Here is a 115343-nt window from a genome sequence, read left to right on the forward strand (position 1 = left end):
TCGATAAAATTTTTCCGTTTAGAAAAATACCGTTTTGGCTAAGTCCCTTTTATTGACTAAAATCTAGCTCTTGAATCCTTTTTTACAAAATAATCTAAGGATAAAAGGTGGAATTTCCCTTCCGATAGGACAGGATAGCCAAAGAAGCCGGATTTAGTTTCTTTCTTCAAAATAAAACGGAATGAGTCAGGGTTTATTTAAGAAAATTGTAGCCAAAACCAATGAATACGAGCGTACGCCGATTCCTGCTTCCGAACTCAAAGGCAATCGTAGCTTTTTGGGAATGTATGCGGGAGAACATACCGCCGGAACCGAATTTGTCATCGGGCCGCTGTTTGTGGCACATGGAGTCAGTGCGGGGGATTTGGTTTTGGGCCTTTTACTCGGCAATCTACTTGCTGTATTGAGTTGGGGATTGATTACTGCACCGATTGCCACCGCTAAACGCATGACGCTATATTACCAACTCGAACGAATCGCCGGAAAACAGGTGGTTCGCTGGTATAATCTGGTCAATGCATTGATGTTTTGTTTTTTGGCAGGCTCGATGATTGCTGTTTCTGCGACTGCGGTAGGGATTCCTTTTAATCTGGAGATGCCGACGTTGAATGACTGGCTTCCCCGAACTCCCGGTTGGATCGTAACGGTCCTGTTGATGGGGGCTGTGATTACCTTGGTAGCAATCCAAGGGTACAATCAGGTATCCAAGTTTGCCAATGTGATGTCGCCCTGGATGATTCTGATTTTCGTCGCTGCGGGGATTGTCGGATTGGCTCAGTTGGGGGTCGGCTCGGCTGAAAGCTTGTTTTCTGTGGCGCAGGAGGTGATTTGGAACGGGGTTCCCCTTCCTGGGATGTCCCGATTTACGATCTGGCATATCATCTTTTTTGCCTGGTTTTGCAATATGGCCATGCATATCGGCATGTCGGATCTGACCATTTTGCGATACGCCAAATCTTGGACTTCCGGATTTTCAGTGTTTGCAGGGGTGTATTTGGGGCATTTTGTAGCTTGGATTGCTTCCGGAATTTTGTATGCCGTGTTTCTTCAGGCGAATACCGGTTCCCAGGAATTTGCTCCGGGACAGATTGCTTATCAAACCTTAGGCATTGCCGGGGCAGTTTGCGTGATTATCGCGGGCTGGACTACTGCCAACCCGACTATATATAGAGCAGGATTGGCTTTGCAAGGAATATTCCCGAAGGTTCCTACTTGGAAAATTACAGCCATCGTGGGTGGAATCACCAGTTTGGCGGCTTGTTTTCCAGCCCTCGTGATGAAGCTATTGGACTTTGTGGCACTTTATGGATTGCTATTGATGCCGATGGGGGCGGTGATTTTTGCGGATTTTTATTTTGCTGAGAAAATGGGTTTCCGCTCGGAAGGAGCCTTGAGTTCCAAGTCGGATTTTAGTTGGCCGGCACTGCTGAGTTGGGTGTTGACTTTGGTGTTTTGCTTGGGATTGAATTTCATTTATGGAGTGGAGATCTTTTTCCTTGGCCTTCCGGGATGGTTTGTGGCCGTGGCCATTTATGTGATCGTATCCAAAATGAAATATCCATTGACTAAAACCCTTGCCGGATGAAAATTATGTTGAAAATAGGTTCTCTGATCGGTTTGATGTTGACCATTGTACCTCCGGTTCTTTTCTTTTTGGGCCAAATTGAAATTGACTCCATGAAGCTTTGGATGGGAATCGGGATGCTCGCTTGGATGGTGACTGCACCGTTTTGGATAAATAGACAGCAGGAAGACAGAAGACCGGAGACGGAAGAAAAATGACCAAATTCAATGACCAATAATCAATGACCAATAATCAATGACCAATAATCAAAAATCAATAATCAATGACCAATTTCAAGGATCAATAATCAATACAATTCAATAACCATCCCGAGGCTCGGGACAATGACCATATTCAATGGTCAATATTCAAGGCTCTCTGGTCAGGATCTAATTTTCCAATAACCCTCATTACTTTAATCGATGAATACCGACTTTCACGCACGATCATTTTCCTTGCTTTCTGAACAGCTGGGTGCAAAAGGAATAAAAGCAGCTGAGCTGGTTTCCCGGATTTCTGCCTTTCAGATTGCGGTACCGAGTTGGGCCTTGGGTGCGGGAGGGACGAGATTTGGGCGGTTTTCGATTGGAGGCGAACCCAGAAACTTGGAGGAAAAACTGGAGGATATCGGACTTCTGTCCAAACTGACCAAGCGAACAGATGCCGTATCACTGCATATTCCCTGGGATATTCCCCAAGATTCTCAAGCAGTGAAGCAAAAAGCTGCAAGTCTGGGGATCAGTTTTGACGCGATGAACAGCAATACCTTTCAGGATTACGGGCAGCCGCTTTCCTATAAAATGGGTTCGTTGAGTAATTCCGATTCAGCTGTGCGTGCTCAGGCCGTGGAACATAATCTTCAGGTGATCGATATCGGAAAGAGTCTGGGAAGTAAAGGACTGACCGTGTGGCTGGCAGATGGAAGCAACTTTCCCGGGCAGGCCCATTTCCGAAAGGCGCTGCAATGGACCACGGAATCCCTGAAGGAAATCTATGCTGAAATGCCTCATGACTGGAAATTGCTCTTGGAGTACAAGCCCTACGAGCCCAATTTTTACCATACCGTGATTCCGGATTGGGGCACCTCTGCGCTGATTTGCCGACAGCTGGGAGATCGGGCTAAGGTGCTGGTGGATCTGGGCCATCACCTGCCCAATACCAATATCGAGCAGATTGTGGCTACCCTGATGCATCAAAATCTATTGGCAGGATTTCACTTCAACGACAGTAAATATGGAGACGATGATCTAAGTACTGGAAGCGTGAAGCCCTATCAGCTCTTCTTGATCTTTTGCGAACTGATCGGCGGAGCGGCTGAAGGGGCCCAAGCGTGGGATTCAATTTCTTGGATGATCGATGCCAGTCACAATACCAAAGATCCGCTCGAGGATTTGATTCAGGCGCTCGAGGCCATTTCCCAGGCTTATGCCAAGGCGCTTTTGGTGGACCGTGAAAAATTGACTCAATGCCAAAATGAAGGAGATGTGGTGGGGGCTCAGGAAGTGCTGCAAGAAGCGTTTTTAACCGATGTAAGGCCTTTGGTTAGAGAGGCGCGAATCCAGAGTGGAGGAGAGGCTGCACCTTTGGACTTTTACCGGCGAGAAAAAATCAGGGAGAGCCTAATTGCTAAACGGGGAAAAAATGCCCAGGCGAGTGGGTTGTAACTCACTTATACAGCTCATAGAAATTCCCCGGCGTAATCACCTTAAAGCTTGAATTGGGGTACGTTTCGGAAAATTCCGCGGGAAACTTTCCCGTAGCTCCTTCTGCATACTTGAATTCAAAGCAGGTCAGGTGCCCGTCTTTTTCTTCGATGTAGTCGATCTCCTTTTGGTCATAGGTCCTCCAAAAGTAGGTATTGATAAATCTTCGGTGGTTTTGGTTGAATTTGATCCGTTCAGTGATGCAGAAGTTTTCCCAAAGTCCTCCCACATCAGTACGGAGATTCATTTCATTGAAGTTGCGGATCACGGCGTTGCGGATTCCCACATCATAGAAGTAGATTTTTTGGCTTTTAGCCAGTTCCTTCCTTAGGTTTCTGCTGAATGAGTTCAGTCGGAAGATCACAAAGGATTTTTCCAGCAGCTCCAAGTATCGCTTAACCGTATGCACATTTGTTCCGGTGATTTGCGCCAGTTCATTCAGTGAAGACTCACTTCCGGTCTGCAAGGCAATGGCTGCCAAAAGCTTGAATAGCAAGTCCGGCTTTTTAATTTGCTCAAACTGGAACAGGTCTTTGTACAGGTAATTGGAAGAGATCTCGGCGAGTTCTTCGATTTTTTCGTCCCCAATACTGTTGAAAACCTGCGGATAGAGTCCAAATCTCAGGAAATTGGGCAGATTGGCTTTGATCTGAATGGGATTGAGCGACTGACCGATTTCTTCGAGGGAAAAAGGCAGCAGCAGAAATTGACGCGATCTGCCGGTCAGTGGCTCGGAGACCATTCCCGAAAGTTCGAAGCTGGAAGAACCTGTGGCTATAAATTGAACCTGCGGAAAGGTGTCTACCAGTACTTTCAATACCAAACCGATATTTGCGATATGCTGGGCCTCATCAAAAATGATCAACTCGCGATTTCCGATAAACTCGGCCAAAAGCCCTGAATTAGTCGTGGAAAGGGCGTCTTTGTATTCTTGAAGTTCACAATTTATATATGCCGATTTTTCAGGAAACTTCCCTAGTAGGTGTTTCACCAAAGTGGTTTTTCCAGTCCTTCTTGCACCATAGAGGATCAGGACTTTTCCTTTGAAAAGCTGATCTTCGAGTTGGGCGATAATGGTTCGGGATACTTGCACGAGTTCGTTTGATCTAAATTCATGAATATAACTTCACAAATTTAGCTAAATTTATGAATTAAACTTCACAAATTTTGCTAAATTCATGAAGTCAACTTCACAAATTTCATTGAATTTGTGAAGTTGGGGCTTTTAAATCTAGGATTGAGATTGGATTCGGACTTTTCAGCAGATTGGGTTAACTTCCTCTTTCCCAAAACTCAACCCACTATGAAAAATTCCTTTTGGTTAATCCTTTTTGCACTTGCGGCATGTTCCGCACCTCAATCTCAGGTATCCCTTGAGCAGGAAGTCATGACTATCGGTTCGGTGGAGCGACTTGATACTTCAATAAATGCCCTGATTCCTGCGGATGCCAAAATCGAAGTGTTGGCTTCGGGTTTCGAATGGGCGGAGGGACCGCTTTGGCTGGAGGAGCAGCAAGCCTTGATTTTTACCGACGTTCCCACCAATAAAATCTGGAAATGGACGGAAAAAGACAGTCTTTCGCTTTACTTGAGTCCTTCGGGCTACTTGGGAGATCGTACCGATAAACGCGAACCTGGGGCCAATGGCCTGGCCTTAGATGCAGGGGGAAACCTGATTTTATGCCAGCATGGAGAGCGACAATTAGGCAAAATGCTGGCTTCGCTTGAGGTACCAAAATCGGAATTTGAAGCATTGGCCACCGGATATGAGGGTAAGCGTTTCAATAGTCCCAATGATTTGGTTTTCAATTCTTGGGGTCAACTTTTTTTCACTGATCCGCCTTATGGGATGGACCCTTGGGATGAGAAGCAGCTGGATTTTCAGGGCGTGTATCGTTTGGACTCCGATGGGAAAGTGAATTTACTGGTGGATACCCTTTCGCGACCCAATGGGATCGCGCTAAGTCCCGATCAAAAGACGCTCTATATTGCCCAATCCGATCCGGAAAAAGCGAGATACTATGCTTTTGATCTGGATGAGAGCGGAAACGTGATTGCTGGAAAAGTGCTTTTTGATGCGACTGCATTCCAAAGCGAAACCAGAAAGGGCCTTCCTGACGGACTCAAAGTGCATTCCAGTGGAGTCCTTTTTGCCACAGGTCCTGGAGGGGTTTTGGTGATCAGTCCGGAAGGAAAGCATCTCGGGACAATCCTGACCGAAAACGGTACAGCAAATTGTGCCTTTGATGCCGATGAAAAGTATCTGTATATGACGGCGGATGCGTATTTGATGAGAATAGCCTTGAAGTAAGGGTGTTGGGGAGTAGGAAGTCTGGGGGTAGGAGGTTGTGCTGCTTCTCCTAAAGCAGCACTTTTGGCGTCAGTGCGAGGAATTTTTCTGATTACCAAATTATTCTTAAGCATGGCAATCCCGAAGCAATCTTTTCAATAGTCCGAAATTGATAGTATAGTAAAGTTGAAGCCTTGAACATCGGGGTTATAGGTTAGCCGTCAAGGTGGGGAGCATTCTTGTCAATAAATTTCTGGAATTTCTTTATTGCGACGAAGCAGTCTTAATTAATTCTACAGGAAGAGATTGCTTCGGGGTACCGGAGACCTCAGATCCAATTTGTGTGAAAATTAAGCCCCTCGCAATGACGGTCAAACCTTCGGCAAAGTCCAAGGCTCCCGATATTCCGGCCAAATCAATGCATTGGCTGCAGCATTGCCTACGAATTCTCTTTTTTGGTCATCCCAAATCAACTGTTCTGCACCAATTCGGGCAGCAATATTCGGAATATGAGCATGGAGAGCCGCCAATCTTCCGGCTTCGGGAGGGCAACTGGGTTGATTTCTTGCTTTGATACATTCCACAAAATTGGCCACGTGGAGGTTGTGAGATTCGGTGGTGCCTTCGAGTTTTTTGGCTTCACATTTTGGAGCTTTTGCAGTTCCGTCCCATTCGGGATAGATTTCATAGCCGTTTCGGTTTACGATCAGCGTTCCCAATTCCCCGACATAGGCAATACCATAAGGTTTGTTGTAGGGACCGCTTTGCAAGCCACCGTTCATGTCATAGTTGATTAGGAAGTCCTTTTTTGGGAAAAGCACATTCATCGTGTCAAAAGTGTCCCGATCCCGGTTTTCTTTGTTTACATTTTTGGCATAGGTCATGACTATGGAGGGGGCGGAGGGATTTTCCTCTACCCAGATGGCCATGTCCAGCAGGTGTACTCCCCAGTCAGACATCAAGCCTCCTCCGTAGTCCCAAAAGTGTCTCCAACTGCCGTGAAAGCGATTGGGGTTAAACTCCCGCTTGGGGGCAGGGCCTAGCCAAAAGTCATAATCCACTCCTTCCGGTACAGTCGTCAACGGTTTGATTTCATTGCCCAAACCATAATTGAAATTGGACCAGATGTTTACTTTTCGGATTTTTCCCAAGTAACCGCTTTTGACCAAATCTCTGGATTCGATAAAAGCCTGTCCGGCCCGCTGCTGTTGCCCTACTTGCATGATTCGGCTGTACTTGGCGGCAGCCTGGGTCATCAAGTCGCATTCTCCTATGGAGTTGGCCATGGGTTTTTCTACATAGACATCTTTTCCGGCTTGGCAGGCGGCCACGGCAATCAGACAATGCCAGTGATCCGGTGTGCCGATGATGACTGCGTCGAGATCCTTTTTCTCCAACAGCTTACGGAAATCTGTAAATCCTTCGGGTCTTTTTCCGGTCGCATCTTCCACTTCTTTGAGGCGCTTTTCCAAAACATTCTGATCCACGTCGCAGATTGCTACGCAGTCCACTTCAGCAAGAGCGAGATGATGACGCAGAATTCCGAATCCCATATTATTGGCGCCAATCAGTGCCACGCGGACTCGATCGCTTGGTGCAGTTTGTTGTCGGGCATGAAGGAGAGTTGGGGAAAGCCATAGGCCTCCGGCGATGAGGGCTGATTGTTGGATAAAAGATCTTCTTCGGGTCATTTGGGAAATGGGCTGTTGGATGAATTGTCAAAATAATTGAAAACACAAAGAGAGAAAAATGGAGGCCAATCAAAATGCTGATAGAAATCATCTTTTTGGAAATTTATTTTGAAAAATGTGCATAACCCCCTAGATGATGGTGGATATCCTGTGTTTCTGAGGCTTTTTATTTGGGGAAAAGTTGTGGGAAAGTTTTTAGTTGAAAATTTGGAATCAGGCTGAAAATCAGTCAACTTTGATTATACCAAGTGAGAGATAAAAGGCCGGAAGTAAGATTTCGGACCGTAGTTTGACAGATTGAGATCAGGCGCGAAGGGGAGTTTTTCGAAAGGAAAATTCCTGAGACGGGAAACCGCAGAAGTGCCAAAAACGATGGGCTGAGTTTGAGCTTCTCTTCGGAGAAATCAAATTTCCGGGCATGAAGGATCGGGGAAGAAATTTCACGGTTGAAAGGGGAAACTCCAGAAATGCAAAGACGGATTCATCAGCGCTTGGAACCTTCGGGTGAAAAGTAAACCTCATCGGGCACAAAGGAACGGCTGCTCAAATGCAGCAGTTTGAAACGGACCACCGCAGAAGTGCTATCACGATCGGCCCAAGAATTTGCTTTCGGGCAGATTCAGGATACCGGGCATGAAGGGGCTTTTCGAAAGAAAAGTCTGAGAAGGGCAACCGCAGAAATGCAAAAAGGTATCTGAAAATTGGGACATGCTCTTCGGAGCGACTGCAGACTGTCGGTTTTGACTCGGGCAACCGGGAAAAGCCACATAAACTGTAGCTTGGAATGGTTTGAGGACTATGGTTTTCAAGTCATTAAACGGGAAGATTTTCGCAAGAAATTCTTCCCGTTTCTGTTTTTAGCCTATATCGCTTTTATTTAAGGTCACATTCTTTGCCCAACTGAAACCATTCTTCCGGTGCTTTGGCTACAAATTTCCCTTCTGTAAACTCTATCCGATCAGGTGCATTGGGTTCACTAGAACCTCTATATGTTAGAATAAAAGAAAGTTGAAATTCCCCATAAATTTCTCCCTTTTTACTATCATAATGAGTCAATTGTAGAAAATCACCAACTTTACTAGTGTCCAATTCATATGTGGATGAACCGGCATCAAAAGACACACTAGTGAAATACCGAGGAGCTTTTATATTTCCATTATTCTGCCTTAGATAATTTTTTTTCAATAATGAAGCAGACTGCTTTTCAAAAGTTGGTTGAATGTAACCAACTGACAGGTGTTTCCATATATATTCAGTCTCATCTAATCCAATTAAATGAAATGACTGTGGAATTGTTATTCTGTTTGAATTGCATACTAAGGAGTCAGCGAGGGTAAACTTTATCGGGGATTCCCATTTAGCACCATTTAAAAAGGCTGTTATGCTTCCATTCCCCTTAAATGGGAGAAATTCAGGGTCGACATCTTCTTGGTTACAAGAAAAAAAGGCACCTGCTATAATCAGTATAACAATTAACTTTTTCATAATTAGTTTTTAATAAATCGCAGGTGAATAATTTCATTTAAGGAGTTTTGATAGCTGAATAAATATACTCCTGGTTTTAATTTATCGACAGAAAGAATAATTTGTTGTTCATTTTGTGATTCAACACGGATTTGAGAGGTTACGATTGTGCGATTTTTTACATCTGTAACTTCAAAGGAATAGAATCCATTTCCTCTATCGGAAGATTTAATTGTTATTTTATCCGAGGTAGGATTTGGAAACAGAATTACATCATTGTTCAGATTTTCACCAACATCTTCTAAATCGCCTAAATCAGGACAGACAGTACATCCTCCTCCAAGGAAATCGTTTTGAACAGTTCTATACGCAGTAAATGTTGAGTTGTTTTGGTCAGTTACCACCAGCATAACCTCTAAATTTTGGTTTGTGGGCATGGTGGTTGTCAAGGTTGTTCCGTTTCCTGCGAAGTAGTATCCTGAGCCGTTATTTAATTGCCAGCTTGTGGAATATGGTGCTATGCCACCTTGAATGTTTGGACTGAAATTAAGTGTTTGACCATTTCCTGCTGTCCCAGGCCCAAGAATAGAAGCCCACAATGCGGGAATTGAAAATCTGAAAGCTTCGACTGTTGGGCCATTTAAATTAATGTTACGATTATTGTTTGATACATTAACAACTCCTGTTGGTTCGCCATTATGGGTGCGGAATGGATTAGAAAAATGAAGTACTCTGGTGTAATTAGGGCCAAATGGAGGAAGAACGCCCATTATTGATCTCCAATGATTACGTCTTGGGAAAGAACCGGAAATCCAAAGGTGGGCATGTGCATCTCCCGGTGCCGGGTCGGTATCGTGTCTTGCACCCAATAAATGACCGATCTCATGAACGATTGTAAAGTTTGCGATTCCCGCACTTACTTGAGATATGCCGTAGGCCAAAGGTTCATTTGGTCCAATTTCTACAACCCTTCCTAGCGCGCCATAATTTGAACTATTAGTCAGTAATATAACTACATCTGCTTCATTTTCATTTCGGAGTTGTTGAGCATTTATGTTATTGGCCAAATCAGTTACATCATCTGCAAGATTTGTGTTAATAGTTTGACTGTTTTGTCGTTCATTAAAATTTAGAGGCAAAACCCCTGCAAGTTCTAAAGCTACCAAAGTGTTACTGTTAATTACAGCAGTTTGCCATTGGGCAAGTGCCGTATTTGCCATATTTACTAGGTTTTGTCCTGAGTTTGCCGCAGCGGGAGTAAATAGGAAGAGTACTCTCACTACGGCCGAAGTGTTGGCTATCCTATTGTTTTGATCTCCTGTTTCACTAGAAACTTTAGAAGTAGGCTTAAAGTCATTTTCTTTAGAATTTGAATCTTTACTCGTTGAATGTGGCTGATCACATTCTAGCAAGTTTATCTTCTCCATATTATAATCTAACAATATCGCTTGTCCATCAGGTAAGTGCTGAATCTCAAAAGACTGATTACCAGTAGAAATGTGTCCGGATACTTCTCCTTTTGTGGATGAAAGGACAATTTGACTATTTTCACCTTCTCCTATCCACATTGATGCTTCGGAATTGCGTTGCCCCATTATCTTTCTGGAAACAATATTTTTATCTAATCCAGGAATTGTAATGGAAATTTCATCACGACCCATGAGGTCATCAATATTTACAATGTCAATTAAAGAAACGGAATTGAGGTAATCTAAATTTTTTAATTTTTCAAGCTGGTTTTTATCCAGCTGTGAAAGATTGCTTTCCGATAATCTTGACCTTGAAATTAAGGATGGAGTATCTTTCTTTTGGGCATTTGCCAAGAATGCGAAAGCAAAAAACAGCAACAAGGTTAGGTAAATGTTTTTCATAGTATTGAGCTGTTAAAAGTTTGTTTAAAAAGGTTACTTAAACACCAGTTACTTATTTTTTTTAATTCGACAAAGAATATTTTCTTTTTCAAAAGAATATTTCACTATCAATCAGGGGGGGAGGTGATCATTTCAATACTTTCATCCGCTCCTTCCAATCCTCCAAATTGTCCATTTGATATCGATTGACTGTTTTGAGCCAGAACAATAGTTTTAGGTTAATTAAAGGCGATGCTGATTCAAGTAATGATTGTCGCAAGGCTATTTTTAGAGAAAAAAGTATAGCAGGCTGAAATTTTGGTTTGTCCTTCCTAATTTCTGAAAAAATCTAAAACTATGCCTTTTCGCCTGCTGATTATTCTGATCCTACTCGTAAGCTTTTCCTGCAATAACGCAGAAGAAAAATCCAATGATTCACCTCCAAACGTCATCTTCATCCTTGCCGATGACTTGGGCTATGGAGATTTGGGCTTTTTGGGACAACCGTACATCGAGACCCCGAATATTGACCGTCTGGCTAGAGAAGGGATGTTTTTTACCCAGCATTATGCCGGGGCACCCGTGTGTGCCCCTTCCCGCTCGGCCCTGATTACAGGGCTTCACACCGGGCACACGCCTGTGCGGGGGAATTTTGAGGTTCAACCCGAAGGGCAATATCCCATGCCGGACACGCTTCAGACGCTGAGCAAGATCTTTCAGCAGGCAGGTTATGCGACTGGAGCTTTTGGGAAATGGGGCTTGGGTTTTGTCGGTACTTCCGGTGATCCGAGCAATCAGGGCTTTGAGCAGTTTTATGGGTACAACTGTCAGCGCTATGCGCATCGGTACTATCCTGCTTACCTTTGGGAGAATCAAACCCAAGTGGATCTCCCGGGAAATGACTGGACCAATAAAGTGACTTACGCTCCGGATTTGATTCAGGAAAAGACCTTGGCTTTCATTGAATCAAATCAGAAAAATCCCTTTTTCCTTTTCATGCCGATCGTGATGCCTCATGCCGAACTGGCAGCTCCAGACGATGAAATTTTCCAAAAGTATCGGGCAAAATTCGGGGAGGAAAAAGCGCATCAGGCACCTGAAGGAGGCGACTATGGGCCGGAAATGAAAATTCCCGGCTATCAGTCTGAACCCTTTCCTCATGCGGCATTTGCTGCGATGGTGGAGCGAACCGATCGCTATGTGGGTGAAGTTTTGGCCAAATTGGAAGAACTGGGTCTCGCAGAAAATACCCTCGTGATCTTCACCTCAGATAATGGAGCCCATTTTGAAGGAGGAGCAGATCCTGAGTTCTTCGACAGCAATGGGCCTTTTAGGGGCTTAAAAAGGGATTTGTATGAAGGGGGAATCCGGGTTCCCATGATCGTCAAATGGCCGGGAAAAGTGAAGGAGGGAAGCCGATCGGATCATGTTTCCGCCTTTTGGGATTGGTTGCCTACGTTTGCTGATATTTTAGGAAAAAAAGTCCCTGAGGCGATCGACGGAATTTCATTCTTGCCAGCGCTTTTGGGCAAATCAGATCAACTTGGTCACGATCATTTGTATTGGGAATTTCATGAGTTGGGTGGAAGACAGGCTGTACGTCAGGGCAATTGGAAGTTGGTAAAGTATCAGGTGAAAGACCCTTCAAAAACGACTGTGGAGTTATTTGATTTGGCCACGGACCCAGGAGAAAGTAAAAATCTTGCGGAAGCGAATCCTAAAAAAGTGGCGGAATTGGAGGGATTGATCCGGCAGGCGCATCGTCCTAATCCAGTGTTTAGGCTTTTTGGAAATTAAAAACGGGAACCCGTAGGTCCCCGTTTCCTTACCCAATCATTTACTTATTACCCTATAAGTAGGATGAAATTAAATCTTTGAATACTTCAAACTATCCTTCTCTGACCTGCTTCTAAAAATTATTTCCAATCCCAGGCCACAATTGCCCAGGATTGGGTTACCTCTTCAAACTCGTGAATGACTTCAAAGCCGACCCGTCTGTGTGCTGCCAATGATCGGGTATTGCTTTTGGCGATCTCGGTAATTGCAAAGGAAAATTGGCCGGAGAATTGGTTTTTGTAGGCTTCATACAATTGATCAAAAAGCCCCTTTCCCCGCTGATTTTTTCCGACACAGACCTGACCTATTACAAGGTAGTCGTGATCTGCTATTTTTTTACCCTTATAATAGACCTGATCAAACTGATCAAACATGGGGATCAGAACCGGGATCAGATCCCTACTGGCTTTGGTCATCGCCAATACATACCCCACCACCTGATCCTCTTCCAAGGCAATCACATGAGGGGCGATGGACTGAAGCGCTAGAAGCTGTTCAGGGGTGTGTCTTACCGTGACAAAACCATCTGCCTGTCTGACTTCATCAGAAACACGACTGAGGTGGTTTTCCCATTGAAGGTCCAGAATTCCCTGGAGATCAGATGCTGTTTTGGCGATTCGGATTTGAGCCATAAGGTCTGGAATTTTGGCTGTAAAATAGGATCATTTTTCTGCTAAAAATCATTCTCGACCGATTATCCCAGGCAGGATGGTTTGTTTTTGAAATTGCTTAGTTTAGCGCATCAACCCAAATGCCTATGCGATTCAATAAAATCTACTTCAGTATCTGGTTTTTCCTGTTTGCCCTCTTTGCTTACTGGCAATTTAACGATCCTGATCCGGAAGTCTGGGTGAGCATTTATGGCGCAGCGATGATCTTTTGTTTGCTCGGAGTGAGGGGGATTTTTCCTAAACTACCGTTGACCTTGGTGGTCATATTGGCAGTTCTTGGAGCGATTTACTTTTTTCCGGGAGGAGTGGGGGATTGGATTGCCGATGAGTGGGCCCAAAAAGACCTGACCATGAAGACTCCGCAGATGGAAGAAAATCGGGAGACCTTTGGACTTCTTACCATTGCTTTGGTTTTAAGTCCCGCCTTGTATAAAGCTTGGAAAAAGTAGAAAATTTAAGACTATAGAAATACTATAGAAATACAATAGAAATACAATAGAAATACATCTCGCTTCGCTCGATGAAATAGGGTAGAAATAGATTTCAAGAGGTACTTCCAAGGTATTTCTACCTCCGAAGGAGGCAATATTTCAGGTGTATTTCCAACTATTTCCATGTATTTCAAATCAATTTCCAATAAAATCAAACCCTTAAACCTGATGAAAAAAATCACCACGCTTCTGCTCGCCTTGACCTTGGCGGTAGTCACCTTTGCCCAGCAGGGCATCAAGTCTAAGTACTTCGAAATGCGGACTTATACCGCCCATGAAGGAAAAATGCCCGATCTGATCAAGCGATTTGAGAATCATACTTTGAAACTGTTTAAGAAAAACGGGATCGAAAATGTCGCCTATTTTATCTCTGATGAAAATCCGGAAAAGACTTTGACTTTCATTTTGGGGTATCCGGATGAGGCTTCGCGAGATGTACTTTGGAACAAATTTGCCAATGATCCAGCTTGGGTAGCCGCCAGAACGGCTTCAGAAGCCAATGGTCCCTTGGTTCAAAAAGTGGATCAGACGTTCATGGTTTGGGCTAATAATCTGAATGATCATAAAAAGCCCAAGCCAAGCGGAATCCTTCAAATGCGAACCTACTATTGTTTGCCGGGAAGAATCGAAAATATCCAAACCCGATTCCGGGATCATACCAGAGATCTGTTTGCCAGACAGGGTTTGAAAAACTATCCTTATTGGTTGACGGTGGAGAAAGACGGATCTCAGCCAAAGTTGGTATATATCCTTGGCCATGATTCTAAGGAAGCCTACAATGAAGCATTCAAGCGATTTGTTGCCGATCCGGATTGGATCAAGGCTCGTGATGCTTCAGAAGCTGATGGTAAAATCGTGGAAAAGATCGATGCGGTATTTTACAAGGCTTTGCCTTTTTCTCCGATGAAATAAGAGGCAAGGAAGCATGGAAGTTAGGATGTTGTTCATACTTCGATATTCCATATTTAATAAAGTCCATAAGTTTTCAAAAGAAACAATCATTTGAGGCCACTCTGAATTGATCAGGGTGGCTTTTTTTCAAAGTATTGTAGCCAATGACCTATCTGATTCGTATCATTACTAAATCAAAAATTTTGTATCTATGAAAAAGTATCTTTTCCTTTTAGTTTGTTCTGCGCTCATTTTTTCCTGTAATGACGAAGAAAGACCGGCGGTTTGTGGAGTCGAGAATCCGGTAGAGGATCTTGCTTGGGTTAAGGAACAAATTCAAAGCATGGGGTTTCCCAACAGTGTTGCATATTCTTACTTGAAACAAGCAAATTATCAAGGTGAAACCGTCTTCTTTTTTGGGTATTGTGATCCACTTGCAAATTGGGCTTTGATCGTGAGAGACTGTCAAGGAAATCCAGTAGAAGGGGAAATAAGTTTAACAGATTTAAATGGTCAAAAAGTGATTTGGAAGCCTTCGAATTCGGTTTGTAACTTCTCTTAAATTTCCATTTATACTAAAGTAAAAAGCCAGCCTGAAATGAGTTCGGGCTGGCTTTTATTTTATTGGCCTTTGAAGAAATTGGCCAGGTTAGTGGAATGTATTAGTGATTACTTCGCATTGAAGGTGATTCCCATCAGGATAAACGTACCCAATTCGGCGCCATTGGCATCACTTACGAAGTAAAGCTTATGCTTTTTGCCGTCTGTGGTTCCGGATATCGGGATGTTTGCCTGGTGCATCAGGATTGGCATATTTGGGGCCTTAAAGCCTTCACTCTCCTGATGGATACCTTCAGCGACTACCGGTCCGGTAGGACTGTCGAGTCTGATTTCAAATTTTATCGGAGCTTTTAGCGGCTCTTGGGAAGCCGTCATCAAAGTCACCGAACCAATTCCCGTCAAATCTATGGCAGGCAAAGCAAATGAACCCTTGGTATTAGGTACCATCAGCAAGGTTCTGCCGTCGAAGACCATCTTGGTATACGTCGCAAAATCACCGGCCTTTGCCAGATCGACAGCATTTGGCATCAGTACCAAAGAAGAAGAACCGGTCATTGGTTTGATGTTTTCACCTCCCTTATCGGTGTAGGATGCCGAAATCACCAATGATCCTGTTGGGGAGGCCGGCTTGCCTAAGGTCGGATCCACACTTCCCTTTGCCGCGAGGCTAGGCTTGCTTTCTTGTCTCAAAGAAAGAATGTAGGTAACCAATGCATTGACTTCAGATGTTTTCAAGTCTGGATTTGCCGGCATGACTGTCTCGCCCCATACTCCGCCTCCGCCTTTTCTGATTTTCTCCACCAGGTAATCACGGTTTCGCTCTCTGTATTTTTTAGCCACCTCGGTGTAAGCAGGGCCAATAGAGGCTTCATTTTCTTTATGGCAAGTTTTACACGTCAAGGACTGCACCAGTGACTTTCCAGTCATCGCTTCGCTCATGACCTTGTGTCCCATGTCTGCTTCGGCCTGATCGATGCCTTGGAGGTAGTCCGCTGCAACATAGAGGCTAGACATATCAGAGGCAGCATCGGGATGATCTTCGTCCGATACAGATACGGTATAGTTCACTTTCTTTCCAGGGAAGTAGAAAGATTGATTGCCTTCTACTTGGATGGCCACCACCGGTGCAACGTTACCTGAATACACAGATACCAAGGTACTTGTTCCTGCCAATCCCGCAGGATCGTTGGCTGTCACTTTGATTTCGTATTCACCCACGGTGTTAAAAGTATGGGTCAGGGTTGGTTCGGTAGTCGTTTTGGTTTCACCATTGCCCAAATCCCAGGTGTAGCTTAACGGATCTTTTTCAGGATCCGCAGCAGTAGCTGTCAGGGTCACGGTGAGCGGGTTCTTTCCTGAGGTCTTATCTACCGTCAAGTCGGATACCACAGGAGCTCTGTTTCCTCCATTGTAGTCGATTCGGAAAAGACCTGCATCCGGGTTTTTGGTAAACCAGCCGTTTCCATACTCAAGGATGTAGATTTTTCCGTCAGGTCCCATTTCCATATCCATCAAGGCGTTGAATTTGGTTCCTTTCATAAACGGCTCCATCTTGTCATAATCCCCGTTTTCCTGCATAGTCACCACCTTGATCCAGCCTCTAATCCAGTCATAGATAAAGAGTTTGCCGTCAAAATAATCGGGAAATCTGGTTTCTTTGGGGTACATGTCAGAGTAGTATACCGGGCCTGCCATGGCGTTACGGCCTCCTGTGCCCAATTGCGGGAAGTCTGGTGACACGGCATAAGGATACCAGATAAAGGCCGGTTCTACCGGAGGTAATTTTTTCAATCCGGTATTGTTTGGAGAATTGTTTTCAGGTCCGTTGATGTCAAAAGCCTGACCGGGTTCTCCGGTTTCATAGTTGAATTCACGATAGGCGAAGTTGTTTCCAATCGTATAAGGCCAGCCAAAGTTACCGGCTTTTCTGGCCTGATTTACCTCGTCATACCCTCGTGGCCCTTTTAAATCCAAGGAGTCATTGCTGGCATCTGGGCCCACTTCACCCCAATAGAGGAAGCCTGTTTTCTGATCCACAGAGATTCGGTAAGGATTTCTCATGCCTTGGACATAGATTTCAGGACGGGTTCCTTCTGTACCTTGAGGGTATAAGTTTCCTTCAGGAATGGTATAGCTTCCGTCTTCAGCTACTTTGATTCGCAGGATTTTTCCTCTTAGGTCATTGGAGTTTCCGGAGCTTCTTCGAGCATCCCACTGCTTGTTGCCGTCACGACCATCCAGTGGCGCATAGCCATTGAGCCTGTATTTGGAATCTGGCTGGTTGAAAGGAGTAGAGTTGTCACCAGTGGAAAGGTATAGGTTTCCTTCCTTGTCAAAGGTAATCGAACCACCTGTATGGCAACAGATGTCACGCTGGGAATACAATTCCAGGATGATTTGCTCGGAAGCCATATCCCAAGTGCCATTGGCAAACTTGAATCGGGAAAGTCGGTTGATCTCTTTGTCACCGGTAGGTGCGTAGAAGGCATATACCCAATTGTTGGTGGCATAGTTGGGATCTTTTTGCAAGCCCATCAAGCCTTCCTCTGCGTTGACACCTTTTACCTCGGTTTTCCAATACACATCCAGTTTCACGATTTCTTTCAATTCACCGGTTGCATTGTTATAGTGAAGAATTTCACCTCTTCGCTGAGCTACCAAAATGTCCAAATTAGGAAGGATGGTCATTTCTGTCGGTTCGGTAAACTGACCGATCGAAAGGGTAGTCTTGGTAAATCTGTTTTCTTCAGGCGTACGCTTAGACTTGGCTTTGCTGTAATCCAACTGCAGGTTGTCTCCAATCGCATATTGAATTCCTGACAGCAAATGCTTCAAGAAATCTGCTTCTTCGTAGGATTCTTTGGTATGACCACCTCCGGTATAGTAAGCACGGCCTCCGTCAAAATCATGGTACCAAGCAATCGGATGCTCGCCCATGTCAGCACCTCCCTGGTAGGAAGCCTCGTCCAGCATGAGGAGTTTTTTGGTATTCGGATTGACTTTCTTATAGCTGTACCATTCGTCAGTACGCTCCCAAGTCTCGGGTAAGAAGTCCACCGAAGGGTGCTTTTCTCCGGTTTTGGTGATTTTACCCGGCTGTACATTGGGATGCGGATCATTGATCCCGGGATGGTCTGAAAAGTATCCACCCACAAGTCTCCCATACCAGCCCCACTCATACTCGGTGTCGGCTGCGGCGTGGATACCGACGAAGCCACCGCCTGATTGGATGTAGCGTTCGAAGTCCGCCTCTTGGTAATGATCCAAGACATCTCCGGTGGTGCTGAGGAAGATCACCGCGGCATATTGTGCCAGATTTTCTTCATTAATCAATTCAGCGTTTTTCGTTGTGTCCACTGTGAAGCCATTTTCAGCTCCCAATTTTTGGATGGCGGCAATGCCTTGGGGAATGGATTCATGATAGAATCCTGCCGTTTTACTGAAAATCAACACTTTCGGTTGGCCTTCCCGTTTTTTGGAGCAAGAAGCCAGGCCGACTCCCAACAGCACAAGCAACAAGAGCAGGCTACGTAGGTTTTTCGGGTAATTCATAAGGTTTGGATAAATTTTTTGGGAAAATAGGAAAAAAGTACAAACGCTTGATTGCGAAGCGGTATATAGGGGAATATTATGGATCAATCGGTCGATTTTGTCGATGAAAAATTTGGATCAGACTAACCTTGCTCCATCTCCAATGGCTACAGGAATAAAATCGGGAGATTTCGCAAACTGACGGGAGTAGGCATCTGAAAGGATAGATTGAAAATCATGGTATTCGGTTTTTCTCACCAGATTGATCGTGCAGCCTCCGAATCCCCCGCCCATCATTCGTGATCCTAAAACATAACCTAGACTTTGGGCTTTTTCAGCAAGAAAATCCAATTCTGGGCAGCTTACTTCAAAGTCCTGGCTAAGACTTTGGTGAGATGCATTGAGTAGTTTGCCGAAGGATTTCAAATCTCCCGACTGTAAAGCTGCCGCTGCTTCGTGCACTCTTGCACATTCGGTGATGACGTGTTTGGCTTTTGGAAAAAGGGTGGTAGGAAGGATTTTCTCCACTTTTTCCAAATCGGAAATAGTCAAATCCCTAAGCGTAAGCATCTCCGGAAACTCAGCTTGAAGGTGTCGAACACTTTCCTCACAAGCTTCCCTTCGTTTGTTATAGGCAGAATCAGCCAAGGAGTGCTTTACTTTAGAGTTGACCAGTAGGAGGGAGAAATCCCCCAGATCAACAGGGATTTCCATATGGTTATTGTTTCGGCAATCCAGTAAAAGAGCCTTTCCTTCAGCACCAAATGCAGAGGCGTAAGGATCCATGATGCCGCATTTTACTCCGGCGTAGAGGTGCTCTGATTTTTGGGCGTAGAGGACGATATTTTTCTTGGGAATCTCAAATTCAAACAAACCCGATATCGCAGTCCCAATAGCTACCGATAGCGCGGCAGAAGAAGAAAGTCCTGAACCCACTGGGATGTTTCCTCCAATTACCATATCAAAACCAGCCACTTCATAGCCTGACTGCTTCATCAAAGCACACATGCCCATGACATAAGTGGCCCAATGCCCGTTTTTTGGAGAGATAAAATCCAACTCGAAACTGAATTCCTGTGCAAAATCCATGGAATACAGCCTGCACACCGTCAGTCCATTCTTCTGAATCCCAACCCAAATCCCCTGTGAAACAGCTGCAGGAAATACGAATCCTTCCTGATAATCGGTATGCTCTCCGATCAGGTTGATCCTTCCGGGCGCAAAGGCTACAAGTGGAGTAGTGGCAAAATAGGATTGAAAGGTCTTGGAGAGTTGAGTGTGCATAGATGATGTAAGCGGTGAGGGGTAAGTAGTAAGTAGATTTTCATTACTCACCACTTACAGTTTACTATTTACTAAGGATGAAGATTAAATTCAGCGATGTTAAAAATGCTGGGAAGATTTTCTTGGCACCAGGGTGGTTTCCAAAACAATGGAAATCGGATCCTCGGAAGCGATGCCATCCAATTGATCCAAAAGGTGGCTTACAGCCAGTTTTCCCATTTCATAGCCGGGCTGGGCAACCGTAGTCAGCGGAGGCTCGACTACAGCAGCAGTAGGGTTGTTGGTAAATCCTGCTAATGCAATATCTTCAGGGACTCGTATTTCTTGAGCCTTCCATTCGGTCAACACATCCACTGCCACCGGATCAATCATGCAAAAAACTGCATCTGGTCGAGGCCGCATAGTTAAAATATCTCTTGCTACTTTTATATTACCAGCTTCAGTGAGGTCGGTGATTTTGATCAGGGAGTTATCCTGATGTACACCAAACTCCCCCAAGGCTCGAAGGTATCCTTCTTTTCTTTTTTTGGAAATGTACAAATCCTCCGGACCAGAGACATAGACGATCCGTCTGGAACCATTTTCCAACAAATGCTTGGTCACCTGATAGGCTCCGCCTGCATCGTTGAAGGTGACTTTGGAAACAGGAATATCCTCCTGAACCCGATCAAACAACACGAAATTGATCTCCCGGTCATAGAGGTCGTACAGGTGATCAAACTTGTTGGTTTCCCTACTCAGGGAAATCAAAAGCCCATCCACCTGGCTGGAAACCAGGGTTCGGATGTTTGCTTTTTCCTGTTCAATGGATTCATTGCTTTGGCAGATCATCACGTTGTAGCCACGTTTGTTGGCGGTATCTTGGATACCGCTGATACAGGAAGCGAAAAAGTGCGAGGTGATCTCAGGTACGATGACGCCAAGGGTTTTGGAACGGCTGATTCGGAGACTTTGAGCCAAGAGATTCGGTTGGTAGTTCATCTCTTTAGCTGCTTCCACGATCTTTCGCTTGGTCTCAGGATGCAATTCCGGAGAATCCTTAAGTGCCCTGGAAATGGTGGAAACCGACACGCCGAGTTTTTTGGCGATTTCCTTCATCGTGATCTGATGGCCCTTTTTCATGGTTTACCGTTGAGTTTTCGTTCCCTGCAATCGTCTGCAATTACGAATAAAGCAAAGATTTTCAGAAAAACTGTTATTCCTGATAAACTGTAAATAAAACAGTCTCTCCGACAGCTTGGAGAGTTCGGGAATCAATCAGCTCCATATTGTCCCGATGGGTGTGGTGATAGTGCCCAAACCCCATTTCAGGTGAAAACTCAATGATATCGATCATGGGTATTTTTGCCCATTCATTTACAAAAACATGGTCGTCCAAAATCTCAGGTGCATCTTGCTGGATAAAGAAACCAGAATGGCCCAATTGGGATGCATTGCCCCAGACTTTGGTTAATATTCCACTGGCATACTTTCTGGAATAACCTTCCCGATAGAAACGGGCATTTTTTCCACCTACGAGATCGACCAAAATGCCAAAGTAGGCAGAATAGTTTGGCACATGTTTGTTTTTTGACCAATACTGGGAACCGTGACACCACCAGATCTGGGAGTTGTTTGGAGTTCTGGTCATTTCTGGTTCCCCATCATCCTCACCGTCAAAGAAAATCAGGTCAATGCCTACTTCAGGTTTGATTTCTTGTCCTCCGATCACCCGTGCAATTTCCATCAAGACAGCCACCCCTGAGCCCCCATCATTGGCCCCATCAATGGGTTCGTTGAGTCGCTCGGTGTCTTTGTCTGCGATTCGGCGGGTATCCCAATGAGCAGCCAGAAGGATTCGTTTGGTCGCCTGAGGATTGTAAGATGCAATCACGTTGCTGAGGTTCCAGGTCAGTCCATCATAGGTTTTGGCTTGGAAATCCTGTGTCTTTACATCCCAGCCGTATTTTTCCAAGGAAGAAATTATCCAGGCTTTGGTGTCTGCATGACCTTTGGTGCCGGGTACACGCGGACCAAAATCCACCTGCTTTTGCACAAAGGCATAGGCTGAATCGGCATTGAAGGCAGGGTAGGGCTTGATGACGACCTCTGGAGCAGTGGTCTCTGTGGTCTTTTCTCCCGAACAGGCCCAAGCAAAAACCAACAGGGCTAAAAGCCAGATTTTACTATTCTTCATATGCCCAATCGATTTTCTCTTTCATGTCTTTGACTACAAAGCCCATGGCTTTCAATCCAGCCCGGATTTCATCTACTTTCGCATAATCACGGGCAGTTTTAGCTTCAGCATAAAGCTTTAGCAAAAGCTCAATCATGGAGTCCTGCACGTCGCTTTTTTCTTCAATCAAACCTAAAATATCCACCACAAACGTGATGAAGGTGTCTTTCATTTTTTGAAAAACTTCTTCTCCAAAAACTGCCGAAGCGAGCTGTCCGGTGAAAATGGAATTGATCTTTTTCAAAAGATTGAAGAGATGTCCGATAGCCTGAGCTGTGTTGAAGTCATCATCCATTGCTCGGTAGGCAGCGGAGATGCTGTTTTCCACCTGCTTGATTTGCTCCGGATCTAAAGCAATTTCAGCATTTGGTGCGTATTCCAAAGCTCGGGCAATTCTCAGTCCGTTGATGATCTTTTTGTAGCCTTTTTGTGCAGCTTTTAGCGCATCGTTGGAAAAGTCCAAGGTCGACCGGTAATGCGCTGTGAGCATGAAGTAGCGGATCGTCATTGGGCTGTACGCTTGCTCCAAGAGTCGGTGATTGCCGGTGAAAAGCTCCTGTAGCGTGATGAAGTTGCCCAAGGACTTGCCCATCTTCTGTCCGTTGATGGTGATCATGTTGTTGTGCATCCAGTATTTGGCCGGATCGCGATGGTTGCAGGCGTTGCCCTGAGCGATTTCACACTCGTGGTGTGGGAACATCAGGTCCATCCCGCCTCCATGGATGTCAAACTGCGTCCCGAGGTACTTGCTGCTCATGGCAGTACACTCAAGATGCCAGCCTGGAAAGCCAACTCCCCAAGGGGAATCCCACTTCATCAGGTGCTCTGGAGACGCATTTTTCCAGAGGGCAAAATCCACTGAATTGCGTTTTTCGCCTTGTCCATCGAGGTCTCTGCTCCCGCTGATTAACTCGTCAAGGACTCGACCGGAAAGTTTACCGTATTTGTAGGTATTGTTGTATTTCAAGACATCGAAATAGACCGAACCGTTGACTTCGTAGGCCAATCCTTCCTTGAGGATGGCTTCTACCAAAGCGATTTGCTCTGGAATGTGGCCTGTCGCACGGGGCTCGATGCTGGGTTTCCAAGTGTTGAGCAAGGCCATATCCCGATGGTAAGTGTCGGTGTATTGCTGCGCCACTTCCATGGGCTCGAGCTGCTCAAGCTTGGCTTTTTTGGCGATTTTATCTTCTCCCTCGTCTGCATCACCCGTTAAGTGGCCCACATCGGTGATGTTGCGGACATAGCGCACCCGAAAACCGAGATGAGTTAGATATCTGTTGACCGTATCAAATGTGACCGCAGGCCGTCCATGGCCCAAATGTGCATCTCCATAGACGGTCGGTCCGCAGACATACATGCCTACAAAAGGCGGGTTGATGGGTGCAAAATCCTCTTTTTGGCGGGAAAGGGTGTTGTATACCTTGAGTTGATGCGATTTCATTTCGAGAGGCTAGAAGCGAGATTCAAGAACCTAAAACCGGAAAACCGGATTTTAGGTTCGGGCTGCAAAATAGCGGTTTTGGCTTGGGAAATGAAAAGAAATGGAAACTAGAGCTGGTTAACTTTTCCAAAGAGGTTGTTTCAATCTTTTCCAAACTTCCAAACTTTGGAAAAGTTGGATCAGGTAAATAGTAATAGGATTTTTCCGACTTGATTTTTTCTTTAGATCAAGCCTGCATTCTTCAAAAGATCAACAAAACTCTCTTTGGGTAGGTTTTCAAATTCACTTTTATCAAAAATATGGATCAGGTAAATCTCATTTTGTTCACTCACAAAAAAGTAAATTACTCTCGCTCCTCCCGATTTTCCTTTGTTTTTACTTGATATAGAAATTCTGATTTTAAAAAGGTTTGAGCCTAAAGGAGTGCCAATTTTGTAGTCCTTTTCAAACTCTGTATGAGTTTGAGTAGATCATCCTTTAGAGAAGGATACTTTTTAAAAAGCCTTTTAAAGAACTTTTTAAAATCAGGTGTTAGAATGACTTCATAATTCATTCAAAAAGTCTTTTGCCAGCTCTTTTTTTTGTTTCCCCTCCTGTATTTGTTTTATCTGACCTAGGCTAGATTTTACTTCTGATATGAATTCCAGGAATTCTTCTTTTTCCACCAACTCAAATTCAATCCCTTCTTTCTTCAAAAAATCAGCGATAGACTGAATTTGCTGTTTGTTTTTAGGATATGCTTTGATTCTCAGGGTTTTCATTTTCTCGAGGGATTTAGAATCAAGTTAATGGATGAATATTGAAAGTTAAAATAAAGAATTGGGCAGAGAAAAGACTTTGGTAGAAAACCTTGAAAAAGCTAGGCAATAAATCCCGGTTTAGATTTTAATTACATTGAGAGTTTTGCTATATGAATGGAAAAATGCGATGAAAGGGCAACTCGTAGTAGCTCCAAATTCAATTTGGGGCTTTGAACATTTGATTTTTGATTGCCCTGAATGGGCGATCCGTAAAAATGAACTGATCGTGCCTTTGGCACTCTTAAAACTCTTTTGAAAACCTACACACCCAGAATTGAATTCTGGGCTGAGACAGGAAATGCCTTTGGCATTTAATCCTTTGGAGAGAGGGTATGGCCAACCATAAAAACAAAAAACCTCCGATCCTATTCGAACTGGAGGTCAATCGTAAGCTTCTCCAAAAATCAAAGAGGCTATGACTGACTTTTCTAAACTTCAGTTTTTTTAAAACATTAAGAAATTAAGACTGGATGTGCTTCGTCTCCTTCCTATTCTTAATTCTCTAAATTCCTCAATGGTTAGATAAACAAAAAACCTCCGATCCTATTCGAACTGGAGGTTTTTGAGATTTTATGCAAGACCTTCGAGGTTTTTGAAACCTCAAAGGTCAGACTATCAATGTTTGAAATGTCTCACTCCGGTCATCACCATGCTCATGCCATGGGCGTCGCAGAAATCAATGCTGTCTTGATCTTTGATGGATCCGCCGGGCTGAACTACCGCGGTGATTCCGGCTTCATGCGCAATCTCCACACAGTCAGGGAATGGGAAGAAGGCATCGGAAGCCATCACCGCACCTTTCAAGTCAAAGCCAAATTCTCCGGCTTTGATGATGGCCTGACGGAGGGCATCCACTCGGGAAGTTTGTCCTACACCTGAAGCAAACAGTTGGGAATCGTTGCTCAAGACGATGGTATTGGACTTGGTGTGCTTGCAGACTTTCGCTGCGAAGACCAAAGCATCCAACTCCTTCTCAGTCGGAGCGACTTTGGTTACTACTTTGAAATCTGCCTTGCTTTCGGTCGCCAGATCTTTGTCCTGCTCGATCACGCCATTGAGCAGGGTTTTGATCATCTTGGTGCCGGGCAAATCCATTTTTTGACGAAGGAGAATTCGGTTTTTCTTTCCTTTCAATACAGTCAAGGCCTCTTCGGTGAATTCCGGAGCAATCAAGACTTCGAAGAACAGGGAATTCATTTCCTCAGCTGCTTCTTTGTCCACGGTTTTATTGGTCACCAAAACACCGCCAAATGCCGAAGTCGTATCAGCGGCAAAAGCCTTCTTGTAAGCTTCTTTCACGGTGTCTGCCGTCGCACAGCCGCAGGCATTGGTGTGCTTCAAGATGGCGAATGCCGTTTGATCAGGGAATTCTGCTATTAGATTCACCGCAGCATCCACATCCACCAGGTTGTTGTAAGAGAGTTCTTTGCCGTTCAGTTGGTCAAAAAGATCTTCCAAGTTTCCGTAGAAATGAGCCGCCTGATGCGGGTTTTCTCCATAGCGAAGTGCCTTGGCTTTGCTTTCGGAGACTTTCAGTGCCGGGATGTTCTCAGCACGGTTGAAGTAATTGAAAATATGGGTATCGTAATTGGAAGATACTTGAAATGCCTGTGCCGCAAAGTATCGACGGTCTTCAATCGTGGTGCCTCCGTCTTGCGCTTCCAGTTTGGCTTCAAGTTCTCCGTACTGGTTTTTGGAAGCGATGATGATCACGTCCTTGAAGTTTTTGGCAGCGGCACGGATAAGGGAGATTCCACCGATGTCGATTTTTTCGATAATGTCGGCCTCAGATGCACCGGAAGCCACGGTTTCTTCAAACGGATACAAGTCCACAATCACCAAGTCGATTGCTGGAATATCGTATTCGGCAGCTTGGGCCACGTCGCCTTCATTTTCTCTGCGATACAAGATGCCCCCGAAGATTTTTGGGTGGAGGGTCTTCACTCTACCTCCGAAGATGGAAGGGTAGGAGGTCAATTCTTCAACAGGAATTACTTCTGCGCCTTGCTCTTCGATGAACTTCTGGGTGCCTCCAGTGGAGTAGATTTTCACTCCGTGTTTTTTCAGGAGGGCGATGATCGGTTCGAGGTTGTCTTTGTAATAGACTGAGATGAGGGCAGATTGTATTTTTTTGGTGGCCATTGGGGAATGGATTGGTTTGAACGCTTTGGAAAGCGCAAAGGTAGGAAAAATGAGCAAGCTGGAAACCTTTGGGGTTTTGGAAACCTCAAAGGTTTTGAAAAGTTGGTTGAATTTAATTTGAAGGGCAGATTCAGATCAAACTCATATCCCCTCTCCAAAAGTCAAGAGGTTGTGGTCCGGATCGAGGAGTGAAAATTCCTTCTGACCCCAGGGTTTGGTTTGAAGTGGGCCATTGGGATGGATAGCCACTCCTTTGTCCAAAAAGTCTTGGTAAACCAGCTCGATCTGACTCACCCGGATATATACCTGTCCGTAATTTTCCATGGGATTGAGCTCGGCAAACTCAAAGAAGTGAAGTTCAATGCCTTCTTTTCGAATTATTAAATAGCCGGGAAAGTCTGATTTGCCAAATTCCGAGAAACCCAGCTTATGGTAAAATTCCTTAGTGGCTGATTTGTCCCGCATGGGGAGCTTGGGGGCGATGGAGGTGAGCATGTTGATCGGAATTAAGGGGATTTTGGGTGTTCAAAAATTTTACTTTCTGGAAAGTAATGAGCGTCAGGGAAGTTTATATAGCTACCAACATCTAACCTCCAATCCTCCCTACATCCAAACTTCCTAACTCCCCAACAAACTTCCAATCACCTCTGGAAAATACCGATGCTCCAAGGCGTGTACTTTTTGAGCAATAGAGTCAGGCGTGTCTTCTGGGGTCACAGAAGTAGCCGCCTGAAAGATGATTTTTCCCTCATCGTAATGCTCATTGACCAAGTGAATGGTAATGCCGGTTTCCGTGTCTCCTGCAGCCTTCACCGCTTCATGCACATGATGCCCATACATTCCTTTTCCTCCATATTTCGGCAAAAGTGCCGGGTGAATATTGACCATTCGGTTGGGAAAAGCACGGATTAACTCTTCCGGTATTTTGAGTAGAAAACCTGCCAAAATCACCCAATCGATCTTTTCTTCCTGGAGCTTGGCCAAAAGGACTCCAGCATCCATTTCCTTGCGTGTGAAAGTGAAAGTTGGGACCCCGAATTTTTTGGCACGCTCCAGGACGAAGGCATCAGCTTTATTAGAAGCAATTAGCGCAATCTCTGCTTTGGCGGAACCCTGAAAATGGGCCATGATTTTTTCGGCATTGGAGCCGCTACCGGAGGCGAGGATGGCGAGTTTGATCATTTTTTAAGAGGCAAGAAGCTAGATGCAAGAGTCTAAACAAGTATCAAGACACAAGTATCAAGATTTTAGTGTCAAGGATCAAGAAGTAAGGATCAGGAGTTTTGAACCAAGATACTTGAGGCAAGAAGCCATAAACCAGATTTTAATGTCAAGACTTTGATAGGATATTACCAATTTCCCTTGGCTAAAGTCTTGTTTCTAAGGTCTTAAGTCTTGCTTCTTGGGTCTAGCGTCTTATGTCTCCAATCACCTACTCTTCCCCCTCCTTCAGATCATAGTTTACCATCCAGCCAATGCCGAATTGGTCTTCAAAACTACCAAAATAGGCTCCCCAGAAGGTTTTTTGGTACTCCATCTCGATTTTCCCTCCGGCTGACAGTCCCTTGAACAGTCGATCCCCTTCGGATTTAGAGTCTGCATTGATGGAGATGTAGTTGTGATTGCCTTTTTTCCAAACCTGTCCCATGCTGGGGCTGGTATCAGAGGCCATGATTTTGACTTCATTGCTGATTTTCAGGGAAATATGCATTACCCGTTTTTTTTCCTCTTCAGGGAGATTCATTCCCGGAGCTTCGCCAAAATAACTGATTCCGCCCTCGAATTCTCCACCGAGTACAGATTGATAAAAGGTCATGGCTTCTTCGGCTTTTCCGTCGAAGTTGAGGTAAGGATAAAGATTCATAGTGCTTATGGGGTTGGTTTATATTTTTTTGAATGAAATGAAATCAGGGGAGAAATCAATAAGGTGGGCAATAACCAAAGTGCCCACACGGGGAACCAATCCGGAAGTTCACGAAGATTGACCACCAAAAAAGCAGTAGAAGATGCGATAAAACCTCCACCCAGCCGCTGCAGGTGCTTTCTCAGGTAGGCTTTTTTGTCCAATTGTTGTCCTTTTGAATTTTTGAAATCCTGCATGACCATCAGCAGGCCAATGCTGGCAAATACAAGGTAAACAATCCCGAAATTATTTCCATTCAGAATACCTACAGTGCCTAGGTAACCTAAAGACAGTCCGGAGCAAACCATCCCAAGCTGAAGTAACCGGTCCAGTGGCTGATTGGCAATCGGATTTTTGGAGGAAATGGTTCTTGCTCCTGTGCCCACTAAATAGACCGTGAAAACGCCGACCATAAACAAGAAGGAGTTGGGGTGTAGGATGGCCATAATCAAGGAAGTGATACCGGCGAGAAGCATTCCCGGGATAAACATTTTGCCTAAAATGGCATGCGCTCTTGTGCCTTTTCTCAAGATAAAGATCAGAATCCCGCAAACAAGTCCGATTGTTCCACCTAAAATATGGAGTGCCAAAAGTATGTTGAAAAATATTTCGGTCATTTTGATAAGGAGTGGGTTGCTTTACGAAAGTAATATCTATCCACCCGAAATGCCAAAATACCTAATAACACCCCGATTCCGGATAGGACAAATCCCAAAACCAGACTCTGAAAGGAAAACCAAACCGCCACAAATTGCATGGCAAGTCCTACCAACCAAACCAAATGTCCAAGTTTGCTTTTACCTTTTGAGATGGCCGTGGTCGAATACATCATCGTCTCATTGAACAGGGGAAGGAAAAACGGACGATACTGCCAAAGCAACAAAAAATTAAGTCCAAGAAGAACACTCAGGACGTAAGGGGTGCCAGTCCACTTTTGGGAGATAGTCACCACCAAAATGTTGGCGATCATGGGTATGAGCATGATCCCCCCAAGCAACTTGAAGCGAGTGGTCAAAAGCATATATCCGATCACGATCTGAGATCCGGCGATGAATTGGGCGTAGAGTCCAAGATTGTATTCACTCAGCTGTTCGACCAGGGTGGGTGGTCCTATCCATCCGATAAACAAATGACCCGAAAAAAGTTTGACCATTCCCGCACTCCAAAATGTGAAGCCCAAAAATGCCGATAGTGTCTGATGAAAATTGTTGTTCATTTGGTTTACAAAAAGAAACAATTTTGGGATTAATTTGTCTTTTTTCCTTCAAAAAAGCAGGTTTAAAAACAAATCTCTGGTTTTTAACCCGCAAATGATTTAGTTTAATTTCCCTTTAGCAGGTTTATCACAATCCCGGGTATGAAGTCATCATATCTTTAGTTTTTTAACCAATTTATAACATGAGTATTTCTCATCAAGCTGATAAAAGGCCGGAAAGGACTCCGGGTTTTCCGGTGGAGCTTTTGCCCCAACGTGAATTTGATCAGCTGACCGAATTGGCGGCATTGATATGTCAAACACCCATCGCAATTATTACCCTTTTTGACGGCAAACGACTTTTTTTCAAGTCCAGTTTAGGATTGTCTTCAAGTGAGGTTTCGGCTACTGATAGTTTGTGTGCCAAAATTATTTCCAATCCGAATCAAAGGACTTTAGTCCCCGACCTTAGGGAGGATGAGCAGTTCAAATCACTGAGAGTGGTCACCGGGCAACCTTCGATTGTTTTTTACCTTGGTGTTCCTCTTACCGGAGAGGACGGTATTCTTTTGGGGACTCTTTGTGTGATGGATTATCAGCCTCGAACTTTGGAAAAAGCCCAATTGGAGGCAATAGATAAGCTGGCGATGCAGGTAGTCAGTTTGATAGAGCATACTCGAGACAAACTTCTGCTTCAATCGGCCAAGCAGGAGTTGGTGCGGGAGCACATGAGGCTTCAGAATATCATAGGAGCTACGGAGGTCGGTACTTGGGAATGGCAGGTTAAAACCGGAGACATGGTTTATTCTCCCAGTTGGGCCGAAATGCTTGGATATTCATTGGAAGAACTTGGGGCAATTTCCCGAAAGACCCGAAATTTTTTAATTCATCCAGATGATCTTGTTTCTTCTGAAAAAAAACTCAAAGAATACCTCACCGGGAATTCCAAAATCTACCAATGCGAAGTGCGGATGAAGCATAAGCAAGGGCAGTGGGTATGGGTGTTGGATCGCGGGCAAGTGATGTCCTGGGATGAGGAAGGCTTGCCTGAAGTGATGTTTGGTACCCATACGGACATTACTTTACAGGTTGCCGCAAAGGAACAATTGGCAGTTCGTGAAAAGAAATTCCGAACGCTGATTGAAAATTCGGATGATGCATTTGCGATTTTGGATCTGAATGGGAAACCCACCTACGTTTCCGCCTCTATTGGCAGAGTGCTGGGATATACCGAGCAGGAAGCTATGGAGCTTAATCTATTTGAGGTGATTCATCCTGAAGATAAGGAAAAAGTGGCCGAGCATTTTAAATCCGCACTCCAAAAACCTGGGATACCTGTCGCAGGGCATACCGGAAGGGTTCGGCATAAAGATGGCAGTTGGCGATGGCTTTCAGCAACTATTACCAGCATGCTGCATGATCCCGTGATCAATGGAATCATCGACAATTTCAAAGATGTTACCGAGGAAGTTCTCGCTGAGCAAAAACTCGTTCAGAGTGAGCGTAGGTTTAAGAAGTTGGTACTGGAAGGTGCCGATTTGGTGACGATCACGGATCTCCATGGAAATTATCATTATCTAAGTCCAAACTATAAAAATTACCTCGGGCCAGACTTCGAGTCATGTCTGGGAAGAAATGCGTTTGAATTTATTCATCCTGATGATGTGCCTAAGCTCTTAGACGAGTTTGGATTGCTTCTTCAGCAAAAACAGGTCATTTCCAGTCCTTTCAGGTATGCTCATCATCAGGAAGGTTGGAAATGGGTACGTTCGGTTGCTACCAATCTGCTTGATGACCCCGATATCAATGGAATAGTAGTCAATTCGGTAGATATCAGTGAAACACTCACCATCCAGAATCAGCTAAAAATTGCAAATGAGCGATTTGAATTAGTCCTGAGAGCAGGATCGGAAAGTATCTATGATTTCAATCCCAATACCAACGAAATATGGTTGAGTGATTCATTCCAGGAGGATTTGGGTATTGATATCAAAACTGAAAAGGAAAATTTTCAAACCATCTACGACAGCCTTCATCCGGAGGATAGAGATAGAGCTGTGGAGGAATTCCTGATTGCTTTGGCCGATCCTTCCAAGACCATTTGGGAGCGGGAATACCGCTTACGAAAAGGAGATGGAGAGTACGTGTATATTTTTGACCGATCCATTAGACTCACTGACTTGGAGGGGAGAACTGTGCGGGTCGTCGGAGCAATGAGGGATATTACCAAAGAGCATATTGCTCTGAAATTGGACGAATACGAAAAGGAGCTCATTGAAAACAGTCTCAATGAAGATGCCAAGGAGAAAGAAATATTCGCACACTACCTCCGAAGGCTTGAGTCGCTTTTTCCCAAAATGAAAGGCTCCATTGTCAAAATCATCGATGGCAAACTTTCCAATTTTGCCTCTCCCTCTTTGGATCCGGGGTTGATTTTCGCTATTCAGGGGCTACCGATTGGCATAGGTCAAGGTTCCTGTGGCACCGCTGCCTATCTCAATCGGAAAGTCCTGGTTCAAAATGTCTTTACCGATCCCTATTGGGAGAATTACAGGGAGCTTGCGAAGCAATTTAATATAGGGGCATGTTGGTCTTTTCCTATCCATAACTCAGAGGGGCAGGTGATTGCGACCATAGCCAACTATTTTCCGGAAGAAAAGAAGGCTTTTGGGATTGAATTGACTGTTTTGGAACGTGCGCATCGGTTTGTGGGGATTGTCATGGCCAAATTCAGCTATTTGGAAAAAATCCACAAAGACAATGAACGCTACGAAATCGTCAACAAATCTACCAATGAAGCCATTTTCGACTGGGATGTAAAGCAGGATAAGTTTACCTGGGGAGATAGTCTTCGTCGTGTTTTTGGGCATGATTTCAAGTCCAAGGCGTTTAAGTTGGAAAATTGGGTGGAGTTGACCCATCCTTCAGATCGTGGATTGAAAGACAAGGAGTGGGAAAAGTTTATGATTGATCCCAAACAAGACCGCTGGGAAAATCAATTTAGGCTGAGAAGGGCAAACGGAACCTACGCCTACGTGGAGGAACATGCGTATATGGTCAGGGATCATCGGGGCAACCCTCTCCGGATGGTGGGTGTACTAAGAGACCGGACAGAGCACTATACCACTCAAATCCGCAAAAAATCCGAAGAAAAAATCGCACAGCATTTCAGACAAGATCTCCCTACTGCTCAGGTCTTGCAGGCGGTACTGGACGAGCTTCGAGGAGTAGGTGGATGGGAGGCCGGAGAAATCTGGATTGTAAACAAAGAGACATCAGGGCTGGTGCTGGAAGCCACTTCCGGCAAGTGGGCGGAGGATGGGCTGTATCAGAAGGACCCGACGCCTATTGAAACCTTAAGCAGAAGGCAAGGGTTTCCGGGGAAAGTTTGGGAATCCCAGTCCTTGGTTTATTGGAATGATCTGGAAAATGAGGAGCATTTTTTCAGGAAAAAGTGGGCTTCCCGGTTTGGGCTTAAAGTGGGGGTGGGTCTGCCCTTTTTATATGGCGATCAAATCTTGGGTGTTTGCCTGATGTTTGGCAAAGATGAGATTCGCGAAAAAAGCTCCCGATTCACCATTCTGCAAGATTTGATTCCATTTGTGGGTGCAGAACTTCGCCGTAAACAGCAGGAAGAAGAATTACAGCTTTTTTTCAATTATTCTCCGGATATCCTGGCCATCGCTTCTCCTCGGGGATATTTTACCAAGGTGAACCCTGCTTTTTGCAAGCTTTTGGGCTACACCGAAGAGGAACTTACAACAGTGCCGTTTATCGAGTTTCTTCATCCCGATGATTTGGTCCAAACCACTAATGAATTTAATGAAACCTCCACCGGGGCTCGCCTTGCAAATAACTTTGTGAATCGGTATCGAACCAAATCAGGGGCTTACCGTCACATTTCCTGGAGTTCTTCGGATGTATTTGGGCCCAGCCAACAGGTATTTGCCTACGGTCGGGATGTGACCGAATTCAAAAAAATGGAAGAATTGCTTCAAAATGCCTCTCAGGTTTCCCGGGTAGGCGGTTGGGAGATAGATTTGATCCGAAATATCACGCATTGGTCCAGAGTCACCCGGGAGATCCATGAGCTGGATGAATTTTCTGTCAATGAACTGGATCAGGCGATTAATTTTTATCGGGAGGATTTCCGTGCGATGGTCGCAGAAAAAGTTGGTGCAGCGATAGAATGGGGAGAACCTTTTGATTTTGAGGCAGTCATAGTGACCGCCAAAGGTAATGAGCGATGGGTAAGAGCAATTGGGCATGCAGAGCGTGTTCAAGGAAAAACTCATCGGATTTTTGGATCCATACAGGATATTCATGCCAATAAGGTTATCGAAGAACGTCTGAGAGGGATTTCTGACAATGTGCCCGGGGCTATTTTTCAATACGTCCTAAAGCCTGATGGTACAGATGCCTTGATCTATGTCAGCAAGGGATCCCAGTTGATTTGGGGCTTGACTCCGGAGGAATGCATGGAAGACAGCTCAAAAATCTGGTCACAGGTCGCAGGAGGGGGGGATATGTCTGCCCTTCAGCAGAGTATTTTGGATTCAGCAGCTTCGCTCGAGAAATGGAATTTTGAGTGGAGAATCCTTGCCAAAGACGGTCAGATCCGATGGCATCATGGGATGGGGACGCCGGTACGAAAATCGGACGGCACCATCATCTGGGATTCTTTGGTCATGGATGTCACGGAGCGGAAGCATCTTGAGTTTCTTCTTGAGCAATCGGCCAAAATGGCCAAAATCGGCAGTTGGGAAATCGATGCCCGAACCGAACCCTTCTATCTCAGTTGGTCTAAAACTACCGCGGATATCATTGAAAGTGAGTTGGATGGGATTGTCCTTTCTGAGGCCATTCATGTGTATTCCAAGGATTCACAGGAGATTGTCAAGCAGGGGATGTACAACCTATTGACCAAAGGTGCTCCTTTTGATTTAGAACTTCTTTTGACGACCGGAAAAGGAAAACCTAAATGGGTGCGATGTCTTGGACAAGCGCAGCTTTTCGATGGGAAAGTGGTCAGAGCATTTGGTAGTTTTCAGGATATCCACGACCGCAAATTAGCAGAATTGGAGCTCAAGCGCCTGTTCTATGAAAGAGATTCGATTCTGGAAAGTATCGGTGACGGCTTTTTTGCTTTGGATAGAAATTGGACAGTGACCTATTGGAATCATCAAGCGGAACTGCTGCTTCATGTGCCTAAGGAGGTCATCATAGGTAAGGGGCTTTGGGAAGTTTTCAATCAAGAGGAGGATACCCTTTCTTATGCGATGTATCATCAGGCAATGGAAACGGGTGAGACTATTCATTTTGAGGAATTTTATGACAAGCTCGATACTTGGTTTTCCATCTCGGCATTTCCTTCTCCGTCTGGTTTGACGGTATATTTCAAAGATATCACCTCAGCCAAACTGGCTGAACAAATGATTCGGGAGTCCAATGAGCGGTTTGAAAAAGCGGCTCAAGCGACCAATGATGCGATTTGGGATTATCAAATCGAATCCAATCAGGTCTATTGGGGCAGGGGATTCCAATCCCTTTTTGGATATGATCTGGATTCCTTGGGGCAAACTTTTGAGGTGATGACGGAATTTATTCATCCTGAGGATCGGGAAAGCGTGATCGAAAAGCTGATTAATCACCAAAAGGACTCTTCCAAGCAAAGCTGGAACGATGAATATCGATTTAGAAAAGCAGATGGAGCCTATGCCTTTGTCATCAACAGAGCCACCTTCATTCGAAATGAAAAAGGAAGGCTAATCCGGATCATTGGGGCAATTACAGATTTGACAGAGCGAAAAAGACAGGAAGAATCCCTTAAAGTCCTCAATCAAAACCTGGAGATTCAAGCGAAAGAATTGGCTATTTCCAATGCTGAATTGGAGCAGTTTGCCTACGTAGCATCCCATGATTTGCAGGAACCGCTCCGGATGGTTTCGAGTTTTCTGAGCCAATTGGAGCGGAAATACCAAAAGCAACTCGATGATAAAGCCAAACAATACATCCGTTTCGCAGTGGATGGAGCGGTTCGCATGCGGCAAATCATTCTTGATTTGCTGGAGTTTTCCAGAATTGGAAAACATGAGGAGAATCTGGAATGGATTGATATTCCAGAAGTCATTCAGGAGGTGTCACAACTTCAGCGAAGTCTGATTGAAGAATCCCAAGGAGAAGTGGTTTATTCAGGATGCGATGGGTTTTTTGGCTATAAAACCCCCACCATTCAGCTGCTTCAAAATCTTATTGGGAATGGCCTGAAATACCATCGAAAAGGTATTTCTCCCAAAGTGGAGGTTTCCTGTGTGGATCAGGGTGAATCGTACTTGTTTACCGTCAAAGACAATGGGCTGGGGATCAAGGAAGAATATTTTCAGAAGATTTTCGTCATTTTTCAGCGGCTCCATGCCAAAGAGGAGTTTCAGGGTACCGGGATTGGCTTGGCCATAGTTAAAAAGATAGTGGATAATTTGGGCGGAAAGATCTGGCTTGAGTCAAAATTTGGCGAGGGTACAGTATTTTATTTTATCTTACCGAAAAAATTAAAATAATAGCCATGCATATTTTACTGGTTGAGGATAATGAAGGGGATATTTTTCTGTTGACAGAATTGCTGGGTGAGCGAAAATCTGTTGAAAAAGTAACCGTCGCGAAAAATGGTCAAGAGGGGCTTGATTATATTTTCAATACCCTGGCATCCGAGGATCGGCCCGATCTGGTTCTGTTGGATATTAATTTGCCGCTTAAAAATGGCCTTGAAGTGTTGAGGGAACTCAAAACCGGAGAGGTTACCCGAAAAATTCCCGTGATTATGTTGACTAGTTCCAGCTCTCCGGAAGATATTCATCATTCCTATTTTAACTACGCCAATCTCTTTTTGACCAAGCCTTCGGAGATGAATTCCCTGGAAGAGGCCATCGGAGCGATTGAGACATTTTGGATGAAAATGGTCCAGCTTCCCAGTTGAATATAGGATCTTGCACTTTTTATAGCCTTCTATTTATCTTTCTGTTCAAAAGCTAATGAACTATGTCTGCAAATGAATTAGGTATTGGGAGCCGTATTGGCCATCCCAAGTTTGGATCAGGGGTGATTGTGTCTGTGGATGCCCAATATTATAAGATCTACTTCTCCTCAAGTGAGGAGGTCAAAACCCTGGCGCGGGATTTTGATGGATATACCATCGAAGAGGCCAAGGTACCCGACTTTCCCATGCTTTCGATTAAGGATGTCGAAAAAGCGATCCGTGAAGCTCTCCAAGCTACCTCAGAAAGGGCACCCTTGGTTCCCTTGGGCGGCAAGTGGATGGGCGGCCGATTGGTCATTGAGCCTTATGACAAAAATCTGCAGGGCAAGGAGATTCCGGTCGAAACATTTTTTCATAAAATTGTAATGGTCAGGGAAAAACTTCGGGTTCTGGAACAAAACATCAATAATCACCCGAAACTTGACGATGAAGATCGGGTTGGGCTTCAGCAATACATCACAAGATGCTGCGGATCTTTGACCACCTTCAACGTGCTTTTTGCCTACAAAGAAGATCAGTTTAAAGGGAGTGGGAAGGATTGATGCTGACTCCTTTCAATTTTGGATTTTGATCAGGTCAAATTTTACCAACAATTTATCCAACGGTCTAAAGATCATTTGAATAACCTGTTTCGATGAAGCAGGTTTTTTATTTTAGAGCATGATTAGAATGTTGTCTACGCTCGCCATTTTATTTCTTGTGTTTGCCGCCTCATCCTCCCAGAAAGAGGGCCTAAAAGATCGTTTTGAACCGCATTTTTACCTTGGTACAGCGGTCAACTTGGCTCAGGTGACCGGCATGGAGCAGGGGGCTGATTCCTTGTTGACCCTTCATTTCAATTCGATCACGGCCGAGAACGGGTTGAAATGGGGACCCGTGCATCCTGAACCCACTACGTATAAGTTTGAATTCGGGGATGCTTTTGTAGCCATGGGAGAGCGGATGGGAGCCTTTATTGTCGGTCATACACTGGTATGGCATCAACAGACCCCGGCTTGGGTTTTCCAGGATGAAAAAGGAGGATTTCTCAATAGGCAGGGCTTGACTGAGCGGATGGAAGAGCATATCGAGACGGTGGTCGGTCGGTACAAAGGCAAAATAGATGGTTGGGATGTGGTCAATGAAGCTTTTGAGGATGATGGCACCTGGCGGAAAACCCATTGGTATAACCTAATAGGTCCCGACTTTATCAAAATAGCCTTTCAAAAAGCACATGAGGTTGACCCGGATGCATCACTCTATTATAATGACTACAACGTGTGGAAACCGGAAAAGCGAAAAGCCATCTTAGATATGGCAGTGGAGTTGAAAAAGCAGGGTGTCAGGATAGATGGTATCGGCATGCAAGGGCATTATCGATTGAATTTTCCCACGCTCGCTCAAATCGAACAGGCCATATTGGATATTCACCAAGCGGGATTTGAGGTTCACGTGACCGAATTGGATGTGGATGTGTTGCCCAGGCCATCCGACTCGGACGGAGCAGACCTGAATATCAATTTTGCTGAATCTGAGCAATGGAATCCATACCGGGCGGGACTTCCTCTTCTGATCCAACACGACTTAGTAAATCGCTATGCATCCTTGTTCAGGCTTTTTCAAAAGCATTCGGACAAAATCACCCGGGTGACTTTTTGGGGACTTCATGACGGAAGAAGTTGGTTGAATAATTGGCCGGTCAGGGGTAGAACCAATTATCCATTGCTTTTTGATCGGGATAAAAACCTAAAACCCGGATTCTTGGAGAATTTGGGAGACTAGCCGGTTATTTGGCCATTTTTTGATGTTTTAATGGCTATAGAGTGGGTTGAAATGCCGGGGATCAAGTTTATTCTGTGGTTTGGAATAACTCAAAATTATTGTTGGAAATTTTATTAATTCACGATTTTTTTGATTGTATTTCTTTTCTTTTTTAGCGCGATCCATACAAAATTTTGAAAATGTCAGTTTTTGGGCTGTGATCAATCATCCCATTAACTGATTTTCGTCAGCTAAAAAGCACCAATTCGTTCGGAGTTTAGCATCATCAAACCAAGTGAAAAAGATGATGAAAACTTCAGTCCCAAATCCCATAATTCTACTGGTTCTCCTGCTGTTTGCAGGTTCAATGACCGGTTTTTCCCAAACCAAATATGTGCTTGCCGCATCTCCTGAATTTAAGGTCGAGGGAGGGTCTACCCTACATGACTGGGCGATGGTTTCCAAATCCGGTACCGGTGAAGGACTGTTCCTGATCGAAAACGGTCAATTCAAATCGGTAAAAAGCCTGGCTGTTTCTCTACCTGCTGAGACCTTAAAGAGTGGAACCAAAGGCTTAGATACCAATGCATACAAGGCACTCAATACCGAGAAAAACAAAGAAATCAAGTTTGTGCTCAAGGAACTGACTGGCAGTGGGGCCTCCTATGTCGCCAAAGGAGACCTGACAATTGCAGGAGTGACCAAGCCAGTTAGCATTCCTGTAAAAATGACCTCGAGTGCAGGCAAATTCACCTTTGAAGGAAGCTTGGATACCAAGTTGACCCATTTCTCGGTGACACCTCCAACGGCTCTGATGGGTACTGTCAAAACTGAAGACAACATCAAGCTTTCTTTCAAATCAACATTTCAACCCAACATTTAAATCTAAAATACGATGAAAAAGTATCTATTTTCCGCCATCCTCGCCGCAGGAATTTCCGCCACCGGGTTGGCACAGGGGCTCCAACGAGACGTCCAATATTGGAGACCGTATGATCAAAGAGGCGTCAATATATTTGAAACCGGCAAGCTGGACACCGTGGCTTTCGAAGGAATCAAAGTGCGGGTAGGGGGTCACTTTACTCAGCAGCTTCAAAGCCTCAGCCATGAAAATAAAGCCACTCCGGTACTCAATGCTCAAGGAGTCAACCTCAATCAGCTCCTCGAAATCGGTACAGGGAGCAACCTGGCTACAGCCAACCTCAACATCGACGTAGAAGTGATGGATGGGGTGCGCTTGAATCTCGTCACCTATCTTTCTTCCAGACACCACCAAGAAACTTGGGTGAAAGGCGGTTACCTCCAATTTGACAAACTTCCATTCCTTGGGAATCCCGAGTGGTTCTCCAAATACCTGACTTTGAGAGTAGGTCACATGGAGATCAACTACGGTGATGCTCACTTCAGAAGAACAGACAACGGTAACGCGATGTACAACCCATTTGTGGGTAACTACATCATGGACGCCTTCACCACCGAGGTGGGCGGCGACTTGACCTTCCAAAACAACGGCTTCATTTTGATGGCAGGTGTGACCGGAGGCGAAATCCAAGGAGGTATTACCAGACCAAATGACCGTGAATTGTCTTGGATAGGTAAGGCAGGATATGACAAGCAGTTGTCCGATGACTTGAGAGTGAGAATTACCGGGTCCATATACACCACTTCAGGTTCTGCAAGAAATACCCTCTACGGGGGTGACCGGGCAGGTTCTCGATACTACATGGTGCTGGAAAATACCTTGGCCACTCCAACCGCTCAATTTACTTCCGGCAGAATCAATCCCGGTCAAACTGACAACATTACCGCAACAGTTCTGAACCCCTTCATCAAATTTAAAGGCTTGGAGTTCTTCGGTAATTTTGAAAAATCCAAAGGACGTGCAGCGAATGAAACCGTAGACAGAACTTGGAACCAACTGGGTGCTGATTTGGTCTACAGATTTGGCGCAGCTGACAAATTCTACCTTGCAGGCCGATACAACAAAGTAGAAGGTAAACTGGCAGGCAGTGGCTTGGATGTAAGTCTGGATCGTACCCAAATCGGCGGTGGCTGGTTTATCTCCAAAAACATCCTGGCCAAACTGGAATATGTAACCCAAAACTACAATGGATTTGCAGCTAACGATATCCGAAACGGCGGTAAATTCAACGGATTGATGATCGAAGGTGTCATAGGATTCTAATACTTCATACCATGCGTATCCTCCTCCTCATTGGCCTGATTCTTTTCTCTGCTGGATCCCAGGAGAGAAAAGAACTGGTCATCACCCAACAAAAAATCCAGGTAAGCGGATATACCTCCGTAGGCAAATTCAACTGTGATTTTTCGAAGGTGGGGTTGGCGGATACGCTTCGTTTCAATTCCGGTGAGGTGAAAAAAGGGCTTGAGTTTAAGATTCCGGTGAAGCACTTTTCCTGCGGTAATTTCTTACTCAACAATGATTTTCGATCCACTCTGAAAGCCGAAGATTTTCCTTTTGCCCATGTGCGTGTCGCAAATTTCAGAGAGAAATCAGGGAAAATTTTCTACCACTTGAGTTTGGACCTCGTCGGCAAAAAACTCGAATTTCCGGATTTGATGCTTGAAAGAAGCCCCAAAGGATTGAGCGGAAAGTTGATTCTCAATTTTGAACTGCTCAATCTCAGTCCACCGAGCAAGTTTGGGGGGCTGGTCAAGGTGGAAGATCAACTTGACTTGGAGATTCTCCTGGGATCTTAATGACAGAAAGCCTCCTGAAACTCGGGAGGCTTTCTCTTTATTATAAGGATAGTGGCGAATGGGAGGTTTATCTATACTTATCATTCAACCCTTTTCCTTCCAGAATCATCGGCGTGATTTTTTCGATTCGGCTGAGTTGAGTGGCCTCCCGCTTGGCAGTAAGCAGGTATTCAAGATATTCTTTTCGTTTGAAGGGAGTTAATTCCTCAAAGGCAGTCTTCAGAAGGCTGTCTTCATTCAGCTTGCTCTGGAAAAGGGCTGGGATTTCCAAATCAGGAGACTTCTCTGGCTTCCAGACCTTTCCTTCCTCTTCATTTCGAATCGCCTCAAGGATATATTCCAAAACCTTGGATTCGTCTATTTCATCAGCGGAATGAAATCTCCATTGTCTCATCGCCTTGGTCTTTCCTTCCTGTGCATTTTGAAGGACTTGGTAGGGATCAGACAGGAATACTCCATTGTAAAACCAAAGGACAAAGTGATTTTTGAAACCCATGCAGCTCACCACGTTTTTTCCTTTATGGGTATAGACTCTTTCTCCCCATTTGATGGTTTCCTCCAAACCGGTTTTTCGGATGATTTCTCTAAGGCGCGCTACTTCTGCGGGCCAGTTTTCTGAGCGATCCATAGTGTTGAGTTATTTTTTGAAGCCAAATGCCTCCACCATTTTATGGAAAATCTCCGTGTTTTCGTAAAATCCTGCGAATTTTTCCGAACCCGGACCATAAGCAAACACCGGAATCATCACCCCGGTATGGCTTCCTGTGGTGAATTTTCCTTCTACCATTCCCGTCTTGGTATCACCTTTATTTACCGAAAATCCGCCGGTTTCGTGGTCAGCCGTGATGATCACCAGGGTGTTTCCGTCCTTTTCAGCAAAGTCCAGTACTCTGCCGATGGCCTTGTCAAAATCGATCATTTCCTCGACGATGTATTGGGTGTTGTTGCCATGACCTCCCCAATCGATCTGAGAGCCTTCGATCATCAGAAACATTCCTTTTTTATTGGTTTGGAGCAGTTGAAGGCCTACTTCGGTAGACTTGACAAGTTCGTCACCTCGCCCTTCCGACACCCGTGCTTGTTGCTCTTCGGCCAGGAAAGCCGCAAGTTTTCCGTTTTTGACCTGCTGCACCTCTTCGATGGAGTTGGCAATTTGATAATTTCTGGATCGGAGTGAATCGATGAGATTGAGCCCGTCTTTGCGGTTGGCGAAAAACTTTCTGCCTCCTCCGATAAACACATCAATATCAGTAGCCAAGAAATCTTTGGCAATGTCTTCGTCCAGAGACCGGGAAGGCTGATGGGAAATAAAGCTTGCCGGAGTAGCATGTGTGATCGAGCAGGTAGCGATCAGTCCGGTAGACAGTCCGTTTTCCTCCGCGATTTCCAAAATGGTCGGGACTGGATTTCCTGCGGCATCGACGCCGATGGCTCCATTGTAGGTTTTTACCCCACAGGAAAAAGCGGTAGCGCCGGCAGCTGAGTCTACGACAAAGGAATTGCTCGCCTGATTTTTATGAAAGCCGACCACGGGCATTCGTTCCAGGTTGAGTTGGCCAAAATTTCCGGTCATGCCGGCATAAATCTGGGAAACACCCATGCCGTCTCCGACCATGAGAATGATGTTTTTTGGGTTTTTGGCTTTTTTCTGAGCCCAAGCTGGACTGACAGCAAGAGATAGGGCCAAGATGAAAATGATTTTTTTCTTCATGTCAATTACTGGGGTTTTGAGGGGCAAATTAGCGGTAGCGAAAGGAAACTGATCTACCGTCGGACAAGCTTAATCAATCCTTGATCTTGGATTAATCTCCTGCTATTTTACTTGAATTCGATGAAAACGGGCCACCGTTTATAAAAAGTGTCAAAGTTGAGAAGATGGTGTCATGAGGAAAATGGCTAGATGATTGAAACAAGAGATTAGAACCAAGGTAAAAGAGTGGGTCCAAATGAATAGGTTAGCCGAACTCCCCTTTAATTTCTCTCTATGCCCAAGGGTAGAGAAGTTTGTCAAAGGGGCAGGGGAGTTTTTTCGAAAAGCCGAGTAGTCCGAGACAGGAAAAAAGATGATGGAAACAAGATTTTTACAACAGGGAAAAGTTTGTGAAAATCCTTGGTGCTGAAAAAAAAAGTCAACCCGCCGGGTTGACTTTTGCATGGGGTTTTTCCGAAAGGGTGATTTATTCTTCCCCATCCTCCTCTTCGGCCACGATGTCCATCATGGTTTCTGCCCATTCCACGAGTTGTTGACGTTGAGCATCACTCAGTCTGGCTTCCGTGTGGATAAGAGTATAGATTTTCATCGGCATTTCGCCCTCTTTGACTTCGATGACAAGGTCATCCAGTTTTTTGAGCTTTTCCATCATGTCATATTCCTGCCAGGTAGAAAAGTTAAGCTCCTCCCGGCCTTCTCGGGTGTCTTTGCCCACCAACCAGGACACGGGAGCCACCTGGGAATACCAAGGGTACTTCGTTTCATTGCTGTGGCAGTCGTAGCAGGCGGTTTTGAGCAAATTGGCCACTTCGCCATCCACGACTCCCGATCCGATCAGGTCAGCCGGATTGTTGCTTTCTACTGCCGGAAGTTCGTGCGGTACAAGTTGGATGGCTAAACCGACCACAACAATTCCTCCAACCAAGTATTGCCAGGTTTTCATTCTTTTTTCTTTTTACCGGTGCTCCATTGCATCAGCGTAGCCACTTCCTCTGTGGTCAGTTTTTTGTCAGGATTGGACTCCAGAAATCGTGCAGGAGGCATGGAGCCTTCTTCCAGTGCTTCGGTGATTTTGCCCATGGTGGCAAGGGATTTGGCTTTTTTGGCGGCCTCCAATGCGTCCCAATCCAGTTTGGCTTTGCCTTTTTCATTTTTGGAATCGGCATTGTGGCAGCCGTAGCATTTTTGCTGAACGATGGCTTTGACATCGGTCGGTAGTGCCGGGGCCTCAGGGTGCAGGGCCAGTAATGTGTCGGCTTCAGGCTTTGGGTTGGCCTGAAGAAAAAGCAGTCCGAGCAAGGCGGCTGCCGGTAGGATGCTGAGTTTTTTCATCGATTTGCTGGGTTTTAGGATGAAGTGTTTTGAATTTAAGTATTTTATAAAATAATAGTGTGAGCAAAGACAGGTAATTATACTCTTATTTTGGATAGTTGGTTTTTGACGGAATAAATACTGGTAGAGAAATAGACGACAGGCTGTTTTTATGAGATCAACGTTCTGTTTTTATCGACAAAGAGTTTGTTGGAGAGGATGAAATAATCGACTCTTTAATTGCTGTCCTGCCAGTTGACAAGTTTTCCTTTGATGTAGAGGTTGGATACTTCGACAGCGCTCAGCACAGGCGACCGATGACCGAAGAGGAGCGAATCATGGCGATTACTCAGACTTCTGACCTCTAATTTGGGCTACAGCTAAAGTTCCTTTTAGGCATCTAATCAGGTAATTGAAACTTAAAAACGAAACAGCCGCTTAGTCTGAGGAGTTATGTGGAGTATGAATCTAAAAAAATACCATGTCCTGGCCTTGGTTTCCCTGTGGATGGGATCAATCGGAGAAAGCTTTGCGCAACAGCCAGCTAAAAATCCAGGATACACCAATAAAAATCCCAGTTACGATGGCATCGGCAAGGTCTATATGGGAAGGGAAATTTCCTTTGTGATGGGATTTGAGGGAATGGCTTGGTTGGAGCGAAGGAGCCGGGAACAGGAGGAAAGCGTGTCTTTGGCCATCAAAAATCTGCCGGTGAGCGAATCCAGCGTGGTGGCAGATATCGGTGCGGGTTCGGGTTATTATACATTCAAAATCGCCCCAAAAGTGCCCAAAGGAAAAGTCTATGCGGTAGAGATCCAAGAAAAGGCGATCAATTACCTCAAGGAAAAATCCCAAGAGCTCGGCATTTCCAACGTAGTTCCTGTGATGGGATCAGAGAAAAGTCCTAATCTGCCGACTGCATCGGTGGATTTGGCCATCATGGTGGATGTGTATCATGAGCTGGAGTATCCGGTCGAAATGCTGGCATCGATCCGACAATCGCTAAAGCCTGGAGGTAAATTGCTGTTGATTGAATACAGAGGGGAAGATCCGGAGGTGGCGATCAAACCCCTACACAAAATGACCGTGAAGCAAGCAGAAAAAGAACTCACGGCTAATGGGTTTAAGCTGGTTCAAAATGGGCAGTTTATGAAAATTCAGCACTTTTTGGTGTTTGAGAAAGTGGGCGAATAGGGAATTGACCACCTTATCGTGTGCCTGAATTTTCGAAGCCAGCCAGTTGAAGAATTGACATCAAGGAAATTTGAGAAACCTGTATCAACCGATTTCTTTTTTGGGAAGGGTGAAATAAAAGGTGCTCCCCTTTCCTTCTTCAGAGGTAGCTCCGATGATCCCTCCATGGAGTTCAACAATCCGCTTGCAAGCCGAAAGCCCGATGCCAGTTCCAGCTATCGTGGAATGGGAGTGCAATCGTTTCATAAATTCAAATAATTGAGGGGCTAAACTCTGGTTAAATCCCATTCCGTTGTCTTTGACAAAAAAACAGAACTCCTGCTCCCGTTCTTCAAACTCCACCAAAATTCTGGGAGCGCTTTCCGAACGGTATTTGAGAGAATTTCCAATGAGATTCTGAAACAGCCGAATCAGTTGATTTTTGTCTCCTACCACCAAAGGGAGCTCGGGAATGATCACGGTAGCCTGATGAAGATGGATTTGCTCTTCGAGAATCTCCAAGGTAATATCACAAACTTCATTGAGTGAGACTTGGAGCATTTCGGGTTCTTTTCCGTCAATTTTGGCGTATTCCAAGAGGTCCCGAATCATCAGTTTCATTCGATCAGTGTTGTTTTTGATTACCGAGAAATACTTGGCTGCTTTCGCGTCGTGCTTCAGCATGCCCTTTTTTTCCAGTAATCCAATCAGACCGGAAATGGTACTAAGAGGTGCCTGCAAATCATGCGATGCGGTATAGGCAAATTCTTCCAACTCCTGATTGATTTGCTGAAGACGCTGAACCATCTGCTCTGCCTTTTTCTGGGCTTTCATCAGTTCCAATTCATAATGCTTCCGCTGGGAGATGTCAAGTACAGAGAGTCTGAAAACCGGTTGACTCATCGCGTGCTTTTTTACCTTTTTGGCGTTGATCAGCGTGGGCAATTTGGTACCGTCTTTTTTCTTAAACTCGATATTGATCTCCGCTATTTCTCCCCGCAATTGAAGAATGGGCATGATGTGGGTTTCCAGGTAAATCCGCCCTCCGATGCTCAGCAGAGACGAGAAGGATTTTTGACCAAGGATTTCCATTCGGTTATATCCCATCCAATCCAAAAAGGTATTGTTGATGTTAAGGATTTTCCCGTTTCCATACATGGTCAGGTAACCGAAGGGGGCGTCTTGGTAGAGTTCTTCTGCGTCTTCTATGTAAATGGGTTCTGTCAAGCGTAGAGGTAATTTTTGATGCTGGAGATGACTAATTCCGGCGCAGTGAGGTGGGGGCAATGACCTGAAGTGTTCAACTGGACAAAGCTGCTGTTTCGGATGTTTTTATGTACAAATTGACCCACCTCCACCGGGGCAATGACATCGGGATGGCATTGAATTATCAGCGAATCGGTTCTGACTTTTGCCAAATCTGCCCGATTATCCCCTCCAAAGGTGACTTTTGCAAAGTGTTTTGCGATTTCGGGATTCATGGTGCAGAAACTCCGGTTCAATTCTTCTGAAAACTCAGGCTTTTCGGGATTGCCGATAATAACCGGTGTAATGTAGCTCGACCAGCCCAGGTAATTGCTTTCCAGAGTTGTTATGAGTTCCTCGATGTCTTTGGGGTCAAATCCTCCAAAGTAGTCCTGATCGTTGATGTAGCAGGGCGAAGGTCCAATCAAAATCAATTTGTCAAATAATTCAGGCCGGGCTGCGGCTGCAAGTACTGCGATCATACAGCTCACCGAGTGCGCCACCGCGATCACATCCTGCAGTTGGAGTTCTTCACATACTTCAATAAGATCCTGGGCGTAACCCGTAAGCGAATTGTATTTTTCAAAATCATAGGCAGCATGGTCTGAGTGGCCGGAACCAACATGGTCCATTAAAACAATGCGGTGAGTGTCCTCAAAGGCAGGAGTGACAAATCTCCACATGTTTTGGTCACACCCAAATCCGTGGGCAAAGATCATGGGCTGCTGTCCTTTGCCGAATAGGTTGATGTTATTCCTTTTTTGTGCGTTTTTCTCCATGCTATCCAGGTATTTGGGCAAATGAGTGCTCGTTTTCAACGAGCGAAAATCAGGTTCAGTATTGGGATTTTATTTCAAAATGTGAAATGTGAATCCTTTTTCCAAGTCCTAAATTCCTTCTTTAATCTGCTCAAATGCACTTTTTGTATCCTTAGGATCTTTCAGATTTAGGATAATTGTTTCTTGGTTGTTGGTCATAATCAGAAGAAAAGGCGGTTGGGAAGCGTTAACCAAAAGTCTGCTTTTCCCATACCCCTCCAGATTGAAAAATCCTTTTTTTACTCCAAGTGCGCTTAATCCGTTGGTTCTGGATTTGATTGGAGGGAGTCTATCGATCAAGGATACACTTGCGATCTCGGATAGCTTCAGCTTTATTCCATACCTTCCGGAAAATGTTAATGTATCTTCCATTAGGCTTACTTTGCCGGGTATCATGCCATAGCCAACGATTCCAAAGGCGATTATGACTATAGCGATAGTGAATAGCTTTTTCATGACTCAAAGGAGCAATTCTCAACGAAGGAAAATTGCTTTCTTTTAGAAATGTAGGGGTTTTAGGCAGAAAGAGATTGCTCATCATTATGGATAAGCAATCCTTTGTAAATCAATGGTATTAATTTTTACCAGCCAGAAACTGATTCACGTCCAACCAATGCAAAAAGGCATCAAACCATCGGTTGCTGGTGCGGTTGGGGTTGCCGAGCCCGAAGCCATGACCTCCGTTTTGGTAGAGGTGAAATTCAACCGGTCGACCCGCCTTGTACCAAGATTCGATGATGCCGGATTGGCCGTTGTAAAGGAAGTCATCTGTGGCAATCACATTAAACATCGGAGGGGCATCTGCAGGCACTTCTACCGGACCCATGCCGCCGTAGATCGGGCCAATAAAGGCCAGTTTCATCGTTTTGGAATTCAGTGTGGCGTGCATAGTCAGTCCTGCCCCGGCCGAAAAGCCGATCATTCCTATTCGGTTGATGTCTACTCCCCACTCTTTGGCTCGGTTGACTATCATGGCATAAGCAGCTTCCGCATCTTCGAGCTGATTGGAGAGGTCGCGCTGTGGAGGTCGGGGGGCTGGGGTAGACGATGCTGAAGCGCCGGAAGCAGGCGGGGCTGGCGCGGCAGGGCGAGGCCGGTTCATCCAAGCAGAAAAGTCCTCGAGTGAGGGTGGTGTAGGATTCAATCGGTATTTCAACACAAAAGCAGCGATTCCCTGCTTGGCGAGTGCTTCGGCCACTTCCCAGCCTTCATTGCCCATGGACAGCCAGCTGAATCCGCCTCCCGGTGCCACGATCACGGCGGTGCCGTTGGCTTTTCCGGGTTCGGGAAGGAAAGGAGTCAAAGTCGCCGTGGAGATATTTCGCGCCATAGGATCACCCCATTGGCGAAACCAGGTTTCGGGTGCAGGTTGATTTTCCACTCCGCCGGTGCCGAGAAGGATGGCGTTGGGTTCTGCGGGATTTTCGAGCGGGTAGATGGTGCCATCTTGGGCAAAAACTTGGCCGGAAATTACCAGCATCAAGGCGATAAAGCCTGATTTGATCAGTTTGTTCATGGGTTGAGGTTTTTTGGGTTTGAAAGGAGTAAGATATTGGTTTTCTGGGGGAAAATCAGGTTAAATTATTTGAGCTTAATTCAGATTTGGTTTTAATACAGCATGCCAAACAGCCAAAGTGGGATTCTTTTATCATTTCCTCCTGCTATATCTAAGGCCAAGTAGGAATTGGGAACTCCACGGATTTGCTCGCTGGTTTTGGAAGGTCCTCCAATCTCAAAAACGAAGGTGTCGTCTACCATGAAATCTCCAAATTTGGAGGAGGTCACTGCATGCACAGCATTTACCTGATTAAAGAAGAAAGTTTCTCTGATATTGCCCAAATTGGCCATGGTGGGCGAGAAAAGATGGATGAAATTGGGGTTGTGGAGGTAAATTTTTTCCGGTTTCTGCAAATAGCTGATCCCAGAAGTAGATGACCTGAGTAAGAGCAAAATCTGGGCTTTTTCCAAAATATCCAGAAGCCTGAGTACCGTGTTTCTAGGGGTTTCTAGCTTTTCAGCCAGCTTATTGATGTTTGGTGTGAAGGGTACGGATTCACTCAGTACGAATAAGAGTTTTTTTAAAGTCTTGGTTGTGGCGTGCTGTAACTGTTCGTAAGGTGTAATATCCGAGTCGATGACCAAGTGAATAGTTTCCTGGAGCTTTTGGAAGTAGGTTTTGTTTGCTTCTAAAAAGAACGGGAAATAGCCAGATTTGAGATAGTTCTGAAAATCAGATTCAAAGTCAAATTTGTCAAGCAGATCAGGGGTGATCAGATGATGGTGGGTTAGGATTTCCTGTAATGGGAGGCTTTTTAGCACCAGATTTTTCTTAAAACTCAGATACTCACGAAAGGATAATCCGTGCAAATGATAGACGGACGCCCTTCTTGACAAGTCGGCATTTCCTTGGCTGATATCCAAAATAGAAGACCCTGTGGCTACTACTCTGATGTCTTCATAGTCATCATACAGCTGCTTGAGATCCTTTGACCACATCTCATACCGATGTACCTCATCCAGTAAAAACAAGCGATAACCCATTCCATAAAGCTCTGCTACCGTCTCTACCAACCGGTGGGTCTCAAAATAGAAATCATCCAAACTCATGTAAATACCCTGCTCAGATGAGGCAAGTAGCTGCTGTAGCAAAATAGTCGTTTTGCCCGCGCCTCGATACCCAAGCAGTAGAATCAACCGCTGTTGCCAGTCAATCTGCTCGTAGAGATATCGTTTCTTCTTACTTTGAACTTGTTTGGATTTGCGTGCGGACTTCTCGATCAAGTATTCCATAAATTGGTTTTTTCAAAAAGCAAAAACCAAAAATAGTTTTTACATAAAGCAAAAATACAAAATGCTTTTTGTAAAAAGCAAAAAGAGGTTCTTCATGAAGATAAACTTTTTCGAAGGCGGCTTTTTGAGCTTAAACAGGTAGTTTTTGAATTTCCTTCCTAAAGTGAATCCAGAGGAATCCGTACTCTGAATTGATGCACTTTTCCGGGAAGGAAGGAACTGCAATCATAAGGAGAGCAATCTTGCCCGTTGGCAAATTCAAAGGTGCCGCTGGCTACCTCTTTCAAAACGTTTATGGTGAAACGGGAATACTGTTCATTGTAAGGCGCCACGAGACGAAATTTTCCCTGGCTATCTGATACTAGGGTGTCTTCTCTGTATAGGGCTGGAATGGTAAGAAACGAAGCCTTTTCATAAACACTGACTAATACCGTAACCCCTGGAATTTTCAAACCGGTTTTTGTATCCACTACCTCTCCGGAAAGTACCGTCGGATCCTCCGAGACACAACTCTGAATCAATAATATACAGGACAGGAGTAAGGCTTTTTTTAGTAAACCAATGCTTTGTTGCTTTCTCAACAGTTCCGAATAGCTGGTTAAAAATTGGGTTGTAATACAAAAGGTGAATTTGCAATGGTACATCTTAAAAATCATGCTATTTAGAAAAATATCGAAGCGAATTCTTTGCTATCCTTCAACCAGTATGAATTTCGCTTTATGCTTGTTTAATAACTCTACAAACTCTTTGAAGTCTTGGCTGAACATCTTTGTTGAGGCTAAAAAATTGCTGTCGAAGGAGTTCTACAGCTTCCAGGCGTTCGATAGGACTTTTGGTAGACCAAAAGGCAAAGTCAGAGGCGGTATCTTTTAAAGTAGTAATCTTTAGTACCTTTTCCATGACATGAATATACGTCTTTTTGGTGATGAAGAGGCCTTTAGAATCATGAATGTACATGATTACCACCGCAGATAATGCGGTAAAAATGACTCTTTTTCACCGCAAAACAAGTTGTTGATTCTTAAAATTTGGGGACTGAATTTAATTTGTAGGTATTTTCCCACGATTTATACCCCTACAGCTGAATGGGATCGTTTGGATCGAAAGGCACAGTTTCAGGCTCAGTCTGCGGATGAGGGGGGGCAAATGTGTGAAACCGATTACTGTTCCAAGCAGGCCATGGCATTTCTGAATAAATTCAGTTTAGAAATTCTGGTTGCCTTAAATGGAAAGACAGAGGAGAGGCTGTTTATTCTGATAGAACTTAAAAGATTGGTTTTAAAATACAGGAATGATTCCTCGTTGAGGTCATAAATCAAGGTATAAGTCGTCGTATTGGAGGTGGATAATGGGATATACTCAGAGCCTCCTGTGACTTGGGTTTTGGACACGGGGCTTTTAATCTCCGAAGGAGTCATTTGGACAATAATTTTTCCAGCTGAGCTGTCAAAGCTAAATTCATGAACTTCCGTAGGATTAATTTGGTGGTTTGATGTTCCAGTGAAAACCAGGCTTACATAAAGTTTTTTTTCATCTCCTACTGATGAAGAAGATATCCAAAAACCATCGGCTACTCGAATAGGCTTGGTTTTCATGAGGGTTCCACGGCCAAAATCATCCTCTTCAATATAAACATGGGAAGAACAAATAGTGGTGAAACTATTGCTCTTCTCTTTGGACTGGAGGGTTTCGAAAAATTGGAGCAAAATTACCGAAAGAATAAGAATGTAAATGTTCATAATAGAAGTCGATAAAGCTATTGAGAAATGTCTACGGTGAAGGAGAGGATCAGGATGCGACTATTTTAGAATAAACACTTTTCGCTCATCCTAAATCCAGAAGTTGAAACCTCTGGATTTAGGATGGGGCGTCCCGAAAGGAGAAATATGAGCCAATGCCGTAGGCATGACCGATTACCTAGCCAGACATGGTTGGTGAGCGGCGGTTGGTGAGGGAAGTCGAACCAAGTCGAACTATTAAAGGCTGGTATAATGGAATAAGCATCAGTTTTCCAAAAATGCCCTTAGGAATGACCGATATTTCCAAAAGAAGAAAGTCAGGAAACCGTAAAAATAAGGATGGAATTTCCAGCGAATTGCAAATTCGATTCGATAGGAGAGCGTAGTTGCAAACTCGCCCAGGCCAGCGTTAAACTACGCCTAGGCAGGGGTACTAACTTTTGTTTCAAATCATTGGGACTACGCCTAGGCTGGCTTTAAACTTCGACTAAGGAAGCGATCCCTCCAATACTGGATCAGCCTAAACACTCAGTATTCCCCAGATTGTCAAAAGGATTAATGTCGTGCAAAAAAGCAGGACTCCTATCCAGATCGGAATGTGGATTTTACTTTTCCAGTTTTTCCTGAAAGAGGGAAAGAAAAAAGCAAAAGCGATAAAGGGAACAGAAAAAAGAATGGCTCCAATGGTATTTTGGAAGATACTACCAAGGGTTTGGAGTGAAAGAAAAACAGCCTTTTCCCCCTGGATGGAATAATTCGAGGCAAGTACCCAACCCAAGTATTCGATGATGCAGGAGAGAATGAGGGTGATCATTCCTATCCAGATAAGTTTTGAATTTTGTTTCATCTGCGACTAGTTGATAATTACCACTTAGAATGTCAAAAAAGTGAACTTCGTTGGGAATTGCAAATAGCGATTAGTCAACTGATGAATAACCGGACGGAGGTAAGCTTCTGATGCTCTTTTAATGACCTTAGACATCTCTTATTCCGTCGAGATAAGTGTAGATTCAATCGAACTTTTTAACAATAAACCCCACCGAGGAGGCCAGCTTGCAGGGTGGGCAAACTCCGCTCAGTCCAGCGTAAAACTACGCTAGGAGGAACTGGGGAAAGGGTAGGAAGACCAATTGCATCCCGATAGCTCTCGGGATGCTTAGAATACTAGGGTCGAATAGCTCCCGCACAGCTGTCGGGTTCGACTCAGCCCCAAACTGAACTTTAGAGATGCTGTATAGAATCTACGCTCAGATGGGGGTGCTGTTGTTGTTTCTAAAGATGGAATCAATTGCATGATCCAAGCGCTGTTTGTCCGGCCATGTTTGCGCCTGCAAATGAATGGCATATAAAAAAGTAAACAGACTCAGAATTAATTTCCGATTCATAATTCCCTGTTCATTAACCTAATCACTTTACCTGCTCAATAATCATGTCTTTCCCATTGATATGAATGGTATACATAGTTCCTAGCCGGATTTCTCTTTTTGCAGTTGGTTCGGAAAGCTCAATTTCAATTCTAGTGTATTTGGGCACGACATTGAATTCGGTAACCGTGTAATGGACATCCGGATTGAATTCATGCATAAAATGATCGGTGTGAAAGGTGTACCCCATGGCATACAAGGCAGATTCCAATTCAGCAAACTCTTGCTTGGTGACTTGGACATGAAGGGCTTTGATTTTCTGGAACAGTTTTTCTTGTGAGGTGGTATCCCAAGAGTGCATGAATTCCTGCATGGACACTCCATTGGTAATTATAGAATCAGAAAATCCCCAGTTTTTAAACCCTTGGACTGAATAAGACATGAGAATGGGTGTAAAATTTGGTTCGGCAGGTTTGGATGGATCCTTTTTTCGGTAAGGGAGAACTTCACCCGTCAAGAAATCACCCCCTTCAAAATTTTTTGTACTTAGTGAATCTTTGAAATAATGCTTCCAAGCTAAAAGAAGCGAATCATGTTTTTCAGGTTTTCTTGTCTGAAAAATCATCACCCCACTTCCCGCTTTATTTTCCCAATATTCCTTGGCCAGACTGATATGTAAAAAGGCCTCACTACCCAATAGGTACAAATCATAGCTGGGCTTGGAATACATCGTAGTATCCTGGAAGAAAACCGAGAATTCCTTGGTGAGAAAACTATCGCTCACAATTGCATAAAAAGCCTCAGAATCAAGCACCAAGTCCACATGTCCTAGATCCGAAACCGGAGCAACTACGTCTGAAGTTCTTTTCTGAGGAGAGCAATTGCAAAAAATAATTGCCATTAGAATTATAATATTTTGTTTCATTCCTGATCAGTTAAGAATTATACAGTTTAGTCTTTACCCTTTTTTAACTTGTTGAATGCTTTAACCCTTTCAAGTTTTCTATTTATTCACCCAATGATGATGAACATAGGGGTGGTTTTCTGACAAAGAGTCCCCGTTCGGAACTTTGTAATAGTCTTTGGAATCACATATTCAATGTTTGCATAGCCCTTTCAAACCTGCTTAATCCTGGATAAACAGGATGGAAGTAGTCCAATATGGATTCAGAATCCAAAGAGTTATCTTTCTGAGCCCGACTCACCGCCTAAAAGGTATTTTTCAAAAAAAGGCAGCAGCTCGTTGTAAATCCTTCCTTCAAACCCATCAAGCATATTCCCATGGTCTCCCATGTATTCCTCAGCAAAGTGGTTGATGCCATAGGCTTCCAATTTTTTACTGAACTGTAGACTTGTGAAGGGAATATGGGAAAATTCCTCATTGCGGCCCCAATCCATTTTCAAAGCGGTGAGACTTCGCAGCTGAGGAAGATAGTAATCAATCATGTGGTGGGGAAACTGGGCTTCCCATTTGCTCACGATCTCAGTATGGAACACTGCACTATCTCCAATATAGGTAACCGGTAAATCGGCCAAAAGCGTTTTGTTGGATCCATTGGGTGAATAAACCCTGGCCATGGCAGTTAACACAGCTGCATAAAAAGAATTGAAATCAGCAGGTCTGTCAGATTCAATCAGCGGCTCAACGATTGCCTTTTCGTTGTTTAGTTCAATGACTCGTTTGAAGCCGGAACTGGAAAGCGAAAAATCATTGTGCCAATCGAGCACTGCAGGGCTTAGTGCATAGACTGCACTGAAGGTGTCTGCATACTGCATCCCCAACTTCAACGCTCCATTGCCTCCCATCGAATGCCCACAAAGCCCCCTGCTTTTCCTGTCGGGAATTGTCCGGTAATTTTTATCTATGAACTGGACCACATCTTTTGCAATGTAATCTGCCCAATCGCCGGATACAGCCGAATTAGTATAAAAGCTCCCCAACAGTTTGGTCATACTGTTTGGTGCCACCACAATCATCGGGCGCATCCTACCAGTTTTGATTGCCTCGTCGAGCAACCTTTTGAAGTCGATCCAAACATGCATCATTAAACTGTCAGTTCCACCATACCCATGAAGTACATACACAACCGGATAGCGTTTGGTGCCTTGATCGTAATCAGGAGGAAGGTAGACGGTCACTTGCCTTAATGGATCTTCTCCCGCTTGGTTCATTTGCAGAGAAGCAGCCAAAAACTCTTTTCTCTCCATTCTTCCCTGAGCAAGGGAGATCAAGGAAAACCCAAAAAACAAAAACCCAATTAAAATCTTTTTCATTAGCTCTAATTTATTGATTTTAAATGGAATAACTCAATTATCTAAGTTTTCCCTGAATTGAACACTCGCTCGGTGTAGTCAAATCGCAGCATAGACTGGGTTAAGTTGGAAATCTCACTCAGATATCCTTGCAATTAGCTTCTCATCTCACCTCATCCCCTCCAAATAACTCACCAAATCCACCAGTTCCTGTTCGGTCAGTGGAAAGGCAGGCATCAGGGATTCGGAAAGTTGGGTGATGGAGGCGATGTCGGCGAGCTTGTAGATGGTTTGATCACTGCTGCCGACGAGCTTTACGATCAAGTCGTTTTCGGTCTTGGAGTTGACGATGCAGCAGATTTCCTTGCCGTCTTTGAATTTGACCAGTTGGGTTTCGTATCCGAAGCCCATGCCTTCGGAGGGATTGATGATGGCATTGATGAGTCCTTCCCTGCTGAGTTTGCCTCCGATTTGGGAAAGAGCAGGGCCGAAGTCCACGCCTTCATTTCCGATCTTATGACAGGCCACGCAGTAGGTGGAAGCCAGAGTTTTTCCCTTTTCCACTTCCCCTTTGGCAGAGAGCATTTTGACCAAGTCATAGCCTTGGGCGATGCTATCCCCGTATTTTTCCAGGGCAAGCACACGGATATTTCCATTCCAGCTGCTCATCAGGATCTTCTGTGCGATAGGGAGCAGTTCTGCAGGAATCTGATCTGATTTAGCCAGTTCCCAAAGCACAGCCTCGGACTGATAGCCTTTGGCTTCTTCCATGGCCGCGGTTCGGACAGCGGTGGAGGCTTGGTCGTTTTTCCAGAATTTAGCCAGCAGTTTAGCCATATCTGGGGTATCCACTGAGCCAAACTTACGGATGGCGGCGATGGCTTTGGTTTCGTCCGAATTCTTCATGGCCTGCTCGATCTCACCCATGCCGTAGAGTGAAGCGAAAAGTCCAGCCGATTGATTAGCCAAGCCACGGTCTTCGTCCTGATACACCAAACCAAGAAGGCGCTCTTTCTGGTCTTTCAACTGGTATTTGCGCACGATCTCGAGGAAATCCCGGTCATCAGCGATTTCACCTGCCTTGGCTTTGGCCAGGTTGAGGAGTTGGGCATCCGGTTTTTTGGAATCAAAAACCACCTGTCTCAGGATGATGACCTGATCTTCGTTTTGGCCTTTTGCCAGGAGGTTTTTGAGGGATTGGTTTTTCAGATCGGCGGTTTGGAAGTCCAAAGCCCGGTAGTAGCGATGATCTGCAGGACTGTTTTCCGCCAGGATCAATTCCTCCAAGAGTGCCGGTGTAGCTGCCGATCTCGACCTCCAAATCAGGTCTTTCGCCTCAGGCGAATTGCTCCAGCCTTGACCCAATTTGGCCAGATAGGCCGGCAAATAGCTATCCCAACGGTATTCCGCCGCGATGCCTAAAGCTTCTAAATACCAGCGATCTCCACTTCGATAGCCTTCGGCCAGTTTCAACCAAACGTCTAGAGCATCCTCATACCGGATCGCCACCGCCACTTCCCGACGCACCTGATCGGAAGGATCGGCAGCGAGTACAGGCAAGAAGGAGGGATCGTTCAGCTTGCTCATTCGGGAAGCCCGAACTGCTGCCACCCGGATATTTTCATCGTCATCCGCTGCAGCTTGGCGGATGTATTCTTCCCCATTGGGCAGCTTGCTCAGCAACCAAAAGGCGCGGGCTTTCATGCGGGAGTCCTCGGAGGCATAGAGCTTTTCCAAGGCATCTTTTGCCTCGGCTCCTTTTTCCTTCAGGGCCATAAATGCCTTGAAGTGGATCGCACGATTTGGGTTTTGCAGGAGTTCAATCAGGGATTCGACGGAGGAATAATCAGGCTTGCTGACTTTGTATTTGGACTTTTTCGGAGCAAGGCGATAGACCCGGCCTTTTTCCAAATCACCCACGGCATGCCCGCCCACTCCCGGATCGTACCAGTCGGAGATGAAGATCGAACCGTCAGGCGCTACCGTCACATCCGATGGGCGAAACCAATTATCACGCTTGTTTCCGTCTAAAATCGGTTTTACCTCTCCCGTAAAGCCTGCCCCAGCCGCTTGGACAGGATACATCCGAATCACATTGGGTCCGGCATCGGCATGGATGACCTGATTTTGGTATTCAGCGGGGAGGAGTTTGCCTTCGTAGACGAGGATTCCAGTCGGCGAACCCGCATAGTTTTGGATCAAATTGGGCACGACTCCGGGATCATTCAGGTGCCAATGCTGGCGCCAAACCGAATCTTCCATATTCACACGGCGGGTTCTCCAGTCGGCCTTGGTCATTTCGTCTTTGAAACCGTAGTTGCCGTAGTCCATCACAAAATTGATTCGCGTGGAGCGGTTGCCGTCGTCATCGTTGTCACTCTGCCACATGCGTCCGTAGCTGTCCACGGCGAGTTCGTAGTTGTTTCGGAAGTTCCAGGCCAGAACTTCCGGATTGCTGCCGTCCTGATCGCAGCGGAAGACCATGCCTTCCTGATAGGGAGCTGTTTCGGAGGTGACGGGGCGACCCAATGGATCCAAAATCGGGGTTCCATCGGCATGGTGCAGGCCTTTGCCCTCGTTGCCGTAGTTGAAATAGAGCTTTCCGTCAGGTCCAAAGGTGAAGGCATGCATGCCGTGATCGTGCTGCACACCACCCACTCCGGTGAAAAGCACTTCTTTTTTATCGGGCACATCGTCCCCGTTTTCATCGGTGAAAACAAAGACATTCGGGCTGACTGAGACGAACACTTTATTGCCAAAAACAGCGATGCCCAAGGCGGCATTGATGTCAGTTCCCTGGTAGAAGACCGTTGATTTGTCCGCCTGACCATCTCCGTCGGTATCTTCCAGGATCAGGATACGGTCTCCTTCGGCTTTGACAGGGTTTTTGGGATTGAGTTGATTTCGGTAGTTGTAGGCCTCGGTGATCCACACCCGACCGCGATCATCGATGTCCATGTTGGTCGGGTTGGTCATCATGGGTTCGGTGGCGAAAAGCGTCAGTTGCAATCGGTCATCCAGTACCTCGATCCCATCCAGTGCAAATTCCACCGAGCGTTTTTGCTCATCGGTGAGGGCATCGTACTGTTCTTGGGTAAGTTGGGGCTTGGTGGTGTCGCAGGAAAAAGTGAGCAGGCCAAGAGCGGCCAAGGCTAGAATAGGTTTTTTCATAGGTTTTTGGGGTTATCGGCTTGATTTCTTTTGAAAATCAATCAAATGACAAAATAGAAGGAATGCGTTTGAGATCAAAGAAAATTTAACTGTTGAGGATTTTAACCACTAAGGTCACAGAGGATAAAAAGGAGGTCGCTAAGAGAAGATTTATTGGATTTGAATGATTTCTGCTGTCCTACGTCTCCAGACGTTGGGCTGGTTTTAGTTAAAGAAAATGCTGCTTTCGGAAAAGCAGCATAACACTGGGTTTTTGGCTAGGCTTCGATTAACTTAAAAACCTCCTTAATCCCCTCAATTTCTCAATGTTTTAAAAAAAATACGAGCTCTTCCACTGAGAGAAATTCCTTTTCCTGATGCCTGATCAAAAATGGTTTGTGGGAAACCGAAATCGTCGAATCCAAGTTCTTAATGCCCGCTTTGATCAGCGCCTTTTCCACCCAAAAAATCAATTCTTGAGGTCCTTCAATCTTAAAATTTAAGTCTGGTTCCTCAGCCTCCATTCTTCCCCGACTCAGGCTAAATCGATACGTATTATTTGGGAGCAATTGGTTGATCTGACCGGAAAGGATCAAGTCCTCGGGTTTGCCTGAGATTAAGGGAGTACCGCAGTTAAGCAGCCAAAATCGGTCCGCGGTCTCTATCGCAATGTCCAAATCATGGGTTACCACCAAAATGGCTTTGCGCTGAGCATGAGCAATATCCCGCAACAAACTCATGATCTCAAAGCGATTGACTAAGTCCAAATGGGCTGTGGGTTCGTCAAGGATCATCACCTGTCCATCCTGTGCCAAGGCCCTTGCAATCATGGCTTTTTGGCGCTGACCGTCGCTGATTTCGCTGAGTCGCTCGTCTCGCAGGTAGGTTATTTTGGTGTCGGAAAGGGCTTTTTCGACGACATCGCGGTCAGCTGGATTCAGCTTTCCCGACCAACCCGTATGCGGAGTCCGTCCCAAAGCCACGAGTTGCCCCACGGTCATATTTCCCGGGAAAACCGGATCAGTCAGCACCACAGCGATTCGCTTGGCAAGTTCTTCGATCGAATAGTCTGTAATGGATCGCTGATCGAGTTGGATGCTTCCTTTGCAGGGGTGGATTTGTCCCAAAATGGCTTTGATCAGCGTGGATTTCCCGACTCCATTGGGTCCGAGCAGACAGGTGAGTTCGCCTGAGAAAAGGGTAAAATCCAAATTTGAAAGGATCTCTTTTTTAGCTTTTTGGTGAAAATAACCAAGGGCTAATTCCTTGCCTGACAAGGCGATATGTTTTTGAATCCTTTCCATGACTTATAGTCTTTTTATGAAATTCTTGGAAAGAATTAAGGGAGGGTGTTGACGCTTCCATTCGGCAACTCCCCCTTTTTCAAAGGGGGGTAGGGGGATTTTTTTCAAATTTTGGTTGCAAGCAGCGATCAGTCTCTTCATAACCTTAAAAATCTTTACTGAAGTTTTTTCTCAAAATCAGGGTAATCACAATGGGTGCTCCGACCAGCGAAGTGACGGCATTGATCGGCAAGGTGCTCGCCAAACCTGGCAATTGCCCCACCGCATCGCAGAGCAATAGCAAAATCGCTCCGATCAGTGCCGAACCCGGAAACAGCACCCGATGGTCCGAACTTTTCCAAACCATCCTTGCCAAATGCGGCACTGCAATGCCCAAAAAGGCAATCGGCCCGCAAAATGCCGTGATTCCCCCTGCCAAAATCCCCGTGCTTACGATCATCACCCAGCGCATTTGTCCGGTTCGGATACCCATGCTTCGGGCGTAGTTTTCTCCAAGCAAAAGTGCATTATAGGACTTGATGGAAAGAAAAACGGGCAGGCTGCCCAAAGCAATCAGGATCCCCAAAATTGAAACCTGAGACCAACCCAAAGCACCCAAGCTTCCCATGGACCACACCGTGTAAAGTTTCAAAGCTTCAGCTCCTGAGAAAAATGACAAAACCGAAACCACTGCCGAAACCGCACTTCCAAACATCAGTCCGACGATCAATAAAGTCATGCTGTCTTTGACCCGCCAAGCCACCAAACTCACCCCCGAAAGGACCAAGCCCGCTCCTAAAATCCCGGCTGTGGCAATGGCCCAAGAGTTAATTCCGCTTAAGGCAAAACCTAAAGCCGAACCTGCCAACATCAAGATAGCAACTCCTAAACCTGCACCTAAACTGATCCCCAAAACGAAAGGTCCGGCCAATGGATTTCGAAAAAAGGTCTGCATCTGCAAGCCGCTCAAGCTCAGCCCAATTCCTGCAAAAATGGCCACCAAGGCCTTGGGAAGGCGGTAGTTGAGGATGATTTGCTCCCAGGAAGTTTTGGTCCAGTCGCCCGAAACCAATCCGCCAACAATCTCTCCAAAGGGAATCCACACCGAACCCAAGCTCAGATTGAGCAAAAAGCTCAGCCCAAGGATTAGGAAGGCAATGGGGAAAAGGTAATTTTTCGGATTCATTTATTGATTTTTAGTGGTCTTGGAGGATTCAGACCATGGCTAAAATATACTCGATCGGGTATAATTTTTTGATATTTGATTTGTTTATACCCGATCGGGTATTCCATTTAGTAGCACAGATCAATATTGCATTTAGGTTTTAATCAAGCCTTTGATAGAAGTATAACTCATACTCGGGCAAAAGTTCCGGGTGGAGGATTTTGATCAGGTCCTTGAGAATCAGATCGGGACGGACATAGCCGAGTTCAAAGTATTCCAAGCCTCCTGTAGCTCCTTTTTTTGCGGTGTAGGTATAGATTTGGCCTGTTTTCCAAGCTTGAAAATTCCGGTATCTCGGCTCGTTGCTTCCCATAGTTTTTACGTCCGGAAAGTCCGCCGAACCAATCCAAACCTCCGCTTCCGCAGCCCGATCGAGAACGAATTCATAGTTGAGTTGCAAGCTTCCAGAACCTTTTTGGTCAGCGAAAACATAGTCCCCGCCTGCATTTTGGAGAATCTGTGCTCCCCAACTTTCGGCTCCCGGAGCGTACCAGATGTCCTGATACATGACCCCGCTGAGTACTTTGGGACGATTGTTGGCAGGAATTTGAGATGCTAGCTTTTCAGCTTCCTGATAGGCTGCTTTGATTTGCTCAAATTCGGCGACGGCATCCTCATATTTTCCCAGCAAAATCCCTGTAAACTTGATCCATTCGGCCCTTCCGAGTGGATTTTGTTCCACATATTCGCCGTTGATCAAGGCGGGAATTCCTGCTTGGGCAAAGAGATCCAAGTAGCGCAGATCTTCTCCCAAAGTCGAAATCATCATCCAGTCCGGCTGTGAGTCAATAACCATTTCCGGATTGGCCGAAGGTCCGCTGCCCAAATCGGTGACTTTTCCAGCATCTATTCGAGCACGAGTGGGAATAGATGAGATCAAATCGGTCTGCGGGAAACCGATGAGTTTGTCGGTTTCACCCAACATATCGAGGTGAGGAACCTGCGTGGTAGAAGTCAAAATGACTTTGGAAATCGGCAGTTGAACGACGGCATCGAACCCGCTTTTTTCGACTGGAGCACCTTCCTCCAAAACCAAATATCGGTAGGTTTTTTCCGCTCCCGTGTAGCCTTGGGTCACGTGGATTTCCCAGAAATTTTCACCTCTAAAAAGTTCAAAGCCCTGGGCAAACTCCAAAGGAACCGGAGTTTTTTCCAAAGCGGTTTCAGATTTTTTTTCGCAGGAAAAAATGAGAACCATCATTCCTAAGAAAAGTAGGTAATGTGCTGAAAAATAAGGAGAAGTGATGGGGTAAATGGTTTTCTTCATCTCAAGGTATTGGCAAAATTTCCTGCCAAGGTAACCGTGATTTTCCCTGCTTTCCAAAATTTTTAACATTCTGAGGCTTTTCTCCCGAATAAAAATCGCTTTACTTTGAATCGATTTTGGTTCTCAAACCATCCCGATAGCTATCGGGATTGGAGCTTGGGATTAAAAGGGAATCCGGTGCAAAACCGGAGCTGTCCCCGCAACTGTAAGTCTGCCCCTTCGCAACAAGGGGAAGTACTTTTGTACCACTTAGCCATTGAGCCGATAGCTATCGGCTTGAGAAGGCCAGCAAAAGTCAGACGAGCCAGGAGACCTGCCTTGATCAGCTGATTCTGTGCTTTCGGAGGAAAAGCGAAGAAGACTTGTCGATTTCTCAGCCGACTTGGTCGGTGGTGAAACCATTCATTTCTTTCTTAATTTCTCTCAAGGCCGAATCGATTGGACTAAACCTATTCGATCGGATATGACCTTGGTGTTTTGGGTGTTTTCCCTGTTGGGCTTTTCGGCCTCTCAGGACACAGTGGCTTTGGCTGAGGTGGCGGTGTATGCGCCTGTCTTGGATCGTTTTGCTCAAGGGCAAAAAGTGATTTCCTTTGAAAAAAGGGACTTGGAAGCCTATTCCGCGCGATCCCTCGGCGATTTGCTTCAGGAAAAGTCCCCCGTTTTTGTGCGGCAATATGGAGCAGGAATGCTAGCTTCACCTTCGTTTCGAGGGACCTCGGCAGGACACACCGCCGTTTTTTGGAATGGCTTGCCGATCAACAGCATTTCGCTGGGCCAAAGCGATTTGAGCATTTTACCCATCCAAGCCATTGATCAGGCAGAAGTTCATTTTGGGAGTTCGGGAGCGCTTTTTGGCAATGAGGCCATCGGAGGAAGTGTGCATTTAGGCACCAAGGCCCAATTTGGACAAGGGTTTACCGGAAGAATGAGCCAAACGTTTGGCAGCTTTGGCTTGAGTAATTCGGCTATTTCAGCTGGTTTTTCGGGGAAAAGCTTCAGCACTCAAACTAAGCTTTACCGACAGTTTGCACAAAATGATTTTCCCTTTCGAGACCTTTCCAGGCCCGGGACTCCGGAAATCCGAGCCGAAAATGCCCAAACCGAGCAAGTGGGATGGGTGCAGGATGCGGCCTGGAATCTTTCCGAGAAAAGTCAGCTGAAAGCCTCCCTTTGGTGGAATCGGGCCGATCGGCAGATTCAGCCGGTGATGGGTTCGGCCACTCTGGACACCCAACAAGATCAAAGTTGGCGTGCTGTACTGGACTATTTCCGTTTTGGGGAAGGGTCGATTTGGAATGTCAAAGCGGGTTGGGTGGCAGACCAACTCACTTTCAACGGAAGCGAAAACCGCACCCGTCAATTTCTCTTGGCTACAGATTGGGATATCCAAAAAATTGAAAATTGGACGTTCAAAGTGGGCGCCCGAGGAACTTTTGCCAAAGGCGATCTGAGTACCTATTCGGCCTCTGATCAGCGACTAGAATTGTATCAAAGTGCCAAGTGGGAGACGAGTGATCGACTTTCTCTTTCTGCGAATTTCCGTCAGTTGGGTTATCAGGATCAGATGGAGCCTTTTCTTCCGGGATTGGGGATGGATTTTTTGATTTGGGAAAAAGTAAACCATCAACTTTTGCTCAAAGCCTCAGCGGGAAAGGGCTTCAAAGTGCCTACACTCAACGACCGTTTTTGGAGCCCGGGAGGAAATCCTGATTTGCTTCCTGAGAAAAGTGTAAATGGAGAAATCGGTCTTCATTGGCTCAAAAAAGGCGGTTTTGCCTGGGAGCAAAGCCTGACTTACTACCGCATGCAGGTGGACAATTGGATCATTTGGCTGCCTCAGGGAGCCATTTGGAGTCCGCAGAATATCCGTGAAGTGCAAAATCAGGGAGTGGAATATCAGGGAAAAATGACTTGGAAAACCGGTTTGTGGAACTGGGAAGCCCGAGTAAGCTATACCTTTTCCCAAGCCTTGGATTTGACCTCTGATTCCCAAAATCCCCGACAACTTCCCTATACGCCCAAGCAGCAGGCGAATGGGAGTTTAGAAACGGAGCGAAACGGATTTTCAATGAATCTTTCCACTTTTTATGTCGGTTCTCGCTCCATCGGCACCGGCAATGCTCGAGTCTTAGCGGGCTATCAACTCTGGAATGCGGGTCTTTCTTTTTCCCAACTCCGATGGAAAAAACTCCAGCTCCCGATCAGCTTTCAGGTGCTTAATCTGCTAGATCGGGACTACCAAGTGCTTTACCTCCGGGCTATGCCCGGTCGATCTTATCAATTTAATCTAACTCTTATACTATGAAGTATTTGTTTACAAAACAGCTTTGGGCACTTGCCCTGATCCTTTTGCTTTTCTCCTGTGAAAACGGAGATGATGAGCGTCCACTTGGGAAGTATGATTCGGGGATTTTATTAATGAATGAAGGCGCTTTTGGAGCCAATGACGGGGAGGTTTTTCATTTTGATCCTGCTTCCGGGACTTTGACTCAAAATATTTTTGAAACGGAAAATAACCGGCCTTTTGCAGGCTTGCTGGAGGATATGGTGCTCGAGGAAGACCGACTTTATTTGGTGGCCAATACAGGAAAGGTCGAGATCGTGAATCCGGGTGATTTCAAGTCAATCGGTGCCGTGATTGGCGATTTGGATCAGCCAAGATCCTTGGCTACGGCTCGAGGAAAACTTTTCATCTCCGATTATGGGCCTTATGATGCGAGTTTCAGAACACCTGATTCCTACGTAGCAGTGGTTTCCGGATTGGATGGTGGCATGGTGAAAAAGAAAATCGAGGTTTCGAACAAGCCCGAGGATCTGTTTGCTTCTGGGAAATATGTGTTTGTGGCGGGTTCGGAAGAAAAGAAAGTGGAGATCATTGATGCGGATACCGAAACAGTGACTAAGACACTGGAAGTGAGCGGAAAGCCTGTACAGTTTTTTGAGCAGCGGGGAGATTTGTGGGTGTATTCTTATGATCGGGAAAACGTGTATTTCCAGTCTTTTCATCGGGACAATCTGACTAAAAAGAACTTTCTCCAAGTACCGATTGCGAATGCTACCAGTCGGATCGCTTTAGGGGAAGACGATCGGATTTACATTTTGACGAGTACAGGTTGGCCGGATTACAAAGACGGTATTGCAGTGACTTCAATTTTTGATTCTACCTTGATTCCAAGCTGGAAAGCAGGCAGTGGGTTTTACGGGATTGGCTTCGACAAAGCCCGCCAAGAAATCTACGTGGCCAATTCCAAAGGCTTCCAAGGCAATGGGGAAGTGATCGTGTATCGAAAAGACGGATCTGTAGTCAAGACCCTTGAAGTTGGAAGAGGGCCTTCCGGATTTTTGGTAAGATAAATAAGTTGGGGAGTTTGGAGGTTGGGAAGAAGAAGTAAGCAGTCTCAGTGGTCAGTCTCAAGATTAATCACTTTTGCGTTGATCTGCCGAATTTTCTGCGATGCTTGCCTGCTTCAAGCAGGCCTGCGGGCAAAAGAGGTGATGGGGAATCCATGGAAGTAAAGCTTTTTGTGGATCGTATTCCATAAAAGTTATGCTTTTTGTGGAATTGAATTTAAAAGTTTTTAAGAATACGACCAATCGGAATTCATATTCGAGGACTAGGATTTAGCCAAATTAACAAGAGCTGCCTCGATCGAGGCAGCTCTTTTATTATTCATCCAGTTTTTTGGACATATTATCTTCAAACTTCTCAAGCAGAGGGATGTAGATTTTTTGAATCCGCTCCACAAAGTCCTGTTGGGTGTCCATCTCGTAGACCGGATTGTATTTGATCCGATCGATCACAATATCCAACCATGCTTTGCCATCGTCGATCAACTCCGCATGGAAAGCCTCCACGGTGGCGTCCCGGCTTCCTGAGAAGGGGCCTTTTCCGATTTTCTCGAAGAATTTTGCCATGACCTTGAGCGCCAATTCATGAGTGATCTCAAAATTGATGATCAGTTCCCGATTGGCTTCTGTGGTATTCAGCTTTTTAGCCCGCTGTGCATAGAGTTCCAAATCTTCCAGGGCTTTGGAATAGAGTTCCAGGCATTGCTCACAGGTTTGAGGGAGGGTTTTCATCAGGTTGTAAAGTGTTAACTAGATAAATTTTTTAACTTCTCTATTTTAAGAGAAGGTAGATGGCTTTTAATAATCTTCCAAATTATTGATTGATCTATCCCGTCATACGCATGAATTATTCGGTTTCTAAGTCCTATTATTTTTTCGCTTTCATTGAGTATCAGTTTCGATTCAGAATTTCTAAGTTTTGAAAGGACCTCTCCAATTATTCCTAGTTGTCTTTCTACTGCCGATTGGGTTTTGAAATCCTTCAGGTAATCCTCAAAAGAGCTTTTTTCTATGAAATTTTCAATGTTCACAATGGCATTGAATAGGTCAAACATCCATTTTTTCTCCTTCTCTGTCATAGCAAAGGACTTTGGACTTATGAATTTCTTCTATTAGGATTGGGTTTTTTAGTGACTCAAGATTGACCAAATCCACTCTTCGACCTAAGGCGAATTCAATTTCATCCCAAATGGAGAGTAATTTTTCTCCTCGTTTTAGGGGGTCTTTTTCCTCCAAGTCAACTAAGATATCCAAATCGCTTTTGTCAGGATCAAAGTTTTTCGTGACCACAGATCCAAAAAGGAATGCCTTCGAAACCCCGTTTTCGGATAATATTTTCCTGAGTTTTGCCAGCTCATCGAGGTTTAAAGCGATCGATTCCATAATTGAAGATACTCTTTATTGGTTTAAAGTCCTCATTACCTCACATTATAACTCTGCATAAATGGCTGCCCATTTGGTGCTACCCCTTCGAGCTTGAGTCGGCCGCTGAATTTTTCCAGGTATTCCCCGAGGGCTTTAGGATCTTTGGCTGGCATCTCGTTGACATGGGTGATGACAAAACCATCTCTAAAGCCCAGATCTCTCAAGTAACCTCGAGTGAGGGAGCTTATTTTAACTCCATAAGGGATTTTAAGCCGATCTTTTTCAATGGTATTGACCGCCTCTAGTCTGGCTCCGATCAATGCGGAAGAATAGTATTCCCGCTTGATGATTCCTGTACTGCCCTCCAGGTTTTGTAATGTGAGGGTGGCGGTTTTGGGCGATCCACCCCGCATGTACTCTACTGTGAGTTTGTCTCCGGGATAGTAGTAAGAAAGTGCTTCTTCAAAGCTGCCCTTTCCGGTGATTTTCCAATCGCCGATGCGAGTGATCACGTCATTTTTCTGAAGACCGGCAGCTTCTGCGGCACCGCTTCTTAAGGTATGGGTGATGATGACTCCATCCAGATTTTTGAGTTTCATTTCTTCGGCTAATTCCGGAGTAATTTCTACTACATCCACGCCTGGGATAGCCTTTTGAACTTCACCGAATTTGATCAAGTCATTGGCAATTTTCATTGCCATATCCACGGGAACTGCGAATCCATAACCGGTATACGAACCTGTTCGGGACAAGATTGCCGTGTTGATTCCTACTAATTCTCCTTCTACATTGACCAAGGCACCTCCAGAGTTGCCAGGGTTGATCGGTGCGTCAGTTTGGATAAAGCTCTCTAGAGGAAAATCACCCCCCAGAATGTTGATCTGACGCTCCTTTGCCGAAACTATACCGGCTGTCACGGTGGAGGTCAGGTTGAAAGGGTTTCCGACGGCCAGAACCCACTCTCCGATTTGGAGATTACGGCTGGATCCACGTTTGATTTCGGGTAAATTTTCAGCTTCGATTTTCAGGACTGCGATGTCCGTGTTTTTATCTGTGCCTACCAGTTTGGCTTTGTAGGTTCTTTTTTGGTGCACGACTTCGATGGTTTCTGCCCGATCGATGACGTGATTGTTGGTAATGATATACCCGTCTTTGGAAATGATCACCCCTGAGCCGGTACTGACCTGCTGGGAGGGTCCTGTGCCAAAGAAATAATCAAACATGCTGTAGCGACGGGGATCGGTTCCGCTGAAGTTTTTAATAAAAACCACCGATTCGGTGCTGTTTTGGGACGCTTTTATAAAGGAGAGCGGTGGATCTGTCCTCAGAGTGGTAGTTGCGGGTTGGCTGGCGACTTGGCTGGGAATTCGGGAGATGTCGACAAAATCTAAGTTGGTCTGGTCAGATTGGGGTGCCTGAATAGACATCCAAAGTGCTGCACCGGCGACGCCGGAGACAAAGGGGATTGCGAATGATTTCAGGATAGTGTTCATGGTTTTAATTTACTGAATGCAGGAAAATTGGTTGGAAGACGGTCATTCCATTCACATTTTTTAAGACCATTTTTTCTCAATTTGGAATCAAAAATTGTCCCAAAAGCCAAATTGTGACGAAGTGTACAAGGAAAACTCCCTGCAATTGGTAATTTTGTCAGTCTCGGATCGAACCTTCCGCCTATCGGAAGGTTTTTGTTTGATCCCAAAGTCCTTTTGAATGACCCAACCCAAACGAATCGCCATCCTAGGCAGTACAGGAAGTATCGGAACCCAAACGCTGGAAGTCGTCCGGCAGCATCCGGAAGATTTTGAAGTGGAGGTCCTCACCGCCCAAAACAATTGCGATCTGTTGATCGCACAAGCTTTGGAATTCAAACCCAATGCCGTGGTGATCGGAAATGAGCACAATTACCAAAAAGTGAAAGAAGCGCTGCTTCCGCATGATATCAAGGTGTTTGCAGGACATAAAGCAATCGCTCAAGTGGTAGAAATGGAAACCATTGATGTGGTTTTGACAGCTTTGGTTGGGTATTCCGGTTTGATTCCAACCGTGCAAGCGATCAAAGCCGGAAAGCAAATTGCCTTGGCCAATAAGGAAACGTTGGTGGTAGCCGGAGAAATCATTACTGCTCTAGCCAAGGAAAACGGGGTCAATATTTATCCGGTGGATTCTGAGCATTCGGCGATTTTTCAATGCTTGGTGGGGGAGTTTCACAATCCGATCGAAAAAATCATCCTTACCGCTTCAGGAGGCCCTTTCCGTGGAAAAGACAGGGCTTTTTTGGAAACCGTCACCCGAGAGCAAGCACTCAAGCATCCCAATTGGGATATGGGGGCCAAGATCACGATTGATTCCGCTTCTTTGATGAATAAGGGTTTGGAAGTCATCGAAGCCAAGTGGCTTTTTGGCTTGAGAACGGAGCAAATCGAAGTCGTGGTCCATCCGCAGAGTATCATTCATTCCTTGGTACAGTTTGAAGACGGATCCATCAAAGCACAACTCGGCTTGCCCGATATGCGTATTCCCATCCAATTTGCGCTGAGTTATCCTGATCGATTGAAGAGTGATTTTGAGCGGTTCAATTTCTCAAAGTATCCCAATTTGACCTTTGAGCAGCCGGATATGAAAACTTTCCGGAACCTTCAGCTGGCTTTTGACGCTTTAGCAAAAGGTGGAAATGCTCCTTGTGTTCTCAATGCGGCCAATGAAATTGCAGTGGCCGCATTTCTAAATCGGGAAGTCGGATTCTTGGAGATGTCCGACCTGATTGCGGAGACCATGGCAAAAGCCGCCTTTGTAGCTCATCCTAGTTTGGATGATTATGTGGCAAGCGATGCCGAGGCAAGAATGATTACTGAAAATTTAATTAAGTCTAAAGTATAAATGGAAACATTAATTATGGTGGGTCAGCTGCTCCTGGGATTATCAATCCTGGTGGGCCTTCACGAGCTGGGTCACTTGCTTACTGCCAAGCTATTTGGCATGAGAGTGGAAAAATTCTCCATCGGATTTCCTCCGAAAATTGCAGGATTCCAATGGGGAGAAACGGAATATTCCATCGGAGCGATTCCTTTGGGGGGATTTGTAAAAATTTCCGGCATGGTCGATGAATCCATGGATACTGCTCAAATGGCTTCCGAACCGCAACCTTGGGAATTTCGATCCAAACCCGCCTGGCAGCGACTGATCGTGATGCTCGGAGGGATCATTGTCAACGTGATTACCGGTATCGTGATTTTTGTGGTGCTGGTATGGAACAATGGCGAGACCTATTTTTCAAGAGATCAAGTCATCCAAAACGGGATCGTAGCCTATGAATATGGCGAAGCAATCGGACTGAAGACAGGAGATAAAATCCTCGATATCAACGGTGAGCCATATAATAGTATTAACGATCTGACGAGTGGATCGGCATTGTTGAGTGAAAACGGATATTATACGGTGGATCGAAACGGTGAAATTCTCCAAATAGAAATACCAAGAGGTTTCATTAACACCTTCAATTCTGAGGAATCATTCAACAAGTTTGTGGCGATTCGTTTCCCGTTTGAAGTTGGGGCGGTAGATAAAGGCAGTGGCGCCGAACAAGCCGGAATTGAGGCAGGCGATCGGATTTTGGCCGTAAATAATATGCCAGTTACCTATTTTGATCAGATGCAAAGTGCGTTGCAGACTTTGAAAAATCAATCTGCTCAGATAGTTCGTCAACGTGAATCTGGCATGGATACCTTGACGATTCCTGTGACTGAGGAGGCTAGAATTGGAATTGCAGTCAGTCCGTTGATTGAACCTGTCAGGAGGGATTATGGCTTTGGCGAGGCTTTGAGTAAAGGAACTTCAAGAGCATTTGGGGTAGTCATCGTCAATGCAAGAGCTTTGGGTAAAATGTTTACCGGAGAAGTTTCTACCAAAAACGTCAGCGGTCCGATCGGCATGGCAAAAATCTACGGTGCATCATGGGATTGGATCAAATTCTGGAGTATTACGGGGTTGATTTCCATGATTTTGGCCTTTATGAACCTGTTGCCTATTCCGGCATTGGATGGTGGTCATGTCATGTTCCTATTGTATGAAATGGTATCTGGCAGGGCACCTTCAGATAAATTTTTGGAAAATGCGCAAAAGGTTGGGATGGTCATTTTGCTCGCCTTGATGGTCTTTGCGATTGGCAATGATATTCTAAAGCTTTTTAGCTAACCTTTCTTAAGATGAAAAGAAAGCCCGGAGCGATTCGGGCTTTTTTCCCTATCTGAGTAAAGAGTAAGTTTAAAAGATACATTGTTTAAGTAACCAAAAACTGACAATCTAGTCACCTGCCAAAGCTATGCTGTTTTTTTATGGATAAGTTTAAAAGATCAACTTGAATCTTCAACCAGAAAATGAGATTGGATTATCTATGAAAAAAAAATATTGGAAATCAATTAGTTGTAATTTAATTCTTTTCCACTCGACTAATTTTTTTTGAAATTAATCATAGCTTTGCTTCTTTAGTTTTAGTTTTCTTCATTTTTAGGATTTAGAGAACTTTTTGTCTCACGATAATATGAAAAACAGCTTTGGCCTTTGCCTTAAAAACACCATTTTACTCTTGGTGATTTTGGGAAGCACCATCTTTCCGATTTTTGCTCAAAATGCAATTCCCGATGTGGATTATATCATTTTATCCAATGGACGCAGGTTTGATGGTTCCTTATTGCGAAGCGCAGGACAGTTAAATTTTGAGAAGATAGATTTCCTCCGTAGGGGGGAAACCATTTCCTACAGTCCCGGTGAGCTTGAAGCCTTTGGTTTGGGTTCTGGGGAATATTTTATGTCCTTGGCATTGCCTGATTCCCCGTCGCTCAAATTTGTCCAAGTGCTGGCAAGTGGTCCAGTTTGGCTTTTTCGCTACCAGGGAGTATTCTATGCAGGGACCAGTCAAGAATTACAAAAATTGGGTGAAACTGGCTCCCAGAAGAAAAACAATCAACATGAAGAGGTTTTGATGAAGTTGATGACAGGAGAATGCCTGTCTCAAATCAGGTCTACGATTAAAGGAGTCGATCTGGAGGAAGTTGATTTGGTTTGGCTTTTTACTAAATATTATGACTGCCTTAAGAATGAAAATACGACCATTTACGGTCAAATCAGACCCGAATTGGTTTGGTCTAAAGTAATTGGGGTCACAGCGTATTCGTCGGGAATAAATTCCAAGCAGGTTTCGGAATTCAGAAAAGATGTGTTAACCCTATCACCGGTCATTCAAGTGCAGGGAGGAATTCGACTCCATCAAATTCGTAAATACCCAAAGCTGTCAGCCGAAGCGGCTTTTGCCTATGAGTTTTTTGGATATGAATCGGATTCAAGGTATCAGACGATCAATTTCAGCTATTCGGGAACCCAAAAAATGCGTGTGACCATGCTCTCCATTCCCTTACAGTTGAACTATCAATTGGCAAAACAAAAGCGCAGTGAATACTATGTAGGAGGTGGTTTAGGAATGGCAATGTCACGAACCAACAGTACTTACGCGATCCGGGATCAGCAGATAGGGGCAATTCCAGTGGTGAGCCTGGAAGAGGGATCCTTTGTGAGTATGAAAGGAACTATGGTTTATTATCATGGCAGTGTAGGAGGCCGGTTTTCCATGGCTGGAGGGCAGCAGATTGAAGTTTTTATGCGGACCCGGTTTATGCAGGGTTATTACAGCTTGAAGCTTCAACAGGACACGAGCATTTACAACCGAGTGGAAGCCGGATTGGGGTTGAATTTTATTTTCTAAGGATATGAAGTCATTTTGGATACTGGTTTTGCCGGTGATTTTGTTTTTTTCTCTGAGTGGATGTGAGTCACAGGAAGCACTCGAACCGATCAAACATCCCCGGTTTGGGGTAGCATTGGTTCAGGAGGTTTCTGAAAAAGGAGTACAGTTTGGAGCCAATGTGTTTGAAATTGGTTCGCAGGAAGTGATCGAATATGGATTCGTTTACAGCAAAAACAATATTAATCCCAAGACCACTATGGATGATATGGTCAGTGTCAAAGGACGGCCAGGGGATTATTTTGAGCTGTTTGCCAATCATTCTTTGCAAGTTGGGCAGAAATACTATGTGGCGGCATTTATGAAAACCGAAGACTTGGTGATTTATTCCAAATCCGAGGAATTTGTAAGCCAGGGTTCGGACGGATTCCTGATTACCTCAGTGGAATGGCCAGAGAAAATCTATAAATTTCAAAGCCTGACGATTAAAGGTCAGCGCTTAAGTCGATCGCTTTCGAACTATCAGGTAAAAATTGATCAATATAATGTCTCCTTTTCATTATTGGATTCCAATACCTTGATTGTGGATTTGCCCAGTCAACTTTTGACAGAAACCACAGGGAAAGAAAAAGAAGTGGAATTGAATCTACAGGTAGCAGGGAAGAGCTTTACTCAGAAGAAAATAGTCACCTTTCAAGAGCCCGTATTTGAGAAGTTGCCACTTCAGTTGATCAATTTTGACCAAGAGGTAGTAATTAAGGGGGATTTTTTGGATTTGGGACAAATTGGTCTAAAGTATAATTCAATCTTAAGGTCCAGTCTTTCGATTAGCAACAAAAATGAATTCAGATTTTTTCCTTACAAGGATTATGTAATGGGAGAACACGATGTTCTTGATCCTGATGTAATCGTGACTGTTCGAGGAGTGGAGTATAACCTGGGAAAAGTATTTAAAATCAAGCCAACACAGTTGCTGGATTCTGAAATTGTATTCAAAAACAACCGATTTGTTCTTCGCGGCAGTAATTTTTCAACTCGTTCTGGGCCAGAGGATAATCAATTCATAGGGGAAACTGGTGAGAGATTGAACTTTGTTGTTGAAAAGGCATATCCGGATAGCTTGATTATTAATCTCCATTCCATGGAATACAGTGGTCGGGATTTTTCATTTCAGGTCAAAAATTTTGGTAGCCTTTCCAATTCTGTAAAAGTAAAAGTGGAGATCCCCGGGATTAGACTTAAAAGTTCAGGATTGCAGCATTATATCGAGGATATTCGGGGAATTATCCAGCAAGGTGATTTTGGATATGCCATAACTTCCAAATATATCTTCCAGTATGACTTTTCGTCTCTACCTATCCAAATCCAACAGATTTCTACATTGCCTTCATACAGCAGTATCTATGGTCATTCGATTATTTCAGCTACCGAAAGCTATTTTGTGGTAGGTGGAGGCATTAGTCTTGATCGATCTTCAAGTCCTGTTTATCTGTATTCGATAGAAAATAAACAATGGGAAAATCTTTCACTTTTACCAACATCAAATAGCTCTTTTTCAAGAATTTATGAAGTAAATGATGGGATTGTATTTGAAGGAGGGATAACCTATTCTGAAAACTCATCTGAACGAATCGATAATAATGAAAGGTGGCTTTATTCAATTCGGGAAAAAAAATGGAAGCAACTTGCAAGTACCCAAACCATTGGTTCTTCGACTTTATTTAGTTTGGGTCAACAGCATTTTGGTATTTTCTACAATGAAATGAACGGAAATCGAGAATTGTATCAGAAAACAGGCATGGAGGATTCTTGGCAGTTTGTGAAAAAAGTAGATGTCAGTCTGGGTGGTATTATTCAGGACAACCCAATGGTTATTGACAATAAGGTATATTTTTCGAGCATATATCATCCAATAGTTGAATTTGATCTCATGACTAAAAACTTTAGAAATATTGGTAACATGTCTGCAGAGCCGCACAATTATCCAATGTTTAGAAAAGGGAAATCGTTGTGGTTTATTTTTGGAAATTCTATATACGATTTCCGCCCTGACCTGCTTTAAGAAAAATGAAGTCCTGCCAATTTGTCGACAAAACCTTTTGGCATCTCTATTGAACCTTTTGGAAGAACCTTCGCATATTGAAGGTTCTTCTTTTATTTTAGCTAATTCGTGACAGCCCTGCTGTCAATCTGTCTATATGAGCCAATTCGAAAATTCATTATTCCAAAATCTTATGAACGGCGATTATGCCGGTGAGGGAGACCTTATTCAGTTGATCACCGACGAAGAAGAGGAGGAAACGGGTAGGGAGGAGTTTGAGGATGAGATCCCGATACTTTCTGTACGCAATACAGTTCTTTTTCCCGGAGTGGTGATCCCGATTACCGTGGGCCGGCAACGGTCTATCCGCTTGGTGAAAAAAGCCCAAAAAGGAAATAAGCTGATCGGTGTGTGCGCACAGCTCAACCCCAATCATGACGATCCATCGTGGGAAGACATCTACCAAGTAGGCACGCTGGCCAAAATCATCAAAATGATCGTGCTTCCTGATGGCAATACCACCATTATTATTCAGGGCAAAAAGCGATTCAAAATTCGCGAGCAGGTCACTGATGACCCCTATTTTATCGCCAAAGTCGACTACCTGGAGGAGAATTTCCCAAGAAATTCCAAGAAAATCAAAGCGCTCGAAGAGTCACTCAAAGACGCGGCGACAAAGATCCTTCATCTCAACCCGGAGATCCCACGTGAAGCGCAGGTGGCCTTGGATAATATCGACAATACGCCTTTCCTGACGCACTTCCTTTCTTCCAATATCAATGCGCCCGTCGAAGCCAAACAGCGCCTTCTTGAGATCAATGACGGGGTGGAGCGGGCCACGCTTTTGCTTGAGTTCATGATGAAAGACATCCAGATGCTGGAGTTGAAGTCGGAGATCCAAAAGAAGGTACATACTGATATTGACCAACAGCAGCGGGATTATTTCCTTCGTCAACAAATGAAGGTACTTCAAACCGAACTCGGAGAAGAAGGGCCCGAGAAAGAAGTGGAAGATCTTCGTGTCCGAGGGGAAAAGAAAAACTGGCCGCTGGAAGTCAAGAAGCATTTTGAAAAAGAGTTGGATAAAATCCTACGGATCAATCCATCTGCTGCCGAATATCCCATCGCGCTGAACTATGCGGAGACCATGGTTGAATTGCCTTGGAATGAGTTTACCCAGGATAATTTTGACCTGAAGCATGCCCGTGCCATTCTTGACTCGGATCATTTTGGGCTGGAAAAGGTCAAGGATAGAATCATTGAGTACCTGGCCGTATTGAAATTAAAGAATGACCTCAAAGGCCCAATTCTTTGCCTTTACGGACCTCCAGGTGTGGGTAAAACTTCTTTGGGGAAATCCATAGCTTCCGCCTTGGGGAGAAAATACATCCGAATGTCGCTGGGCGGCCTGCATGATGAGGCTGAGATCCGTGGACATCGGAAGACTTACGTGGGAGCAATGCCCGGTAAGATCATCCAAAACATGAAAAAGGTGAAAATCTCCAATCCGGTCTATGTACTGGATGAGATCGATAAGCTTTCTTCAGACTTCAGAGGAGATCCTTCTTCTGCATTTTTGGAAGTCTTGGATCCGGAGCAAAACAGTGCATTCTTGGACAACTACCTCGAGGTCGAGTACGACCTGAGTAAGGTGCTGTTTATCGCTACGGCCAACTCTCTGGATACCATTCAGCCAGCACTTCGAGACCGTATGGAAATCATTGAAGTCACGGGCTACACGCAAGAAGAAAAACTGGAGATTGCCAAGCGCCACCTGGTGCCGAAGCAGCGCAAAGAACATGGTTTGAAATCCAAGGATGTTTCCTTTGAAAAGGCCGCCTTGGTCAAGATCATTGAAGACTATACCCGAGAATCCGGAGTCAGAAGCTTGGAGCGTGCCATTGGAAAAGTCATCCGAAACATCGCCAAGTCTATAGCCATGGAAGAGGAGTACGAGCGTAAGATCACCCCTGAAGCGGTTCGGAAGATTTTGGGTTCGGAGATTTTTGACAAGGAAACATATCAGGACAACAGTGTCGCCGGCGTGGTGACCGGGCTGGCTTGGACCAGTGTGGGTGGGGAAATACTGTTTATTGAAACCAGTTTGAGCAAAGGTAGAGGGAAATTGACCCTCTCCGGGCAGTTGGGTGAGGTAATGAAAGAGTCTGCCATGACAGCACTTTCCTACTTGAGATCCAAAGCCGAAAAATTGGGAATTGATCACCGGGTTTTTGAGCAGTACGATCTCCATATCCACGTACCTGCCGGTGCTGTGCCTAAAGATGGCCCATCTGCGGGGATTACGATGTTGACCGCTATGGCCTCGGTCTATACCCAGCGACGTGTCAAAGCAAAAGTCGCCATGACCGGGGAGATAAGCCTCATTGGAAAAGTAATGCCTGTCGGGGGAATCAAAGAAAAAATCTTAGCTGCCAAACGTGCCGGAATCAAAGAAATCATCCTTTGCAAAAAGAACAAGCGGGATATCGAGGAAATTGATCCACAGTATGTCAAAGGAGTAGAATTCCATTTTGTAGACAAAGTGGATGAAGTATTGGAGATTGCCCTGACCAAAACCAAAGTAGAAAATCCGTTGAAGTTTTCCCTGACTTCAGAGTCAAAGTCCAGTCTATAAGGATTCCTTTCGGAGAATGGCCTCCTTGAACACATGGAGGCCATTTTTCTTTTGGAAGCCGATTTGGCTCCATTTAACTAAACCACAACAACATGAATTCAATCGAATCACTTACTCCCAGACAGATTGTTGAAGAGTTGGATAAATACATTATCGGGCAGAAAGACGCCAAGCGAAACGTGGCAATCGCCTTACGAAACCGAATCCGTCGCATGATGGTCAAGTCTGATATTCAAAAGGACATCGTCCCCAACAATATCCTCATGATCGGTAGTACCGGTGTCGGAAAAACCGAAATAGCCAGGAGATTGGCAAAGATTGCCCAAGCACCGTTCACCAAAGTAGAAGCTTCCAAATTTACTGAAGTAGGATACGTCGGCAGGGATGTGGAAAGTATGGTCAGGGATCTGGTCGAACAGAGTGTCCATCTAGTCAGAGAAGTGAAAAAGGAAGAGGTGAAAGTCAAGGCAGCCGATGCGGTGGAGGAAGTGATTCTGGATATTCTGATTCCTCCGGTAAAAAGCGCCGGCTTTACCAGACCGATGTCCATCAGTACTGAATTGGATACAGATCCCAACTCTGATTCAGAATTGAATGAGCGTACTCGTGAGCGGTTCCGTGAAAAATTGAGAAATGGTGAGCTGGACGAGCGAAAAATCGAAATTAATGTCAAAGCCAGTTCCCCCGTGGGAATTGGCATGATCGGCAACGGCATGATGGATGACGCAAGCATGGCCGGGCTTCAGGATATGATTTCAGGGATGATGCCCAAGAAAACCAAGAAGCGGAAACTCACCATTGCAGAAGCTCGCAAAGTCCTCCTGGAAGAGGAAATGTCCAAGTTGATTGACTTTGATGAGGTCAAGGAAGAAGCGATTCGTTTGGCGGAAAATAATGGAATCATTTTTATCGATGAGATCGATAAGATTGCTTCCAAGTCTGGAAAAAACGGAGGGGGGCCTGATGTCAGCCGAGAAGGAGTGCAGCGCGACTTACTTCCTATTGTCGAAGGATCCAGCGTGAACACCAAATACGGAGTGATCAATACAGACCACATTCTCTTTATTGCAGCAGGAGCTTTTCACGTAAGCAAGCCTTCAGATTTGATCCCTGAGCTTCAAGGTCGATTCCCAATCCGAGTAGAGCTTCAGAGTTTGACCCAAGAGGATTTTTCTCGGATTCTGCGTGAACCCAAAAATGCCCTCACCAAGCAATACATGGCGCTATTTGAAGCAGAACAAGTTTTCTTGGATTTTACCGAGGATGCGGTGGAGGAGATTGCACGACTGGCATTTTTGATCAATCAGGAAGTGGAAAATATCGGAGCCCGTCGACTGCACACTGTGATGAGTCACTTATTGAATGATTTTCTCTTTGAAGTTCCAGATCTGATTGAGCCTAATTCCAAAATCATGGTGACCAAAGAAATGGTCGAGCAGCGACTCAGTACTTTGGTGAAAAACAGGGATTTGTCCCAGTATATTCTTTAAGCTTGAGGATGATTAAAAGTAATTGACTTTTAAGGCATATGCGTACACTTCTTATCCTAACCGGTCATACCAAAGGACTGGGGCATGCGATTTTGGATGTATTCCTTTCCTTGGAGTCTGTCCAAGTCGTAGCGTTATCAAGAACTTCACTCGACCTGGCCCATTCCAATTTGAAAGAAATTCAATTGGACTTGAGTGACCTTGATGCCCTGGAAGCCACTATTCCGAAGGTATTTCCGAAAGCAGAAGGTTTTGAAAGATGCATTTTGATCAACAACGCAGGTTGGATTGGGGAAGTAAAGCCAGTGGGGAAACTTAATCCCAAGGGCATCCAAAGAGCCATGAATGTGAACCTCTTGGCCCCAATGACGCTGACAGATGCTTTTGTGAAAGCCTATCGGAATCATCAGGCTGAAAAAATCATTTTAAACGTCAGCTCGGGTGCTGCCCAAAAGCCTTTGCCTGGCTGGAGTGAGTATTGTACAGGTAAAGCGGGATTGGCGATGTTTTCCAAAGTGGCTCATGAGGAATTGAATGGATTGGGATTCCGGGTGTTTTCAGTAGCCCCTGGGATAGTGGATACCGGGATGCAGTCAGAAATAAGAAGGGCCGATCAACAGGATTTTCCTGCCTTGGAACGCTTCATTGGCTATAAATCAGAAGGGAAACTCAGTACTCCGGAGGAAGTGGCAGCTAAAATTTTTCAGTTGATTTCTCATCCGGAGCTTTTCCCTGAAGTAGTGCAGGATGTGAGAAATTATTAACCCTTTTTCTTTGGGTAATCGACAAACCACACTTGGGCGGTTTTAGGGCTCAGTTCATTCCAATGTTCTGACTTTAAAGTGAAGCCAAATTGACCTGAAGTGGGAAGATTGTCCAAGTTCCCTCCCAAATATTCGATCAAATCGTTAAGCCCAGGATTATGTCCAAAAATTAGCATAGTGTTTTTGGAGTCTTTTTGAAGATGGATATATTTCAAAATGGTAGATGGGCTGGAGTGATATAAGTTATTTTCCCAAGAGATTTCCTGAACAGGAAATTCAAGTTCCTGAGCAGTGATCAAGGCGGTTTCAGCTGCCCGTTTTGCAGTAGATGAGAGAATGATGTCGGGTTTTATCCCCCTTTTTTTAAGTCTCTTGGCCATCATAGGGGCATCCCGCTTTCCCCTATCGGCAAGTGGGCGGTCATGGTCGCTTAGCCAGGGATTATCCCAAGCAGATTTGGCATGTCGGATCAAAATAATTTTCTTCATTTTGGCAGAAAAAAAACGATTATTTTGTTTTTTTTAATCAAATATTTACATTTAAGCCTCTTTCAATTACAATTTATCACAATTCATTATGTTTACCGGAACAGTAAAATTTTACAATGAAGCCAAAGGTTTCGGATTTATCGTTGATGACGAAACTCAGGGAGATGTGTTTGTTCACGCTACTGGGTTAGTTGACAAAGTTGCTCAAAACGACAAAGTTACCTACGACATCAAAGATGGTAAAAAAGGACCCAACGCCATCAACGTCAAAAAGGCCTAATATATTCATCAGAATGTTTTAGCTTATCAGATCCCCCGAAACTTTAAGATTCGGGGGATTTTTGTTGATCCTCCGGATTGGAGATGGATCGGAATTGCGTAGGAAGTGATTTTAAATAAAGATCTCTTTTGGGATAGGGGATTTCAATGTCATTGGCTTTGAATGCCATGTAGATTTCAGACATCACCTCATTTCGGATCAATAGCATATTGTTCATATTGTCTATCCAAAACAACACTCTAAAATCCACTGAACTGTCGCTGAAATTTTGCATCAATACTCTTGGAGGTGGGTATTTCAAGATGCTTTCCCGATCCAGAACCTTATTCAGGATGGAGTTTACTTTTTCCATATCCGAATCATAAGACACACTAATAATCAACTCAATCCTCCTTTTTTTGTCGGAAAGAGTCCAATTGATCAGGCTTTTGGATAATAAGTCTCCGTTTGGAACAACGATTTCGGATCCATCATAGGCCTGAATCTTACTTGCCCGGATCCCTACTTCCTTTACTTTACCGGTAAGATTTCCTACTTCGATATCGTCTCCGATTTGGATAGGTCTTTCAAAAGCAAGGATAACTCCTGAAACCAAATTGTTGATGATGGTCTGAAGACCAAAACCGATGCCTACCGAAAGAGCGCCCAGGACAATGGTAATTTTGTCCAGAGGTATTTTGGCAGCTGTAATGGCAATAAAAAAGCCCAACCCCAACACACCCAGACGGATCAACAAAATGGAACTGCCGAGTTTTTTTGAATTTTGTTCGTCATTTTTCTGGTCCTTAATCGAGACAAAATAGGCGAGGTAATTAGAAATCAAATAGGAAAGATAGACTAGACCGATAAACAGCAAAATACTTCCAAAAGTAAACGTACTATCTCCCAAGGATCGCTCTTCGACTAAGAAATTTTTTAATCGGCTGAATACAAAGTCATTGATGGCCAGATTGTATAGGTAAATGACTGCCCAAAACAAACCGGCCAGAAACAGAAACAAACTGTTGATTCGGTTTTTTAGCCTTTGAAAATCCAGAAAATTGGTCATGTCATCATTATCTCTTTTGTTTTCAAGCAAAACATAACTGATTTCCATGGCTGATTTGACAAAAAAATACATGCAGACTCCATAAATAAACCCAATCGTACCTGCTACGCTAAAGATTTTGGCAAGGCTGAACCTTCCCAAACTATTTGCCAGCAAACCCAAAAATATAACTGCCAGGGTTACGGCTCTCAATCTTTTGAGGAAGACAATCTCCTTGGGATCTTCTGATTGAAATTTCCGGGGTATCTGCCACAATATCAATAAATAGATCAGGTTGCAAAACACGTAGTATACGTTCTTGATAAGCAATCTCCCAGTATAAATTGCTGATAGAAATAAACAAAAAAAGGAAAACCAAAACGATCCATTTCCAGGCAGTTCGGGTTTGGAAATTGTCAAAGATCAATACAGAAGAAAAGAGCACTTGGAGGTAAATGAAAAAAGTAAGGAAGGCAATAGATGCGGTATCAAACATGAAAAAGACTAATGGAAGGAGTGCGAGCATGGTCGTAGCCAGCGTTTGCTTTCTGAGGTATTTTGTTCTTTATAGGATAATTTCTCCGAATTCTTTGTCCTCTGCGATTTTTTTAATCACATTCCTAATCCCAAAATATCCGCACATTAAAATCAACAAAGCACAAAAACTGAGCAGAGGGTGAGAAAGCAATTGACGTCTTAGAAAGAGAAAATTGAGTTTCAAACTGTCCAGGGTGATCTGAAAAATAGACTTTGGCGAAGGGATTTGGTAAGACTCCCAGATGTAGTTGATTTCTTTTTTGAGGAGATTTTTTTCGAGAAAGGTTCGGTTATTTTCCAGGTATCTTTTTAGACCCTACAAGGTGATGGTGACTTTGCTGAGTCTTGCCTGGAATCGGGCAGCAATAAGCTCCTGTCGATACAGGGCACTATCAAGAGCATGGATATTGAATTTGAGATTTTGGATTTCTTCTGCGTAAGAGGGAAGTAAAGTGGAGTCACGGATTTTGAACAAAAAAAATTTATCTGATTTGATGGTTTTTAATAGGCTGTCCAATCGCTGGAGTCGATCCAGTTTTCCTTGGGCAATTTTATCCAATTCCTCATTTTTCTCCTGAATGCTTACAAGAATCTTGTCTAAGGCAAAGATGTATCTGAAGTTAAACTGGGTGTTGGGGGTTTTGATGCGTTCGTCCAATGCCTCTAGGGTGGTTTCCATTTCAGGTATTTCTTCGGAAAGCCTTATGGTGTCCATGGTGTCCTCAAGTTCCATTCGAATCTGATTGGCCAAGAGACTATATGTTTTTCCTTTCCGGATCAATTCTTCAAGTCTGGGGAAATCATTGTTTTTTAAATCCGAAAGGAAGCCATTTCCCTCCTTGACCACCAAGCTATCCTTGGCCGAGGCAAAAAGAGAGTCCGTAGAAGTCTTGGAAATACTGTCTTGGGAAAAAGCCTGCAGAGAAAAACAAAGGCAAAAGAAAAAGGCGATACGGGTAAGGAAAATAGACATGATGCAATGGTAAAAATCTAAAATAGAGATTAATCCAGAAAGCTGCTACGATTTTGAGCTGGGATTCATTGATCTGGTATAAAATAAGAAATTAAGACATTTTGACTTGTTTTTGATGGATTTTCGAAATTTTATCAGACAATATGACCTGAATTCTGTGCTGGAATGAAATTTTCTAGAAAGTATTCGTAAAACAAACCAACACAACTATGAAACTGGTAAGATATAATCAAATGGACCCTCAGTTTCCGGCTAGCTTTAGTGGCTTGCTGGACAGAATCTTTTCAGATTCGCTTGGCGCTGCGCTGAAACAGTTTACTCCGGCAGTGGATATTGCGGAAGATGATAAGATTTATGAAATTCATCTGTCCGTTCCGGGAGTTAAGAAATCTGATTTTCAGATACAACTTCAGGATGGGAAGCTGACCATCTCAGGTGAACGCAAAATGGAGGAGAAAAAAGATGGAAAAAACTTCCATAGTCTTGAGACCCAGTTTGGGAGTTTTGCAAGATCATTTTTCTTGCCTGAAGATGTCATGACTGAAAAAATAGAAGCTACTTATGAAGACGGTGTTTTGAAATTGATCCTTCCAAAGAGAGAAAAAAAAGTAGCAAGCTCTACTATCGTAGTCAAATAAAAGGATGAGCGGGAAAACCCGCTCTCTTTATTTTTGTTATTCTTGTGTTGGGGCTAAAAGCGGTTAATTCTTGTTAATTTAATCCCCTGGCATTATCCAAAGGCTTTAAAAGAAAGTCTAAAGGGTAAGAAATTTGTGGAATAATTCATTCAAAAGAAAACGACAACTATGACAAAGAAACAGTTCTTTTTGGGAATACTTCTGGCTGCTTTGGTAGGAGGAGTAGTAGCCTTAGCAGGGGTAAGTTTTCTGATCAAACCTCAAAATGCAGGCACCTTCGATGAAAAGCAGCAGGCAAGCTTTGTGAACATGTTGACTGGTGAAAACTTCACCATTCCCGACGGGATCAACTTTGTAGCTTCAGCCCAACTCGTCACTCCGGCGGTGGTCCACGTGAAAAGTCAGGTGGCTTACACTCCGAGAGCTCAACGTGATCCGATTCAGGAGTTTTTCGGAATTCCGGATCCAAGAGGGGATCGGGGTCAGGGAGGAAGCGGCAGCATGCCAATGAGTTCGGGATCAGGGGTAATCATTTCTCCTGATGGCTATATTGTTACCAACAATCACGTCATCGACGGGGCTACCAAAGTTGATATTTCACTGGACAACAATAAGAGGTACGAAGCTACGATCATCGGGACTGACCCTACCACCGATTTGGCCTTGTTGAAAATTGAGGCTAATAATCTTCCTTTTGTGAAATTTGGTGATTCGGACCAAACCAAAATCGGGGAGTGGGTATTGGCTGTCGGAAATCCATTTGACTTGAACTCTACCGTGACAGCAGGGATTATTTCTGCCAAGGCCAGAAATATCAACATCCTTCGCAACGTGGAGAACAACCTTCAAATCGAATCATTCCTTCAGACAGATGCAGTGGTCAATCCGGGTAACTCGGGCGGAGCATTGGTCAATCTTGCCGGAGAATTGATTGGGATCAATACTGCTATCGCATCCAACACGGGCACGTTCGCGGGGTATTCTTTTGCTGTCCCCAGTACCTTGGTCAAAAAGGTCATGGATGACTTGATGAAATATGGGACTGTCCAGAGAGGATTATTGGGAGTATCTATTCAGAGTGTAAGTCCAGAATTGGCAGACTACTTAAATAAAAAGTTCCCGGTCGATCAAGGAGTTTATGTAGGTGGAGTAAATGAGAATTCTGCCGGACAGGCTGCCGGATTGAAAGAAGGCGATATTATCATTTCCATTGATGGCAAAGCAGTCAACAACGTATCCATGCTTCAGGAGATGGTAGCGAGAAAACGGCCGGGTGATAAAGTGGAGGTAGAGTATATCAGAGACGGGAAAAACACCAAAGCCACAGCTACCCTGAAAAACTTCTCCGGAGATACCAATATCGTGAAGAAGGAAGTGCCAAAAACGTTCTCCTTTGAGGGTATCCAATTTGAGGATGTGAAACAACAGACAAAAGACCAGTTGAAAATAGCCGGTGGAGCTGTGATCAAGTCCAACGCCAATGAAGCCTGGAGAAATGCGGGTGCCAGAAATGGATTTATCATTACTTCTGTAATCTCTGACTCAGGACGTAAAAAAGTGACTACCGCACAAGACATGATCGATTTTCTTTCAGGTGCGAAAGGTCAGGAAATCGTCGTGCTCGGGATGTTCCCTGATGGTACAGATTATTATTTTGAGGTCGAATTAAATTAATTCACTATTTCTTCATTCAAAAGCCGGTGAGAACCGGCTTTTTTTATGCTCGGTTTTTCCTACTTTCAGCTTGAATAAACCCTTTAAACCTAATGAAGAAGAACATATTACTCGTTTTGATTTGCCTGATCGGAATCCAGGATGATTTGTACGCTCAGACGATCTCTCCAGCGGCAAAAACTCCCGTAGCCGGTATCTCCCAAGAGCGTGTGATGAAACTAGACGCCATGCTCGAAGAAGCAATCCAAAAAGAACAAGTGCCTGGATTGGTGGCTATGGTCGTGAAAAACGGCCAGGTGGTTTATCATTCGGCTAAAGGATTTGCAGATGTGGAAAGCGGGAAAAAGATGGAGAAAAACTCAATTTTCAGAATTGCCTCCCAGACCAAGGCGATTACCTCCACGGCAATCATGATCCTTTGGGAAGAAGGAAAATTCAGACTGGATGACCCGATTTCCAAATACATTCCAGAATTCAAGAATCCGCAGGTGCTGAATACGTTTCGGTATGCAGATACCACCTATACGACTAAGCCAAGCAGCAGAGAAATTACCATTCGTCACCTCCTTACCCATACTTCAGGCTTGGGATATGGCGTGATTGATGGAGATGAACGGATGAAAATGATCTATCATAAGGCAGGAGTGGTGGATCTTTTTACCACTGAAAAAGTGACCATTGAGGAAAGTGTCAAGCGACTCGCTAAGCTTCCCCTTCACCACGAGCCTGGAGCCAAATACACCTACAGCGAGGGGTTGGATGTATTGGGCTATCTGGTGGAAATCATATCCGGTAAGCCTTTCGATGTGTTTCTAAAAGAGCGGATTTTTGATCCGATTGGGATGAACGATACCCGTTTTTACTTAAGTGATGCCCAAGCTCCAAGATTGGTAACGGTGCACACCCGTAAAGACAACAAATGGGCATCCTATCCGGTGACTTTCTATGATCCTGATTTTCCAAAAACGGGGGCGAAAACCTTCTTTTCCGGTGGTGCGGGTCTTTCCAGTACTGCTGAAGATTACGCCAAGTTTCTCCAGATGTATATGAATGGAGGAATTTACAATGGGAAGCGAATACTGAGTCCTCATACGATTCACACCATGATGCAAAATCAAGTCGGTGATCTTTGGAATGGGGATAAATACCATGGAATAGGTTTTGGTGTCGTGACCGACAAAGGTGTGGCTTCAGGAGGTATGGGTAGCAAAGGAACCTTTGATTGGGGAGGCTATTTCAATACGCAATACTTTGCCGATCCTCAGACGGGCATTATCGGCTTGATTTTTAAGCAAACTTCCGGTGCCGGAAACGGGGATGAAACAAGCTGGAAATTCCGCCAAATGGTGTTCACGATCGTGGAATAAGTGGTGTGTGGTGACACACACCCCGGCGAAGCAGTTAGTGGTTGGTGAGGACACCAACCACGGCAAGGTCCCAACTGACATAGGTAGCCACAGGTGCACAGAAATAACGAATCTGTGCATCTGTGGCTTTTTTATTTCCTTGAAAAATAGGCCATCATCAGGATCGAACCAGCTGTGCCGTCCATGGTAGGTTCGTTGGTGCTGTAGTCTCCCACCGCGTCATGGTAGACGATAAATGGATTTTGTCGACTGACATAATCATCCGGTCGCTCCAGTGTCAATCCAAGTAGATTGAAGTGGATCGTCCGGAAAATTGGCCCATCCACCAAGCCACCGGGGATCTCCAAACCCAACTTGACATAAGGCGCAGTATGCACAAAGACCGGAAAATCCCCGTGTCTAGGAATCCCGGTAAACATGCTCGTACCCCAGGGATTTTTCCCAAACAGCCAATCCCGCTGAGCGATCAGGTAGGGTTGGTATTGAGTGTTTCCGCTCATTTTTTCATAAAGAATCAGCTGAGTAGCCAGGCTGGTCATCAGATTGTTGGAGCACCAGATAAAAGGGATACCTACTTCGAAGGGACTGGCTTGGGCTTTTTTCAAGGTATATTCGATACCCTCCTGATAGAAGCTTTCCAGTGTCTTTTTGAAATCCCGATCCACCACTTCATGCAGAGAATAGTGCCCCAAATTGATAAATGGGTACAGCTGATAGTGGGCGGCAGAATCCCGAACCATCCAGGAATCGGCATTGGCACTTTTCAGGGCATATTCTTTGGCCTGCATCAGATAACTGTTATCCCCGGTTGCTTTGTAAAGTTCAGCTCCGGCCCATTCCATGTCATCGTTCCAGGTTTCTTCATTGTATCGATAAGGAGCCCCGAAGGAATTTCCCTGCTGATAGCCTTCGTATTTCCTTCCTAATGCATAGAGGCTTTTGGCAGCGCGAAGGCATTGGATGGAATAAGCTTCATCGATTTCTTTCCAGATTCGGGCACCCAAAGCCAAGGCCGCGGCTGACCTTCCTGCTACATTGGCCATGCCAGTGGATTCGCTCTTATACTTGCCAAGGCCCTGTGGTTTGCCAGTTGCAAAGTAGGCCGGGCGATAGCTGTTTTCTCCCCAACCGTAATCGGAGTTGTCCTGATTTGGGATTTTGAATCCTCGGTGGTCCCGGTCATCGGCGATTTGATGGATGAGTTAGTCGGGAGCGGGATGAAGTTTGAGTAGCCAGTCGAGGCCCCACTTGGCTTCATCAAGGACATCAGGAATACCGTTAGGGCCGGGTTGTCCCAGTGCGTTGACGATGTCTCCGAATCGGTCAGGGAAAAGCTCATAAGCCATCAGCATGTGTCCTGTGGCATAGCTTCCCGTGATCAGGTACTTAAGCTGGTCACCTGCATCATGCCAGCCTCCGGATGCATCGACATAAGTGCTATCCGGCATGGGGCCAAAGAAGCTGCGACCATCCTCCTGATGGCAGACCATATCCATCGTGGGATTGTACCCGCAACGCTGTTGCCGCATAAATTCCAACAGATCCTCCTGAATTCCGGCATAGGAATCTGAACCGATTTCAAATTTTTCTGAACTGGATCTCGAAGCAGAATGCCAAAGGAAATATCTGCCTTCTTTAGAAATCTGGGTGAAGTCGATCGAATAATAAAAAAAATCTCCCCATACACCCGATTCTATGGGTACAGGTTTGATTCGATCAGCTGAACTCGAGTCGGGGAGATGGATTAAGTGGATGTTGTTTTTGATTTTTCCCTTGGAAAAGACAATGGCTTTCTTAGTGTCAGAAGGGTGGAAACCAACTTGGTTGACGGAAAAGAAAACTTCCTGTGCTTTTAAGGAAAGAATGGGGCAAAGGAGGAAAAGGTATAATGAAATTTGCTTCATAGAGAGCTTGATTTGGGATATTTAAAGTAAAAAAGGATTTGGGAAAAGAGAGATTGTTTTCCATGAATGTTTCCCAAAGATTTTGTTGTCATAATTTTTTTGGGGTGATAGAATTTGGGCTTTACTTCAAATTCGAAATGCAGTAAGGTTAAATTCTTGAAAAGCAGTATATTTTATCTTTAAATATGCTTTCCTACAAGGAGGCTAAGGAAGCTTAAGATGTTTCTCGGAAAGTTGAATTCTTTGGGTCAATTGTACTGGGCTAGTCGAAGTATCGGTCCTTTGTTGACTGTGCTGAGCACCTTTCCGACGAAAGTCAGGAGGTTCGAAGCCTCCGCTCCATTGTCAAGGAGAATTTGGCTGGGGGTATAATTGGGTATAATCATAAAATTTGACATGACTTTAATTTAAGCCGATGGATAAGCGCGAATTTTTAAAGAAGACACTGGCGGGTTTCGGCACCATTGTCTCTCTTCCGGTGCTAGGAGGGGATGCAAAAATCTCCTCTAATGCTGGAATACCTGAGTGTGATGTTTCACCAAAGGAGACTAGAGGCCCTTTTCCCATCAAATCTCCCTCGGACCTGATGCGTGCCAATATTGTAGGTGACAGACAGGGAATCGCGCTTTTGATTAATTTAAAGATCCAAAGTCAGTCCAAATCTTGTCAGCCCCTCTCCGGAGTAGATGTAGATGTCTGGCACTGTGATGCCCAAGGAAATTATTCCCAATACGGTGGCAATGGACTCCAACAATCTGATTACCGGAATACCTCTTTCCTTAGGGGAAGGCAAAGGACGAATTCCAAAGGTGAAGTTTCCTTTATTAGCATTTTTCCGGGTTGGTATCCAGGTCGTGCTCCACACTTACACCTAGACATTCTCCAAGAAGGGGAAATCATCTTAAGTACCCAGATTGCATTTCCCAAGAAGTGTACACTTGAGGTATACGCGAGTAGGGGATACAAAGGCGAGGAGGATACCTCCAATGAGCGTGACGGAATTTTCAGAAACAGCCTTGAGGGAAATATGGCTGATTCAGTCAGCGGAAATCTGGAGGATGGTTATACCCTATTTAAATTGATCATCACAGGTTGAGAATGAGTTTCAGGTTTGTAGCAAGTTGAAGTGCTTTAAAATACAGAAGGGTTCAACAAGTCAATGGCTAAAGAGGAAGCACAGCGCAGTTGGAAACTACAAAGGTTGGAGGCCTGTAATAAATATTTAAGTTGTGATCTGGAAATCCATTGCTGATGAGGTTCAATCTCCAGTTCATCTACCAGAATCAACTGGTAAATCGAGTCGTTTTGGTAAAATCTACCTCCCTCATCACATTGGACTAATTCTCTTAAAATTTTTCCAGAAGGACTCAGGATTGGAGCCTGATTTTCTTCTGGAAGGCTCATTTTGCTAGGGTAGACTGCAAATGGAGTGCTTATGCCTACTTCTTTTCCAATGGAGACAAGAAATTCGGGCTCCGAATCAGTCATTCTGAAATAAAGTTGAACCATTCCCTGAGCGTTGGTTTCAAAAAGAGGCTGGGTCCAGGCGGATACCTCTCTATTGGTACAGGAAAAATGGTAAAGGTGGACAGAAGTTGTTTGTTGGTCCACCGGAACTATCCCTTCTTCATTTATTTTCCAATGGGTAAGCTTTTCAAGCGAAATCTTGGAATGTTTCTGTTTTGGGGATAGTAAGTGGAAAGAATTTAGAAAGACAAATGGTTGTGGAGTCGAAGCGGGATTGAAATACATCTCCCAGTCCATGACGGCCAGAAGTGATCTCAAATCTGCGTTGAGGAGATTGTCTTCATCAATTAACTCAAGGATTGCATTCATTGATGCCCAAATCATGTTTTCCTCGGTATCAATCCAGTCATTTGCCAAGAGGTAATGATGCGTTTTGCTTTTTTGATAATATTTCGCACCTAAATCGTGTTGCATGGAGTGTGTAATTAATTGGCACTCCGGATTGTATTGCGTAAACAAGTTGACATAAGCTGTTGCCTTTCCTCCATGAAGCTTCAGGTAATTTGCCGGAGTGCTTTGAATAGTTGGGCCATATTGGATTACCCCTGTATTTCCAGGCTCAACTCTGGCCTGCAACAAGACATAAATTTTCCCGCTGGAAGGCAGCAGGATCAATCCTGTAAGAGCGCTTTGTGGCTGGTACAAAATTAATCGCTCCTCAGATGGGATTTGTTGGTTTTGGAGACCGATCACATGAAAAAACCCTCCAGAGCTATGCGAAAGCGCTCCTTCAGTGATTGACCAAGCTTTTTGTTCTTCAAAACGTACCTTGGAAATCTGATAATTTGAAATAGACCGAATCGTTTCTAGAAAGTCTACAAGTTCTATTTTGGATTCTGCGATTCGACACGCTTTGGTTAAATAGGTCATTTGTGTTAAGTTGAACTATTGATTTCTAGTAATTTTGCTACATCCATAACAGGCGAAACCTGCCCCTCATGAGGAATCTCATGATATCTAATTTGACAAGCACTTGCCAGTTTTCGTTGGATGGGTTCATTTTGAAAAGAGGAACTCATCCATAAATACACTTTCGATTCCGGATCCATCCAAATCATGTTGGCAAATTCGGCTCCTCTTACTCCAACCAAAACTTTCGAAGAATAAAACTCTGTGATTTGTTGAAGCAATCCTAAATCACCGGTGGGTCTAGCCTTCACCAAGTATCCTGCAGACTTTAGTTCTTTCACTCCTTCTTCTATTCCTTTTAATTCTCTTCTTTCTGATCCATATCCAGGAAACCACCGGGCTTTTTTACCCGCTTCACTTGAGATTATTTCAGGGGGAGCCGCTCTTTTGATAATAAGCCAAGATTTATTTTCGATGGGTATCGGATTTAATCCCAATACTTTAAAAATTATGAATTTTCGGTAAGAATTAAGTTCTTTTTTGAGGGAAGGTGGAAAGTTTCCAAATTCCTCCAGGTATTTGTCCCAGCGGGGAATGATGATCAAGTTTTTTTTGAATTTGAAGTGATGATAGGTAAACCAGCTGGCATTGTCACCGCGAAATCTCCTTTCTGCATAAGATAGTCTTCTCCAGATTTTCCTTCGAATGGATTTCCATTCCTTTCGAGTCATTCCTATGGTTTTCTCTGTCAGCTCTTCAAACTCATGCTCGACTCCCAGATGATTTAGATATTCTTTCGCCAATGCGTCTGTGAGAGGATTACAGGAATCTAAAATGAGTTTTTTTCCCGCGAAAAGTTCAGGCCTTTTCCAAAGCAAATAGGAAAAGGGAATAAAAAATCCAAAGAGGTAATGCCAATAATTCCCCAGATCACCTCCTCTTGCAGGGTCTGCTTTTAAATGAATCGCTGTCAATAAATTCAATTAAGAAATCTGTTCCGGTGTTTTTTCATTTAGTTTCCTAATGGAGAAATAAAAAATCCATTGGAAATTTCACTTTGTCGCCAATAATAACCTAAACCTGTTGAAAATTCTAAGTTTTATTCGATTTAATACTGTATCCTCCGTGTTTGCTAACTAATTTCTGTAAGTCTCACTTTTGCTCCTTTATTTTAAAAATTTTTAGTTTCCAAGAGCCGCATTGATTTTTTCCCAAAGCAACTGGTCAAAGCCCGAAAGTGCAAAGTTGGGATTGTCTGGATCGGAAGCTCGTCCCATTCGGATGATGACCATTTTCTTGCTTGGGATCACATAGATGCGCTGATCCTCAGCACCCATTGCGGCATACATATCAGCAGGGGCATTGGGAATGAGCATACCCGGAAATACAGTCTGACTGTTGGGTAGCATAAATTGACTTTTGCCATTGAGCCACCACAGGTAGCCATAGGAAGGATTGATGTTTTGGGAAGTGGAGGTACTTTCTTTGAAAAAGGCTTCGTTGACGATTTGTTCATCCCCCCATTTGCCCTGATTCAATGCCAAGAGCCCAAAACGTGCCATGCTTCGGGAGTTGCTGTGGTAGACGGTGAAAATGAGCCCCTCATTCCAAAAACCATCCATTCCGATCTTGTTTTTTAGCTTGGTCATAAAGTACGTTTCAAAAGACTGACCACTTGCTTCTCCGACTACATTCATCAGCCGCTGAAAGACATTGTGATAAGACCACCGCGTGCCCGCATCGGCCAGATAGGTGAGGTTAGGACGGATGACCAGCTGATTTTCATCATTGATCCCCGAAGTCATGGAAAGCAAGTGCTTGGGTGTAATCAGGGCTTCTTTTGCCAAGGGCATAGTGGTCCAGCCTGGGCCGAGATATTGGGACACTCGGGTATTAATATTGAGTAGGTTCTCCTGCTGTGCGATTCCCACGGTTGCCGTGGTGAGTGTTTTTCCGGCACTGTTCCATTGCCAAGTGTCGGTGGCTTTATGACCGTCAAAGTATTCCTCCATCGCGATTCTTCCATTGACCAGAATGAGGAATGACTTGGAGTTTTTGGATCGCAGAAAGTCCACTAAGCCAGGGATTTGACTTTCATCCCAATTGAGCTCTCGGGGGCTGATTTTTGCCCAATCATTTCCTGCAAGGGGAGGGAAATACATAGCCTGATCGGTGCTATTCCCGGGTTCCTCAGTGGGATTGCAGGATGCCTGTACCAAAAGTAAAATTGCGAAAAGAAGGGATAGTGTTCGCATAGCATTAAAATTTACTCTAAGACATCGGATTTTAAAAATGGTTTAAAACTGAGCCTTTTCGAAGATTATTTGACTTTTCACCAAATAAAAAAGCGAAAAAGCATCCAGCCTTTTCGCTTAGTAACCAAAATCCGAGGTAAGTTATCGTCAGTTGAGTTTGGTCTTGTAGATCGCCGACCCCTGTCCTCCTGTTTTGCTTGACAGTAGATACAGGTTGTTTGATTGGTCAAACTCGATGTCTGAGATCCGTTGAGTGACTGTCCCGCCCGAACTGACGTTTGAAAGTTTTTCTGCAAAAGGGAAATTTCCATCCCACTCGTAGATTGTCCATTTATTTCCTTTGAGCCGCTGAAGTTGACTATTGTCGGCACCGATGAGATTTCCTTCCCGGTCTACTGCCTGTGGGGAATATTTCAAGTCTGATTTGGTCCAAGTATCCCCCTTATTGTCAGAGTAGTGAAGACCGCCTCCAGAGGCACCGATTCCAAAGTCTCCCTGCCAGTTTCCCGGTGTGGCAAAAAGCCGGTTGCCTTGGCTGGCATGGATGAATACGATTCCGGAGTTTTTCTTTGTCCAGGTTTTGCCACCGTCTGTAGAAATGCTGATTTCGTTTACTTGGGAGGTGGAATTGGTGAAATGAGGGAAAAGGAGTGTCCCGTCATTCATGCGGAAAAGTCTGTTGAAGTCCGCTCGCACAAAAGCCGTCTGAGGAGCAAAAGGGACGAAGGTAGCTACCAGATTTCGGGTGATCGTATTTCCGTTGTCTTCCGAAACGCTGAAGTAGCTTTTGTTGTCATGATAGGTGATCATATACAGTTTCCCATCCAACACGTGGACAAAGGATGCCCCCATCGTACTCAGATCCCCATAAAGCTTAATTTCTTTTTTTTCTACCACATCGTATCGATAGATGTAATTGTTGGAAATGGTCGTGTAAAAAAGATATCGCCCATCATTGGAAACGGCGAAATTAACAGCAGTTTTTCCCTCTGGAAGCGGGATTTCCTCCCAAGTGATTTTTTTGATTTCTTCTGCTACTTGGTCGTCTCCATCTTGGGACTGTCCATCATCACTCATACAGGAGGTGAGGAGAAAAAGTAGAAAAACCGGAACTAGAAAACGGTACTTATTCATTTTGACGGGGCTTTTAGGTATTGAAAAACAGTTGCCTTAGAATGCTTTTCAAAAATCGCCCCCACCTCGAGGTCTTGCCATACGTCAAATGCCCTATTTGCCCTGAAAAAAACTTTTCCAAAGTTCGAAACTTTGGAAAAGTTGGGAAATAGGGAGGGCTAAGTTTATCTCAGCCCGAAAATTTTGATCAAATCGCTCTCTGCTGCCAAATAGCCAAAGGAGGTAAATACTTTGCTGTCTGTTAGTTCCTGCATCAACTGCTTCGACTTGACGGAATCCCCGTGATACAAATACCAATTGGCGACACCGTATCGGACAGCATCATTGGACGGGCTGCCGCCGCCACTTGGCATGATTGAATCGAGGGGAAGCAGTCCTTTATAGAGCAGACAAAGGTCCGCATAGCTTTGATTTTCGATCACGGTCGAGTCCGGATGGATCGGGGCCAAAAGTGAATCGGCTTTAGCCGGATTGCCCAATCGCTGCTGAATCATATAGAGCCAATGGGTACTGGAGACGATGTTGTCGTAATGATTGCCACTTTCTCTGCATTTTAAATAAGCTTCGTATGCTTTTTCATATTGGTGAGTCAGGTAATAGGCCAATCCCAAGTGGTAGTAAATGTTCCCATGGAGGCTGCTCACCGGGATGTTGAGGGCATTGGGCATGCCATCCGGTTCGATCTCGTCGGCAGTTCCTTGGATCAATTCAGCCGCTTTCTCAAAGTCAGCAAGGGCTTTTTCATACTCCCGGATGCTGATGTAGCGGTGTCCCCGATGCCGGTAGAGTCGGGGTTCGTTGGGAAATTTTTCCAGTCCTTTGGAATAGATGTCGATCGCCTGTCGGTATTGACCCAAATAAGCGGTGCGACGTCCGTACCAAATGAGCGCTTCCACATCCTCGGGATTGGCTTCAAAAGTGGCTTTTGCTTCCTCAAATTGGGCTAGCAACTTTTCTGAAGGAACCGGAATTTCAAAGGTTTTTCCCAGTGGAGTAGTGAAGGTGGAATCCACCGATACGGTCTCTTCCGCTTCCGGCTTGGTGGGTTTACAGGCGAAAGCGAGGAAGAAAATAGGGATCAGGAAAAGATGTCTCATGATTGTGATTTGGATTGTCCACAGTGTTTACTGTGTTTTTTCGATAAACTTGAAAATTTAATGATTATTCCCCCTTCACATACTTTCTCCAGTTGTGCTGCTCTTGGAAGCCAAGCACTTCGCGGATTTTGCGGTTGGAGAAAAGTGCTTCGTGTTCCTCTAATTCACGGGTGAGCGATACCCCGGGGAAAAAGCGCTCGGCTAGTTCTTTGCTTGGGATGATCGCTCCGTTGTGGTCATTGCCGGCATTGAAGACCTGATAGCCTAACCCATCCTTTTGCAAACACAAATCTACAATCTGTCCCAGGTCACGCGCGTCGATGTAGCAGAAAGCGTTGCGACGACGGACTTCAGGATGCTTGAAGTAGTGAGGGAAAAGAGTCTCGTACTCATGCGGCTCGATTACATTGCCGATTCGCAGGGCATAGATGTCTACTCCGGTTCTTCGCTGGAAAGCTCTTGCAGTTTGCTCATTGACCACCTTGGATAGGCCATAGCTGTCCATGGGATTGACGTCATAGTTTTCGTCAAGCGGGAGGTATGCAGGATCGGTTTTGCCATCGGAAAAGCAAATACCATAAGTCGTCTCCGAGGAGGCAATGATGATCTTTTTGATTCCGAGCTTCACAGCGGCTTCGATTACATTATAGGTGCCTATGGTATTGACTCGAAAGGTCTCATTGTCCGGCTTGATCAGGATTCTTGGCACTGCGGCAAAATGAACCACGGCATCAAATGCCGGAACGCCCGTGCCGGGTTCCATTTCATCAAATCCTGCATACATACTCATCGCATTAAACATCTGACCCGAGTCAGCGATGTCGGCGGTAAGATTGTCCACTCCGGGATGATTCAAAGGGGTGAGGTCTACGTTCATCACGCGGTGACCTTGCTCGAGTAGGTAGGGGATGACGTGTCGTCCGGCTTTTCCGGAACCTCCGGTGAATAAAATGCGCATGGTTTTAGGGTAAGATTGGGGTGAGTAATTCGGGATAAGTTAAGGTTTTCTCTATTCTTGGGTTTAGGATAGATTTCTATTATGGTTCACCGATATCTTCATTCCAAAGGGCAGGATTTTTGGCAATAAATTCTTCCATCATTTGAATGCAAGTTGGATCATTTTCCACGATGACTTCCACGCCGTGCTCTCTGAGTAATTGTTCCGAACCCATAAAGGTTTGATTTTCTCCAATGATCACTTTAGGGATACCGTAAAGCAAAATGGCCCCTGAACACATCGGGCAGGGTGAGAGCGTGGTGTAGAGGATGGATTCTCGATAGACGGATGCGGGTTCTCTGCCTGCATTTTCGAGGGCGTCCATTTCACCGTGAAGGGTGACACTTTTTTGCTGGACTCGCTTATTGTGTCCCCTTCCGAGGATTTTTCCCTGATAAATCAAAACAGAACCAATCGGAATACCTCCTTCCCGGAGTCCGGTTTGTGCTTCTTCAATGGCTGCTTGGAGAAATGGGTCCATAAGTTTTTTGGTATACCAGGCTAGGTTAGATTATGGTTTTAGGATATAAAATTTGACTTGATGATTGCTTCAAGAGATAATTGCAGGCTTAATGCCTCAAACCTATTCTAAGTTTTCTAAGGATTTGTCTACCAGAAAATAACCCAATCTTCCGCTGCGACATTCTAATAATACGGCGCCACTCTGACTCTTTTTCACAATTTTTTTCAAATCGTCAAGGGTGTAAATTCTTCGGTTATTGGCCTTGACGATAAGTTCCCCAAGTGGCCACTCGATCTCGTCGGCCTGAGTACCTTGGTAAATATGGGTGACGACTAGCGCAGGTTTATCCTGATCGATCGTTTGAAGCATTTCCAACTGGGCTGCAGGGTCCACTTCCTGAATAGCCTGGATAATTTCAAAACTCAGCGGTTGAATAATCATTCCGAATACTTCAAGGTATTTCCTGTCATTCAAAATCGGGATGGAATTGATGCCTTTTTCCGGATTTCTCATGGCGATGGCTTTCGTCTTATGAATCACCCCCTCTCTCTGAAATACAATCTCTGCGGATTCACCGATAGGCACAAGTTTTATGACGTCATAAATATTGATATGCCTGTATAAGCCTTCTTTTCCAATGACAATGCCGTGGCGGTCAAACTCCATCTTGTTGATCGAAAGAATGACATCCCTTGGTTTGATTTTGGCGGCGTCCAGGAATGCATTGGGGACTACTTTTGAGACGATCACCCCTTTGGCATGAGCCTGTTTTAATAAAGGATTAAAGTTTTCTGCATTCTTCTGCAATTTTCCACCAATATCTGCAAAGTGAGGTTCATTGAGCAGAAGCAAGTTTTCGATGATGATTTTCACAAAACTGGCAGGAGTAATGAATCCAATGTTTTCTGCATTAATCATCACGACTGTATTGAGTCCGACCACTTTGCCTTCTTCATCGATACTTGGGCCACCGGAGTTACCCGGATTGATTGCGGCATTGGTGACAAATCGTTCGGTGGTATACTCTGATCCGGATATAAAATTGGTAATCTCCCCACCGGTAATGTTGGGTTCGATCATGCCCACGGGGTATCCTATGGCCTTGATGGTCTCTCCTCGTGAAGGGCTCCTGCCTTCCTTTAATTCCAGGTATTCGATATCTTGGATAGCCAGCTTTTTGAACCTTAGCAACTCCTTATCTGTCAGTCTGATCAAGGCCACATCCGGTTCCAACTGTTTCACCAATCCTACCACTTCAGCATCAAACCGTTCTTCGCTGGTGAGCATGGAGCTGATTTTTACCTTGATCGCATTCCGTACCACGTGGGCATTGGTGACAATATAGCCTTCGAGATCTTTGTATTTTACGAAAAACCCTGATCCAGACCACACCCCGGGAACTTTGATGGAAGGATTTAAGATAGACTGGATATCCTCCTCGATATAGCCCTCTACCAAGATTTGGACTACCCCACTCATCATTCTGCTTGCGCTATCGGTACGTTTTTGCTTTTTCTTTGACATAGGTTACTAAAAATAGGGAATTATGGATAAGGCCTTGAAAATTTTCAAAAGGAAAAACCTTCCCAAAGATTGCTTGTGTCCAAGGTTTGGAACCACAGATAGGGAGGAGAGCCCTCTGAATTGCCAATTCCGATGAACAGGAAAAGCCACTCATTGCCCCATTTTCATGGCAGATGCCTTTCCCTTGGGGTAAGATAAATATTCCCTAGTGATGAAAATTACCCTGAAAAAATTGAACCGATCGCGTCCAGGTTAAAGTGCAATTGGAACTTGGGAGAAGGTTTTTAAATAAGTTACTCATGCCTGTTGACTTATTGCAGCACCATTTCCACCCGCCGGTTTTTGCTTTTGCCTTCTTCAGTAGCATTGGTGCTGACCGGTGAAAGCGAAGCTATTCCGTAGGATTTAAGCTGGTTTTTGGAGATTTGATAATCGAGTATCAACGCTTGGACAACCGCTTCTGCTCTTTTTTCGGATAATTGCTGATTGTGCTCCATGCTGCCGGTATTGTCGGTGTGTCCGACGATATATACTTGAATCGATGGATTGGCTTTGAGGTATTTGGCCATTTGTGCGAGCGTTTCTTTGGATTCAGGATTGATTTCTGCCCGATCTGTATCAAAGTAGATTCCGTAAAAAGCCACTTTGCCCGTCGACTTCACTTCTCGTTCGATATCCTCTGAGGTGAGCACAATGTATTGGTTCATAATTTCTTCCTTGAGACAGGTCACGGAAAAAGTGCCGCTTTGGTCACTTTGAACTTCTATCCACCAAGATTCTCCGGCCGATTTTAGATGAAGAAGGGTTCGTGAATTGGATTGGCTGATTAGGCTTCCTCCTTTGGAGAGAACAGCCTGAGTGTAATTCTGAAAAATCATCGGATTGGAAGGTCTCTTTTCCCAAGCCCCTTCAAATGTGTAGTAGGTTTTCAAGATATAACCTGATTTTTCCAACTTCTCCCAAGTGCCGGATTTATCGGTGTAATCGGTTTTGAAGGTGTCAAACTCTTTCTCTTCACAGGAGGAGATCCGATGCTGTGGGAGTATGGAAAACAGGGGGTGGTTTTCACAGGAATTCTGAGCGAGTACGCTCCATGTGCTTAAGAAAATTAAGACAGGGAAAAAAAGAAGATTTCTCATTTGGTAAAGCGTTTTTTTCCGAAAAAGGACTAACGGAAAGCAGGATATTCTCGTCGAACTTCGTTGCCCGAATTCCCGCTTCATTGAATTTGAATAGCGTAAAAAAGATAGGATTAAGTCTTTAATCTACCGGTTTGCCGAATCGTTTAAATAAAAGGTCAGCGCTCCGGAGGGGCACTTTTTCACCGTTTCGATGATTCGTTCGGTAGTGCTTGCTTCCGGTTTGATCCATGGTTTGGATTTGGGCTGGAATACATCCGGGTTATTTCTGACGCAATTGCCGGAGTGAATGCATTTTCCTGATTTCCAGACGATGGTGACTTCCCCATTGCTGTATTCTTTGGTGAGATTGTCCTTGTCCATGAGTGTAGTGAGTTAGAGTACGTCTTGTATTTCTGCTGTTTTTTGGAAAACGCTTTTGGCAAAGGGACACAAGGGGAGGATTTTGATTCCTTTTTCCCGGGCAAATTCAACTGCCTTCATCACGAGTTGTTTGCCTGCACTTTTGCCCCGGAGGGCATCACTGACCTCAGTATGGTCGATGATCATTCGATGTGTTCCTGCCCAGGTATAGGTCATTTCTGCCTCTTTTTTTCCTTCGAGAAGGATGTAAAAACTACCCTTTTTGCCATTGTCTTCTTGGTGGATATCCATGTCTGTCTAAAATTAGGTGAGGTAGGAAAAAGCTATCAAAATGAATTCTTTAGCTAAGTTTAGGCAATTTGGGTGAAAAAGGCTAGGTGAGTATTGGTGTTTTATTACCGAGAGAAGGCGCTCGGACTTATTTCATTCTTAATTTGAACTTCACTAGGATCACTAAAAAGTACCTAAGTTTGGTCTTTGAAAATTTAAACCTTTCAAACTCCCTAAATTACCAAACTACTTTTAGTCCAATTTCCTGATAGCGATTGATGTTTTCATCAGCTGTTATAAAAGTTAATCCGTGTCGGAGTGATTGCCAGATCATCATTCGGTCAAAAGGATCTTTGTGAATGTTCGAATCCAGTTTGTAAATAGTGAGTGCATCATCCATTTCCAAATTCAACTCCTGGAAATCAAAATTTTGAACAAATCCAGCTTTTACTATTTCAGGATTATGACCTTTTAAGTCCAGTTTTCCTGACTGAAATTTCAAGCTCATTTCCCAAAAGCTCACTACGCTTAAATATATCTCGTTTTTTGGTTCAAGTAAAATAGCTCTAGCTCGACTGCTGAGTTTATGGTCTTCGTAGGCCATCCACAAAATGACATGTGTGTCTAGCAAATACTTCATAGTCCAAACTCTTCCAATTCCTGATCAGACCAGTGGAGGTCTTCATGGTTAATAGTCACACCCTGCTCCTTAAAGAATCCTAGATTTCGTTGCACGGGCTTTTCGGGTTCCAAAGTTTTGCCAAAATAGCCGACTAAATCACCGGACTTACCCTTGATTACTTTGACGGTAACACCGCTTTTGATCAGTTCTATAACCTCAGAAAACCTCGCTTTAAACTCTCCAATGTGCATCGTTAGTGTCATAGTTGTCTGATTTTAAGCTAAGTTAAACTTTTCTTGACAACTTGTTAAGAAAAAGTTCGGTTTGAATATGGCCTATCTCCTAATATTCCAACTGATACAATTCAGAATCCCTCCGTCCTTAGCCAAGACATTGGATTCGATAGGGATGACTTTTTGATCTGGGAAGCAGGTTTCGATGATTCGGAGAGCTTCCTCGTCTTCTTTGAAGTTGAAAACTGGAACAAAAATCACGTTTTCCATTTGCAGGAAATTGATGTAATCTCCATTCGCGTGGTTATTACTTGGGTTATTGTAGACATTGTAGGGAAGCTTGACTACCTCCAATCCGGTATTGTGAAGGGCGATCTCCAAGGCTTCGTAAAATTTTCTACTCTCCTTAGCATAGTCATTAGCCAAAATGGTCTTCTCGTTCACAAAGCGAGCCATCCCATCTGCATGTCCGGTGAAATCACCTGGCTGCACGGGAAGAAGAAAAATCCGATCCAATTCGAGAAGTTTTTTGAGTTCAGTCAAAAGCGCTTTTCTCTCCCAAGCAGGATTATCTTCAAAAATCCGATCCGTCACAAAAGCCTGATGGGCTGACCTTACTAAGTTTCCTCCATCCAAAACGATGTCAGATTTATGCGTTTGAATGCCCAAGGAGGCACAAATCGCATCCACATCGGACTTGGTTTTCTGATATTTGAGTGGCTTGAGATAGCCCGGATCGTATCGAAACTGTATAAAGCTATCCCCAACCTGAATCGGCATGTAATCCACCGCCCAAACGTCCTTGGTGCCGGGCAAAAAGTCAAAAGCAACATTTTGAGCCTTTAACTCCCTTTCCAAACGAGCATAAAACTCCGGAAACTTTTTGGGAAGTGTATCAGCAAGGTAAAGGAAGTTGGTTTGGGAGTCGGGGGTCATTTTTTTGGATTGATAGAAAATGCGTAATTCTTCACATGCATGTCATTTACCTCGGCGTTTTTACCTAGCCCTTTTCTTGGCCCTGCTTTAATGGGAAGAGAATCGAATGGTTTTGAGATAAGCTTGGTTTGAATATTTCCATCAAAGGCATTGAATCCGCTAAAAAGGGTCATTGCACAAACCATCGGTCCTTTGATCTCCTTTCTTTCAGTAAGGTCATAAATTCCCCGGATCAAGATTCCACCTTCTCCTTTGAGGTCAGGATCGTCTAACGCAATATCTACCCCTGAATAGTGAAAAAACCAATCTCCTGCTTTAGGTTGGACATGATTTCTACCATAAGTGGATTGGTCAGGGTGAGTTTCTGATTTCCAATAGAACTCTATCTCCATCAAACGAAAAAGTTGATCACCTTTCTGAATGGCATATTCTTCAAAAAGCCTCTTTGCGATTTTACCAAATCCAGCTTCATTTTCTTTATCGGGAGTTATTTTTAGGAAGGTCATTTAATCATGAGGGATTTGATTTTCTAGTGGTTTGGTGAAAGGGAATTACAAATTCTACTAGATGTATAGGAGGAGTTGAAAATTACTCCTTGACCAACTTTTAAACTACTCTCAATTGGGGATTAGTTTGATTTGCTATAAATTTTTGTTTCAATGTGGACAATTGAATAAATACAAACTGATACTATTATCCCAAAGCCCAATGCTGCTCCGTTTAATCCTGAAGAAAGTGAAGTTCCATTAACAATTTCAAAATCTATTCCTTGAATTTTCTCAGGTTTGATTTCAAATCCACCACTTTCTTTGAATTTTTCTCCAAACTCAATTAAAGAATTATAAGAATAATATGCCATAAAGACTAGGCAAATTTGGAATAGCCTTAATATCGTGTAACTAATATTGTTCATTTTTTTATGGCTTTATGTTTAAGGTTTCTTTAATTATGTGATAATCACTTAGAAGTTCATTAATTTTCCCAATAGAGGTCCTGTCACTAAGGATTGGCCTTACAGGATGCATCACTTTATTTCTAACTTCCCCATATGTTCCTTCAGGACTAAATTTCTTTGAAAATTTATTAAGGGATTTAAGATTTTTAGGAAGATGGTTTAAAAATTTATTTATAGTAATGCCAATAGTTTGTAAGTACATGTGTTCAAATATATTGCTGTCTACATTGTGTTTTCTTGAATTTTGAAATTCGCTTATTATGTTAAGGAGGTGGGAATCTTGAGATTCTGAGAAGGATTTTATTATTTCATCTTCATTAATATGCTCCTTTAGTTTCACTGCAACACTTTGCTCTATATCTGCAATAATTTGAAATAGATAGTTGTAAACTGCAAAGCAATTCAAGTTAACAAATGATACAAGACCCAAAACATCTTTGTTGTTTGCGAGGAAAAAATAATGTTCTTCTTCCTCATTGAATTTTTGAATTAAATCAGCTAAGCTTGTTCTATAATAAATTGTCTTTGTTTTTTCAATTTTATTTAGGTTCAACTGGTTGTAATCTCCCCAAGTCCGAGTTGAATAATATTTATTAGTTTTTCCGTCTGATTCGGTTATAGGTAAAACATCAAATTTATTCTTCTTCATAATCTCTTTGGCGAGCACCTCATCTTCATTCTCTATTGAAGTCCAATTCCATTTGTTTATTCCAATTTGAGCTACTGTAAGGTCTAGAATTGGATTGTATTCAAAATGTTTCCTGATTTCCATTTGAGTTTACTTTTTCAGCTTTTATTCATTTTTTTCCAATTGTGTAATTACTCTGCTAGGTGTAATTTCTTCTCGAAGCCTTTGAAGTTAAGTAGGACGCTGGGTGGGATTTACAATCACTCCTAAGTGTCCAAACCAAATTATAATTGGTTATAACCACTAATTTCAGGAAATCCCTTTCCTTTTGTTGTCCAAGAAAGACCTTTCAAAAGCCTTAAACCCCTTCTCGAATTTATCCCTGGCTTTCGTTCCAATAGGCCCAAATTCTTCCTTAATCAATTGGTCTAAGGTCTTTAGATTCTTGGTTTTCTTATTTTCCTTCATTGTTGTTTTCTTTCCTTTATTCTGAATTTAGGATTAGCTGGACGGAATTAAAAATCCCACCCAGCCCTTTTTCCTCACTTCACAAACAACACTCCCACCCCCTTCTCACTTGCCAGCTTATCGAATGCAGGCACGGCAGTTTGGATTAGTCGTTCGCCTTCGGCTTTGAGAGGTTTCCACTGTTCCATCAATTCGGCGTAGCGGGCTTTGGTGCCTTCGTTGATTTTTGGAATGCTGCTTTCCCCATGGTTCATCATAAACATAAAGTTGGCGGTGAACTTGTTCGGGAAGTTTTCCACGTCATCATAGGCGGTGGACTTGCGCTGCACCATGTCTTCATCCCAAGCTTGGATTTCTTTGATTAGGGTTTCGGCAGCGGTCTTCAGGTCTTTGTATTCTGCTTTTTTATCCAAGCGAGTGACCAAGTCCTTGAGTTGGTCTTGGTAGGCTTTTGCGGTATTCACCATGGTGTGCATGGTGGTGACCTCGCTTTCCAGCTGACTCATCAATTCATGATAGGCTTGGTAGTCAGCAGGAGTGAGGTTGTAATCCGGAACGTCCACGATTTCCCCTTTGGCTTCGGCTGTCACTCCTCCACCGCTGAGTCGAAGGGTGTAGGTGCCAGGAATGGCTTTGTGGCCCGCATAGCTCGATTCGATATAGGCTGTAGGGATACCAGGCACGGTCGGATAACGCAGGTTCCAGACAAATCGGTTGACTCCTTTGCGCGTGGAGATTGTCGGTTCGGGTGAAGGTCCGCCGTCGTAGGATTTGAAATCCGGATCTTTTTTGGAACTCAGTTTTCGTACGAGATTTCCTTTAGCATCGAGGATTTCCAAAGTTAGTTCGCTGCTGTCGGCGAAAGTCTCAGGAAGGTGGTAGTAGATCACCATGCCATTGGCAGGATTATGGCCTTGAAAAGGATGCGTACCGGTAAATCCGTCCAGATTGCCACTGTTCATGCTGGAGTACCAGTTGCCCAAAAGGGCTTTTTCTGGTGTGTAGAGCGTGATTTTGTCTGCTTTGGCCTGTACTTCCCGCACGGCATTCAGCTCATCGAGGATCCAATAAGATCGTCCTGCCGTCGCCACGATCAGGTCGTCATGGGCTACTTTTAGATCGGTAATCGGAGTGAGTGGAAGGTTGAGTTGGAAAGATGACCAATTTGCACCGCCATCCTTGGAGATATACATGCCTGTTTCGGTTCCCGCGAAAAGCAAGTTTTTCACTTTCGTGTCTTCCCGCACCACTCGAGTAAAGGCTCCGTAGGGAATGCCTTTGGAGATATTCATCCAGGTCTTTCCGTAGTCGCTGGTTTTGTATAGCGCAGGCGTGTAATCGTTGAACTTGTAGCGGGTCGTCGCGATATAGGCAGTCCCCGGATCGTGAGGCGAAACCTCAATCGCATTGATGAGGGTTTCTTTCAGGTCTTTTGGAGTGACATTGGTCCAGGTTTTTCCACCATCACGGGTCAAATGAACAAGGCCATCATCAGAACCTGTCCAGATCACTCCAGCCTCGTGCGGGCTTTCGATTACATAGGCAATAGTGCCGTAGTTTTCCGCGCCGACGGCTTCATTGGTGTAAGGCACGCCACCTTTGCCCTGCTTGGATTTTTCATTTCGGGTGAGGTCAGGGGAAACTTCTGTCCAGGTTTTTCCCCAATCCTGAGTTTTGAGGAGGACTTGTGCCGCATGATAAAAAGTATTGGGTTCGTGTTGAGACCAGATGATGGGAGCGTTCCAGTTGAACCGGTACTTCATGTCCTTCGCGTCCATTCCCAGGTATTGGATCGGGGCGGCCATGATATTGGTAGAGCCCTGCGTCTTCATGTCGAGCACTTCGATCGTGCCTTGGTAGCTTCCACCCAAGACATACCTTGGATCATCCGGGTCAAAGGCCAAAAAGGCGCTTTCTCCTCCTGCGGAATAGTTCCAATGCTCCTGGGTAATTCCTCCTCTGCCTAAAGCCATGCTGGAAATCACCACAGAAGTATTGTCCTGTTGCCCGCCATAGATGCGATAGGGAAATTGATTGTCCACATTGATTCGGTACATCTGAGCGGTAGGCATATTGCTCTGAACAGACCAGGTTTTGCCACCATTGAAAGAAATGGAACCGCCACCGTCATCGGCCAGGATTAGGTTGTTGGCATTTTTAGGATTGATCCAGAGATCGTGGTAGTCCCCGTGCGGGCCGGTGATGTCTTCGAAGGTTTTTCCGCCGTCGATCGATACCAAGAAAGGCGCACTTTGCACATAGACTTTATGCTCGTTCACGGGATCGGCAAAAACTTCGATGTAGTACCAAGCCCGCTGGGTGAGTCGGTTGCTTTTGTTGATGAGTGTCCAGCTTTCTCCGGCGTCATCAGAGACGAAGAGGCCACCGAGATCCTTGTCTGAATCGCTTTCGATCAAAGCATAAACCTTATTAGAATTGGCTCTGGAGACGGAGATGGCCATTTTTCCTTTTTCCTCAGGCAAACCTTTGTGGATTTTCTTCCAGGTCTTTCCGGAATCTGTGGATTTGTAAAGTCCCGAGCCCGGACCACCGGATTTCACCTGCCAAGGGAAACGCTGATGCTCCCACATGGCAGCATACAGGATTTCCGGGTAATTCATGTCCATGGAAAGTTCCACCGCTCCGGTCATGTTGTCCACGAAAAGGACTTTTTCCCAAGTCAAACCTCCATCGATGGACTTATACACGCCTCGATCCTCGTTAGGAGCATGCAGAGCGCCCTGGGCGGCGACGTAAAGCACATCAGGATTGGTTGGGTGGATTTGGATTCGGGAGATGTGTTGGGTTTTTTCCAAGCCGAGTTTTTTCCAGGTTTTGCCTGCATCGGTGGATTTGTATACGCCGTCGCCGTAGGAGGTCATCACGCCCCGAGGCGCATGCTCACCCATGCCGACATAGACCATGTTGGGATTGCTTTCGGCGACAGCTACAGCACCAACCGAACCTGTGGTGAAAAATCCATCGGAAATATTCTCCCAATGCTGACCTGCATCCGAGGTTTTCCAGAGTCCTCCTCCGGTAGTGCCGAAGTAGTAGGTCAGCGGATCGTTTACCACTCCGCTAGCAGCCACTGATCGACCGCCGCGAAAAGGGCCGATGTTTCGGTATTTGATCGGGAGGGAGGAATCGTAGGTTTGTGCAGTTGCAGTGATGCTTCCAAGTAGAAGCAAAAAGGCAAGGACTTTTTTCATAAGGATTCGGTGGTTTTGAAAAAGTAAGTTAAAGAAAAGTCATAGAACATAATTCTGAATGCTAAAATCAGAAGTCTAAAACTGATTATACGCTATTCTGTCAGTAGACGAATATTCCTCTGATTTTGGGCTGGGAGACCGTAGACGGAAGACCGAAGAAATACATGAATTGGCATTTACCAGTTAATTTAAGCTTCTAACTTGACTACTGGCAAAGTTCCGTATATCCAATAGTCTAAAAGTTCAGAAATGGAGCTTCAAATAATGTTGATGGAAATAGAGAAAAAAAAGCCCCGCCATTGATTCGGCAGGGCTGAGTTGGTTTAGTTGTTTATTGTGCTTAATTATTTCTGTCGCGGCTGTTTCCTCTAGTTGGGGCAGAAGATTCGGTTCGGCCTGCAGGGGCTGAGCTTCTGGCAGGCGCCGAGGATTTTACCTGTGGCTGGCTGCTTTGACTTCTGCTTGGCTGAGCGACTCTGGATTCATTTCCTCGGGATGGAGCGGTTCTTACCTGAGGTTGAGATTGGGTTCGCTGCTGAGGCTGTCGCACTTCCTGAGTTCTGGAAGGTGCCGAACTTCGCTGTTCCACACTTCCCCGCGGTGCCGGTTGAGGCTGTGTTCTCACTTGAGCATCTCTACTTGGTTGCGGTTGAGTCCTTACCTGTGATTCTCTGGAGGGCTGCGGCTGCGTTCTTACTTGAGATTCTCGGGAAGGAGCAGGCTGAGTTTGTACCGTTCCCTGTCTGGAAGGCTGTGCAGATCTCGAGGGCTGGGAAGTTGCCTCCCGCTGACGGGTATCTGCAGGCGCTGGTTTCACCTCAAATTTTTGTTCCTGACCTCTGGACGAAGGTGTGGCTGTTCTTCCTGGATTGGCTGTTCCTTGGCTGGAATTGGCAGAGCCAGATCGACTTGGCTGACTGGTAGAGCCTGAGTTTGCGGGACTGATTTGCCTGCTTGCACGTGCGGTTTTCACCTCTTCCGCCTGCAATACTCTGGACGGTCTGGCTTCCACACTTCTTCCTCTGGTTTCCTCCAATTGGGGTCTGTAAAGGCTCACTTCGTTTCTTGCCACTGCCGATCTTCCCGGAGCTTCCGCAGTACGGATATTGTATACAGGTACTACCTGCCTTGTCACACGCTCGACATCTCTTCGGTTAGGACCTGCATAGTAATTGTGGTTGTTGTAGACGACCGTATTGTTGATCACGGTAGTTCTGTTGATGATTTTCACCTTGGTATGGTGATGGCGATACGGAGCGTAGTAGCTGTATACATTTCTGTGATAGATCCTGCCGTGAGGGATGAATACCCAATGACGGGAGGGAATATTGATGCTCACATTGATGGACACGCCAGGTCCAAGGGGTGCCCAGCCATAGTATCCTCCTCCGGATCTCCAGCTCACCCAAGCAGGTGCCCACTGATATCCGGGGATCCAAGCCCAGCTTTGATAGTAATCGTCAAAATACCATCTGCCGTAGTGGAAAGTGGCCCAGCCCCAATCGTAATCGGAAACCCAGGTATTTCCGTATTCGGTCATGACCCAGTGTCCGTTGGTGCCGTATGGGTGAAAATCATCATAGACCGCAGGAAGCCAGATGTAGCCATGTCTGCCGTCTTTGACCCAGTCTCCATAGGGAGTAAGCGCGTCGTAGAAAACCTGAAAGGAGACACCTCTGAAGTTTTTTGCCTCAGCAGGAATAGAAGAGAAAACCCCGGTTAAAAGCACCAAGCTGAGCGTCGCCATTCGGAGCCATCGGTTTTTTTGAGTCGTTTTCATGGTAGTTGTGGTTAGAAGTGGAATTGGGTACGGTTGGGGCTAATGGTTTATTGGGAAGATGCGAAATGTCCTGAGTTGGTTGCATGGATTATTTCATAAACTGGGCCATATTTTTGAGACTTATTGAAAATCAAGATGAATTTTATGGATCTATCGATAAAAAATAGATAAAGGTTGTGTCTTATTGTTGAGTCTGTTTTAAAAAATGAACTTTTTTTATCCTACTTATTTTAAAAAATCAATGAACTGCGATTGTCTATTTGAAAAATGTAGAGATCGGCTCAGGGGTTTGTTTAAATTCTAAACGGAAAATCCCTGTTTTTGGGTATCTGGAGTTTTCTTAAGATTTTCTTAAAATTTTTTTAAGAGGAAAAAGTTTGGATTGATTTTCCATTCTGGGCTATTAAAAAAAGTCTGAAAATTCAAAAAGCCCTTGGTTAAAGGGCTTTTTGAATGGGTTATTTTTCTTATTGAATGGATCGGTTTAGGGCCTCTTTTCCTCCCACAATGGGAAGTGTAAGGGATGTGCCGTCAAGATCAATGGTGAGTTGGGTGCCAGGCCTTGGCCAGAGGGTAAACTCTCTGTCTGAAGAGAAAATCATCAGGCCGATTTGTTGACCGGCGGGAATGATCTGATCGTCGGGTTGAAGCTCGAAGTTTAGCTCATAGAATTTTCCCGGAATCAAGGGCTCGCTTTTTCGAATGGAGGAATGATTTTGAGGATCGGCCCATCCGCGGGTGATGATGTTGTCTGTGATTCGGGCATTTCTGCCTTCATTCCAAGGCAGGGAAACCAGCCAAACCGATAGATTTGTAGCAGGTTTGTCGGAGGCAAGCTTGATTTTTATGCTTGCTGTCCCGGAGATATGCACATCTTCTTTCAATACCGGGCTTAGATACATCAAGCGGTGTTCCGTGATTTCGGCTTGGGCTAGGGCCGAACCCGAGAATGAATAATTGTCCACCAGAGTTTCCCGTTTTGCGGTAGTGGTTTTCTGCAAATTCAGGGTACCCGCATCCGGAGCTCCTCCGGTCAAATACATCGTCACTTCTGAAGCACTTGGATTGGGATAGTCCGCATAGGGAGTGGGTTTGTTTTGAGGGTCTTTTTCTCTTACGATCCAGGCTTTTGGGTCATTTTCCACGCCGTTTTCAATGCCATGAAGGTATCGTGTAAACCACCGGTTCATCATGCTCAAGGGCGGAGGTCCACCGTGACCGTTTTGGTGGTAATAAATCATGGAAGGAACGCCTTTTCTTCGGGCCTCCTCATAGATTCTGTAGGAGTGCTCAGGCATCACATTCCAGTCATTGAACCCATGTGCCATCAGGAGGGCTGCCTTGAAATTCCCCATCTGATTGAGATAGTCTCGTCCTGCCCAAAAGTCATTGTAATCTCCGGTGATTCGATCCATTCCCTGGGCCATTTCAGTATCTCGGACCGTTCGGTTGTTGTAAGCCCTCTTAGACTCATCTCCACTGTGGATGAAATCATACAGGACATCAATGTCTTCACCCAAATATCCTCCCGGTGAGCGAACTAGTCCATTGGAACGGTAATAGTGGTAATAGGAGGTGTTTGGGGCTATGGGAATAATGGCTTCCAGACCTTTGACTCCTGTGGTGGCTGCGGCTATGGGAAGTGTTCCATTGTAAGAAGTACCGGTCATACCTACCTTACCGGTGGACCAAAAGGCCGTTACTTTCTCATTTCCGTCAGGGCTGGTATAGCCGTTTTCTTTTCCGGTCAGCCACTCAATGACTGCCTTTGGGGCTAAAGACTCATTCTGTCCTCCCACGGTAGGGGCACCTTGAGAAAGGCCTGTTCCCGGAGACGAAGAGTGAACAACTACATATCCCCGGGGTACCCAAATGTAGATTTCTGTGTTGGAAATGATGGGCCGTTCGCCGGTACGCTTCACTTCGGGATTGACGTGTGGAGGGCCTGGCTCACCAAGCTCATGGCGGACATCCCAGAAAAATTCCCGATTGTTTCCTGCAGTCCCTGCATAGTAAGGGCTTGAGGCATAGATCACAGGAAGTTTGAGGCCTTCCGTCTCGGTCTGCTGAGGTCGGGTGACAGCCACATGCATTCGATCCTTTTTTCCGTCTCCATCAGTATCAAACTCTGTCTCTACCCAAAGGTCATGGCTGATCCATTTGGTGGAGTCTTTGAATTCCGGTACGATCTGGGCTTCCCCATTTTCAAAAATCGGTTTGGCTTGGGCAAAAAGTTGCTGTTGTACTCCTGTGAAAAGCAGCAGCAAGAAAAGGATCCATCCGGTTCTTGCTGAATTTAAAATCTGAACGTTTGATTTCTTCATTTGAGTGTTTTGAAAGAGTTGAAAATGGCAGGGGAGAAACTATGTTTTCTGATTATTCGCCAATCCGCCCATTGGGGAATATTATTCTTACTAATACGTTGGAGGACCGAAGAATCCGGAGATTATTCGTTTGTTTAAAGTTGAGCTTTATTATGGAAAAGATCTGTACATCCAAATTAAGCAATTTTGGTTTTCACCAATTCCCCCATGACCCAGTTGGCTCGGGCTCCGGAGACTCCCGTGCTTGGGCAAGTGCCTGTTCCCAAAAGGTCTTCGACAATGGACTGAATCAGCGGTTGTTGGATATGATGGGGAAGGGATAGATGAAAATGCTGCGGTTCTTGGAAGTCTTGAATCAGTGTAAATTCGCCTTTTCCGAAGGTGGCAAAACGGATCTGTCCTGTGCTTCCGTCCAGAATGATTTCATCTTTTTCGGCAGAATGGGAAGAGGTAAAGCACCAATTTCCCGTGCCTAGGACTCCGTTTTCGAAAACAAAACTACCCACTACCAGGTCCTCCGCTGCATAGGCCTTGGCCTGATTGGTAGCAAAGCCCGAAGCATGGGTGATTTTCCCGAAGAAAAAATCCAACAGATCCAACTGATGGGAGGCCAAATCGAAAAAGTATCCGCCACCTGCGATCTCGGGGACGACTCTCCAATTATTTTCCAGCATGGTGATGATTTCCGGCTCAACCACCTGTTTCATGTTTACATGTACTGTCCGGATTTCTCCGATCGCCCCTCCGTCTATCAATTCCTTGATTTGGACAAAATGAGGTAGAGCACGACGGTAGTAGGCTACATAAAGCGGAACATTTGCTTTTTCACATACCTCGATCATTGCCAGACATTCGGAATGGGTCCGAGCCATGGGTTTTTCCATATAGACAGGTTTGCCTGCTTCGGCAGCCATTCGGGTCATTTCCAAATGGGCATTGGGAGGGGTGGCAATGTAAATCGCATTGACTTCAGGATCATTGATGAGTTGCTGAGCATCGGTGTACCATTTGGGGACACCGTGGCGGGAGGCGTAGTCTTTCACTTTTGCCTCGTCGCGACGCATGACCCCCACCAATTTACTGTGCGGAACAAGGTTCATGGCAGGTGCGGACTTGACTTCGCAGACATTGCCCACGCCGATCACTCCCCATCGAACTTCTGAATCGTTAAGTTTTTGCATGTCAAAAGGTATAACTTCCTCCTCAAAAAGTTATTTTTTATCGAATCGAAATCTCGCACCATCAATTACGATGCATAATCCAGCCTGAAAAACGATCAGGGCTACAGTTCCATACACTACCCATTCTTCCCCTCTGAATTTTGCAAAACCTGCATCCACGGTCATGCAAAGGCCGGTACCTGTAAGAAGTAAGCCAGCTACAGACTGGACAAACCATCTGGTTTTTGATTTCATTTTTAGATAAGGTTTAATGTGTTTTTCAAAACCGATCAATCATCACCATCCCATTTTCCTGAAAACGGTCCATGGAGGTTAGAGCTTCAACCGCTTCGTCAAGACCTATCCTTCTTCCGATAAGCGTTTGGGGTGCGATTTTTCCCTGTAAAATCATCTGCATCATTTCCGGATAGGCATGGGCCTGCATGCCGTGACTTCCGAGTAGCTCGAGTTCTTGGGCGATGACCAAATGCATCGGTACTTGAGGATTGGTTTGGTCTCCTGCCATCAGTCCGATTTGAATGTGTTTGCCTCGTTTTCTGAGGCAGGCGATGGAGTTGTAGCAGGTGATTTTGCTTCCCAAGGCATCGATCGAAACGTGTGCTCCGCCTTTGGTGAGCTCAAGAATTGCTTCCGGTATATCGGGATTGATTTTTCCATTGAGCAAAATGTCAGCTCCGGCGGCTTTGGCCAAAGCCAGCTTTTCTTCAGAAATATCTACTGCAATCACCTGGGCGCCCAAAGCAGCAGCAATCATAATAGCCGAAAGTCCCACTCCGCCGCAGCCATGCACGGCTACCCATTGCCCGCCGGTGACTTTTCCCTGAGCGACCACTCCCCGGAAGGAAGTGGCAAATCGGCAGCCCAAACTCGCGGCCGCCTCAAAACTCACCGAATCCGGCAGTCGGACCAAGTTGGCCTCGGCTCGATGAACGGCCACATATTCCGCAAAGGATCCCCAATGGGTAAATCCCGGCTGAAATTGATCATCGCAAATCTGCTGGTTTCCACTTTGGCAGGTCGGGCAGGTGCCACAAGCGCAGACAAAGGGAACGGTCACCCGATCCCCGGCTTTCCAGTTTTTCACTCCTTTGCCCACTTCCCGGATCACTCCGGCAAACTCGTGCCCAGGAACATGCGGAAGCCGGATATCCGAATCGTGTCCCATCCAACCATGCCAGTCGCTCCGGCAAAGTCCGGTTGCCTTCACTTCCAAAACCACTCCGTAGTCTGGTACTTGAGGATCGGGAACTTGGGTGATGATGGGTTTTTCTTGGAAGGATTCGACAAGGATGGCTTTCATTGAGTGGTGATTTGAATCGGTAAATTCTAAAAAAATCACAAAAAAACCGTGAGCATTTCCACCCACGGTTTCTGGAATAATCTGTAAAAACTGATTACTGTGACTGCCGACTGGATTATACTTCAAATCCTTTTCTGTAGGTTCTACCCACAAACTGATTGGCTTCTTCCAGGTTAGTGATGCGCATGTTTTCACCGTCCCAAAGAAGCTTTCGGCGACCGAAGAACTCGTCTCTGCCCTGCGCATTTTTTCTTCTGAGCATATAGCTTCGGATGGCCAAGTTACCCATCAAAACCGTCTCAGTCATCGGGCCGGCGTAGTCAAAGGATGAGGTCAAAGCCTTGTGTTCTGCAGAACCAAAACCCGCTTTGCAGGCATCCACCCACTTCCGCTGATGTCCATATTCCGGTTCGGTGCCTTCGATCCGATCCGGACCAAATTCCTGAGTGCCATCATACAGGTATAACTTTGGCATCAAAGGCGAACTATCGTTGATGTTGTGCGTGATGATGCCTTTTTCTCCGATCATCATGACACCGTTAGCGGAGTTGGCTCCGCCGAGGTCATGGTCAGGAGGAATGATGTCAGGATGTGATGGTCGGATACCACCATCCATCCAAGTCATTTCGAGCGGAACCGGATTTTTCGCAGTTGGGCCATAGTGAAGCGTGATGAAGGAAGACGCAGGACAACCTTCCGGGTTGTAATCCGCAGTCCACATTTGCGAAAACACCGAGCCAACGGAGCACTCTGCATCTGTCGGATAGTTTAATCCGAGCATTCGGAAAGGAATATCCATCAGGTGACATCCCACATCACCGAGAGCGCCTGTACCATAATCCCACCAGCCTCTCCAGTTGAATGGATGTAGGTTTGGAGTAAATGGTATTTCCGGCGCCGGTCCTAGCCACAGATCCCATTCGAGCTCGCTTGGTTTTGAGCCTGAATCCGCTTTAGGGAAAGGACCTCCTTGAGGCCAAACAGGCCGGTTGGTCCAGATTTGGACTTTGGAGACTTTTCCGATTTTGTTCGAATCCATCCAGCCGCGGATCATGTCCATGAGCGGATTGGAGGCTCCTTGATTACCCATTTGGGTCACGACTTTTTGGTCACGAGCCATTTGAGTGAGCATTCGGGCCTCGCGGATATTGTGCGTCATGGGCTTTTGCACATAGACATGCTTACCTCGCTCCATGCAAAATTTGGCTGCAGGACCATGCACGTGATCCGGAGTAGAGATCGTTACCGCATCAATGTCTTTTTGCTCTTCGAGCATTTTGCGGTAGTCCGCATACAGCTTGGCATTGGGAAAGCTTTTGACGGAGTCTTTGGCGGAGCCCGAGAAGTCCACATCGCAGAGCGCCACCACACGCTCTCGGCCGTTGACCGAAGCATTCAAAATATCACTCCGGCCTTTTCCGCCGGCACCGATAGCAGCTAGATTGAGTTGATCTGAAGGAGCGGTG

At 44.8% G+C, this 115343-nt stretch carries 99 protein-coding genes, 1 pseudogene and 1 riboswitch (1 of these 101 cut by a window edge); of the genes and pseudogenes, 30 read left to right on the forward strand and 70 right to left on the reverse strand.

Features of this window, described 5'->3' with window-relative positions; all coding sequences use genetic code 11:
* Positions 1–181 precede the first annotated feature (181 nt).
* The 3 genes from CLV31_RS04910 (at position 182) to CLV31_RS04920 (ending at position 3228) form a co-directional block, all read left to right on the forward strand.
* Positions 182–1585 carry a purine-cytosine permease family protein gene (locus CLV31_RS04910; protein ID WP_111391776.1) on the forward strand — a complete coding sequence of 468 codons (1404 nt, stop codon included), beginning with the start codon at positions 182–184 and terminating at the stop codon, positions 1583–1585.
* A complete protein-coding gene (locus CLV31_RS04915) occupies positions 1582–1782 on the forward strand; it encodes a hypothetical protein (protein ID WP_111391777.1) in 201 nt (66 codons plus the stop codon). Before CLV31_RS04910 ends, CLV31_RS04915 begins: the two co-directional genes overlap by 4 nt.
* 204 nt (positions 1783–1986) lie before the next feature.
* The gene (locus CLV31_RS04920; protein ID WP_111391778.1) at positions 1987–3228 is read left to right on the forward strand and encodes a TIM barrel protein; all 1242 of its coding nucleotides are present in this window, start codon (positions 1987–1989) and stop codon (positions 3226–3228) included.
* Between the two features lies 1 nt (position 3229).
* Here the strand turns inward: CLV31_RS04920 and CLV31_RS04925 are convergent, their stop codons facing one another.
* A complete protein-coding gene (locus tag CLV31_RS04925; RefSeq protein ID WP_111391779.1) occupies positions 3230–4360 on the reverse strand; it encodes an ATP-binding protein in 1131 nt (376 codons plus the stop codon).
* A 210-nt stretch (positions 4361–4570) separates the two neighbouring features.
* On the opposite strand from CLV31_RS04925, the gene CLV31_RS04930 reads away from it, so the two are divergent.
* Positions 4571–5578 carry an SMP-30/gluconolactonase/LRE family protein gene (locus CLV31_RS04930; RefSeq protein WP_146250863.1) on the forward strand — a complete coding sequence of 336 codons (1008 nt, stop codon included), beginning with the start codon at positions 4571–4573 and terminating at the stop codon, positions 5576–5578.
* A 350-nt stretch (positions 5579–5928) separates the two neighbouring features.
* On the opposite strand, the gene CLV31_RS04935 is transcribed toward CLV31_RS04930, so the two are convergent.
* The 3 genes from CLV31_RS04935 to CLV31_RS04955 all read right to left on the reverse strand — a co-directional run bounded on the left by CLV31_RS04935 (position 5929) and on the right by CLV31_RS04955 (position 10583).
* Positions 5929–7248 (reverse strand): Gfo/Idh/MocA family protein, encoded by a 1320-nt coding sequence (locus CLV31_RS04935; protein WP_111391781.1) that lies wholly within the window; start codon positions 7246–7248, stop codon positions 5929–5931.
* Positions 7249–8121: 873 nt separating this feature from the next.
* Positions 8122–8733 carry a hypothetical protein gene (locus CLV31_RS04950; protein WP_111391784.1) on the reverse strand — a complete coding sequence of 204 codons (612 nt, stop codon included), beginning with the start codon at positions 8731–8733 and terminating at the stop codon, positions 8122–8124.
* Between the two features lie 2 nt (positions 8734–8735).
* Complete coding sequence (locus tag CLV31_RS04955) at positions 8736–10583, reverse strand: M12 family metallo-peptidase (RefSeq protein WP_111391785.1); 1848 nt, start codon at positions 10581–10583, stop codon at positions 8736–8738.
* A gap of 336 nt (positions 10584–10919) precedes the next feature.
* On the opposite strand from CLV31_RS04955, the gene CLV31_RS04960 reads away from it, so the two are divergent.
* Positions 10920–12359, forward strand: a complete 1440-nt coding sequence (locus CLV31_RS04960) for an arylsulfatase (protein WP_111391786.1) — start codon at positions 10920–10922, stop codon at positions 12357–12359.
* 119 nt (positions 12360–12478) lie between these two features.
* Here the strand turns inward: CLV31_RS04960 and CLV31_RS04965 are convergent, their stop codons facing one another.
* Entirely contained in the window at positions 12479–13030 is a 552-nt protein-coding gene (locus tag CLV31_RS04965) for a GNAT family N-acetyltransferase (protein ID WP_111391787.1), read from the reverse strand.
* 125 nt (positions 13031–13155) lie between these two features.
* On the opposite strand from CLV31_RS04965, the gene CLV31_RS04970 reads away from it, so the two are divergent.
* The 3 genes from CLV31_RS04970 to CLV31_RS04980 all read left to right on the forward strand — a co-directional run bounded on the left by CLV31_RS04970 (position 13156) and on the right by CLV31_RS04980 (position 15013).
* Complete coding sequence (locus tag CLV31_RS04970; RefSeq protein ID WP_111391788.1) at positions 13156–13518, forward strand: transmembrane 220 family protein; 363 nt, start codon at positions 13156–13158, stop codon at positions 13516–13518.
* 210 nt (positions 13519–13728) lie between these two features.
* Entirely contained in the window at positions 13729–14472 is a 744-nt protein-coding gene (locus CLV31_RS04975; RefSeq protein WP_111392026.1) for an NIPSNAP family protein, read from the forward strand.
* 190 nt (positions 14473–14662) lie between these two features.
* A complete protein-coding gene (locus CLV31_RS04980; protein WP_111391789.1) occupies positions 14663–15013 on the forward strand; it encodes a hypothetical protein in 351 nt (116 codons plus the stop codon).
* Between the two features lie 107 nt (positions 15014–15120).
* Here CLV31_RS04980 and CLV31_RS04985 read toward each other — a convergent pair whose 3' ends face one another.
* The 13 genes from CLV31_RS04985 to CLV31_RS05045 all read right to left on the reverse strand — a co-directional run bounded on the left by CLV31_RS04985 (position 15121) and on the right by CLV31_RS05045 (position 29547).
* Complete coding sequence (locus CLV31_RS04985; RefSeq protein ID WP_111391790.1) at positions 15121–18564, reverse strand: ThuA domain-containing protein; 3444 nt, start codon at positions 18562–18564, stop codon at positions 15121–15123.
* A gap of 117 nt (positions 18565–18681) precedes the next feature.
* Positions 18682–19827, reverse strand: coding sequence for a galactokinase (galK, locus tag CLV31_RS04990; protein ID WP_111391791.1), 1146 nt, complete (start codon positions 19825–19827; stop codon positions 18682–18684).
* 99 nt (positions 19828–19926) lie between these two features.
* Positions 19927–20949, reverse strand: a complete 1023-nt coding sequence (locus tag CLV31_RS04995) for a LacI family DNA-binding transcriptional regulator (RefSeq protein WP_111391792.1) — start codon at positions 20947–20949, stop codon at positions 19927–19929.
* 73 nt (positions 20950–21022) lie between these two features.
* Positions 21023–22003, reverse strand: coding sequence for a M28 family peptidase (locus CLV31_RS05000; protein WP_111391793.1), 981 nt, complete (start codon positions 22001–22003; stop codon positions 21023–21025).
* Entirely contained in the window at positions 21993–23486 is a 1494-nt protein-coding gene (cysS, locus tag CLV31_RS05005; protein ID WP_111391794.1) for a cysteine--tRNA ligase, read from the reverse strand. The genes CLV31_RS05000 and cysS overlap by 11 nt, the downstream gene beginning before the upstream one ends.
* Positions 23487–23707: 221 nt before the next feature.
* Positions 23708–23917 (reverse strand): type II toxin-antitoxin system RelE/ParE family toxin, encoded by a 210-nt coding sequence (locus CLV31_RS22025; protein WP_317048776.1) that lies wholly within the window; start codon positions 23915–23917, stop codon positions 23708–23710.
* Positions 23918–24028: 111 nt separating this feature from the next.
* Positions 24029–24247, reverse strand: a complete 219-nt coding sequence (locus tag CLV31_RS05015; RefSeq protein WP_111391795.1) for a hypothetical protein — start codon at positions 24245–24247, stop codon at positions 24029–24031.
* Between the two features lie 654 nt (positions 24248–24901).
* Positions 24902–26428 (reverse strand): bifunctional phosphoribosylaminoimidazolecarboxamide formyltransferase/IMP cyclohydrolase, encoded by a 1527-nt coding sequence (purH, locus tag CLV31_RS05020; protein ID WP_111391796.1) that lies wholly within the window; start codon positions 26426–26428, stop codon positions 24902–24904.
* Positions 26429–26569: 141 nt separating this feature from the next.
* Positions 26570–26923 (reverse strand): bleomycin resistance protein, encoded by a 354-nt coding sequence (locus CLV31_RS05025; RefSeq protein ID WP_111391797.1) that lies wholly within the window; start codon positions 26921–26923, stop codon positions 26570–26572.
* A 123-nt stretch (positions 26924–27046) separates the two neighbouring features.
* On the reverse strand, positions 27047–27610 hold the full coding sequence (gene purN, locus CLV31_RS05030; protein ID WP_111391798.1) for a phosphoribosylglycinamide formyltransferase: 564 nt from the start codon (positions 27608–27610) through the stop codon (positions 27047–27049).
* Positions 27611–27860: 250 nt separating this feature from the next.
* The gene (locus CLV31_RS05035; RefSeq protein WP_111391799.1) at positions 27861–28292 is read right to left on the reverse strand and encodes a VOC family protein; all 432 of its coding nucleotides are present in this window, start codon (positions 28290–28292) and stop codon (positions 27861–27863) included.
* 5 nt (positions 28293–28297) lie between these two features.
* Positions 28298–28948 (reverse strand): DUF2306 domain-containing protein, encoded by a 651-nt coding sequence (locus tag CLV31_RS05040; protein WP_111391800.1) that lies wholly within the window; start codon positions 28946–28948, stop codon positions 28298–28300.
* The gene (locus CLV31_RS05045; protein ID WP_146250864.1) at positions 28945–29547 is read right to left on the reverse strand and encodes a hypothetical protein; all 603 of its coding nucleotides are present in this window, start codon (positions 29545–29547) and stop codon (positions 28945–28947) included. The genes CLV31_RS05040 and CLV31_RS05045 overlap by 4 nt, the downstream gene beginning before the upstream one ends.
* 182 nt (positions 29548–29729) lie before the next feature.
* Here CLV31_RS05045 and CLV31_RS05050 point away from each other — a divergent pair, with 182 nt between their 5' ends.
* The 7 genes from CLV31_RS05050 (at position 29730) to CLV31_RS05080 (ending at position 41020) form a co-directional block, all read left to right on the forward strand.
* Entirely contained in the window at positions 29730–36083 is a 6354-nt protein-coding gene (locus CLV31_RS05050; RefSeq protein ID WP_111391802.1) for a PAS domain-containing protein, read from the forward strand.
* Positions 36084–36088: 5 nt separating this feature from the next.
* A complete protein-coding gene (locus CLV31_RS05055; RefSeq protein WP_111391803.1) occupies positions 36089–36499 on the forward strand; it encodes a response regulator in 411 nt (136 codons plus the stop codon).
* Positions 36500–36561: 62 nt separating this feature from the next.
* Positions 36562–37101: a hypothetical protein gene (locus CLV31_RS05060; RefSeq protein WP_111391804.1), complete on the forward strand. Its 540-nt coding sequence runs from the start codon at positions 36562–36564 to the stop codon at positions 37099–37101.
* 118 nt (positions 37102–37219) lie between these two features.
* A complete protein-coding gene (locus CLV31_RS05065) occupies positions 37220–38320 on the forward strand; it encodes an endo-1,4-beta-xylanase (RefSeq protein WP_111391805.1) in 1101 nt (366 codons plus the stop codon).
* 283 nt (positions 38321–38603) lie between these two features.
* Positions 38604–39182: a YceI family protein gene (locus CLV31_RS05070; RefSeq protein ID WP_245943326.1), complete on the forward strand. Its 579-nt coding sequence runs from the start codon at positions 38604–38606 to the stop codon at positions 39180–39182.
* Positions 39183–39194: 12 nt separating this feature from the next.
* Positions 39195–40484 carry a hypothetical protein gene (locus tag CLV31_RS05075; protein WP_111391806.1) on the forward strand — a complete coding sequence of 430 codons (1290 nt, stop codon included), beginning with the start codon at positions 39195–39197 and terminating at the stop codon, positions 40482–40484.
* Positions 40485–40495: 11 nt separating this feature from the next.
* The gene (locus tag CLV31_RS05080; RefSeq protein WP_111391807.1) at positions 40496–41020 is read left to right on the forward strand and encodes a hypothetical protein; all 525 of its coding nucleotides are present in this window, start codon (positions 40496–40498) and stop codon (positions 41018–41020) included.
* 67 nt (positions 41021–41087) lie between these two features.
* Here CLV31_RS05080 and CLV31_RS05085 read toward each other — a convergent pair whose 3' ends face one another.
* The 4 genes from CLV31_RS05085 to CLV31_RS05105 all read right to left on the reverse strand — a co-directional run bounded on the left by CLV31_RS05085 (position 41088) and on the right by CLV31_RS05105 (position 44063).
* Complete coding sequence (locus CLV31_RS05085; protein ID WP_111391808.1) at positions 41088–41648, reverse strand: YdeI/OmpD-associated family protein; 561 nt, start codon at positions 41646–41648, stop codon at positions 41088–41090.
* Between the two features lie 9 nt (positions 41649–41657).
* Entirely contained in the window at positions 41658–42731 is a 1074-nt protein-coding gene (locus CLV31_RS05090; RefSeq protein ID WP_111391809.1) for an alkaline phosphatase, read from the reverse strand.
* A gap of 466 nt (positions 42732–43197) precedes the next feature.
* A complete protein-coding gene (locus CLV31_RS05100) occupies positions 43198–43674 on the reverse strand; it encodes a heme-binding domain-containing protein (RefSeq protein WP_111391811.1) in 477 nt (158 codons plus the stop codon).
* Complete coding sequence (locus CLV31_RS05105) at positions 43671–44063, reverse strand: heme-binding domain-containing protein (protein WP_111391812.1); 393 nt, start codon at positions 44061–44063, stop codon at positions 43671–43673. The genes CLV31_RS05100 and CLV31_RS05105 overlap by 4 nt, the downstream gene beginning before the upstream one ends.
* 441 nt (positions 44064–44504) lie before the next feature.
* Here CLV31_RS05105 and CLV31_RS05110 point away from each other — a divergent pair, with 441 nt between their 5' ends.
* Positions 44505–45236 (forward strand): class I SAM-dependent methyltransferase, encoded by a 732-nt coding sequence (locus CLV31_RS05110; RefSeq protein WP_111391813.1) that lies wholly within the window; start codon positions 44505–44507, stop codon positions 45234–45236.
* A gap of 84 nt (positions 45237–45320) precedes the next feature.
* Here CLV31_RS05110 and CLV31_RS05115 read toward each other — a convergent pair whose 3' ends face one another.
* The 15 genes from CLV31_RS05115 to CLV31_RS05185 form a co-directional block, all read right to left on the reverse strand.
* Entirely contained in the window at positions 45321–46442 is a 1122-nt protein-coding gene (locus tag CLV31_RS05115) for a sensor histidine kinase (protein WP_111391814.1), read from the reverse strand.
* Positions 46439–47239, reverse strand: a complete 801-nt coding sequence (locus CLV31_RS05120) for an alpha/beta fold hydrolase (RefSeq protein ID WP_111391815.1) — start codon at positions 47237–47239, stop codon at positions 46439–46441. Before CLV31_RS05120 ends, CLV31_RS05115 begins: the two co-directional genes overlap by 4 nt.
* A gap of 108 nt (positions 47240–47347) precedes the next feature.
* The gene (locus CLV31_RS05125) at positions 47348–47734 is read right to left on the reverse strand and encodes a hypothetical protein (RefSeq protein ID WP_111391816.1); all 387 of its coding nucleotides are present in this window, start codon (positions 47732–47734) and stop codon (positions 47348–47350) included.
* Positions 47735–47852: 118 nt separating this feature from the next.
* Positions 47853–48794, reverse strand: a complete 942-nt coding sequence (locus CLV31_RS05130) for an alpha/beta hydrolase (RefSeq protein ID WP_111391817.1) — start codon at positions 48792–48794, stop codon at positions 47853–47855.
* 92 nt (positions 48795–48886) lie between these two features.
* Positions 48887–50068: an ATP-binding protein gene (locus CLV31_RS05135; RefSeq protein WP_111391818.1), complete on the reverse strand. Its 1182-nt coding sequence runs from the start codon at positions 50066–50068 to the stop codon at positions 48887–48889.
* Positions 50069–50226: 158 nt separating this feature from the next.
* The gene (locus tag CLV31_RS05140; protein WP_146250865.1) at positions 50227–50649 is read right to left on the reverse strand and encodes a hypothetical protein; all 423 of its coding nucleotides are present in this window, start codon (positions 50647–50649) and stop codon (positions 50227–50229) included.
* A 136-nt stretch (positions 50650–50785) separates the two neighbouring features.
* Entirely contained in the window at positions 50786–50968 is a 183-nt protein-coding gene (locus CLV31_RS05145) for a hypothetical protein (RefSeq protein WP_146250866.1), read from the reverse strand.
* A 260-nt stretch (positions 50969–51228) separates the two neighbouring features.
* Positions 51229–51807 carry a hypothetical protein gene (locus CLV31_RS05150; protein WP_111391821.1) on the reverse strand — a complete coding sequence of 193 codons (579 nt, stop codon included), beginning with the start codon at positions 51805–51807 and terminating at the stop codon, positions 51229–51231.
* A 520-nt stretch (positions 51808–52327) separates the two neighbouring features.
* Positions 52328–52621 (reverse strand): hypothetical protein, encoded by a 294-nt coding sequence (locus tag CLV31_RS05155; protein WP_181452576.1) that lies wholly within the window; start codon positions 52619–52621, stop codon positions 52328–52330.
* 593 nt (positions 52622–53214) lie between these two features.
* Positions 53215–54072, reverse strand: coding sequence for a DUF5829 family protein (locus tag CLV31_RS05160; RefSeq protein WP_111391823.1), 858 nt, complete (start codon positions 54070–54072; stop codon positions 53215–53217).
* A 281-nt stretch (positions 54073–54353) separates the two neighbouring features.
* Positions 54354–55445 (reverse strand): alpha/beta hydrolase, encoded by a 1092-nt coding sequence (locus CLV31_RS05165; protein ID WP_111391824.1) that lies wholly within the window; start codon positions 55443–55445, stop codon positions 54354–54356.
* Positions 55446–55592: 147 nt separating this feature from the next.
* A complete protein-coding gene (locus CLV31_RS05170; protein WP_111391825.1) occupies positions 55593–58595 on the reverse strand; it encodes a PVC-type heme-binding CxxCH protein in 3003 nt (1000 codons plus the stop codon).
* Positions 58596–58897: 302 nt separating this feature from the next.
* Positions 58898–59878: an ABC transporter ATP-binding protein gene (locus CLV31_RS05175; RefSeq protein WP_111391826.1), complete on the reverse strand. Its 981-nt coding sequence runs from the start codon at positions 59876–59878 to the stop codon at positions 58898–58900.
* 145 nt (positions 59879–60023) lie between these two features.
* Positions 60024–61043 (reverse strand): iron ABC transporter permease, encoded by a 1020-nt coding sequence (locus tag CLV31_RS05180; RefSeq protein WP_111391827.1) that lies wholly within the window; start codon positions 61041–61043, stop codon positions 60024–60026.
* 139 nt (positions 61044–61182) lie between these two features.
* The gene (locus CLV31_RS05185) at positions 61183–62349 is read right to left on the reverse strand and encodes an ABC transporter substrate-binding protein (RefSeq protein ID WP_245943327.1); all 1167 of its coding nucleotides are present in this window, start codon (positions 62347–62349) and stop codon (positions 61183–61185) included.
* Between the two features lie 100 nt (positions 62350–62449).
* A riboswitch (cobalamin riboswitch) is annotated at positions 62450–62684 on the forward strand.
* Between CLV31_RS05185 and CLV31_RS05190 the strand changes: the two genes are divergently transcribed.
* Positions 62684–64657: a TonB-dependent receptor plug domain-containing protein gene (locus tag CLV31_RS05190; RefSeq protein WP_111391828.1), complete on the forward strand. Its 1974-nt coding sequence runs from the start codon at positions 62684–62686 to the stop codon at positions 64655–64657. (Overlaps the previous riboswitch by 1 nt.)
* Positions 64654–65706, forward strand: a complete 1053-nt coding sequence (locus CLV31_RS05195) for a YncE family protein (protein WP_111391829.1) — start codon at positions 64654–64656, stop codon at positions 65704–65706. The genes CLV31_RS05190 and CLV31_RS05195 overlap by 4 nt, the downstream gene beginning before the upstream one ends.
* A gap of 312 nt (positions 65707–66018) precedes the next feature.
* On the opposite strand, the gene CLV31_RS05200 is transcribed toward CLV31_RS05195, so the two are convergent.
* Genes CLV31_RS05200 through CLV31_RS05215 form a run of 4 tightly spaced genes read right to left on the reverse strand, consistent with a single transcriptional unit; the run spans position 66019 to position 68558 of the window.
* Positions 66019–66432: a nucleotidyltransferase substrate binding protein gene (locus tag CLV31_RS05200; RefSeq protein WP_111391830.1), complete on the reverse strand. Its 414-nt coding sequence runs from the start codon at positions 66430–66432 to the stop codon at positions 66019–66021.
* A 14-nt stretch (positions 66433–66446) separates the two neighbouring features.
* Positions 66447–66779: a HepT-like ribonuclease domain-containing protein gene (locus tag CLV31_RS05205; RefSeq protein ID WP_111391831.1), complete on the reverse strand. Its 333-nt coding sequence runs from the start codon at positions 66777–66779 to the stop codon at positions 66447–66449.
* On the reverse strand, positions 66748–67083 hold the full coding sequence (locus tag CLV31_RS05210; RefSeq protein WP_111391832.1) for a nucleotidyltransferase family protein: 336 nt from the start codon (positions 67081–67083) through the stop codon (positions 66748–66750). The genes CLV31_RS05205 and CLV31_RS05210 overlap by 32 nt, the downstream gene beginning before the upstream one ends.
* 35 nt (positions 67084–67118) lie before the next feature.
* On the reverse strand, positions 67119–68558 hold the full coding sequence (locus CLV31_RS05215; RefSeq protein WP_111391833.1) for a S1C family serine protease: 1440 nt from the start codon (positions 68556–68558) through the stop codon (positions 67119–67121).
* 220 nt (positions 68559–68778) lie between these two features.
* Between CLV31_RS05215 and CLV31_RS05225 the strand changes: the two genes are divergently transcribed.
* From CLV31_RS05225 to CLV31_RS05255, 7 genes are all read left to right on the forward strand, one after another.
* Positions 68779–69945, forward strand: coding sequence for a 1-deoxy-D-xylulose-5-phosphate reductoisomerase (locus tag CLV31_RS05225; protein WP_111391835.1), 1167 nt, complete (start codon positions 68779–68781; stop codon positions 69943–69945).
* Positions 69946–71259: an RIP metalloprotease RseP gene (gene rseP / locus CLV31_RS05230; RefSeq protein WP_111391836.1), complete on the forward strand. Its 1314-nt coding sequence runs from the start codon at positions 69946–69948 to the stop codon at positions 71257–71259.
* 346 nt (positions 71260–71605) lie between these two features.
* Positions 71606–72823 carry a hypothetical protein gene (locus CLV31_RS05235; protein ID WP_111391837.1) on the forward strand — a complete coding sequence of 406 codons (1218 nt, stop codon included), beginning with the start codon at positions 71606–71608 and terminating at the stop codon, positions 72821–72823.
* A gap of 4 nt (positions 72824–72827) precedes the next feature.
* Positions 72828–74864 carry an IPT/TIG domain-containing protein gene (locus CLV31_RS05240; protein ID WP_111391838.1) on the forward strand — a complete coding sequence of 679 codons (2037 nt, stop codon included), beginning with the start codon at positions 72828–72830 and terminating at the stop codon, positions 74862–74864.
* 136 nt (positions 74865–75000) lie between these two features.
* Positions 75001–77478, forward strand: coding sequence for an endopeptidase La (gene lon / locus CLV31_RS05245; protein ID WP_111391839.1), 2478 nt, complete (start codon positions 75001–75003; stop codon positions 77476–77478).
* Positions 77479–77570: 92 nt separating this feature from the next.
* Positions 77571–78968 carry an ATP-dependent protease ATPase subunit HslU gene (gene hslU / locus CLV31_RS05250; RefSeq protein ID WP_111391840.1) on the forward strand — a complete coding sequence of 466 codons (1398 nt, stop codon included), beginning with the start codon at positions 77571–77573 and terminating at the stop codon, positions 78966–78968.
* Between the two features lie 38 nt (positions 78969–79006).
* Entirely contained in the window at positions 79007–79732 is a 726-nt protein-coding gene (locus tag CLV31_RS05255) for an SDR family NAD(P)-dependent oxidoreductase (protein ID WP_111391841.1), read from the forward strand.
* Here the strand turns inward: CLV31_RS05255 and CLV31_RS05260 are convergent.
* Positions 79729–80220 (reverse strand): SixA phosphatase family protein, encoded by a 492-nt coding sequence (locus CLV31_RS05260; protein ID WP_111391842.1) that lies wholly within the window; start codon positions 80218–80220, stop codon positions 79729–79731. The two genes, CLV31_RS05255 and CLV31_RS05260, sit on opposite strands and share 4 nt — an antisense overlap.
* Positions 80221–80308: 88 nt before the next feature.
* Between CLV31_RS05260 and CLV31_RS05265 the strand changes: the two genes are divergently transcribed.
* Positions 80309–80500 (forward strand): cold-shock protein, encoded by a 192-nt coding sequence (locus CLV31_RS05265; RefSeq protein ID WP_067545283.1) that lies wholly within the window; start codon positions 80309–80311, stop codon positions 80498–80500.
* A gap of 43 nt (positions 80501–80543) precedes the next feature.
* On the opposite strand, the gene CLV31_RS05270 is transcribed toward CLV31_RS05265, so the two are convergent.
* Positions 80544–81857 (reverse strand): mechanosensitive ion channel family protein, encoded by a 1314-nt coding sequence (locus CLV31_RS05270; protein ID WP_146250867.1) that lies wholly within the window; start codon positions 81855–81857, stop codon positions 80544–80546.
* A 523-nt stretch (positions 81858–82380) separates the two neighbouring features.
* Entirely contained in the window at positions 82381–83037 is a 657-nt protein-coding gene (locus CLV31_RS05280) for a hypothetical protein (protein ID WP_111391845.1), read from the reverse strand.
* A gap of 209 nt (positions 83038–83246) precedes the next feature.
* Here CLV31_RS05280 and CLV31_RS05285 point away from each other — a divergent pair, with 209 nt between their 5' ends.
* The 3 genes from CLV31_RS05285 (at position 83247) to CLV31_RS05295 (ending at position 86716) form a co-directional block, all read left to right on the forward strand.
* A complete protein-coding gene (locus CLV31_RS05285; protein ID WP_111391846.1) occupies positions 83247–83675 on the forward strand; it encodes an Hsp20/alpha crystallin family protein in 429 nt (142 codons plus the stop codon).
* 168 nt (positions 83676–83843) lie between these two features.
* Positions 83844–85349, forward strand: coding sequence for a S1C family serine protease (locus CLV31_RS05290; protein WP_111391847.1), 1506 nt, complete (start codon positions 83844–83846; stop codon positions 85347–85349).
* Positions 85350–85441: 92 nt separating this feature from the next.
* On the forward strand, positions 85442–86716 hold the full coding sequence (locus CLV31_RS05295; RefSeq protein ID WP_111391848.1) for a serine hydrolase domain-containing protein: 1275 nt from the start codon (positions 85442–85444) through the stop codon (positions 86714–86716).
* A gap of 131 nt (positions 86717–86847) precedes the next feature.
* Here the strand turns inward: CLV31_RS05295 and CLV31_RS05300 are convergent.
* Both CLV31_RS05300 and CLV31_RS21800 read right to left on the reverse strand, forming a co-directional pair.
* Positions 86848–88620, reverse strand: a pseudogene (locus CLV31_RS05300) (glycoside hydrolase family 9 protein).
* Between the two features lie 248 nt (positions 88621–88868).
* Complete coding sequence (locus CLV31_RS21800; RefSeq protein WP_181452577.1) at positions 88869–89018, reverse strand: hypothetical protein; 150 nt, start codon at positions 89016–89018, stop codon at positions 88869–88871.
* Between the two features lie 17 nt (positions 89019–89035).
* Here CLV31_RS21800 and CLV31_RS05305 point away from each other — a divergent pair, with 17 nt between their 5' ends.
* Positions 89036–89716 (forward strand): dioxygenase family protein, encoded by a 681-nt coding sequence (locus CLV31_RS05305; RefSeq protein WP_111391849.1) that lies wholly within the window; start codon positions 89036–89038, stop codon positions 89714–89716.
* 35 nt (positions 89717–89751) lie between these two features.
* Here CLV31_RS05305 and CLV31_RS05310 read toward each other — a convergent pair whose 3' ends face one another.
* From CLV31_RS05310 to CLV31_RS05430, 24 genes are all read right to left on the reverse strand, one after another.
* The gene (locus CLV31_RS05310; RefSeq protein WP_111391850.1) at positions 89752–91017 is read right to left on the reverse strand and encodes an NDP-hexose 2,3-dehydratase family protein; all 1266 of its coding nucleotides are present in this window, start codon (positions 91015–91017) and stop codon (positions 89752–89754) included.
* 5 nt (positions 91018–91022) lie between these two features.
* On the reverse strand, positions 91023–91979 hold the full coding sequence (locus CLV31_RS05315) for a glycosyltransferase 61 family protein (RefSeq protein WP_111391851.1): 957 nt from the start codon (positions 91977–91979) through the stop codon (positions 91023–91025).
* Positions 91980–92177: 198 nt separating this feature from the next.
* Positions 92178–93251 carry a serine hydrolase domain-containing protein gene (locus tag CLV31_RS05320; RefSeq protein ID WP_220084319.1) on the reverse strand — a complete coding sequence of 358 codons (1074 nt, stop codon included), beginning with the start codon at positions 93249–93251 and terminating at the stop codon, positions 92178–92180.
* A gap of 147 nt (positions 93252–93398) precedes the next feature.
* Positions 93399–94385: a sialidase family protein gene (locus CLV31_RS05325; RefSeq protein ID WP_111391852.1), complete on the reverse strand. Its 987-nt coding sequence runs from the start codon at positions 94383–94385 to the stop codon at positions 93399–93401.
* Between the two features lie 164 nt (positions 94386–94549).
* Positions 94550–95482, reverse strand: coding sequence for a tetratricopeptide repeat protein (locus tag CLV31_RS05330; RefSeq protein WP_111391853.1), 933 nt, complete (start codon positions 95480–95482; stop codon positions 94550–94552).
* A gap of 64 nt (positions 95483–95546) precedes the next feature.
* A complete protein-coding gene (locus tag CLV31_RS05335) occupies positions 95547–96440 on the reverse strand; it encodes an NAD-dependent epimerase/dehydratase family protein (protein WP_111391854.1) in 894 nt (297 codons plus the stop codon).
* 79 nt (positions 96441–96519) lie between these two features.
* Positions 96520–96960, reverse strand: a complete 441-nt coding sequence (locus CLV31_RS05340) for a nucleoside deaminase (protein ID WP_111391855.1) — start codon at positions 96958–96960, stop codon at positions 96520–96522.
* 102 nt (positions 96961–97062) lie between these two features.
* The gene (locus tag CLV31_RS05345; protein ID WP_111391856.1) at positions 97063–98466 is read right to left on the reverse strand and encodes a S1C family serine protease; all 1404 of its coding nucleotides are present in this window, start codon (positions 98464–98466) and stop codon (positions 97063–97065) included.
* Between the two features lie 311 nt (positions 98467–98777).
* Positions 98778–99605 (reverse strand): OmpA family protein, encoded by an 828-nt coding sequence (locus tag CLV31_RS05355; RefSeq protein ID WP_111391858.1) that lies wholly within the window; start codon positions 99603–99605, stop codon positions 98778–98780.
* Positions 99606–99731: 126 nt separating this feature from the next.
* A complete protein-coding gene (locus tag CLV31_RS05360) occupies positions 99732–99968 on the reverse strand; it encodes a (4Fe-4S)-binding protein (RefSeq protein WP_111391859.1) in 237 nt (78 codons plus the stop codon).
* Between the two features lie 12 nt (positions 99969–99980).
* Positions 99981–100259 carry a GNAT family N-acetyltransferase gene (locus tag CLV31_RS05365; protein ID WP_111391860.1) on the reverse strand — a complete coding sequence of 93 codons (279 nt, stop codon included), beginning with the start codon at positions 100257–100259 and terminating at the stop codon, positions 99981–99983.
* A gap of 217 nt (positions 100260–100476) precedes the next feature.
* The gene (locus CLV31_RS05370; RefSeq protein WP_111391861.1) at positions 100477–100878 is read right to left on the reverse strand and encodes a type II toxin-antitoxin system VapC family toxin; all 402 of its coding nucleotides are present in this window, start codon (positions 100876–100878) and stop codon (positions 100477–100479) included.
* Complete coding sequence (locus tag CLV31_RS05375; protein ID WP_111391862.1) at positions 100875–101123, reverse strand: hypothetical protein; 249 nt, start codon at positions 101121–101123, stop codon at positions 100875–100877. Before CLV31_RS05375 ends, CLV31_RS05370 begins: the two co-directional genes overlap by 4 nt.
* A gap of 72 nt (positions 101124–101195) precedes the next feature.
* Positions 101196–102029 (reverse strand): agmatine deiminase family protein, encoded by an 834-nt coding sequence (locus tag CLV31_RS05380; RefSeq protein ID WP_111391863.1) that lies wholly within the window; start codon positions 102027–102029, stop codon positions 101196–101198.
* Positions 102026–102535: a hypothetical protein gene (locus CLV31_RS05385; RefSeq protein WP_111391864.1), complete on the reverse strand. Its 510-nt coding sequence runs from the start codon at positions 102533–102535 to the stop codon at positions 102026–102028. Before CLV31_RS05385 ends, CLV31_RS05380 begins: the two co-directional genes overlap by 4 nt.
* Before the next feature lie 122 nt (positions 102536–102657).
* Positions 102658–102888, reverse strand: coding sequence for a hypothetical protein (locus CLV31_RS05390; protein ID WP_111391865.1), 231 nt, complete (start codon positions 102886–102888; stop codon positions 102658–102660).
* 58 nt (positions 102889–102946) lie between these two features.
* Entirely contained in the window at positions 102947–103756 is an 810-nt protein-coding gene (locus tag CLV31_RS05395) for a hypothetical protein (RefSeq protein WP_111391866.1), read from the reverse strand.
* Positions 103757–104154: 398 nt separating this feature from the next.
* The gene (locus CLV31_RS05400) at positions 104155–107292 is read right to left on the reverse strand and encodes a VPS10 domain-containing protein (protein WP_111391867.1); all 3138 of its coding nucleotides are present in this window, start codon (positions 107290–107292) and stop codon (positions 104155–104157) included.
* 340 nt (positions 107293–107632) lie between these two features.
* Positions 107633–109072, reverse strand: coding sequence for a DUF6600 domain-containing protein (locus CLV31_RS05405; RefSeq protein WP_111391868.1), 1440 nt, complete (start codon positions 109070–109072; stop codon positions 107633–107635).
* 467 nt (positions 109073–109539) lie between these two features.
* On the reverse strand, positions 109540–111396 hold the full coding sequence (locus CLV31_RS05410) for a Xaa-Pro dipeptidyl-peptidase (RefSeq protein ID WP_111391869.1): 1857 nt from the start codon (positions 111394–111396) through the stop codon (positions 109540–109542).
* A gap of 176 nt (positions 111397–111572) precedes the next feature.
* Entirely contained in the window at positions 111573–112577 is a 1005-nt protein-coding gene (locus CLV31_RS05415) for a Gfo/Idh/MocA family protein (RefSeq protein ID WP_111391870.1), read from the reverse strand.
* Between the two features lie 30 nt (positions 112578–112607).
* Positions 112608–112811 (reverse strand): hypothetical protein, encoded by a 204-nt coding sequence (locus CLV31_RS05420; RefSeq protein ID WP_111391871.1) that lies wholly within the window; start codon positions 112809–112811, stop codon positions 112608–112610.
* Positions 112812–112836: 25 nt separating this feature from the next.
* The gene (locus CLV31_RS05425; RefSeq protein WP_111392030.1) at positions 112837–113877 is read right to left on the reverse strand and encodes a zinc-dependent alcohol dehydrogenase family protein; all 1041 of its coding nucleotides are present in this window, start codon (positions 113875–113877) and stop codon (positions 112837–112839) included.
* Between the two features lie 115 nt (positions 113878–113992).
* Positions 113993–115343: the 3' portion of a Gfo/Idh/MocA family protein gene (locus CLV31_RS05430; protein ID WP_111391872.1), read on the reverse strand. Its footprint extends 116 nt past the window's final position; the window shows 1351 of its 1467 coding nt (coding positions 117–1467); its start codon lies off the right edge, out of view — the gene reads right to left on this strand; its stop codon occupies positions 113993–113995.

Origin of the sequence: Algoriphagus aquaeductus (assembly GCF_003253485.1) — a bacterium.
GTDB lineage: Bacteria > Bacteroidota > Bacteroidia > Cytophagales > Cyclobacteriaceae > Algoriphagus > Algoriphagus aquaeductus.

What these genes read in the sequence shown, in the direction of transcription:
- CLV31_RS05355 (WP_111391858.1), bottom strand. Translation starts at nt 99,605, where the DNA reads ATGAGAAATCTTCTTTTTTTCCCTGTCTTAATTTTCTTAAGCACATGG.
- CLV31_RS05365 (WP_111391860.1), bottom strand. Translation starts at nt 100,259, where the DNA reads ATGGATATCCACCAAGAAGACAATGGCAAAAAGGGTAGTTTTTACATC.
- CLV31_RS04960 (WP_111391786.1), top strand. Translation starts at nt 10,920, where the DNA reads ATGCCTTTTCGCCTGCTGATTATTCTGATCCTACTCGTAAGCTTTTCC.
- CLV31_RS05420 (WP_111391871.1), bottom strand. Translation starts at nt 112,811, where the DNA reads ATGAAATCAAAAACCAGATGGTTTGTCCAGTCTGTAGCTGGCTTACTT.
- CLV31_RS05345 (WP_111391856.1), bottom strand. Translation starts at nt 98,466, where the DNA reads ATGTCAAAGAAAAAGCAAAAACGTACCGATAGCGCAAGCAGAATGATG.
- CLV31_RS05225 (WP_111391835.1), top strand. Translation starts at nt 68,779, where the DNA reads ATGACCCAACCCAAACGAATCGCCATCCTAGGCAGTACAGGAAGTATC.
- CLV31_RS05040 (WP_111391800.1), bottom strand. Translation starts at nt 28,948, where the DNA reads ATGACCGAAATATTTTTCAACATACTTTTGGCACTCCATATTTTAGGT.
- CLV31_RS05145 (WP_146250866.1), bottom strand. Translation starts at nt 50,968, where the DNA reads ATGGAAAAGGTACTAAAGATTACTACTTTAAAAGATACCGCCTCTGAC.
- CLV31_RS05240 (WP_111391838.1), top strand. Translation starts at nt 72,828, where the DNA reads ATGAAGTCATTTTGGATACTGGTTTTGCCGGTGATTTTGTTTTTTTCT.
- CLV31_RS05405 (WP_111391868.1), bottom strand. Translation starts at nt 109,072, where the DNA reads ATGAAAACGACTCAAAAAAACCGATGGCTCCGAATGGCGACGCTCAGC.
- CLV31_RS05370 (WP_111391861.1), bottom strand. Translation starts at nt 100,878, where the DNA reads ATGAAGTATTTGCTAGACACACATGTCATTTTGTGGATGGCCTACGAA.
- CLV31_RS04915 (WP_111391777.1), top strand. Translation starts at nt 1,582, where the DNA reads ATGAAAATTATGTTGAAAATAGGTTCTCTGATCGGTTTGATGTTGACC.
- CLV31_RS05135 (WP_111391818.1), bottom strand. Translation starts at nt 50,068, where the DNA reads ATGGAATACTTGATCGAGAAGTCCGCACGCAAATCCAAACAAGTTCAA.
- CLV31_RS05050 (WP_111391802.1), top strand. Translation starts at nt 29,730, where the DNA reads ATGAGTATTTCTCATCAAGCTGATAAAAGGCCGGAAAGGACTCCGGGT.
- CLV31_RS05210 (WP_111391832.1), bottom strand. Translation starts at nt 67,083, where the DNA reads ATGGAATCGATCGCTTTAAACCTCGATGAGCTGGCAAAACTCAGGAAA.
- CLV31_RS05340 (WP_111391855.1), bottom strand. Translation starts at nt 96,960, where the DNA reads ATGGACCCATTTCTCCAAGCAGCCATTGAAGAAGCACAAACCGGACTC.
- CLV31_RS05320 (WP_220084319.1), bottom strand. Translation starts at nt 93,251, where the DNA reads ATGCGAACACTATCCCTTCTTTTCGCAATTTTACTTTTGGTACAGGCA.
- CLV31_RS04995 (WP_111391792.1), bottom strand. Translation starts at nt 20,949, where the DNA reads ATGAAAAAGGGCCATCAGATCACGATGAAGGAAATCGCCAAAAAACTC.
- CLV31_RS05160 (WP_111391823.1), bottom strand. Translation starts at nt 54,072, where the DNA reads ATGGCAATTATTTTTTGCAATTGCTCTCCTCAGAAAAGAACTTCAGAC.
- CLV31_RS05110 (WP_111391813.1), top strand. Translation starts at nt 44,505, where the DNA reads ATGAATCTAAAAAAATACCATGTCCTGGCCTTGGTTTCCCTGTGGATG.
- CLV31_RS05090 (WP_111391809.1), bottom strand. Translation starts at nt 42,731, where the DNA reads ATGAAGAAAAAAATCATTTTCATCTTGGCCCTATCTCTTGCTGTCAGT.
- CLV31_RS05045 (WP_146250864.1), bottom strand. Translation starts at nt 29,547, where the DNA reads ATGAACAACAATTTTCATCAGACACTATCGGCATTTTTGGGCTTCACA.
- CLV31_RS05105 (WP_111391812.1), bottom strand. Translation starts at nt 44,063, where the DNA reads ATGAAAAAACTCAGCATCCTACCGGCAGCCGCCTTGCTCGGACTGCTT.
- CLV31_RS05415 (WP_111391870.1), bottom strand. Translation starts at nt 112,577, where the DNA reads ATGCAAAAACTTAACGATTCAGAAGTTCGATGGGGAGTGATCGGCGTG.
- CLV31_RS04935 (WP_111391781.1), bottom strand. Translation starts at nt 7,248, where the DNA reads ATGACCCGAAGAAGATCTTTTATCCAACAATCAGCCCTCATCGCCGGA.
- CLV31_RS05255 (WP_111391841.1), top strand. Translation starts at nt 79,007, where the DNA reads ATGCGTACACTTCTTATCCTAACCGGTCATACCAAAGGACTGGGGCAT.
- CLV31_RS05150 (WP_111391821.1), bottom strand. Translation starts at nt 51,807, where the DNA reads ATGAACATTTACATTCTTATTCTTTCGGTAATTTTGCTCCAATTTTTC.
- CLV31_RS05085 (WP_111391808.1), bottom strand. Translation starts at nt 41,648, where the DNA reads ATGGATCGCTCAGAAAACTGGCCCGCAGAAGTAGCGCGCCTTAGAGAA.
- CLV31_RS05180 (WP_111391827.1), bottom strand. Translation starts at nt 61,043, where the DNA reads ATGAATCCGAAAAATTACCTTTTCCCCATTGCCTTCCTAATCCTTGGG.
- CLV31_RS05215 (WP_111391833.1), bottom strand. Translation starts at nt 68,558, where the DNA reads ATGAACACTATCCTGAAATCATTCGCAATCCCCTTTGTCTCCGGCGTC.
- CLV31_RS05260 (WP_111391842.1), bottom strand. Translation starts at nt 80,220, where the DNA reads ATGAAGAAAATTATTTTGATCCGACATGCCAAATCTGCTTGGGATAAT.
- CLV31_RS05055 (WP_111391803.1), top strand. Translation starts at nt 36,089, where the DNA reads ATGCATATTTTACTGGTTGAGGATAATGAAGGGGATATTTTTCTGTTG.
- CLV31_RS04920 (WP_111391778.1), top strand. Translation starts at nt 1,987, where the DNA reads ATGAATACCGACTTTCACGCACGATCATTTTCCTTGCTTTCTGAACAG.
- CLV31_RS05395 (WP_111391866.1), bottom strand. Translation starts at nt 103,756, where the DNA reads ATGGAAATCAGGAAACATTTTGAATACAATCCAATTCTAGACCTTACA.
- lon (WP_111391839.1), top strand. Translation starts at nt 75,001, where the DNA reads ATGAGCCAATTCGAAAATTCATTATTCCAAAATCTTATGAACGGCGAT.
- CLV31_RS05305 (WP_111391849.1), top strand. Translation starts at nt 89,036, where the DNA reads ATGGATAAGCGCGAATTTTTAAAGAAGACACTGGCGGGTTTCGGCACC.
- CLV31_RS04910 (WP_111391776.1), top strand. Translation starts at nt 182, where the DNA reads ATGAGTCAGGGTTTATTTAAGAAAATTGTAGCCAAAACCAATGAATAC.
- CLV31_RS04970 (WP_111391788.1), top strand. Translation starts at nt 13,156, where the DNA reads ATGCGATTCAATAAAATCTACTTCAGTATCTGGTTTTTCCTGTTTGCC.
- CLV31_RS05025 (WP_111391797.1), bottom strand. Translation starts at nt 26,923, where the DNA reads ATGCTCACCTCCATCGCCCCCAAGCTCCCCATGCGGGACAAATCAGCC.
- CLV31_RS05125 (WP_111391816.1), bottom strand. Translation starts at nt 47,734, where the DNA reads ATGAAAAAGCTATTCACTATCGCTATAGTCATAATCGCCTTTGGAATC.
- CLV31_RS05120 (WP_111391815.1), bottom strand. Translation starts at nt 47,239, where the DNA reads ATGGAGAAAAACGCACAAAAAAGGAATAACATCAACCTATTCGGCAAA.
- CLV31_RS05070 (WP_245943326.1), top strand. Translation starts at nt 38,604, where the DNA reads ATGATGAAAACTTCAGTCCCAAATCCCATAATTCTACTGGTTCTCCTG.
- CLV31_RS05200 (WP_111391830.1), bottom strand. Translation starts at nt 66,432, where the DNA reads ATGAAAACCCTCCCTCAAACCTGTGAGCAATGCCTGGAACTCTATTCC.
- CLV31_RS05380 (WP_111391863.1), bottom strand. Translation starts at nt 102,029, where the DNA reads ATGACCCCCGACTCCCAAACCAACTTCCTTTACCTTGCTGATACACTT.
- CLV31_RS05185 (WP_245943327.1), bottom strand. Translation starts at nt 62,349, where the DNA reads ATGAAGAAAACCATTTACCCCATCACTTCTCCTTATTTTTCAGCACAT.
- galK (WP_111391791.1), bottom strand. Translation starts at nt 19,827, where the DNA reads ATGCACACTCAACTCTCCAAGACCTTTCAATCCTATTTTGCCACTACT.
- CLV31_RS05265 (WP_067545283.1), top strand. Translation starts at nt 80,309, where the DNA reads ATGTTTACCGGAACAGTAAAATTTTACAATGAAGCCAAAGGTTTCGGA.
- CLV31_RS05280 (WP_111391845.1), bottom strand. Translation starts at nt 83,037, where the DNA reads ATGTCTATTTTCCTTACCCGTATCGCCTTTTTCTTTTGCCTTTGTTTT.
- CLV31_RS05425 (WP_111392030.1), bottom strand. Translation starts at nt 113,877, where the DNA reads ATGAAAGCCATCCTTGTCGAATCCTTCCAAGAAAAACCCATCATCACC.
- CLV31_RS05390 (WP_111391865.1), bottom strand. Translation starts at nt 102,888, where the DNA reads ATGGCATATTATTCTTATAATTCTTTAATTGAGTTTGGAGAAAAATTC.
- CLV31_RS05100 (WP_111391811.1), bottom strand. Translation starts at nt 43,674, where the DNA reads ATGAAAACCTGGCAATACTTGGTTGGAGGAATTGTTGTGGTCGGTTTA.
- CLV31_RS05330 (WP_111391853.1), bottom strand. Translation starts at nt 95,482, where the DNA reads ATGAGACATCTTTTCCTGATCCCTATTTTCTTCCTCGCTTTCGCCTGT.
- CLV31_RS05035 (WP_111391799.1), bottom strand. Translation starts at nt 28,292, where the DNA reads ATGAATCTTTATCCTTACCTCAACTTCGACGGAAAAGCCGAAGAAGCC.
- CLV31_RS05295 (WP_111391848.1), top strand. Translation starts at nt 85,442, where the DNA reads ATGAAGAAGAACATATTACTCGTTTTGATTTGCCTGATCGGAATCCAG.
- CLV31_RS04985 (WP_111391790.1), bottom strand. Translation starts at nt 18,564, where the DNA reads ATGAATTACCCGAAAAACCTACGTAGCCTGCTCTTGTTGCTTGTGCTG.
- CLV31_RS05000 (WP_111391793.1), bottom strand. Translation starts at nt 22,003, where the DNA reads ATGAAGAATAGTAAAATCTGGCTTTTAGCCCTGTTGGTTTTTGCTTGG.
- CLV31_RS05130 (WP_111391817.1), bottom strand. Translation starts at nt 48,794, where the DNA reads ATGAACAAACTGATCAAATCAGGCTTTATCGCCTTGATGCTGGTAATT.
- CLV31_RS05235 (WP_111391837.1), top strand. Translation starts at nt 71,606, where the DNA reads ATGAAAAACAGCTTTGGCCTTTGCCTTAAAAACACCATTTTACTCTTG.
- CLV31_RS05385 (WP_111391864.1), bottom strand. Translation starts at nt 102,535, where the DNA reads ATGACCTTCCTAAAAATAACTCCCGATAAAGAAAATGAAGCTGGATTT.
- CLV31_RS05360 (WP_111391859.1), bottom strand. Translation starts at nt 99,968, where the DNA reads ATGGACAAGGACAATCTCACCAAAGAATACAGCAATGGGGAAGTCACC.
- CLV31_RS05155 (WP_181452576.1), bottom strand. Translation starts at nt 52,621, where the DNA reads ATGATCACCCTCATTCTCTCCTGCATCATCGAATACTTGGGTTGGGTA.
- CLV31_RS05290 (WP_111391847.1), top strand. Translation starts at nt 83,844, where the DNA reads ATGACAAAGAAACAGTTCTTTTTGGGAATACTTCTGGCTGCTTTGGTA.
- CLV31_RS05400 (WP_111391867.1), bottom strand. Translation starts at nt 107,292, where the DNA reads ATGAAAAAAGTCCTTGCCTTTTTGCTTCTACTTGGAAGCATCACTGCA.
- CLV31_RS04965 (WP_111391787.1), bottom strand. Translation starts at nt 13,030, where the DNA reads ATGGCTCAAATCCGAATCGCCAAAACAGCATCTGATCTCCAGGGAATT.
- CLV31_RS05285 (WP_111391846.1), top strand. Translation starts at nt 83,247, where the DNA reads ATGAAACTGGTAAGATATAATCAAATGGACCCTCAGTTTCCGGCTAGC.
- CLV31_RS05165 (WP_111391824.1), bottom strand. Translation starts at nt 55,445, where the DNA reads ATGAAAAAGATTTTAATTGGGTTTTTGTTTTTTGGGTTTTCCTTGATC.
- CLV31_RS05325 (WP_111391852.1), bottom strand. Translation starts at nt 94,385, where the DNA reads ATGAATAAGTACCGTTTTCTAGTTCCGGTTTTTCTACTTTTTCTCCTC.
- CLV31_RS21800 (WP_181452577.1), bottom strand. Translation starts at nt 89,018, where the DNA reads ATGTCAAATTTTATGATTATACCCAATTATACCCCCAGCCAAATTCTC.
- CLV31_RS04930 (WP_146250863.1), top strand. Translation starts at nt 4,571, where the DNA reads ATGAAAAATTCCTTTTGGTTAATCCTTTTTGCACTTGCGGCATGTTCC.
- CLV31_RS04950 (WP_111391784.1), bottom strand. Translation starts at nt 8,733, where the DNA reads ATGAAAAAGTTAATTGTTATACTGATTATAGCAGGTGCCTTTTTTTCT.
- cysS (WP_111391794.1), bottom strand. Translation starts at nt 23,486, where the DNA reads ATGAAATCGCATCAACTCAAGGTATACAACACCCTTTCCCGCCAAAAA.
- CLV31_RS05015 (WP_111391795.1), bottom strand. Translation starts at nt 24,247, where the DNA reads ATGAAAACCCTGAGAATCAAAGCATATCCTAAAAACAAACAGCAAATT.
- CLV31_RS04975 (WP_111392026.1), top strand. Translation starts at nt 13,729, where the DNA reads ATGAAAAAAATCACCACGCTTCTGCTCGCCTTGACCTTGGCGGTAGTC.
- CLV31_RS05075 (WP_111391806.1), top strand. Translation starts at nt 39,195, where the DNA reads ATGAAAAAGTATCTATTTTCCGCCATCCTCGCCGCAGGAATTTCCGCC.
- CLV31_RS05410 (WP_111391869.1), bottom strand. Translation starts at nt 111,396, where the DNA reads ATGAAGAAATCAAACGTTCAGATTTTAAATTCAGCAAGAACCGGATGG.
- CLV31_RS05335 (WP_111391854.1), bottom strand. Translation starts at nt 96,440, where the DNA reads ATGCGCATTTTATTCACCGGAGGTTCCGGAAAAGCCGGACGACACGTC.
- CLV31_RS05065 (WP_111391805.1), top strand. Translation starts at nt 37,220, where the DNA reads ATGATTAGAATGTTGTCTACGCTCGCCATTTTATTTCTTGTGTTTGCC.
- hslU (WP_111391840.1), top strand. Translation starts at nt 77,571, where the DNA reads ATGAATTCAATCGAATCACTTACTCCCAGACAGATTGTTGAAGAGTTG.
- CLV31_RS05080 (WP_111391807.1), top strand. Translation starts at nt 40,496, where the DNA reads ATGCGTATCCTCCTCCTCATTGGCCTGATTCTTTTCTCTGCTGGATCC.
- CLV31_RS05175 (WP_111391826.1), bottom strand. Translation starts at nt 59,878, where the DNA reads ATGGAAAGGATTCAAAAACATATCGCCTTGTCAGGCAAGGAATTAGCC.
- CLV31_RS05060 (WP_111391804.1), top strand. Translation starts at nt 36,562, where the DNA reads ATGTCTGCAAATGAATTAGGTATTGGGAGCCGTATTGGCCATCCCAAG.
- CLV31_RS05375 (WP_111391862.1), bottom strand. Translation starts at nt 101,123, where the DNA reads ATGACACTAACGATGCACATTGGAGAGTTTAAAGCGAGGTTTTCTGAG.
- CLV31_RS05205 (WP_111391831.1), bottom strand. Translation starts at nt 66,779, where the DNA reads ATGACAGAGAAGGAGAAAAAATGGATGTTTGACCTATTCAATGCCATT.
- CLV31_RS05170 (WP_111391825.1), bottom strand. Translation starts at nt 58,595, where the DNA reads ATGAAAAAACCTATTCTAGCCTTGGCCGCTCTTGGCCTGCTCACTTTT.
- CLV31_RS04955 (WP_111391785.1), bottom strand. Translation starts at nt 10,583, where the DNA reads ATGAAAAACATTTACCTAACCTTGTTGCTGTTTTTTGCTTTCGCATTC.
- rseP (WP_111391836.1), top strand. Translation starts at nt 69,946, where the DNA reads ATGGAAACATTAATTATGGTGGGTCAGCTGCTCCTGGGATTATCAATC.
- CLV31_RS05310 (WP_111391850.1), bottom strand. Translation starts at nt 91,017, where the DNA reads ATGACCTATTTAACCAAAGCGTGTCGAATCGCAGAATCCAAAATAGAA.
- purN (WP_111391798.1), bottom strand. Translation starts at nt 27,610, where the DNA reads ATGATCAAACTCGCCATCCTCGCCTCCGGTAGCGGCTCCAATGCCGAA.
- purH (WP_111391796.1), bottom strand. Translation starts at nt 26,428, where the DNA reads ATGGCCACCAAAAAAATACAATCTGCCCTCATCTCAGTCTATTACAAA.
- CLV31_RS05195 (WP_111391829.1), top strand. Translation starts at nt 64,654, where the DNA reads ATGAAGTATTTGTTTACAAAACAGCTTTGGGCACTTGCCCTGATCCTT.
- CLV31_RS04980 (WP_111391789.1), top strand. Translation starts at nt 14,663, where the DNA reads ATGAAAAAGTATCTTTTCCTTTTAGTTTGTTCTGCGCTCATTTTTTCC.